Here is a 115,101-nt window from a genome sequence, read left to right as displayed (position 1 = left end):
GAAAGGACTTTCTGCGTCGAGGCGGAGTTCAACTCACGCCCGGATGGCATGAACCCCATGCTCGCCCACTACGGGATGGAGCGGGGTCAAGCAGACGGCGTCCCCGATGACAACATCAGCATTTTCGATACGGGAGCGGTCTACACCGCTACCGATAACGGCGATTGCAACTTCGGTGAAGTATTTGCCACCGATGGGCGGATCGACGCGCTCGATCTCACGGTCCTTGAGGACGATCTCGGCTTCTTCCCCGCCTACAATGCGGCACCGGTGTTCTACACGGAGACCCTTGAGGCGCACCCTCAACTTGAGGACGTCTTCGGTGCAATTGCCCCGACCCTGACCGACGAGGCGCTGCGGGCCATGAACCTGCGGGTCGACGTCGAGGGCGAAGAACCCGCGGACGTCGCCTTCGACTTCATGGTGGAGCAGGGCTTCATCTCCGAGCCGGAGGGGCCGCTCGGCTCCGACAGCTAGGGCCCGCTAGGGCTCGCTCGCTGTGAGGGCGGTGATCATCCGTTCCAGGCGGGCGATCCCAGAAAACCGGCCAGCGTTGTCGGTGACAAGGATTGGTTCGAACCGGTGGGCAGGTTCGCGGGTGACCGACCGGTCGAGGGCCGCAGCCAGGGGAGTGTCAAGATTCGCCCGCAGTCCTTGACTGACAACTCCCAGCGCTGCGGCATCGGGCGTGAGCAGCGAAACTGGCCGCAGATCAGCATCAATCAGCACCGCCGCAGCCAGCCCGGGATCGGCGGTGAAAACCTCGATTGCCTGGGCCATGCTCAGCACGGCGGGGGCGGGCTCAACGACGTCGCGCAGCACCGTCTTCGTATCCGCCACCTGCCGGGCGGCGAGACGATGCGCCAGCTCGAAGTCGAGTCCGGCCCACGGTGGTCCCGGCCGGGCCAGCAAATAGCCCTGCACCAGGGGGACGCCGAGACTGACCAGGGTATCCAGTTCTTCTGAACGTTCCACGCCCTCCGCAAGAATCCAGGCGTCCACCCGGCTGGCGAAAATCCCCAGCATCTCGATCAGGGCCCGTTTTGCCTCGTCACGGTCAACGTCCTGGATCAGCTCCCGGTCAATTTTGATCATTGCGGGGCGCAACTGCAGCAGATGCCGCAGGCCGGCATAGCCAGCGCCGGCGTCGTCGACGGCGATTTGGGCGCCCGCGGCACGCAACTGGTGCAGATCGGGCTCAAGCTCGAGGTAGGACTCGATGGGAGTCTGCTCGGTCAACTCGACAATCAGCCCGCCCAGGTTCCCCTCCTCCCGCCACACGCTGCGGATGCTCTCGGAGGTGAGCAGCTCTGGGGAAACATTGAGGGTGAGGAAACAGTTCGCTGGCAGACTGTGACGGGCCTGGAGCGCAACCCGGAGCGCGGCCGATTCGAGGTCGGCGGCCCGGCCGTGTCGCCGTGCGGCCGCGAACCAGACCTCGGGATTCTTCTCGCCGAAGCCCGGGAAACGTGCCAGGGCTTCGTAGCCAACAACGATGCCGCGGGCGGTGTCGATGATGGGTTGGTACGCCGCGGCCAGTCCCTCGCCCCGGCAGGCACGCGCCAGCAGCGCCTCCCAATCCGGCGCGTCACTGCTGCCGGCCTGGGAGGGGCTAGCTGCGGGCATCAACTAACCGGCTGGATGGCACCGCGGACAGACTGAACCAGGCTGTCTGGCACCGTGGTCAGACCGTGCACTGCAGCCGCGTGGGCGCCAACCTGGGCCAGGATCTCGTCGTCGGTGCTGCACACCCATTTGGCCTCGCAACCGGGGACCACATCACCACATGCAAACGATTTCATCGAATCTCCTTGTGCTCCGCCTTCGTTGGCGGGGAATTACCTTGCTGGACGTGTTGGCTTCAAGTGTTATTCGCCCCGGCGGTCCAGGAAGATTGCCCCAGTACCGGCTCATTTGAATACTTGAACCAGCCATGACTATCGGTCGTTCAACAAGCTGTGTAAGTGCTGCCAGTGCGTTGAGTCTCTCCAGGGTCCCGGACGAGGTCCGTAGCGTTATCCGACTTGCCGGGCTGTGTTCACCCGCTATTGGCTTGATCTCTGCTTTGATGGAGGTCAATTAGGTTGTAAACGGTTACCGCCAGCTACCTAGAAGGTCACCATGAATTACCGGACGGCCGAACATCCTCGGCCGCAGCAGTTTATCCTCCACCTCAGCGACACTCACCTGCTCGGCGGGCCCGGGCCACTGTACGGGGCGGTGGATAGCGAAGCCCGGTTACGTCAGATCTTCTCCGAACTCGAGGCCTCTGGCGCCCGACCCGAGGCGTTGGTCTTCACCGGGGACCTGGCCGACAAGGGTGAAGCCAATGCCTACGCGAAGCTCCGCGCCATTGTTGAACCGGCTGCGGCCAAACTTGGCGCGGAGGTAATCTGGGCCATGGGCAACCATGATGATCGGGCCAACTTCAGGGTCGGTCTGCTCGACCAGGCACCAGACACAGCGCCAATCGACCGTAGCTACCTCATCAACGGGTTGCGCATCATCACCCTGGACTCGACGGTCCCCGGCCACCACCACGGCGAATTCAGCCACGAGCAGCTGGTGTGGCTCGCCAACGAGCTTTTGACCCCGGCGCCCAACGGCACCCTGCTCGCCCTGCACCACCCTCCGATTCCGTGTGTACAGGACCTATCGGTCCTGGTGGAACTCCGTGGCCAACGCCAGCTGGCCGACGTCGTCCGCGGCACCGATGTGCGCGGCATCCTGGCCGGGCATCTGCACTACTCGACCACCGCCACCTTTGCCGGGGTGCCGGTGTCGGTGGCCTCGGCCACCTGCTACACCCAGGATCTGGGGTACGACGGCGGCGGCACCCGCGGGCAGGACGGCGCCCAGGCCTACAACCTGGTGCACGTGTACGACGACACGATCGTCCACTCGGTGGTCCCGATCGGTGCCTACCGGCCCGTCGGGGAAACCGTGCCTCTCGTGGAAACACGCCGCCGGCTCGACGCCGCCGGGGTACGCATCGCCGCCGCGACACCTCAGCGCCAGCTCACCGGGGCCTAGGCACCGGCTCGCTGGCGGACGGTCGGGTATCGCCTGAACCCTTCTCAGCTCGATCCCCACCTCGCTCCGGCCCTACACCTCGCGGTACCTACTTTTCCCAGGGCGCCTTGAGGGGGAAATACTTCTCCAGGAAGTCGGTGACCAGGTGTGCTCGCTCCTCCGCGGGAACCTCGGGGAAGCTCCCGTCATTGAGGCAGAAGAAGTCCGTATGCCGTTTATCCAGCAGTTTGTTCAGGCTGCGCAGCCCCGACCGCATGGTGGTGTCAATGTAGGCCACCTTGGCGGATTCCTGGGTGACGGCCCGGCCGGTCAGCAACGCGTAGTAGTGGTACAGCGAGTTGGTGACCGAAATGTTGTCCTTGGCACGGAACCGTGAGGCTGCGGTCGCGGAGAACTCGGCTGCGAACACCTCTTCCATTTCCAGCAGGACGCTGCGGCGCAAGGGTGCAGCCGTATGCTCAAGGTGTCGGGTGGTGATCCGGCCGAACCGGTCGTGCAGTAGCCTCCGGTTGACCCGCGCGGCGTTTTCGAAGCCGCTCCGTTCGGCGTCGTTGTCCCCCAACCCAATGCGGGTGTCAGCCTGGATGAACTTGGTAATCCCGCCGGGGGAGAAGAACATCTCGGGAGATACCGGACGGCCGAAGAACATGTCGTCGTTCGAATAGAGGAAGTGCTCCGACAAACCCGGAATGTGCTGCAGCTGGCTCTCGACCGCCTGCGAGTTGTGGGTGGGGAGCACCGACGTGTCCCTGAAGTGTTCCTCCGAGCGGACCAGCGTGACCGAGGGGTGATCGGCGAGCCACTCGGGGCACTCCGAATCGGTGGCGATGAAGATCCGCCGAACCCACGGCGCGAACATGTAGACCGATCGCAGGGCATATTTGAGTTCATTGATCTGGCGGAACCTGGCCTCATGGTCGTCGCCTTCGCCCACCACTGCGTCCTTCATCCGGGCCGCCCTGGCTGCCTGGTATTCGGGCGAACTACCGTCCACCCAGGAGAAGACCAGATCGATTTCGAAGTCGATATCCGTCGCATGGTCCGCGAACATGTTGTCGATGGTGGGCCACATCAGGCCGTGTCGCTCGACTGAGCCGCGGACCACCTCGGAGGAGGGGAGGGTCCGGCGGGTCAATGAATTCTCGACCGGCAGTTCGATGGTGTCGCCGTCGAGCTTCCAGAGTTCAATCTGCACACCGGCCGAGGGGCCGAAGGACAGGCCGCCGATCGGTTCAATCCGAGGGCGGAACAGCCGGAAGATCCGCGCTTTGCCGCTGTGGGAGAGGGAGCCATCGGTGACCAGCAGGGTGGTCCGGCGCTTCGTGTCGACGGTGCGCGAGTAGAACGGCTCGTTCTTGCAGGCGGTGACCAGGGCCTCCCGGAGGCGTTCACGGAACTTGAGATCGATGGCGATGACCGGGCGCTCGTCATTTCCGCGCACCAACAGGTACTCGATGTCGGCGTCCTCAAGCGCGGCGCGGATGAACAACAGATCCTCGACCATGGCCTGGTGCGGCGTGGTGTTCTGGTTGATCAGCGTGAACCGGCGCTTGACGGTGGTGATGTCGGTGCGGTCGTTGAATCGTGCGACGGCGTCGCGCGACGCGGACTCAAGGACTTCGGCCTCATTGACCGGCTCCGGCGCGCCGAAGTAGATATCGTGTTGGGCGGCAGTGTCCGTAATGTGAGCCTCCAGAGGGTTGTCAGGTGTCTTAGCTCCATGATAAAGCCTGCCCACGACCGGGCAGACTTGTCTGGCTGGACCTCTAGTAGGTGGAGTACAGTTCCCCGACACGCAGCTCGGTGTCCACCCGGTTGTCGATACCCGGCAGCGGGCAGGCCCACGCCTCGTCATAGGCGCACGACGGGTTGTAGGCGAAGTTCAGGTCGATGATCAGCCGTTCGCCGACAACGCCAAGGTGTGCACCCTTCACCGTGTCCAGCACGTAGCGGCCACCGCCGTAGGTCCCGCCGGCCGTGCCAGCAGACCCGTCGCGCAACGGCAGGAACAGCCCGCCGCCGTACGACGCGAGCCGCCATAGCGCCAGGCGTCCGACGCCGTCGAGCCCCACCGTGCCCAGCCGATGGAAGGTCACCGTACCGTCCGTGCCGGTGGGGACGTCCATTTCCTCGCCCACGCCGTCGTCGTCGATCACTGCCTCGAACCGGTACTCCGGCTGGTACGGGGCCACCGCGAGACCGTCGAAGGCGGCCACAGCCGTCGCGTCGAGCGGGGAGGCGGGATGGCTGGCGAACAGCTTGTCCCGGCCCGCGCGCCACAGGTCATGCGCGGACGACGGCGAACCGGCCTGCGCGCTCTCGCGCACCTGCCCGTAGAGCTCGAATACCTGCTGACGCCAGTCAGCAATGTGCAGGGCCGTAGTAGCTGTAGGCATTTCACCAGCCTAGCGGTCGACGTCGGGCGGCCGTCATGGAAACTCCAAATACAGTTGCCCAGGCGTACTGTGTCATCTGTGGCAACCGGTATCTTCTTCATCGTTCTGTTCTCCATCCTGCTCGGAGCAATTGCCCAGCGGATCGCCGGCCTGGGTTTCGCCCTGCTCATCGCGCCGTTCCTGGTGATCATCCTGGGCCCGCATGAGGGAGTGGTGCTGGTCAATATTTGCGGGGTGGTGTCCTCTGCCCTGATTGTCGGCAGGGTCTGGAAGGACATCGACTGGAGCATGTTCCGGTGGATGGTCATCCCCTCCGTTTTCGGCTCGATTCCCGGTTCGATTGCCGCGGTGATGCTCCCATCGGCACCGCTGTCGGTGACGGTTGGCGGCGTTGTCCTGGTGGCGCTGTCGGTGTCGCTGGTGTTGCAGCGCTCGTCGGTGGTGGTGCGCGGCAATGCGCCGAAGGCAGTTGCGGGGTTCACCGCCGGCCTCACCAATGCAATGGCTGGTGTGGGCGGTCCCGCCGTCAGCGCCTACGCCCTGCTGTCCCGTTGGCCGCAACGCCCTTTCGCGGCAACTCTGCAGCCGTTTTTCGTGGTGATCGGGCTCATCACCCTCGCGGTCAAGCTCAGTCTCGACCCCACCGATGCCCCCGCGCTGCAATGGTGGATGTGGTCGGCGATCGGCGTTGTGATCGTCGTCGGAATCTTCGCCGGTGAGAAGCTCTCCCGGTTCATCAAGGACGACCATGCCCGGTTATTTGTGATTGTGATCGCTTTCTTCGGCGCCACGGCTGCGCTGGTCAAGGGATTGCTGGATCTCCTGCTCTAGGGCGCGGACCTGGTGCGGCTGAACCGGGGCGTGGCACCGAGTCGCTGAACCTCCGAGGCAGCTGCCGGTGGCACCATTGAAGAGATGAAACTTCCTCTCCGTGTGCCCGGTCGGCGTGCCCTGCCCATGCCCCTGTGGCTGCAGGGTGTGTTCGAGCTGGCCCAGGCAGCAGTGATTTCCGCTCTGTTGATCCTGGTTCCCCTGGCCGCCGTATGGCTGGCGGGTGGATTCGCCGATCGGACGCCTACCGGAATGCTGCAGTTGGGCGGCCAGGCGTGGCTTCTCATCCACGGAGTGCCTCTCGAAGTGACTTTCGCACCGGCCAATCCGGACGGCGTGGGAACCACCGGGATCCTCTCCATCGTGCCGTTGGGCCTGACCCTGATCCCGTTCCTGCTTGCCTGGCGGGCCGGTCGGCGTCTGGCGCGGGCCTCCTACTCCGATCAGCTGTGGCAGGCGCTCCTGGGTGCCCTCGGGATTTACGCGCTGGTGGGGGGTGGCGTTGCCTACCTCTGCGCTACGGCTGAAGCGACTGTCCCGCTTGCTGCGGGCGCCCTGATTCCCCTGTTGTCGGCCGGGCTGGGGCTGGTGATTGGCGCGTACCGCGAGGCGGGCGCGTGGAGCCGCCTGATCGGCGTCGACCGCGCCGCCTGGCTGGCGAAAACCAGCCAGAGCTCCCGGTGGGCCGGATCCTACGCCTGGGCCTGCCTGAGGTCCGGATTCCTTGCGCTGGTGGTATCCCTGGGGTTATCGGCGTTACTGCTGGCCGTCACCCTCGGGCTGCGCTGGGCAGAAATGGCGACCGTCTATCAGCGCCTCGATGCAGGGATTGTCGGCGGGAGCGCCCTGACTCTGGCCCAGCTCGGCTTCCTGCCCAACCTGGTGGTGTGGACCCTTTCCTGGGCTTCCGGTGCAGGGTTTGCGCTGGGGTCCGGCAGCGCCATTTCTCCGCTGACGACCAGCGCCGGACCGCTGCCAGCCATCCCGGTCCTCGGCGCTGTGCCGCCCGGCACCCTCGAATACGGGCTGGCGGCTCTCGCCATCCCGGTTCTGGCGGGGCTGCTGGCCGGCTGGTGGTTCTTCCGGGAAGGCGAGAACCACCTCGACGAGTGGCTGGAAATCAAGGTGGCAAGGCGGTGGTTTACGGCAAGTCTGTCGACCCTGGCGGCCGCCGCCCTGATTGGACTGACCGCCGGTGTTGCAGCCGGGGTGGTCGCATGGGTGTCTCATGCGTCGCTAGGCCTCGGCCGGCTAGTGGATTTGGGCCCCAACCCGCTGTGGGTGGGCCTGTTGATTGCCGGGGAGGTGGCTGTCGGCGTCGTCATCGGTTACGCGGCGGGGCCGTTGCTGGAGCGTGAAAAGCGCGCCTAGCCGGTGTCACTTCCCCCAAAAGAGTGGCTGCCCCGCAACTACGTCACAAAAGAGTGGCTGCCCCGCAACTACGTCACAAAAGAGTGGCTGCCCCGCAACTACGTCACAAAAGAGTGGCTGCCCCGCAACTAAGTGGTGGCGCAACCACGCGGATGCGGTGCTGCCACTTTTCTGCGGCCGGCGGTGCCCCGGCGGTGCCCAGGCGAGGGCGGTGCCCCGGCGTGGCCCGGCGAGGCAAGGCCCCGGCGAGGCAAGGCCCCGGCGAGGCAAGGCCCCGGCCCGCCGTTCCCCGGCGAGGGCGGTGCCGCCTAGTGGGACCCGCAAGGACCGGTCAGGAGTCGGGGAGGAGGCCACCCAGGTTGCTGAGCTCGTCCTGGCACGCGCTTTGTGCCGAGTGGGTCAGGGCGGTGCTCATGCATTCCTCGTACTCGGCGGTGACCGGCCAGAAGGCAACCTGGGCGCCGGTCCCGAGGACCAGGAACGTCGTCGCCGCCAATCCGATCACCGTGGTGACGCGGAGCGTCCCGGGAAGTTTGTCCCGCACCGCCCGCACCAGGGCGAAGATCCCGAGCACCAGGGCCGCCAGCCCGAAGACCAGCCCGAAGACCTTCCACGGCAGGGGGAGGGTCGCGGTGAGGACCGCGCCCAGCATCGCCAGCAGAAACCATCTGAAGTAGCTTCTCGTCCGGGCCAGCTCTTTTTCCTCGGGTGACCCAGCAGCGGGCGGAGCTGGCTTGGCGGGGCGGGGGCTGTCGGTCATGGTTTAACCCTAGGGTAGAGCGCAGCCTATGGTTGACCCATGCGCATCGTAGTCCTGGTTTCCGGTACCGGATCCAACCTTCAGGCGGTCATCGATGCCGTCAGCACCGGCTCCCTCGACCTCACCATCGCGGCCGTCGGCGCCGACCGGCACGGCACCTACGGGGTGGAGCGGTCAACAGCAGCGGGCATCGACGGGTTCGTGGTGGACTTCAAGTCCTTCGACCAGCGTGCCGACTGGAACGCGGCCCTGACCGAGAAGGTCGCCTCCTACTCCCCGGACTACGTGGTGTCCTCGGGATTCATGCGGATCGTCGACCAGGGTTTCCTCGATGCGTTCCCCAACCGCTACCTCAACACCCACCCGGCCCTGCTGCCGAGCTTCCCCGGCGCCCACGGTGTCCGGGACGCGTTGGGCTACGGGGTGAAGGTGACCGGCTGTACGGTGATGATCGCCGACGCCGGCGTCGACACCGGCCCGATCCTCGCGCAGGCCGCCGTCGAGGTGCTCGACGACGACACCGAGGACACCCTCCACGAACGCATCAAGGTGAAGGAGCGGGCGCTTCTCATTGAGACCCTCCGTCAGCTCGCGCTGGACGATCGCTGAGATGGCCATCGTCGACAACGCTGTCTACCTGGAGGGTAAACGGCAAACAGACCCGGTGTCGCTGGCTGAAACCTTCGAGTTCATGCGATCCCTCGGCGGAATGGCGTGGATCGGTCTGTACCGGCCCGACGACGACGAGCTCGCCGCCGTCGCCGACGAATTTTCCCTCCACCACCTTGCGGTCGAAGACGCGATGGAGGGTCATCAGCGGTCCAAGCTGGAACGCTACGGATCCACCTTGTTTGTGGTGCTGCGCCCGGCCCGCTACCTCGACGCCGAGGAGAAGGTCGAATTCGGCGAGCTTCATGTATTTGTCGGTGCCGACTTTGTGGTGACCGTGCGGCACGCCGAGTCGCCGGATCTGGGCCGGGTCCGGCGGCGGCTGGAGGAGACACCCGAGCTGCTGAAAATGGGGCCGTCAGCCGTGCTGTACGCGATCCTGGACGAGGTCGTCGACGAGTATGAGCCCGTGGTGAACGGACTTGAGAACGACATCGACGAAATTGAGAACGAACTCTTCGGCGGTGAGCCTGGTGTCTCCCGTCGCATCTACGACCTGCACCGCGAGGTGATCGAGTTTCAGCGTGCCACCCAACCACTGCAGTTCATGGTGGAGAACCTGGAGCGCGGATCAGAGAAATATCATCTGGACCCGGAGATCAGCCGCCGGCTGGGCGACGTCCTTGACCATGTGATCCGGCTGGTCGAACAGGTCAACACGTTCCGTACCCTGCTGCAGAATGCCCTCACCGTTCACTCGACACTGGTGGCGCAACGTCAGAATGAGGAAATGACCCGGTTGACGGAGACGTCCCTGAGGCAGAACGAGGAAGTCAAGCGGATCTCCTCCTGGGCTGCGATCCTCTTCGCGCCCACCCTGGTCGCCGCGATTTACGGAATGAACTTCGATTTCATTCCCGAACTGCAGTGGGCGTTCGGCTACCCGTTTGCCCTGGTGCTCATGGTCGCCACCGGCGTGGCGCTGTATCTGGCGTTTAAGCGGAATCGCTGGTTGTAGCGCCTGCCGGCTTCACCTTGTTGAGTGCAACGCCGCGGGTTTCCGGGGCGTTGCGTGCCATCCACAGCACCGCCAGCAGCACGAGCAGGCCGGTCGCCGCGAAGGTAAGCGGCAGCCCGAGGACCGGCCAGAGCAGCGAGCCGAAGATTAGTGGCACCAGGCCGGCTCCTACCCGGGACACGGTGGACGCCCAGCCGAACCCTGAGGCGCGCAGCTCGGTGGGGTACAGCTCCGACACATAGGTGTAGAGCACCGGGATGGCGACCTGGATCAGGAACCCGAACAGCAGCAGCCAGGCGGTGGCGACGGCGGGGAGTTCGACGGTGAGCGCGAAAATCACCAGCGCGACGGCGGACAGCGGACCTGACACGGCGAGGATCCACTTCCGTCCGACCCGTTCCACCAGCAACGCAGCGGCGACGACGCCGAAGAACCCCACCGCTGTCATTCCGGCGGTGGTGAGGAAAGCAACCGACTGTTCGTAGCCCGCCTGCACCAGAATCTGTGGCATCCAGGTCAGTGCCCCGTAATAGACCAGAAGGATGCTCAGGAACAGTCCCCAGGCGGCGAGGGTGATTCGCCAGTCGAATCGCCACAGGGCGGTGAGCTGGCCGGAGACCGAACCGATGGACAGCTTCGGTGTTTCTGCGGGGGAGGGTAGCCGCCAGGGGGTTGGAGTGGCGCCGGTGCGTTCCACCAGGTCGTTGATCACCGCTTCAGCCTCAGCCTGGCGGCCCTTCTGGACCAGGAAGAGCGGGGACTCGGGTACCGACCGGCGCACCCAGAACACCAGCAGGGCAGGCAGCACCATCACGAGCATCAGGTACCGCCAATCACCGAAGGCAGTCATCAGGAGCGCTGAGACCACCCCGCACAGTGCGGCCCCGATGGGCCACCAGGCATCCATGGCGGTCAGTACCCGACCGCGGTGTTTACGGGGGGTGAACTCGCCGACGAGAGCGTAGTCCACCGGGATGCAGCCGCCTAACCCGACCCCGGCCATGAACCTGAACACACAAAACCAGATGAAGTCGGGGGAGAACGCGCCCAGGACGGTGAAGATGGAGAAGATCAGCAGGGTGAGAGTGAACGCGCGTTTCCGGCCGATGATGTCCGCAATGGACCCCCAGGCGAACGCGCCGATGGCCATGCCGATGAGGTTGGAGGTGGCCACCCAGGCGGCTTCGCCGGGCGCCAGGTCCCAGTGGTCCGACAGCAACGGGATGAGGTACCCGTTCAGGGTGACATCCCACGCGTCGAACATGAAGCCGAGGCCGCCGATGAGGAAAATCTTCCCCTGTACTCTCCAGCGCCACGGCAGTTCCTGCACCACCTGGTCTCCGGTGGGTAGTTCAGTTTCGGTGCTCACGGGGAAACTGTACCGTCGGAGCCTCCCTTCACCAGAAACCCCCCTGCGTCGAGTCAACACATAGGACAGATTTTCCGAGAAATTCCGGCTATTTGTGCCGACTCGCAGGGAGAGGCGGCCCGCAGCGCCCCGTGACTTAGAATGAAGTCGATCCCACCCGCAGCAAAAATCCTGGAGCCACCGCGTGACTTTGAACCATCTTGACCAAGTTCCCATCCGCCGGGCCCTGATCTCGGTGTACGACAAGACGGGGCTGGAGGAACTGGCCACGGGCCTGCACCGCGCCGGCGTCAGTATCGTCTCCACCGGGTCCACTGCGAAGCGCATTGCCGCGGCTGGCGTCCCCGTCACGGAAGTTTCTGAGCTCACCGGTTTCCAGGAATGCCTCGACGGCAGGGTCAAGACACTCCACCCCCGTGTACATGCGGGAATCCTCGCCGACCGGCGCCGCGATGACCACGTCGAGCAGCTCCGCGAGCTTGAGGTGGAACCTTTCGACCTGGTGGTCGTGAACTTGTACCCCTTCGTCGACACGGTGAGGTCCGGCGCGGCCGAGGACGACGTCGTCGAGCAGATCGACATTGGCGGCCCAGCAATGGTCCGCTCCGCCGCAAAAAATCACCCATCGGTGGCGATCGTCGTGGATCCGGCACGGTACGGCGACGTGGTGGCTGCCGCCGACGCCGGCGGGTTCGACCTCAGCGCACGACGCCGGTTGGCTGCGCTCGCGTTCTCGCACACCGCCGCCTATGACAACGCGGTAGCGGCGTGGACGGCGGCCCAGTTCGGTGACGGAACCGACGACGGCGACACCTGGCCCGCGTACGCGGGCCTGGCCCTGGAAAGGTCGGAGGTCCTCCGGTACGGCGAAAATCCGCACCAGGACGCCGCCCTGTATGTGGAGAAGGGCGCCACTCCGGGCATCGCCCAGGCCGACCAGCTGCACGGCAAGGCCATGAGCTACAACAACTACGTCGACGCCGACGCCGCCCTGCGTGCCGCATTCGACTTTGACCAGCCAGCTGTCGCCATCATCAAGCACGCCAACCCTTGTGGTGTGGCGGTCGGTGCGGTGGACGCGGCCGACCCCATCGCGGACGCGTACTCCAAGGCACACGCGTGCGACCCGGTATCGGCGTTCGGCGGGGTCATTGCCGCGAACCGGACGGTCACGGCAGCCATGGCCGCCGCGGTGAAGGACGTCTTCACCGAAGTGGTGATCGCCCCCGACTTCGAGCCCGAAGCGGTGACCATTCTCTCTGCCAAGAAAAACATCCGCCTGCTGACCCTGCCGGAAGGCTACCGGCGTGATCCGGCCGAGCTCAGGCAGGTCTCAGGAGGAGTGCTGGTGCAGTTGACCGACACGGTCAAGGCCGACGGCGATGCCCCCAACACGTGGACCCTCGCCGCCGGGCCGGCAGCCGACGAACGCACCCTCGCCGACCTCGCCTTCGCCTGGACCGCGTGCCGTGCCGCCAAGTCCAATGCCATCCTCCTCGCCGACGGCGGGGCAGCCGTGGGAGTGGGCATGGGGCAGGTGAATCGGGTTGATTCCTGCAAGCTCGCGGTCGAGCGGGCCAACACCCTGGCCGGTGACGGCGTCGACCGGGCCCGTGGCGCCGTAGCGGCGTCGGACGCGTTCTTCCCCTTCGCCGATGGCCTCCAAATCCTGCTCGACGCCGGGGTCCGCGCGGTAGTGCAGCCGGGCGGATCAGTACGGGACCAGGAAGTAGTGGACGCAGCAACCGCCGCGGGGATTACCATGTACTTCACGGGCACCAGGCACTTCTTCCACTAGCCGGCCCCACAGAGACAGGGCAAGGCGCATGGAGGTCGGATCGATTCTTACCCTCGCGGCGGGGATGGCACTGGCTGGGTCGGCCTTCGCCCCTGCAATCGCCCCGGGAACCCGGATGATCTCGGCCTTCCTCGGTCTTGCGTTATCGCTGCTCGCCGTCGTCACGCTGTTCTTCGGAGCCTCCCCGGGGCTGTTCCTGTGGGTCATTGCCGGCCTGTTTGCGGTCAGGAACTTCCGGGCAGCCGACCGGCACCGGAAGAAGGTGGACGCTGGCGTGGACCCGGCACGCCACCCCAACCTGAAGGACCTGCGCCAGGCCCAGTTACCGGCCTGGGCGCCGAAGGTGCCCGGGCTGAGCGGCCCCGGCACCGCCGGGGTGACCCGGCAGGGGACGATGGGGGCACGTCAGCCGACCATCAGGCGGGGCCAGGCGGCTTCGTACCCCACTGCCGGGCAGGCACCCGGCCACAATTCGGCGCCCGACACCCGCGGACTGCGGCCCGCCCCGGCCACCGACCGGTGGGGTAAACCCATTCCGCCCGGGTCCATGATGGACCGTTGGGGAAACATTGCGCCCACCGAAGGGCACCTTCCCGGTGAGCCCATTTAGGGCACCAATAGTGGCCTGTGGCATAGTTGAGCAGGATAAAACCAGTACAAATCACGGGCCGTGCTGCGTCCATCACAACGGCTGCCGGCCCACCACCACAAGGAGACCGTGTGGCTGACGCGCCTGCAACAAAAATCAAGGTACAGGGTTCGGTTGTCGAACTCGACGGCGACGAGATGACCCGGATTATCTGGCAGTTCATCAAGGACCGCCTGATCAACCCCTACCTGGATATCGACCTCAAGTACTACGACCTCTCCATCCAGAACCGCGACGCGACCGATGACCAGGTCACCATTGACGCCGCAAACGCCATCAAAGAGCACGGCGTCGGCGTCAAATGTGCCACCATCACCCCTGATGAGGCCCGCGTCGAAGAATTCGGCCTGAAGAAGATGTGGGTTTCGCCCAACGGCACCATCCGCAACATTCTCGGCGGCGTCGTCTTCCGCGAACCCATCATCATCTCCAACATCCCGCGCCTGGTGCCGGGCTGGAACAAGCCCATCATCATCGGCCGCCACGCGCACGGTGACCAGTACAAGTCCACCAACTTCAAGGTGCCGGGCCCCGGCAAGGTCACCATGATGTTCGAGCCCGCTGACGGCTCCGAGCCAATGAAGTTCGACGTCGTCACCATGCCTGAAGAGGGCGGCGTGGCGATGGGCATGTACAACTTCAACGAGTCCATCCGCGACTTCGCCCGGGCGTCCTTCGCCTACGGCCTGCAGCGCCAGTACCCCGTGTACCTGTCGACGAAGAACACCATCCTCAAGGCCTATGACGGCCAGTTCAAGGATCTCTTCCAGGAAGTCTTCGACGCCGAGTTCAAGGACCAGTTCGAAGCGGCTGGCCTGACCTACGAGCACCGCCTGATTGACGACATGGTGGCTTCCGCCATGAAGTGGGAAGGCGGCTATGTCTGGGCCTGCAAGAACTACGACGGCGACGTCCAGTCCGACACCGTCGCCCAGGGCTTCGGCTCGCTGGGTCTGATGACCTCGGTGCTCATGACCCCAGACGGCAAGACCGTCGAGGCTGAAGCCGCCCACGGCACGGTGACCCGTCACTTCCGCCAGCACCAGCAGGGCAAGCCCACCTCCACCAACCCGATCGCGTCGATCTTCGCGTGGACCCGCGGGCTGATGCACCGCGGCAAGTTGGATAACACCCCGGAGGTCATCACCTTCGCTGAAACCCTCGAGGACGTGGTCATCAAGACCGTCGAGGCCGGCCACATGACCAAGGACCTCGCGGCCCTCGTCGGACCGGACCAGGCATACCAGACCACCGAGGAATTCCTTGCGACCCTCGATGACAACCTGAAAGCACGCCTGGGCTAGCACCCGCTCAGCAGACACGGAGAGACCCGGCGGAATTCCGCCGGGTCTCTCCGTGTCTGTGCCCGTGTCTGTGCCCGTGCCCGTGTCTGTGCCCGTGTCTGTGCCCGTGTCTGTGCCCGTGTCTGTGCCCGTGTCTGTGCCCGTGTCTGTGCCCGTGTCTGTGCCCGTGACTGTGCCCGGGGTGTCGGCTACGGGCCGCTACTCGCCGTCGTCGTTGGCGTAGCGCAGCCCCAGCTGGTTCCTGACCCCGTCCAGGAGCCGCATCGTGTTGAGGGTATCGGCCCAGGGCATGGTGGGTGACTCGGTCAGACCCTGCTGGATGCACCGGGTGGTTTCGCGCAGCTCGTAGACATAGCCACGACCGGCCTGCTCAAAGGTCTCTACCCGTTGCTCGCCCTGATGGGGGTGGATGGTCAGCTCCCGCGGGTTGTGCAGCACCGACCCGGTCCGCAACCAGCCTGCCGAGCCCGACACGGTAGCCTGGCCCGGGCCGGCGGAGACGAGCGACGACGTCAGCTGAGCCTGGCCGCCGCCTTCGTAGCTGAGGGTGAGCGCGTTTTGGGTGTCGATGTTGTCGTCGTTCAGGGCCCCTGTTGCGGTCACTGCGGCGGGGAACCCCAGCGCGCCGAGGGCCCAGGTCAACGGATAGACGGTGAGGTCAAGCAGCGCCCCGCCGCCAGCAGCCGGGTCCCACAGGCGGTGGGTGCGCGAGTGGTCGGAGGGGAAGCTCAGATCGGCTTGTACCCACTGGATTTCACCGAGCTCGCCGGAATGAATGATCTCCCAGGCCCGGTTGACGCTCGGGAGGAAACGGCTCCAAAGGGCTTCCATCAGGAAAAGATTGCGGGTCCGGGCCAGGTCGATCAGCTCCGCGGCTTCCCGCGCGTTGACGGTAAAGGCCTTCTCGCAAAGGACGTGCTTGCCTGATTCCAGGGCCGCCTTGGCCACCTGGTAGTGCTGGGCGTGGGGGGTCGCGATGTAGACGACGTCGACGTCGGGGTCGTTGAAGAGCCGCTGGTACCCGGTCTCGCCGTCGGCGTCGTAATAGCTCGCCACGAAACCGAACTCCTCAGCGAAGGCCCGGGCCGATTCCTGCGATCGGGAGCTGACCGCCTGCAAAACACTGTCCTCCAGCCCGGCAAGATCCTGGGTGACGTTGCCGGCGATGCGGCCGGTGGCGACGACGCCCCAGCGTAGTGGCTCGCCGGTGGCTGCGAACGGATCGGCGGCGTCGGGTGCGGCGCAGGGTGGCCGGGGGATTTGCTGGGCAGGTGTGTGGAGGTTCATCGTTCTATCTTTGCGTGGCTGAGGACAAAAAAGTAGCCCGGCCCATCCGGGCCGGGCTACTTCAATCACATCGGTTACTCGTTGACGATCTCGGAGAGCGTTGGATCGTTCTCGTAGGCTTCGGCAGCGTTTTCCATGGTGACGATCTGTGGTTCGAGCAGGTACGCGGGAACAACCTTCACGCCGTTGTCGTAGGAGTCGGGATCGTTGATCTCGAGTTCCTCGCCTGCGCCCAGCCCCTGAACCATTTCAATGGCGTGGGAGACGAGTGCGCGGGTGTCCTTGTTGATGGTGGAGTACTGCTCGCCGGCCATGATGGAGCGAACCGACTCAACCTCGGAGTCCTGCCCGGTCACGATGGGCAGTTCCTTGCCGCTGGCCTGGACCGAGGTCAGGATGGCGCGGGCCAGGGTGTCGTTGGGGGAGAGGACGCCGTGCAGTTCCTCGGAACCGTAGGTGCCGGTCAGGAGGGTATCCATGCGGGTCTGCGCGTTGCCGGCTTCCCAGCCCTGGGTGACAGCCTGGTTGAACTCGGTCTGGCCGGAGGCGACGACGACGTTGCCGGACTCGATCTCTGGCTCGAGGATGCTCATCGCACCGTCGAAGAAGACCTGAGCGTTGGCATCATCGGGTGAACCAGCGAACAGTTCAATGTTGTAGGGACCTTCGCCGCGCTCAGCCATTCCGTCGAGCAATGCCTGGCCCTGCAGCTCGCCCACCTGGAAGTTGTCGTAGGCCACGTAGTAGTCAACGTCTTCCGTGTTCGTCAGCAGACGGTCATACGCGATGACGGTGATGCCGGCTTCCTTGGCCTGGGCCAGCTGGGTTCCCAGCTGAGCGCCGTCAATGGCGCCGACAATCAGCACCTCGACGCCGTTGGTGATCATCGAGCTGATCTGGTTCTGCTGCTCGGAGACGCCACCGTTGGCGAACTGAACGTCGGGTTCATAACCGGCTTCGGTCAGGCCGTCGTTGAACAAGCCCTCAGCCAGAACCCAGTTCTCTGAAGTCTTCTGGGGCAGGGCGACGCCGATCGCTGCACCGTCCTCGAATCCTCCCTCACCCTCGGTTTCGGTCCCGGCGTCGCGACCGCAACCAGAGATGGCCAGCGCCGAAATTGCGGCGATTGCCGCTAGTGATTTTGCGTACTTACGCATTGTTGCTCCTTTAGTGGACTCAATAACTTACTGCTGAAGTGTTGGTTAGGGTCAGCGGGAGGACACGTCGTTGGAGATGACGGTCTCGGTGGCTGTCGGCACTCCGGGTTTCCCCTTGTTGCCGAAATTCTTCATGATCATGCCGGTGATGGAGGGCTTGCCCTGGCTCTTGTTGTAGACGTCGAAGGCGACGGCGACCAACAATACGAGGCCCTTGATAATCTGCGTCAGGTCGGCGCCAACGCCGAGCAGCTGCAGGCCGTTGTTCAGGACCGCCATGACGAGCCCGCCGATCACGGATCCCACCACTGTGCCCACACCACCGGTCACTGCGGCGCCACCGATAAATACTGCGGCAATGGCATCGAGTTCCCAGCCGACGCCGTCGAACGGGCCCGACGCCGTGGAGCGTCCCACGAAGATCATGCCGGCCAGCGCCGCCAGGATGGACATGTTCATCATGACGAGGAAGTCGACCCGGCGGCTACGGACGCCCGACAGCTTCGCTGCGTGGCGGTTGCCACCGACCGCGTATACGTGGCGGCCAATGATGGTCTTGGTGGAGATGAAGCCGTAGATAATGACCAGTGCGCCGAGGATCAGCCCGGGAACTGGGAACGAGGTGCCGGGGTTGCCGGTGGCGAACAGGTAGGTGGCGTACAGGATGACCGCCGAGAGCAGCGTCATTTTGACTACCGAAACCCACACCGGGGGAGCCTCGGCGCCGATCTTGGCGAAACGCTTGCGGGTGCGTACCTCGTTGTAAATCACCGCTGCGACGAGCGCGAAGCCGAGCAGCAGGGTGAGGTTGTTGTAGCCCAGATCCGGCCCTAATTCGGGCAGGTATCCGGCACCGATGAAGCGGAACTCCTGGGGGACGGGGACCGTGTTGGACTGCCCCACGAACTGGTTGGCGCCGCGGAAGAGCAGCATGCCGGCCAGCGTGACGATGAACGCCGGGATGCCGACATACGCCACCCAGAAGCCCTGCCATGCCCCGATCAGGGCACCCAGGAGCAGGCCGACGACGATACCCAGGTACCAGGGGAAGTCCCAGTCCCGCATCACCAGGGCGACGACAATGCCGGCGAACGCTGCGATCGAACCGACCGACAGGTCGATGTGGCCGGCAATGATCACCAGCACCATTCCGATCGCGAGGATCAGGATGTACGAGTTGCCGTTGAAAAGGTTCATCATATTGCCGGAGGTGAGCGTCTTGCCGCCGGTCATGATCTGGAAGAAAACGACCAGGGCGAGCAGGGCGAAGATCATCCCGAACTGCCGTGTATCGCCGCCAAAAAGTTGTTTGAGGGAGGTCATGGGGTGGGTCCTAAGAGCTAGGCAGTCTTCCTGCGGGCGGTCATAAGTTTCATCAACGATTCCTGGTCAGCTTCTCCGCGGGCTAGTTCCCCCGTGATGGCTCCCTCGAAGATTGTGTAGATACGGTCGGAGATGCCCAACAGTTCAGGCAGTTCCGAGGAGATGACGATGACGCCCTTGCCCTGGTTGGCAAGCTCCTGGATGATCCCGTAAATCTCGTACTTGGCTCCGACGTCGATGCCGCGGGTGGGTTCGTCGAGGATCAGCAGATCGGGGTCGGTGAACATCCACTTGGCGAGGACCACCTTCTGCTGGTTCCCGCCCGAAAGCTTGGCCACTCCCTCGTTGACTGATGGCGTCTTCGTCCTCAACGACTTGCGGTACTTCTCGGCGACGACAAATTCCTGGTCGTTATCTACCACCAGTCCGCGGGTGATCTTCTTCAGTGCCGCCGAAACCGTGGTGGTCTTGATGTCGTCGAGCAGGTTCAGTCCGAGTGACTTCCGGTCCTCAGTGACGTAGGCCAGCCCATGCTTGATGGCCGACGGCACCGATCTGAGGGTGACAAGCTCGCCGTCCTTGTAAATCTCACCCGAGATGAAGTTCCCGTAGGAGCGTCCGAAGATGGAGCGCGCCAGCTCAGTGCGTCCAGCGCCCATCAGGCCGGCGAACCCCACGACCTCACCCCGACGGACCTTGAAGCTTGAGTCCTTGCAGACCAGCCGGTCCGCGACGGCCGGGTGGCCGACGGTCCAGTTGCGGACCTCGAAGAAGGTTTCGCCGATCTTCGGGGTGTGGTCGGGGAAGCGCGACTCAAGGGACCGGCCAACCATGCCGCGGATGATCCGGTCCTCGTCGACGCCGTCGTTCTTCACATGCAGCGTCTCGATGGTCTTGCCGTCACGGATGATCGTGATTGAGTCAGCGATCTGTTCGATCTCGTTGAGCTTGTGGGAAATCATGATGCAGGTGATGCCCTTGGATCGCAGCCCGGCCATCAAATCGAGGAGGTGCTGCGAATCGGATTCGTTCAGGGCGGCGGTGGGCTCGTCGAGGATCAGGAGCTTCACGGATTTGCTGAGGGCCTTGGCGATCTCGACCAGCTGCTGCTTGCCAACGCCAATGTCCTTGACCGGGGTGTTCGCTTCTTCGCGAAGCCCTACCCGCGCCATGAGTTCAAGGGTCTGGGAGTTCACCGAGTCCCAGTTGATGACCCCGTTTCGGCTCGGCTCGTTGCCGAGGAAAATGTTCTCGGCGATGGAGAGCTCAGGGATGAGCGCGAGTTCCTGGTGAATGATCACGATGCCAGCTGATTCGCTGGACCGGATGTCCTTGAACTCCACTTCTTCGCCCTGAAAGATGATGCTGCCGTCATAGGTGCCGTGCGGGTACAGGCCCGAGAGGACCTTCATCAGGGTGGACTTGCCAGCACCGTTTTCCCCGCAGATCGCGTGGATCTCGCCGGCCTCGACGGTGATGGAGACCTGGTCGAGGGCCTTGACTCCCGGGAATTCTTTGGTGATGGAACGCATTTCCAGAATCTTGTGATGTTCCATACGCATCCTCCCTGGTGACGGCATTGGCTGTACCTGACCCCTAGTGGTCAGAATAGGAAGTTAACCCTGCCAAGCCGCTTGGAGTCAAGTCTTGAACACATAAGCAAATATATTGGTAGCTAAACGTTATGAAGGTGCGGTTGCGAGAGAACGACGGCGGCTCCTCCGAGGGCCTCAGTCCGGTCCCCGAGGGCAGACATCAGTACGGTGGTGGACTCGCCGACCACTGGGACCGCGTTACGGAGGAGGCCCCGCCGGATCGGCTCCAGCAGGATGTCCCCAAGACTGGTGAGTGGCCCACCAATCACCACCAGTTCAGGATTGATCAGGTTTGCTACGTTGGCGACCGCTTTGCCGAGGGCGAGGCCGGCGTCGTCAATCACTCGCAGCGCCGCCGTGTCGCCGGCCAGCACCAGGCTCAGCAGTTCGTCCACCGAGATGGGGCCGTCAGCGCGGCGGCTAAGCAGGTCGACCATGGTGCTGGTCGATGCGACCGTTTCGAGGCAGCCGCGGTTGCCGCACCGGCAGACGAGACCATGTTCAACGATGGTGCTGTGGCCGAGCTCGCCGGTGATGCCGACGTGGCCGTAGTAGACCGATCCGCCGAGGATCAATCCGGCGCCGATGCCCGAGCCGACCTTCAGGAACATCAGGTTGTCGACCGCACTGTGGGGCCCCCAGGTAACCTGGGCCAGGGCGCCGAGGTTGGCGTCATTGTCAATGAAGACGGGGAACCCGAGCCGCTCCCCGAAGGCGGCGAGGATGTTGATGCCAACCCATTCCGGCAGGATCGCACCCTGTACCACCGTGCCGGTGCGGCGGTCGATGGGGCCTGGGATGCCAACCCCGGCGCCGAGCACCGATGAGCGTGCGACGCCTGCCTTGAGGAGCAGGCGGTCGAGGAGTTGCTCGGCGGCGTCGAGCCCTTCCTCGGCGCAGTGGCCAAGGGGTAGGGCGATGGCCTCATCCTGAATTACCTGATAGTTCAGTCCGGCCAGGACAACTCGCACGTGGCGTCGGCCGATGTCGATGCCGACGGCCAGGGACCCATTGTCGTTGAGGATGACCGAGAGGGCGCGACGGCCTGAGCTGGTGGTTGGAGCTGTGGTGGCGAGGCCGGCGTCGACCATTGCCTTGACGATGTTCGAGACCGTTGCGGTGGAGAGCCCGGTCTGCCGGGCGAGTTCCGCCTGGGTCTGTGGGCCACCCACCAGGACACCGATGACACGCTGTTGGTTGCGTTGCCGAAGAGCCGACTGGGAACCCGGGCTTGGAGGATTCCCGTCGAAGTCACGCTTGGTGTTCGGGCGTCCTGCGGGCATGTACTACAGGGTGCTACATGCACCACTTGTAGTCAAGAAGTTAACGCTGCACGGTGTGATTGAGCCAACACCTGATAGGACGAGGCATTCTCCCTGACAGCCTCGAATTCGCTGTCGGTGAGTTCACGACGCACCTTCGCGGGCACTCCCGCGACGAGGGAGCGGGGTGGCACCTGCGTCCCCTCGAGGACCACTGCGCCCGCAGCGACCAGTGAGCCAGCGCCGATGACCGCCCCGTTCATCACGGTGGCGCTCATCCCGATGAGGCAGTCGTCGCCGATGGTGCAACCGTGGACCACCGCGGAGTGGCCGATACTGACCCGGTTCCCGACAGTGGTGGGGAAATCCGGGTCAGCGTGCAGCACGACGTTGTCCTGCAGGTTGGTGCCGTCGCCGACACGGATCGGCGCGGTGTCACCCCGTACTGAGACGCCATAGAAGGCGCTGGAGTCCTGACCGAGCACCACGTCGCCGATGATCGACGCCGTCGGTGCAACGAAGCAGGACTTACTGATGGTGGGGGTTTTGCCGAAGATTTCGATGATGTGGGCCATGGACCTCAGCCTAGCTGGCCGGGTCAACGGTGCCGCCAGCCTAGCTGGCCGGGTCAACGGTGCTCACCGATTCAGGCTGGGTCCCGGTGAGGACCCCGTGTCCTAGTTGAAGACGATGGTCCGGCCGCCGTCGAGCAGCACCCGGTGCTCGGCGTGCCACTGCACGGCCTGGGTGAGGGTGCGGCCTTCGACGTCGCGCCCGATCGCCACAAACTGCTGGGCCGAACGGGCATGATCCACGCGGATGACCTCCTGCTCGATGATCGGCCCTTCGTCCAGGGCGGGGGTGACATAGTGGGCCGTCGCTCCGATCAGCTTCACTCCACGGGCGTGTGCCTGGTGGTAGGGCTTGGCCCCCTTGAAGGAGGGCAGGAACGAGTGGTGGATGTTGATCGCCCGTCCCACCAGTTCCGAGCACAGCCCATCGCTGAGAATCTGCATGTAGCGCGCCAGGACCACCAGCTCGATGTTGTGCTCGGCGATGACAGCGCGCAGGGCGTCCTCGGCCACGTCCCGGGTGTCAGGGGTGACCGGGATGTGATGGAAAGGAATGCCGTAGAAGGCGGCGAGGTCGGCAAGCTCGGTGTGGTTCGAGACGATCGCCGGAATCTCGATCGGCAAGGTCCCTGAACGCTGCTGGAAGAGCAGGTCGTTGAGGCAGTGCGCCGCCTTCGACGCAAGAATCAGCGTCCGGGCGGGCGCGCCGTCGTCGTGCAGCGCCCAGGTCATGCCAAACGCTGTGGCAACCGGAGCCAAGTGAGCCTCCAAAGCCGTCCGCGGAGCTGCTGTGCTCATGGCTACCCGCATGAAGAAGGTCCCGGTGTCGGGGCTTCCGTACTGCTGTGATTCGGTGATGTTGCAGCCCGAACTCACCAACGCGCCGGCAACCGCATGCACAATGCCGGGTTGGTCAGCGCAGGAGAGCGTCAGGATAAAGGAGGTCTGGGTGGTAGCGGAGTCAGTCACAAATCAAGCGTACTTCGAATGATCGGCCTGCCGGGATACACTCGGAAGTGCCGCGACTGGCGTCAGGTGGGTCACCATCAGGAAGCGGCATGCATCGTCATCTTCGGGCAATTTCTGGAAGACTCTTTCAGGAAGGCTCCGACGACGACGGCGCGCAGTGCCGACCACGGATCGCACGCCTGGGACGTCTGGTCAAGAATTTGCTTGATGATGCTTCAGTGTGGCCGGATATCGGAGCTGCCCGGAAGACTCAGCGAGTAACCTGACCTGTAGAAACGCATCCCACCCAGGAGTTCACTGTGACAACTTCGCACCTGCCCGCCACCGGATCCGCCACCTCGGCGGTCACCAACGCGCCCCTCTCCGAGATCGACCCGGAGATCGCAGCAGTCCTGACCGACGAACTTGCCCGCCAGCGCGACACCCTCGAGATGATCGCCTCCGAGAACTTCGCCCCCCGCGCTGTCCTTCAGGCGCAGGGGTCGGTCCTGACCAATAAATACGCCGAAGGTTATCCTGGCCGCCGGTACTACGGCGGTTGTGAGCACGTCGATGTTGCGGAGACCCTCGCGATCGAGCGGGTCAAGGCCCTGTTCGGCGCCGAGTTCGCCAACGTCCAGCCGCACTCCGGCGCGCAGGCCAACGCCGCGGCGCTCGCTGCGATGATCAAGCCCGGCGACAAGATCATGGGCCTGTCCCTCGCCCACGGCGGACACCTGACCCACGGCATGAAGCTCAATTTCTCCGGCAAACTCTACGAAGTTGCTGCCTACGGTGTGGAGGAAGATACCCACCGCCTGGACATGGACAAGGTCCGCGCGCAGGCGATCGCCGAGAAGCCGCAGGTCATCATTGCGGGCTGGTCCGCGTACCCGCGGCAGCTCGACTTCGCCGCGTTCCGGTCCATTGCCGACGAGGTGGGTGCACTCCTCTGGACCGATATGGCCCACTTCGCTGGCCTCGTCGCTGCCGGCCTGCACCCCAACCCGGTGCCGTACTCCGACGTCGTCACCTCCACTGTGCACAAGACCCTCGCCGGACCCCGCTCGGGCGTCATCCTGGGGAAGCAGGAGTGGGCGAAGAAGCTCAACTCTGCGGTCTTCCCGGGCCAGCAGGGCGGGCCGTTGATGCACGTCATCGCGGCGAAGGCGACGGCGTTCAAGATCGCCGGTTCCCCCGAATTCAAGGAACGCCAGGCGCGGGTCCTTGAAGGTGCCCGCATCATTGCCGACCGGTTGACCGCCACCGATGTGAGCGAGCACGGCGTTTCGGTGCTGACTGGCGGCACCGACGTCCACCTTGTCCTGGTGGATCTGCGCGCTTCGCAGCTTGACGGCCAGCAGGCCGAGGACCTTCTGCATTCAATCGGCATCACCGTCAACCGCAACGCGGTTCCGTTTGACCCACGCCCACCGATGGTCACCTCTGGTCTGCGCATCGGCACCCCGGCGCTGGCCACCCGAGGCTTCGGTGCGGAAGAGTTCACCGAGGTCGCGGACATCATCGCGACGGCGCTGAAGCCTGGCGCGGCTGCGGATGCACTGCGCGCCCGCGTGCTGGCCCTTACCGCCGACTTCCCGCTCTACCCCGAACACGAGCAGTGGTAGAAGACCTCCCGGAGGGCGCGCTGGACTCTGCTGCGGCCGCCTCGACTGACTACGACATCCCCACCAGCGAGTGCTGCTTCACCGGCTGCTGCGACCGCGGCAAAGCATTCGTCCTTGAGCAACTGGAAGCAGGCCACATCAGATGAGCCCTACCGCACAGATCCTCGACGGCAAGAAAACCGCCGCGGCCATCCGGTCCGAGCTGACCGACCGCATCGCCACGCTTAAGGAGCGCGGTGTCACCCCCGGTCTCGGCACCGTGTTGGTGGGGGACGATCCCGGCAGTCACTCCTACGTCGCCGGAAAGCACCGCGACTGCGAACAGGTCGGCATCACCTCGGTCCGCCGGGATCTGCCCGCCGACATCTCGCAGGCGGACCTGGAAAAGGTCATCGATGAACTGAACGACGACGACGCCACCACCGGTTACATCGTCCAGTTGCCGCTGCCCAAACATCTCGATACCAACGCCATCCTCGAACGGATGGCGCCGGGGAAGGACGCCGACGGGCTGCACCCGGTCAACCTTGGCAAGCTGGTGCTGAACGTGGGCGCTCCGCTGGATTCGCCGCTGCCCTGCACCCCGCACGGCATCGTCGAACTACTCAGCCGGCACGGCATCAGCCTGAACGGGAAGAACGTTCTGGTGGTGGGTCGCGGGGTCACCGTCGGCAGGCCCCTGGGCCTGCTGCTCACCCGCCGCGACATCAACGCCACGGTCACCCTGGCCCACACCGGGACCGTTGACCTGCCCCACCTGCTGCGGCAGGCCGACGTCGTGGTCGCCGCGGCGGGCTTCCCCGGCATGATCAAGGCGGTGGACCTGAGGCCCGAGGCGATCGTGCTCGACGTTGGCGTCACCCGCGTGGAAGACCCCGAGACCGGCAAAGCGAAGCTCACGGGCGACGTCGAACCAGCGGCCGCCTCGACGGTTGCCTGGCTCTCACCCAACCCCGGCGGTGTTGGCCCGATGACCCGCGCCATGCTGCTGGCCAACGTGGTGGAAGCCGCCGAGCGGCAGGCCGGGATCGCCGTCGCACACTAAAACCAGGTACGCGCGGCGCTGACCAGGTCGGGTGGAACTTCGGACGAGTTCGGTCTGGTAGGAGCCCTTCACGGTCGCGGCCTGCAGCAGCTTTCCCGAAGCGTGGTGGTAACCCCGATGCCCCTTTTCGTAGCCCGTTCCTGATGTCAGGCTGTGAGGGCGGTGCTGTGGGTGATTCGATCAAGGGTGGCGCCCCAGCCATCCCGTGTGCCGCCATCGATGAGGTTCCGAACCTCTTCAGCTGGCAGGTGGTCGGGAAAGTTCACCGTGAGCTCGAGTCGGGTGCCGTCCTGGGCATCCGTGAGGTTGACGCTCACGATGGGCGCCTCCCGCTGGTGGTCTCCCGTGAGGTCCGGCCACCCGCCGACGGCTCCCCACCGAAAAACTAGTTGTACGTCGGGAACGATTTCGAGATACTCCCCGCCGGTTGGGTAGTGAAGTTCCTCATTTACGACCATCTGTTGCCTCCATGCACCGCCCACCCGCAGATCGACCTCTATCGGGGACGCTGGAGCGGGCATGGCCGGGTTATAGAACCAGGCGAGATGTTCCGAATCGGTCCAGGCTTTGAACACCAGGTGGCGGGGTGCTTGCAGATTGCGGGTCAGGGTAAAGCTTCGTTCTGTTTGTGTGTGGTGCGCCATCGGTCTTCCTTCAACTCGGATTCCAGGGCGGGAGCACTCCTAGGAGGCGACGACGAGATCTTGATGCCCGTCGAGGAGTTCACGCACGATGTCCAGGTGCCCGGCATGGACGGAGGTCTCCGTGAGTACCCGATAGATGATCTCGCGCCCATCATGCATGGGTGGGCCTCCGTAGACATCTGCTGGGGGCACCCATCGCGGCGGGTCATCGAGGTCGACGCCAGCGAGGATTGTGTCGCTTTGAACGATCTCCCGCCGATAGGTGGTGATCGCCTCCATCCCCGTCATCGGCTCCGACGCCCATCCGTCATGGAGGTTTTGGATGGCTCTCCGGTCGCCGCCAAGGACGGCCGAAATCCAGAACATCTCATCATCGAATGCCAGATGATTCAGTAGCTGTCTCACGGACCAACCGGAAGGCACCATCACCCGGTGAAGTGCATCCTCTGGTAGCCCCTCGACAGCACGGAGCACATGCTCGCGGCCCGCCGTTAGCTGTGCGAGCAGTTGCGCGTCGCTCACAACCCGGGTTCATAACCGACGAGCCAGTGGAGTCCGTAGCGGTCAACGACCTGGCCGTCGGAGGCACCCCACGGCTTCGGGGTTAGCGGGTCGATGACCGAGCCGCCAGCAGCGAGCTTATCGAACCACTCATGCAGCACTGCCGGCTCGGCGGTACCCAACAACGAAAGCATCATCCCCTCGAACCGGACCGTCTTCCCGCCAGCCCCGGCGTCCGATCCGGCCAGTGCAACGACACCGCTCAGAACTCCGTGCGCGATAGCGTTTCCTGGCCCATCGCTACGACCGAAGTCTTCGTAGGTATGCAAGGCGAGTTCTCCACCGAAAACGTGCCCGTAGAAGCTCAGGGCTTCATGAGCGGTACCAGGGAAACTGACGTAGATCTGGGGCGCCGTCATGGGCATCTCCGACATACGTCGAATGGGCGGGTGCGGGAGGAGTTCATGGTCTGATTCCTGACTGTCATCGGGTAGGGACACAGGTACGTCGGCGCCAATACGCACGTTTCGCCATCCTAGGCGAGGCTGATCGAGCTGAGTAGTAGGAGTTTCGATTTTTCCTCCGCTGTGGGTGTGGTGCGATTGCGACCCGATCATAAAGATTCTGGTTGGCTTTTCCCAATGGGACAAATCCCCTAGGCTGAGCAGGTGCCCAACTCAGTGACCCGCGATTACGTCATTTCCGCCCGACATCTCACCAAGCATTACGGTGACTTCGCCGCGGTCGATGACATTTCCTTCGATGTGCCGGCCGGTGAATCCTTCGGCCTGCTGGGACCCAACGGTGCCGGTAAATCCACCACCATGCGGATGATCGGCGGAGTGTCGCAGCGTACCTCGGGGTCACTGACCATCATGGGTCTCGACCCTGAACAGCATGGTCCCCAGGTGCGCGCCCATCTGGGGGTGGTGCCGCAGCAGGATAACCTCGACGAGGAACTACGGGTCCGCGACAACCTGATCGTCTACGGGAGGTACTTCGGCCTGCCCCTGAGCTACCTCAAGCCCAAGGCGGACGAGCTGCTCGAATTCGCCCAGCTCACCGACAAGGCGAAAGCCAAGGTTGACTCGCTCTCCGGCGGTATGAAGCGCCGGCTCACCATCGCCCGTTCGCTGATCAACGAACCGAAGATCCTGCTGCTCGATGAGCCGACCACCGGCCTTGACCCGCAGGCGCGCCACATCCTCTGGGACCGGCTGTTCCGCCTGAAGGAATCAGGGGTCACCCTGATCCTGACCACCCATTACATGGACGAGGCGGAGCAGCTCTGCGACCGGCTCGTGGTCGTGGACAAGGGCAAGATCATGGCGGAGGGCTCGCCAGCGAAGCTGATCCGCGAGCATTCCACCCGCGAGGTGCTCGAGCTGCGGTTCGGTTCCGAGCGCAACACCACCGTCGCCGCTGAACTCCAGGGCATCGGCGACCGGCTGGAACCCTTGCCCGACCGCGTCCTCATCTACACGCACGACGGCGAAGCCGCCCTCGAGCAGGTCACCGCCCGCGGCCTGCACCCCATCACTTCCCTGGTCCGGCGGTCCTCGCTGGAGGACGTGTTCCTGCGCCTGACCGGGAGGAGTCTCGTTGACTAACCCGCCCAGCCCTGGCGCCGGCGTCGAGCCCGCCGCAACGCCGAAGGGCCCCACCAACAAGACGGCCATCCAGCCGCCAACGACGACGCTACGCGCCCACGCACCGCAGGTCGCGGCCGACCGCGCCAAACGGTTCGGTTCCTGGTACTACGCCGAGCACGCCCTGCGGGTCATGAACGGGTACCGCTGGACCCTCCTCGCCTACAGCGTGGGCAACCCGGTGATGTACCTGTTCGCCATGGGGGTTGGCCTGGCCACCCTGGTGGACCAGAACAGCTCCGATGCGTTCGGTGGGGTCAGCTATCTCGCATTCATCGCACCGGCCCTGCTCGCATCCGCCACCATCATGACCGCCGCCACCGAGTTCACCTACCCGGTGATGGACGGTTTCAAGTGGCGGCGGGTCTACTACGGGCCGCATGCCTCACCACTCGGCGTCCACCAGATTGTCAACGGCTACATCATCGCCATCAGCCTGCGGCTGATCCTCATGAGCGCGATCTACTTTGGGATTGTCGCCGCCTTCGGTGCCTCGCCGTCGGGGTGGGGCTGGTTGGCCGTGCCGGTGGCTGTGCTCTGCGGTCTGTCCTTCGGGTTGCCGCTGATGGCGTATTCGGCCAGTGTGCAGGAAGACAAGGGGCAGTTCGCGTTAGTGATGCGGTTCCTGGTGACGCCCATGTTCCTGTTCTCGGGCACCTTCTTTCCACTCGACACGCTGCCGATCTACCTGCAGTGGATCGGCTGGATTTCCCCGCTCTGGCATGGGACGCAACTGGGCCGGATGCTCACCTACGGCTTCCCGGTGCCGATCTGGCTGGCCGTGATTCACGTGGTGTACCTGGTGGCGCTCGCCGTCCTCGGCTGGCGTCTGGCCCGCAGGACCTACGCACGGAGGCTGGGCAAGTGACCGAGAAGCTGACCCATTCCGCAGCGCCGTCGTCGGCTGACCCGCTGACCGACGCCGACTACCGCATCACCCCGCAGACCCGACGCTTCAGCGCCCTCTACTCCCGCAACGCGAAAGCGGTAATCGCGCGTGGGCTGCGCGCCACGAAAAGCAGTAACTGGCTGATCATGGTCTCGGGCTTCTTCGAGCCGGTGCTGTACCTGATTTCGATGGGGGTGGGCCTCGGCGCACTGGTGGGGACCGTCGTCGGGCCCGGCGGCGAGGAGATCAGCTACGCGGCCTACATCGCACCGGCGCTGCTGGCCGTCTCCGCGATGAACGGCGCCGTGTACGACTCCACCTGGAACGTGTTCTTCAAGATGAATTTCGCGAAGCTCTACCAGGGCATGCTGTACACGTCGCTCGGGCCGCTGGATGTGGCGATCGGCGAGATCTTCCTGGCGCTCCTGCGCGGCGCGATGTACGCCACCGGGTTCACCGCGGTGATGGGCATGATGGGCCTGATCACCACGCCGTGGGCGCTGCTGATGGTCCCGGCGTCGGTGCTGATCGCGTTCGGGTTCGCCTCCTTCGGGATGGGGATCACCAGCTATATGAAGACGTTTCAGCAGATGGACTGGATCAACTTTGTGATGCTCCCGATGTTCCTGTTCTCGGCGACGTTCTACCCATTGAGCGTGTACCCGCAGGGCATCCAGTGGTTCATCCAGGCGTTGCCGCTGTGGCATGGCGTCGAGCTGCTGCGCCAAATCAGCGTGGGCACCTTCACCGCCGCGACGAGCATCCACATCCTCTATTACCTGGTGATGATCCTGGTCGGCATGGTGCTGACCACCAGCCGGCTGCGGAAGCTGTTCCTGAAGTAGCAGTTTGCTGCTCGAAGGGGTTCCATCCCGGAGGGAGGCTGGAACATACTGGAGCATGATTGGAAAGTGGCAAGCCACCGTTTTCGACTGTCCAGACACCGATCGGCTCGCGTCGTTCTACGAGGACCTGCTCGGCATGATCAGGGTCCAGCACGACGACGACGGGTGGATCTCCATCGGCGATGCGCCGGACCGGCCCGCGCTCGGCTTCCAACGGGTGAGCGACTACACGCCGCCCCGCTGGCCCAGCCAGGACCTGCCGCAGCAGGTGCACCTCGATGTTCGGGTCGATGACCTGGACATTGCCGAGGCGAAAGTCCTGGCCTTGGGCGCCGTGAGCATGAACTCAGGCTCCAAAGCCCACCGGGTCTTCCTCGACCCGGCCGGGCACCCGTTCTGCCTCGTCAGCTGGTAACCAGGCCACCGAACTGGCTTACGGTACGAGAGTCGCGTAGACCACGTAGTTGTCGTCAAACTCGCCGGTCTCCGGGTTGTAGCCGTCGCAGGTGATCAGGCGCAGCTCGGCGGCATCAGTATTTCCGTAGACCTCAAGGGTGGGGAACTCGTCTTTCTGGTACTGCTCGCCGCGGTCGACGGCGAACACGGCAGTGCTCCCATCCTCGCGGACCACGTTGATCTCGTCGCCGGCCTGCAGGGCGCGCAGGTCGGCGAACACACCTGGGCCGCCACCGGTCGCATTGACATGGCCGAGCAGGACGGATGGCCCCCGTTCGCCCGAGGTGGGGGACTGGTCATACCAGCTCGCTGGCGCCCCAGGTCCATCGGGCGGCACCTCAAGGGAGCCATTGTCCCGGAGCCCGAGATGCAGCAGCTCGGATTCAGCGGCGATCGTGGGAATGTTGAACGACACCGGCTTGGACGCTTCAAGGACCGCGGGCAGCTCCGGGGAGGGAACCGCACTGGGGGCCTCTGGCGCAGCAGAGGTAGGTGCCGGGCTGGAAGGCGTGGCGGTCGAAGGCGCAGCCGAGGACGACGCCGAAGGGCTCGGCGCGGCAGGCCCCGTGCCTTCAGGGGGTGTGTCGGCACCGCAGGCGGTAAGAATCAAAAGGGCGGTCGCCGCCGAGGCCACAAAGCCTCGACGACGACCGTTTTTAGCGCTGATCATGAAATCAGACTATTCCTTATGCGTTGTCTGCAGCGTTGCGGCGAACAACGTAGGTGCCACCAACGGCAGCAGCCAGAACGAGGCCACCTCCGAGGGCGAGCATGCCCATGTTGTTGGTTGACGTGGACTGTGCAACACCGGTGTCGGCGCCGCCCTCAGGCATTTCACCCATCTGTGAAGCGGTCACAACACCACAGAGTGCTGGTGAGGTGGCGCCCAGTGGAAGTGAAGGCTCGAGGTCCGAGGGAGCGTTGAAGGCCTCTTCGGAGCTTGACGTTGCTGGGTCCAGGCCGTGGATGACGACGACGGCGGTCCCGGCTTCGATGGCGTCGAGGGTCTCGGCGTTCATCTCGAAGGTGCGCTCGATGGAGTAGTTTCCACCCTGGCCGGCGAGCTCAAGGTTCAGGCCGGCAGCTGGGCTGGTGTCGCCGCTGGTGCCCAAAGTGGTCTGGATGCCACCGTAGGCGGCTGCGCCTTCGGTGGTGGAGAGGATGCCGTCACCATCGGCGTCATCGGCCATGGTGGGGCAGGTGCCCTGGGCGCCACCGTGGATGTGCTGTACGTGTGGGTACGGCGCATCCATGAAGGTTTCGCCGAGACCGGAGACCTGAAGGTTTACGGTGGCGGTCTTGTCGTCGATGTCCATCGCGAACGTAGCGGTACCGGTGGTGCCGCTGAGCTGCTGGAAGTCGACGGTGTATGAGCCGTTGGCGTGGTCGGCCATTGCTGGCGCACCGGCCATGGCAACCATGCCGAGGGCGAGGGTGGGGACTGCCAGAAGACGCAAGTTCTTATTCATGTGATTTTTCCTCCATAGAGCGAGTGTTAGCGCGCAATGATCAGCACACATACCAATACTTCGGAGTGGTGCCGATCACGGATGGGTGGGGAATAAAATAAAGTTTTGAGCCTGAGCGTTCGCCAACGGTGGAAGGTTATTCCTTCCCTGCCCCCATTTGCGAGAATGGGGGTATGAAGCCTCTTGGGAACCAGAAACCGTTCGAGACCGGCACCCCAGCGGGAGCGGGCCGAGGCCTGAGCCTGCGCATGGGCACCATCGGGATGAGCATTATGTTGATCGTCTTCCTGGTGGCTGTGGTCTTTGCCGCCAACCAGAACGACGTCGTCGGCTGGCTGGTTGCCATCATCTCGCTGGGCTGGCTCCTGGTCTTCAGCTTCGTGGTCTTCAGCCTCAGGACGGCAGCCCGCAACGCGGCGGCGCGGATCAACGAGGCCCAGCAGCAGTTCGACCGTGCCAACGGCATCCAGGACTCCACCAGCACCGGGGTGGTCGACGAGGCCACTCTGGCCCGCGACATGAAACTGGACCACAGCTTCAAAATTGTTCAGGTTCAGGTGCGGGTAATCCGGGACCATCTGGCCGCGGGGAAGTCCAGCGACGAGGAGACGGTGGGGCGGGCGCTCGAAACCATCGAGATCACGTCGCACAACGCCCGGTCGATGATGAAGAAGAACGATGACGGACCGGTGGAGGGCACCGTTGTCGACTGACAATGGCAACCAACGCCCCCTCCTTGTCGCCCTCATTCATCAGAGCGCTCGGGTAGGGTGGAGCGGGTGAGTTCCACTGCAGCAACGACAGCTTTCACCGACGGATTGTCCCAAGCCAACGGGTCTATCCTGCGAGTCGCCACGGTCAACGTCAACGGCATCCGTGCGGCCTACAAACGGGGCATGGCCGAATGGCTCGCGGAACGGGAGATCGACATCCTCTGCCTCCAGGAGGTCCGTGCACCCGACGACGTCCTTAGAGGACTCCTTGGGGAATCGTGGCACATCCTGCATGCCGAAGCCGAGGCCAAGGGCCGCGCCGGAGTCGCGATCGCCTCGCGAATCGCACCGACCGCAACCCGCACCCATATCGGCGACGACTACTTCGCCACCGCCGGGCGATGGGTCGAAGCAGATTTTGATCTTGGCGGAGTGACCCTCACCGTCGTCAGCGCGTATGTGCACTCGGGTGAAGTCGACAGCCCCAAGCAGGACGACAAGTACCGATTCCTCGACGTGATTTCGGAGCGGCTGCCGGAACTGCGCCGCACCCGGGACCACACCCTGCTGGTCGGTGACCTCAACGTGGGGCACACCCAACTCGATATCCGCAACTGGAAAGGCAACGTGAAGAAGGCGGGCTTCCTGCCCGAGGAACGCGCCTACTTTGACCGGTTCTTTGACGACGAGTTCGGCTTCGTCGATGTGCACCGCCGCCTCGCGGGCGACGTCGACGGCCCCTACACCTGGTGGTCCTGGCGCGGGCAGGCGTTCGACAACGACACCGGTTGGCGGATTGACTACCACCTCGCCACGGAGGGCCTCGCTGCCTCTGCAGCAGACGCCGTCGTCGACCGTGCACCCTCATATGACACCCGCTTCTCAGACCACGCTCCGCTGGTAGTCGATTACCGGCTCTAACTTTCAGGACTCTTTAACCATGACGACTACCACCAACGGTGCACGGCAGCGGGTGCTCTCCGGCATGCAGCCTTCGGGCGAGTCCCTCCACCTGGGCAACTACCTCGGGGCGCTGGTGCACTGGGTGCGGATGCAGGACGAGTATGAGGCAATCTACTTCATTCCCGACCTACACGCGATCACCGTTCCGCAGGAACCGGGCGAGCTTGCAGAACGCACCCGCCGCACCGCCGCGCAGTACATTGCCGGCGGCGTCGACGTTGATAAGTGCACCTTGTTCGTGCAGTCACACGTGCCGGAACACGCTCAGCTCGGGTGGGTGCTGAACTGCATCACCGGGTTTGGCGAGGCGTCACGGATGACCCAGTTCAAGGACAAGTCACAGAAACAGGGCGCCGATGCGGCGAGCGTGGGGCTGTTCACCTACCCCATCCTTCAGGCCGCCGACATCCTCCTTTATCAGCCGGAGGGCGTGCCAGTAGGGGAGGACCAGAGGCAGCACGTCGAACTCAGTCGTGACCTGGCGCAGCGGTTCAACTCCCGGTTTGGCGAAGCGTTCGTGGTGCCGAAGCCCTTCATCCAGAAGGAATCGGCGAAAATCTACGACCTGCAGAACCCCACGGCGAAAATGTCCAAGTCGGCGAGCTCGGCGACGGGACTGATCAACCTGATGGATGACCCGAAGGTGACAGCCAAGCGGATCAAGTCGGCGGTCACCGATACCGATACCGAGATCCGCTTCGATAAGGAAGCCAAACCGGGCATCTCGAACCTTCTCACCATTTACTCGATGCTCACCGGCAAGACCATTGACGACGTCGTCGGGGACTTCCAGGGGCGGATGTACGGGCACCTGAAAACCGAGTTGGCGGACATCGTGGTGACCCACCTTGAGCCGATCCGCCTCCGCACCGAGGAACTGCTCGCCGATCCAGCCGAACTGGACAGGCTCCTGGCCCGCGGTGCCGAGAAGGCACGCAGCATCGCCTCGGCCACCCTCGCCGACGTGTATTCGAAGGTCGGGTTCCTCCCACCGCTGGGCGGTGCGCGCTAACAGTATGGACCAGTCGCTCAGCTCCACCACTACCAGCCACCAGCAGGCACTGGCCGAGGGGATGGCCGTGCCACCGGCAGCCGGTGCCTCGCAGAGCTGCGTCGGTGTGGTCATCGCGGTACCTGAGCCGCTGGCGGCGGAGCTCGGACGCTGGCGCGCATCGTTTGGCGATCCGATGGCTGATCTCATTCCGGCCCACATCACCCTCGTGACAACCACCCCGGCAACGGACTGGGACGCAACCATCAAGCACGTCCGTGAGGTCGCCCGCGGACAGCACGCCTTCACCGTGACGTTGAAAAGTACGGGAACGTTCAGGCCCGTCTCCCCAGTGGTGTTCCTCAACCTGGAGGATGGCTTCGAGCATTGCGTGGACCTGCACACCAAACTCCAGCGCGGGCCACTGGAGCGGTCACTGGAGTTCCCTTTCCACCCGCATGTGACGGTCGCCCACGATGTCAGTGTGGCGAGCCTGGACGGCGCAGAGGCCCGGTTGAAGGGGTTCGAGGCTTCCTTCATGGTCCGTACTATGGGGTTATATGAGCACGATTCGTGCGGTATCTGGCGACTGAGGGAAGAGCTAAGCTTTGGCCAAGATCAAAACCAGGGCGATCACCCCGGCTGAGACCGACTTCTACAACGAGCCTCGTCCGGCCGAGCTAACCCACCTCAAACTGAAGGTGATTGACGCCCGCCGCGATCTGGGCAAGGCGAAACGGCGGGGCACAACGGGTTTGCCACTGATAATGGCGACCACCAACTACCTCCTGGCACGGATCTTCGTCCTCCGGCCAGTGCGGGTGTTCCATCTGTACGCGGTCCGGCGTGGTCCGCTCATGGCAGCGGGCATTGCGTACCGGCTGTTCTTCTCCATGGCATCACTGTTACTCGCTGGTTTCTCGATTCTCGGTCTGGTGGTCTCCGGCAATGCACCGTTGCAGAACCTGATTGTCGAAACGGTGAATTCAGCGGCACCGGGCATCCTCAAAATGGAGGAGGACGGTCCCGGTCTGGCCACCCCCGAACAGCTTTTCAATGCAGGGGATGGCTTGACCCTCACCCTGATCGTCTCCACGATCATCACGGCAATCACCGCCTTGGGCTGGATTGCCGGTGTCAGACAGGCGATGAGAGGCATTTTCGCCCTCCCCCCAATCCCTAGACACCCCATCCTGATCCGGGTCCAGGATCTGGGGACGCTGCTCGTGTTGGGGGTAGCGATGATCCTCACCACCGTGGTTGGCCTGGTTGCCAACACCCTTCTGGACGTGGTGTTCGACTGGCTGGGGTTCGGCGACACCGGGCGGCCTTTCACGCAGCTCGCCGGGGTAGCCATCATGCTGGTCCTGGACTTCGCCGTGGCCGTGGTCCTGTTCCGCCGTGCCTCGGGAATCAATCAGACACGACGCCTGCTCATCCAGTCGTCGCTGGTCACCGCGGTTGGAAGCACCGTGCTGCGGACGTTCAGCACCCTGCTCCTCGGCAGCGTGGGTGGAGGCAACCCACTGTTGGCGCCCTTTACCGTCGTCGTCGGATTGTTTGTCTGGTTCTTCCTGCTCAGCCAGGTCTACCTGCTTGCTGCGGCGTGGGGCGCCATTGGTGCGGCCGACGCCGAAGCGGGGCTCGCTCCACGGCATGGCCGGTCGCTAAAGCAGCGCAGCCGCGTCGCCGGACGGCGGAAAGACTAGCGAGCCTGCGGCGGGGGAGCAGCCCCCGTTAACCAGAAACGTCGGCCCGGTCACGCTGGGTAGCGCGACCGGGCCGACGTTGTCGTTCACCGCAATAAAGTCGTTCACCGCATAATGCGGGTGATAACCAACTAGATCTTGCGGCTCAGAATGGCCTGCTTGACCTCAGCAATGGCCTTGGTGACCTGGATGCCACGGGGGCAGGCTTCGGTGCAGTTGAACGTGGTGCGGCACCGCCACACACCTTCCTTGTCATTCAGGATCTCGAGGCGCATGTCGCCGGCATCGTCGCGCGAGTCGAAGATGAACCGGTGGGCGTTCACGATCGCTGCTGGGCCAAAGTACTGGCCATCGGTCCAGAAGACCGGGCAGGACGAGGTGCACGCGGCGCACAGGATGCACTTGGTGGTGTCGTCGAAGCGTTCGCGCTCCTCGGAGGACTGCAGACGTTCCTTGGTGGGCTCGTGGCCGCGGTTGACCAGGAACGGCATGACCTCACGGAATGACTGGAAAAACGGTTCCATGTCGACAATCAGATCCTTCTCCACGGGGAGGCCCTTGATGGGTTCCACCAGGATGGGCTTCGACGTGTCGAGATCCTTCAGCAGGGTCTTGCAGGCCAACCGGTTACGGCCGTTGATCCGCATGGCGTCGGAGCCGCAGACCCCGTGGGCGCAGGAGCGCCGGAAGGTTACCGTGCCGTCATGCTCCCACTTGACCTTGTGGAGGGCATCGAGCACGCGGTCCGTGCCGTACATGGTGAGGTTCCACTCGTCCCAGTGGGCCTCGTCCGAGACCTCGGGGTTGTACCGGCGGACCTTGAGCGTGATGTCGAACGTCGGAATTTCTCCGCCGCCGCCGATTCCCGGCGCGAGCTCGATTTTGGAGGCTGGTTCTCTTTCGACTGTTTCGGTGCTCATTAGTACTTACGCTCCATGGGCTGGTAACGGGTAAAGACAACCGGCTTGGTCTTCAGACGCACGCCGGATGTTTCGGTGGCCGTTGGATCTTTGTATGCCATCGAGTGGGTCATGTAGTTCTCGTCGTCCCGCTCGGGGAAATCTTCGCGGAAGTGGCCCCCGCGGGATTCCTTCCGGTGCAAGGCAGCGGCGGTCATGACCTTGGCCATGTCGAGCAGGAAACCCAGCTCGACGGCTTCCAGCAGGTCAAGGTTGAAACGCTTGCCCTTGTCCTGGACGGTGACGTGCTTGTACCGCTCTTCGAGACCATCGATGACGCTGAGTGCCTCCAGCAGGGTCTCCTCGGTGCGGAATACCTGGACATTGGCATCCATGATGTCCTGCAGTTCCTTGCGGATCTGCGCCACCCGTTCGCCACCCTCGGAGCTGCGCATCGTGTCCAGCAGCGACTGCGTTTCCGTGAGGGGGTTCTCGGGGATTTCGATGAAGTCGGCGGTCAGCGCGTATTCGGCCGCGTAGATCCCGGCACGCTTACCGAACACGTTGATGTCCAGCAGCGAGTTGGTGCCCAGGCGGTTCGAGCCGTGCACCGACACACACGCCACTTCACCGGCGGCGTACAGGCCCGGCACCACGGTGTCGTTGTCCTGCAGCACCTCCGCCTTGATGTTGGTGGGGATACCACCCATCGCGTAGTGGGCCGTGGGGAACACGGGGACCGGCTCGGTGTACGGTTCCACACCCAAATAGGTCCGCGCGAACTCGGTGATGTCCGGAAGCTTGGCATCAATGTGAGCGGGTTCCAGGTGGGTGAGGTCCAACAGGACGTAATCCTTGTTGGGGCCGCAACCGCGGCCTTCCCGCACCTCGTTGGCCATGGAACGGGCCACAATGTCGCGGGGTGCCAGGTCCTTGATGGTGGGGGCGTAGCGCTCCATGAAGCGCTCACCCTCCGAGTTACGCAGGATCGCGCCCTCACCGCGGGCAGCCTCCGAGAGCAGGATTCCCAGACCGGCCAGGCCGGTCGGGTGGAACTGGAAGAACTCCATGTCTTCCAGGGGGATGCCGCGGCGGAAGGCGATGCCCATGCCGTCACCGGTCAGGGTGTGCGCGTTGGAGGTGGTCTTGTAGACCTTGCCGACGCCGCCGGAGGCGAAGATGATCGACTTGGCCTGGAACACGTGCAGCTCGCCCGTGGCCAGATCGTAGGAGACAACTCCGGCAACCCTGGTCCGCAGCTTGGTCACGCCGTCGACAGTCACTTCCTCCTGAACGGTCAGGAGGTCGAGGACGTAGTACTCGTTGTAGAACTCGACGTTGTGCTTGACACAGTTTTGGTAAAGCGTCTGGAGGATCATGTGACCGGTGCGGTCAGCCGCGTAGCAGGACCGGCGGACGGGGGCCTTGCCGTGGTCACGGGTGTGACCGCCGAAGCGACGCTGGTCGATCCGGCCTTCGGGCGTGCGGTTGAACGGCAGGCCCATCTTCTCAAGGTCGAGCACGGCGTCAATGGCTTCTTTCGCCATTACCTCCGCAGCGTCCTGATCAACCAGGTAATCGCCACCCTTGACGGTGTCGAAGGTGTGCCATTCCCAGTTGTCTTCCTCAACGTTCGCCAGGGCCGCGCACATGCCACCCTGCGCCGCGCCAGTGTGGGAGCGGGTCGGGTACAGCTTGGTCAGTACTGCCGTCTTCGCGCGCTGACCGGATTCGATGGCAGCGCGCATACCGGCGCCGCCGGCACCCACGATTACGACGTCGTACTTGTGGACCTGCATACGTGTTGTTCTTTCTGTTGTTACCGAACGGCCGCGCCGGCGGCCGGAAGCGTCGAGAGCCCTACGGGGCCGGGCAGTATGGCGCTACATGCGCCACGCCGTCGATCACGGGGCACGGATCGAAGGTGAAGATCACCAGGGTGCCGAGCACGATGATAACGACGGTGGAGGCGTAAAGAACGCTCTTGAGCCAGAACCGGGTGGAGTCCTTCTCGGCGTAGTCGTTGATGATGGTGCGTACACCGTTGGTGCCGTGCAGCATGGCCAGCCACAGCATCACCAGGTCCCAGATCTGCCAGATGGGACTTGCCCACTTGCCTGCGACGAAGCCGAAGTCGACACCCTTGATGCCGTCGCCGTCGATCAGCGAGGTCCACAGGTGGACGAAGATCAGCACCACCAGGATGATTCCGGAGATCCGCATAAACAGCCAGGCCACCATTTCAAAGTTGCCCTTGCTGGCACCGGTGCGCGTGTACTCGGGCGCAACGCGTCCCGAGCGGGGACTTTCAATTACTGGGTTAGTCATGGCTTAACCTCCGAAGACAACCGCGAGATGACGGATGGAGAACGCGACCATGGTGACTGCCCACAGCCCGACGACGCCCCAGAGCAGCTGACGCTGATACTTGGGGCCTTTTTTCCAGAAGTCGATCAGGATGACGCGCAGACCATTGAACGCGTGGAACACGATCGCTGCTACCAACCCAAGTTCGCCCAGGCCCATGATGGGGTTCTTATAGGACTCGATCACTGCGTCATAAGCCTCGGGGGACACGCGCACCAACGAGGTGTCAAGCACATGGACCAGGAGGAAGAAGAAGATCACTACTCCGGTAATACGATGGGCTACCCAGGACCACATGCCTTCACGGCCGCGATAAAGGGTGCCTGCTGGTGTCTTCGACACTGAAATAACCTCCCCTGCAACGCCCGGCGTTTGCGTGTCTGCCACGCAGGTAAGACGCCGATGCGAAAGCACTCTTCACTTGATCCTAATGTAGGCTCCGTCACCTGCGCAGACAATTTAGGCTTCCCTACGCTGTGACATTCTTAACAGGGGCTATGGTGGCGGGCCTCTTGACAGGCGCCGACCGGGTCAACGCACGCCGCGAACGCGTTGAGCCGCGAGAATTTTGTGGAGTGCACTACCGTGGAAACGATGACTACGCAAAGGGCTGGTGCCCAAAATCCAGACGAGGCGCTCCGACGTTTCTACGGCGTAATACCCGCCGGAGGGGTCGGGACGCGTCTCTGGCCGCTGTCGCGGGCCGCTGCTCCCAAATTTCTGCACGACCTGACCGGATCCGGCAGTACCTTGATCCGTGCCACCTACGATCGGCTCGGGCCCCTGACCGGGGACCGCATCATGGTGGTCACCGGGAAGGTGCACCGTCGTGCAGTCCTGAAGCAAATCCCGGAAATCCAGGACGCCAATCTGGTCCTGGAGAGTGAGCCCAAGGACTCCGCGGCGGCGATCGGCCTTGCTGCAGCGATCCTGTACCAACGCGACCCCGAGATCATCATGGGCTCTTTCGCAGCCGACCAGGTCATCACCCCGGTCGAGGTGTTCCAGGAGGCAGTCCGCGAGGCGATCCACACCGCAGCGCAGGGGTATATCGTCACCATTGGAATCAAGCCCACCCTCCCCGCCACCGGATTTGGGTACATCAGGGCCGGCAGGAACCTCCACATCGAGGGTGCGCCCAGCGCCCACGCCGTCATTGAGTTCGTCGAGAAACCTTCCGAAGAGGTGGCGCGCGGCTACCTTGAGACCGGAGATTACAGCTGGAACGCCGGGATGTTCGTCGCCCCGGTGGCACTGATGCTCCGCCATCTGGAAGCGAACGAGCCCGAGCTCTACACGGGCCTGACCGAGATTGCCCGGGCCTGGGATACCCCATCACGGGTCGAGGTTGCCCGGCGGGTCTGGCCTACCCTCCCGAAGATCGCCATTGACTACGCTGTCGCTGAACCGGCCGCCGCTGCCGGCGACGTCGCGATGATTCCGGGGAACTTCAGTTGGGACGACGTCGGGGACTTCGCCGCCATCGGTCGCCTGAACCCGGCCATCGAAAACAGCAAGCTGACCGTGATGGGCGAAGGGGCCAGGGTATTCTCCGACAACGCCTCGGGCATCGTCGTCTCGGATACCAAACGGGTGATCGCGTTGATCGGAATCGACGACGTCGTTATTGTCGACACCCCCGATGCCCTGCTCGTGACCACCAAGGAGCACGCCCAGGAAGTGAAAAAGGCCGTCGAGCACCTGCGCGCCAGCGGCGAAACCGACGTCCTGTAGCTCCACTGGGGTGCATCCGGGCGCTTCATGCTGCCACACAGTTCTATGGTGTGGACCGGCTGTGGCTAGGCTGGAGTGGTGCAAACCAACCGCAGTGCGCCACCCGTTCCGTCAGCAGCCCCTCCCATCGGCGTGTGGCTTGCCCCCATGCTCGAGGAGCTGACCCGGTTCCGGCGCGATCTGCACATGCACCCCGAACTTTCGCACAAGGAATACCGCACCACAGACCAGCTGGTCGAACGCCTGGCGGCGGCAGGGTTGGCGCCGCAGCGGCTCGAATATACGGGCCTCTACGTCGACATTGGTGAAGGCCCCATCCGCTTGGGGCTGCGCGCCGACATTGACGCGCTGCCGGTACTTGAAGAGACAGGGCTGCCGTACGCCTCGGCGTCGACCGGGATCGCCCACGCCTGCGGGCACGACATTCATGCGACGGTGATGCTCGGCGTTGCGCTGGTCCTGGCGAAAATGCACGACGACGAACCGCTGGGCGGCCGCATCCGAGTCATCTTCCAGCCTGCTGAAGAGATGATGCCCGGTGGTGCGCTGGAAGTCATTGAGCAGGGAGTGCTCGCCGATGTGCCCCGCATTGTTGCGTTGCACTGTGATCCCCACATCGACGTCGGCCTCGTGGGTACCCGGATCGGCGCGATCACCTCCGCGTCGGACACCGTCCGGGTGGAGCTCACCGGGAGGGGCGGGCACACCTCACGCCCCCATCTGACCGAGGACCTGGTGTTCGCGCTGGCGAACATTGCCGTGAACGTTCCAGCCGTGCTGTCCCGCCGAATCGACGTCCGCAGCGCCGTCTCGGTGGTTTGGGGGCAGATCCACGCCGGCAGCGCACCAAACGCGATCCCCGGCCACGGTTTCATGTCCGGCACCATGAGGTGCCTGGACGGGGAGGCCTGGGAGGCTGCCGGTGATCTGTTGGACAGTACCGTTCGCCAGATCGCCGCGCCCTTCGGCGTCGACGTCCACCTGGAACACACCCGCGGAGTGCCGCCGGTCATCAACACCGAGGCGGAGACCGGCCTGCTCGAAGCGGCGGCCCGGGCGGAACTGGGTCCGGACGCCGTCGTGCTCACCCCGCAGTCGATGGGCGGCGAAGACTTCGCCTGGATGACCCAGGCAGTGCCCGGCGCCATGATGCGTCTTGGCACACGGACCCACGGTGGCGAGACCTACGACCTGCACCGCGGCGACTACAACCCCGATGAGCACGCCATCAGCTGCGGGGTCCGGGTGATGGCCAACGCGGCCCTCCGGGCCATCCGGGGTGTGAGGTACTAGGTCGAGTCAGAACCCCGGGGTGAGTCGAAACCCTCCTGGGGTGTTGGGGCCGGACGGAATAGAGCCGGTACGGGGCGGGTTACCCCCATGTGAGTACATCAGTGAATACCCGTCCGCCCCTGTCAGTCCTCGATCTCGCCACAGTGGGCGTCGGAAAGTCCTCCGGGCAGGCACTAGCCGACAGCACCACCCTTGCGCAGGCAGCCGACCGGTTGGGGTTCAGGCGCTTCTGGGTTGCCGAACACCACAACATGCCTGCCGTTGCGTCCACCTCCCCGCCCGTCCTGATGGCGCATCTGGCGTCAAGGACCGAGCGGATCCGGCTCGGCTCCGGGGGAGTGATGCTCCCCAACCATGCGCCATTTGTCGTCGCCGAGCAGTTCGCGCTGCTCGAAGCGCTCTACCCGAACCGCATTGACCTGGGCATCGGCAGGGCCCCCGGCACGGATCAGGTCACGGCGATGGCGCTGCGGCGGCAAGCCGGTGGTCTTGGCGTGGAAGAGTTCCCCCAGCACGTCCTCCAGGTAATGAGCCTGCTCGGCGACCACCGATCGCCGGATCAGGCGCTGAATCTGGTTGCAACGCCGTCGGCAACCAGTTCCCCCGAGGTCTGGCTGCTGGGCTCCAGCGGATATTCCGCGCAGCTCGCCGGCATGCTCGGCGTCCGGTACAGCTACGCCCATCACTTCGGCAACGAGGACCCGGCAGCCATCATGAACCTCTACCGGTCCAACTTCCAGCCCTCCCCGGTCCTCGATGAGCCGCACTCCATGCTGGCCACGTCGGCGCTCACCGCCGACACCGAGGAGGAAGCGCAATACCTGGCCGGCCCCGCCCGGATCATGGCGTTGGCTCTCCGTTCCGGGCAGCTGGGCCCGATCGTCTCCCCTGAAGCCGCCGCAGCCCGCGTTCTCACGGACCAGGAACTTATGGTGCTCGATCATCTCCCGGCCATCAAGGCAGTGGGCACACCGGCACAGGTGGTCCAACGCCTCGATGACCTGGTCCAGCGCACTGGGGTGAACGAGCTGATGGTCACCGGAACCACGTACGACGTCGCCTCCCGGATCTCCTCGTTGGAGGCGCTGAGCGCCGCGTGGTCCGAGAGTGTTTCCAACGCAATACCCGTTGGTAACAAATCCTGAACAATGTGATTTCCGTCGCCTGATTTGGTAGGTGCGAGGCCGGCACGCCGCTAGAGTATGCTCATATCGTGCCGGCCCCGGCACGGGCCCAGTGCCTACGAAAAATCAGTGAAAACAGAGCTCTGCACACGTTCGCGTGGTAACGGGCGGTCACTCATTGAGGTCTTCAGCCGTGGGGCCCATTTCTTTCTGGAGGAATTTTGAAGAACTCACAGCGCACCACTACGCGCCTCAACAACAAGACGGCCCTTTCAGCCGCGATGCTTGGTGTTTCGGCACTGCTGCTCGCAGGTTGCGGCGCGGCACCTGAAGACACCGCAGGCTCGGATGAGAGTGCCGAAGCAACTGCAGCCTCGATCGACTACACCGGTTGCATCGTCTCTGACCAGGGCGGTTTCGACGACGAGTCGTTCAACCAGTCCAGCTACGAGGGCATCACCGCTGCCCAGGAAAACCTCGGCATTGAGGTCCGCCAGGCCGAGTCGCAGGCCGAGACTGACTTCGGCCCCAACGTCAACTCGATGGTCACCGAGGGTTGCGACATGATCGTCACCGTCGGATTCCTCCTCTCAGCAACCACCGCCGAGGCAGCCGAGGCAAACCCTGACACCAACTTCGCCATCGTCGATGACAACCAGATCGAGCTGCCGAACGTCAAGCCGATCATCTACGACACGGCCCAGGCCGCCTTCCTCGCCGGCTACACGGCCGCTGGCACCACCGAGACCGGAACTGTAGCCACCTACGGCGGCATCCAGATCCCGACCGTCACCATCTTTATGGACGGTTTCGCAGATGGCGTTGCCTACTACAACGAGCAGAAGGACGCCGACGTCCAGCTACTCGGCTGGGACAAGGAAGCTCAGACCGGCACCTTCACCGGCGACTTCGAGTCCCTCGCCAACGGCAAGACCAACACCGAAAACTTCATCAACGAAGGCGCCGACATCATCATGCCGGTCGCCGGTCCTGTTGGTGCAGGCACCATTGAAGCAGTCGAGGAAGCCAACGCCGACGGCGCCGACGCCAAGGTGATCTGGGTTGACTCCGACGGATTCCTGACCGTCAACGCCGGTAACGAGTACATCCTGACCTCGGTCATGAAGCTCATGGGCGAGGCAGTTGAAGAAGTTATCAGCACCGACGTTGATGACAGCTTCGACAACACCCCGTACGTTGGCACCTTGGAAAACGGTGGCGTGGCCCTCGCGCCATTCCACGATCAGGAGGACGCCGTGTCCGAGGAACTGATGGCCGAGTTGGAAGAGATCGAAGCCGGCATCATTTCAGGGGACATCGTTGTGGAATCTGAAGCCAGCCCACAGCAGTAACAGCTCTGGCATAACGCGCCGCCGCTCCGCGTGAGGATATACCGCACACGGACCGGTGGCGCGTTTTGCGTTTAGGCTGGTGACCAGCGAAATCTTAACGACCAGTTCAGCGGCTCCCTCCGCTGTTATCTGGTCCTGACCCAGAACAGGTGGTTGGAGTCCGTTGCTGCTCGAACTGCAGGGAATAACAAAGAGGTTTGGCACCCTGGTGGCCAACGACTCCATCGATCTGATCGTCAAACCGGGCGAAGTGCACTGCCTGCTGGGCGAAAATGGCGCAGGCAAGTCCACTCTGATGAATGTCCTCTATGGACTTTACGAACCTACCGAAGGCAGCATTCTGCTCGACGGCAAGGAAGTGACCTTCAATGGTCCGGGCGATGCGATGGCCGCGGGAATCGGCATGGTGCACCAGCACTTCATGCTGGTCCCGGTCTTCACCGTCGCCGAGAATGTGGCGTTGGGGGACGAGTTCACCCGCGCCGGTGGGATCCTCGATCTGGAGAAAACCCGTGCCAAGATCCGGGACATCTCCGAACGGTACGGGTTCGACGTCGACCCCGACGCCCTGATCGAGGACCTCCCCGTCGGCGTCCAGCAGCGGGTCGAGATCATCAAGGCCCTCGTTCGCAACGCGAGCATCCTGATCCTCGATGAACCCACAGCAGTCCTGACCCCCCAGGAAACCGACGAACTCATTGAAATCATCGGGCAGCTGAAGGCTGCTGGCACAGCCATTGTGTTCATCTCGCACAAGTTGCGGGAGGTCCGCGCCGTCTCCGACGTGATCACCGTGATCCGTCGCGGCGCGGTGGTGAGCAGCGTTGCACCGAGCACCAGCACCACCGACCTCGCGAACATGATGGTCGGCCGCCAGGTCAGCCTGAGCCTTAACAAGGCACCAGCGACCCCGGGAGAACGCACCTTCCAGGTCCGGAACCTCACGGTCCTGTCCGCCACCGGGCAACGCCTGGTCGACGACGTCACGTTCGACATCGCCGAAGGAGAGATCCTCGCCGTCGCGGGCGTCCAGGGCAATGGGCAGACCGAACTGACCGAAGCGATTATGGGCCTGCAGTCCCATACCAGCGGCTCAATCACGCTCAAGGGCACCGAGCTGATCGGGATGAAAGCCAGCCAGGTGATCAGGCAGGGCGTCGGCTTCGTTCCCGAGGACCGCACGGTCGACGGGCTGGTCGGGAGTTTCTCCGTAGCCGAGAACCTGATCCTCAACTGGTACAACGAACCCCCCTTCGCGAAGGGCCTGGCCATGAAACCCGCGGTGGTGCAGGCCAACGCCACAGCGAAGATCGAAGAATATGACGTGCGTACCCAGTCAGCCGACTCAGCTGTGGGCACGCTGTCAGGCGGAAACCAGCAAAAGGTGGTGCTGGCACGCGAACTTTCACGGCCACTGCACCTGTTCATCGCTTCCCAGCCCACCCGCGGCGTTGACGTCGGTTCCATCGAGTTCCTGCATAAGCGCATTGTCCAGGAGCGCGACGGCGGCACCCCGGTGATGATCGTGTCCACCGAGCTCGACGAAATCAGTGAACTGGCTGACCGAATCGCCGTGCTGCATCGCGGAAAGCTGATGGGTGTGGTCCCCGGAGACACCACTCGTGACATCCTCGGATTGATGATGGCCGGCATGACGGCGGACGAGGCGTTTGGCCAGTCCGCGGAGGAGAAAAAATGAGTTCACAGTCGCAATCCGGCGATGCCTCACGCAGCGTCCTGCACCGGCTCATGGGCGGAAGTACACTGGTGGCACTGCTGTCGGTAGTGCTGTCGATCGTGCTCGGTGGGCTACTCATCGCAGTGACTGACGAGCGGGTCGCCGAGACGTCGTCGTACTTCTTCAGCCGCCCCGGCGACATGCTCTCGGCGGCCTGGGAAGCGGCCAGCGGTGCCTACATTGCCCTGTTCCAGGGCGCCGTGTTCAACCCTCGTGCCGATACCTTGGCCGCATCGATCCGGCCATTCACCGAAACACTCACCGTCGCGACCCCGCTGATCCTCGCCGGCCTCGGCGTGGCCATCGCGTTCCGCACCGGACTGTTCAACATCGGTGCCCAGGGCCAGATCATCATCGGCGCGACCTTCGCGGCCTGGGTAGGTTTCACCCTCGAACTGCCGCCAGGTATTCACCTGTTGATAGCAGTGCTCGCCGGGTTCATTGGTGGTGCCCTGTGGGGTTTCATCCCGGGCATTCTCAAGGCCCGCACCGGTGCCCACGAGGTGATTGTCACCATCATGCTCAACTATGTTGCCGTGTACCTGGTGGCCTACCTGCTATTCACACCGGCCTTCCAGAACCCCGGGTCGTCCAACCCCATCAGCCCCCGACTCGATGACTCGGCAATGTTCCCGCTGATCCTGGGATCCGGCTACCGATTGCATCTCGGTTTCCTCGTCGCAATTGCCGCGACCTACGGCGTGTGGTGGCTGCTGAACCGCTCAACCACCGGGTTCGAACTCCGTGCGGTCGGCGCCAACCCGCACGCCGCCCGTACCGCCGGTATCAGTGTGACCAAAGGGTACGTCGTGGTCATGATGCTCGCCGGCGGGCTTGCAGGACTTGCCGGCGTCGCCCAGGTCGCTGGCACCGAGAAGGTCCTCACAGGCGGTATCGCCGCCAGCTTCGGCTTCGACGCGATCACCGTCGCGCTGCTGGGCCGGTCCCACCCCTGGGGCGTCTTCTTCGCCGGGTTGCTGTTCGGCGCGTTCCGCGCCGGCGGGGTCCAGATGCAGACCCAGACCGGCACCCCCATCGACATTGTCCTGGTGGTGCAGTCACTGATCGTGCTGTTCATTGCGGCGCCGCCCCTGATCAAAGCCATCTTCAGGATCGACCAGAAAAAGAAGAAAAAGAAGTCCAACAAGCCTGACCGGTCCGAGGACATCACCACCCCAACTGCAGCTGGAGGCCTGGCGTGAGCACCGCAACAGAAGCGCGGCCCAAGAAGCAGGCGCCAGGCGCAACAGTGAGGAACTGGAAAGCGCCCATCGGGTTCGGTATCGGCGCCCTGGTCGCCCTGCTGGTGTTTGCCGCGGGTAGCCCCGCCCAGACGGCGGTCTTCCGTATCTCCGACGATTCGGACCGGTTCCGGCTGGCCGATGTCGCGTTGCCCGCAACAGCGGTGGGTTGGTTCACCGCCGTCGCACTGACACTGCTCGCGGTCTACGCGTTCCTGCAGGTCAGGAACGGCCGAAAGCTCAACAAGTGGATCCCGATCATCTACGGTGTGCTGTTCATGATCGGTTTCCTCACCTGGGTGGTGGGAAGCGCCAACACTCCCAGCATCTCGCTGTCCGGCCTGATCGCGGGGTCGGTCACCCTCGCCATTCCGCTGATCTTCGGCTCCCTCTCGGGTGTCCTGTGTGAACGCGTGGGGGTAGTGAACATTGCGATCGAGGGTCAACTGCTGTCCGGCGCGTTTGCGGCGGCAGTAGCAGCCTCGATCTCCGGCAACGCCTACGTGGGGCTGATCGCCGCTGCTTTCGCCGGAACCATGGTTTCCCTGGTCCTCGCGGTGTTCAGCATCAAGTATTTCGTGAACCAGATCATTGTCGGCGTGGTTTTGAACGTGCTGGTTTCGGGCCTCACCGGGTTCCTCGCCTCGACTCTCCTGAGCCGCGACCCCGGCGCGTTCAACTCGCCGCCCAGCTTGCCGGACATCAGCATCCCGCTACTCTCCGAACTTCCGATCATCGGTGCGATCCTGTTCAAGCAGAGCATCGTCGGCTACCTCATGTATGTGGCAGTGATTGTGATCTACATCGGTCTCTTCCACACCAAGTGGGGGCTGCGCGTGAGGGCCGTCGGCGAGCACCCGCAGGCAGCGGACACCATGGGCATCAAGGTCAACTCGACCCGATTCTGGAACGTGTTGCTCGGCGGAGCAGTGGCCGGGTTCGGTGGAGCCTTCTTCACCCTCGTCTCCGTGAGTGCTTTCTCCAGGGATATGACGGCGGGCGCCGGCTATATTGCCCTGGCCGCACTGATCTTTGGGCGGTGGAACCCAATCGGAGCGTTCTTCGCGGCACTCCTCTTCGGCTTCTTCACCAACCTGCAGTACGTGCTATCCATCGTCGGCACGTCAGTGCCGAGCCAGTTCATGGCCATGCTCCCGTACATTGTCACCATTCTCGCCGTCGCTGGACTCGTCGGACGTTCCCGGCCTCCGGCAGCCAGCGGCACCCCGTACATGAAGGAGTGATCGTGACCTCGACGGCCCCTGAACCGGACCGGATTCCCTGGGACCAGCTCACCCAGGCCGCAACCGAAGCGATGCGCCGCGCCTATGTGCCGTACTCCAAGTTCCCGGTCGGTGCAGCAGCCCTGACCGATGACGGGCGTATCGTCTCCGGGTGCAATGTAGAGAACGCCTCCTACGGGTTGACCCTCTGCGCTGAGTGCTCACTGGTGAGCCAACTGCAAATGACCGGCGGCGGCAAGCTCGTCGCATTCAGCTGTGTTGACGGCGACGGCAACACCCTGATGCCCTGCGGGCGCTGCCGGCAGCTCCTGTACGAGTTCCGGGCGCCCGGAATGTTGCTCCTGACGGTCAGCGGCATCAAGACCATGGATGAGGTGCTCCCCGACGCGTTCGGCCCCGAGCACCTTGCCTGAAACCCACCCAGCGGATCCCATGCCCACCAAGACTTATGAAGTAAAGGACACCCCCACTCATGTCTGAGCAGTTCGACGCCGTCGACATCATCCGGATCAAGCGGGACAAAGGCACCCTCAGCCCGGCGCAGATCGACTGGACCATCGACGCGTACACCCGCGGTGCCATCGCCGATGAGCAAATGGCCGCCCTCAACATGGCGATCCTCCTTAACGGCATGAACCGTGAGGAAATCAGCCAGTGGACGACGGCGATGATCGCCTCCGGTGAGCGGATGGACTTCTCGTCGCTCGGCAAAGCCACCAGCGACAAACACTCGACGGGCGGCGTCGGCGACAAGATCACGCTCCCACTGGCACCCCTGGTCGCGGTCTTCGGGGTAGCAGTCCCGCAGCTCTCGGGGCGTGGACTGGGCCACACCGGGGGCACCCTGGACAAGCTGGAGTCCATCCCCGGCTGGCGCGCCGACCTGACAAACGACGAAATGATGCGCCAACTGGCCGACGTCGGAGCCGTGATCTGCGCTGCGGGAGCCGGTCTGGCGCCCGCCGACAAGAAGCTCTACGCGCTGCGTGACGTGACGGGTACGGTCGAAGCGATCCCGCTTATTGCCTCCTCAATCATGAGCAAGAAAATCGCCGAAGGCACAGGGTCGCTGGTGCTCGACGTCAAGGTCGGTAGCGGCGCGTTCATGAAGAATCTGGAGCAGGCCCGCGAGCTGGCGCGCACCATGGTCGCCCTGGGCCAGGACGCGGGCGTCAACACCGTTGCGTTGCTCACGAACATGGCGACCCCACTGGGCCTCACCGCAGGCAACGCCATCGAGGTTGAGGAATCCGTTGAGGTGCTGGCCGGCGGCGGCCCGCAGGACGTCGTCGAACTGACCGTCAGACTTGCGGAGGAAATGCTTGCCTGCGCCGGGGTGAAGGACGCGGATCCGGCCGCCGCGCTGCAGGACGGGCGTGCCATGGACGTGTGGAACAAAATGATCGAAGCCCAGGGCGGCGATCCCCGCGCAACCCTGCCGGTAGCCAAGGAATCCGAGACTATCTTTGCTCCCGCTGACGGGGTTCTGGTGGAACTGGATGCGCTGTCCGTTGGGGTTGCCGCCTGGCGCCTCGGGGCGGGACGTGCCCGTAAGGAAGATGCAGTGCAGGCAGGGGCCGGAATCCGGATGCACGCCAAGCCCGGTGCGCTGGTGCGGGCTGGCGAGCCGCTGATGACCCTGCTGACCGATACCCCCGAGAAGTTCGATCGGGCACGCGAGGCGCTCGACGGCGCCGTCGTCATTGCGCCCGAAGGATCCAGGCCCAATTATCAGCTGATCCTGGACCGTATCGCCGAGGCGTAACAGCCGCGCCGAGCGCGCCGCCGCCGGACTGTCCTGGCGGTGATGTCCCCCTGTAGGTGGATGCGGGCAGCCCAAAGATCAGCCGAACGGGCGACGCGGTCCGGGACCTCCTCGCCCTAACGTTGAGGTATCACGGCGACCGAACAACCTGGCCCGAACAACTTGGCCCGAACAACTTGGCCCGACCAACCTGGCATTGACACAACCGGGCCCTGACACAACCGGCCTCAGCCCTGAGGGAAACAGGGGTTGTGTCAGGGGATCCACCCATGGCGGCGACCCTCGACGGATGGCATCGTGATAACTGTCGGACAGTCAGCGAGGGCGGATAAGGGGGTAGATCGAACATGGACGCTGTCATCACAGCCCTGAACGCGGTCAGCACCTTCATCCTCAGCACCGCCGAGCAACCCTGGGTCTACCTCCTGGTGTTCATCTGCTGCACCGTCGACGGGTTCTTCCCGCCCTTCCCCAGCGAATCGGTGGTTGTCGGGCTCGCCTCACTAGTGCTCACCCAGGGTGTTCCCAACCCCTGGTTCCTGATAATTTCGGCGGGTCTCGGGGCGTTCATCGGCGACAACATTGCGTACGCGATGGGAAAAGCGATCGGCACCCGACGGTTTCGTTGGATGCGCTCGGCCCGTATGCAACGCTCCTTTGCCTGGGCCGGATATGAGCTGCAAAAGCGCGCTGCCTCACTGATCCTTGTGGCACGGTTCATCCCCATCGGGCGGGTGGCGGTGAACCTCACGGCGGGGGCCACCGGGTATTCACGTCGAAGCTTTGTTGGGCTCACCGCACTCTCGGCGGTGGTGTGGTCGACCTACTCGGTCGGCATTGGCGTCCTCGCTGGCTCCTGGTTCGAGCACAATCATCTGCTCGGCGTCATGGTAGCCATCGGGATCGCCGTCATTCTCGGGATCGTTGTGGACCGCATCATTGCAGCGGTCCGCGGCTCAACGCCGATGCGTCCTGAGCCGGCCAGGGTTCCCTCGGACAGCAAGTAACGGTGCCGTGCCTGAACGGGCGCCTCAGCGCTAGTCCCCACAAAGCACCTCGCGTAAGGTAAGTGAAGTGACTGAGCCAATAATCTCCCCAGCGACCGACCTCTCCTTCGACCTGCGGAGCCTGCCCAAGGTGTCCCTGCATGACCACCTCGACGGCGGCCTGCGCCCGTCCACCATCATCGAACTAGCCGAAGCGGTTGGCCACCAACTGCCGTCCACCGATCCGGTGGCATTGGGCGAATGGTTCAGGGAATCAGCCAACTCCGGTTCCCTGGTCCGCTACCTCGAGACTTTTGACCACACCATCGCTGTCATGCAGACCCGCGAAGGGCTGATCCGCGTAGCCCGCGAGTTCGTTGAGGACCTGGCCGACGACGGCGTCGTCTACGGTGAGGTGCGCTGGGCCCCGGAACAGCACACCGCCAAGGGCCTCAGCCTTGACGAAGCCGTTGAAGCTGTCCAGCAGGGCCTCGACGAGGGCGTCGACGCAATCGTTGCCGGCGGCCGGGCCATCCAGGTGGGTCAGCTGATCACCGCCATGCGGCACGCAGACCGCGGCCAGGAAATCGCTGAACTGGCCGTTCGCCACCGCGACAAGGGCGCCGTCGGGTTCGATATTGCCGGCGCCGAGGACGGATTCCTGCCGTCCCGGTTCAAGGACGCGTTCACCTACCTGGCAGAACACCAGTTCCCGGTGACCGTCCACGCTGGCGAGGCCGCTGGTCTGGACAGCATCGTTGACGCCCTGGTTCACGGGCACGCGCTTCGCCTCGGGCATGGGGTCCGGATCGCCGAAGACATCGAGATTGAATATGACGAGGACAGCGAAGAGCCCGAACTCGGCGTCGTCACCCTCGGCCAGGTGGCCGCCTGGGTACGCGACCGCGGCATCGTCCTTGAGGTGTGTCCCTCCTCGAACCTCCAGACCGGAGCCATCGCAGCGTTCGGCGGGGACATCGCCAGCCACCCCATCGACCTGCTGTTCCAGCTGGGATTCAAGGTGACCGTCAACACCGACAACCGCCTGATGAGCGGTGTCACCCTGACCGACGAGTTCGAGCTACTCTCCGAAACCTTCGACTATGACCTGGACGATCTGCTGGAGCTGACCCTCAACGCGGTCAACGCAGCGTTCCTGCCACTCGAAGACCGCGAGGCGCTTGCCGACTACGTCACCGAAGGTTTTCTTCGCGCTGATGCCTGAGTCGCCGCCGGGCTCCGCCTCGCCAGGAGGCCAGCATCCGCTGGACCGGCTGGTCGAGGTGGTAGCCCAGCTCCGGGAACACTGCCCCTGGATGGCTGAACTCACGCATGCTTCACTCGTCGAGTATCTGGTGGAGGAGTGCTATGAGCTGGTCGATGCGCTCGACGACGCCTCAAGCAGCGCTGCCAGTCTTGACTTAGCGGCCAACCTGGGCGGGGAACTGGGTGATGTGTTGCTGCAGGTGGTACTCCACGCCCAACTGCAGCGGGAGCACGGTCGTTTCGACCTCACCGACGTGATCGACGGTCTGACACGCAAGATGGTCCGTCGCAACCCCCACGTCTTCGCGCCCGACGGAACGCTGCGGCAGAGCTTTCCCTCCTCGATCGAATCGATCGTTGAGACCTGGCATCAGGTCAAGCGTGCGGAGGAGCCCGGTCGGGTTGATCCGTTCCACGGAATACCCACGCACCTTCCCGCTCTGGCTCTGGCGGCCAAAACCCTGCGTCGGGCCGCTGATCCGCTGCCTGAGCCAGCCGCAGCGTTGGCGGGCGCCGAACCGCAAACCGAAGCCGAACTGGGGGAGCAGTTGCTCGAGGTGGTGCAGCGAGCCATCGCGAGCGGGCTCGACCCGGAGCGGGCGCTACGCTCAGCGGCACTCCGATTTCAGGAGCGCTCACGCACCAGTCTTCCGGAGGACATGAAAGGCGCTGCGACAGACGTTTCCACTAGGCTGGGATCGAACCCATCAACCGGTCAGGTTTTCCCTGACCGGACGCCTTGAGATTATTCACCCTAGAACCAAAGGAGCAATATATGGCCATCATCGACGCCATCCACGCGCGTGAAATCCTCGATTCCCGCGGCAACCCCACCGTCGAGGTGGAAGTACTGCTCGACGACGACACCTTCGGCCGTGCGGCTGTGCCCTCCGGTGCTTCCACCGGTGCTTTCGAAGCCAACGAACGTCGTGATGGCGATAAGGCCCGCTACCTCGGCAAGGGTGTTCTGCAGGCCGTCGAAGCAGTGATCGAGCAGATCCAGCCGGCGCTCCTCGGCTTCGATGCCACCGACCAGCGGGCCATCGACCAGGCCATGATTGACCTCGACGGCACAGAGAACAAGTCAAGCCTTGGCGCCAACTCGATGCTTGGCGTTTCCCTGGCCATCGCCCGCGCCGCCGCGGAGTCCTCCAAGCTGCCGCTCTACCGTTACCTCGGCGGCCCCAACGCCCATGTACTGCCCGTTCCGCTGATGAATATCCTGAACGGCGGCTCCCACGCCGACTCCGACGTCGACATCCAGGAGTTCATGATCGTTCCCCTGGGCGCCGAATCCTTCTCCGAGGGTCTGCGCTGGGGCGTTGAGGTCTACCACGAACTGAAGTCCGTGCTCAAGGAAAAGGGCCTTGCCACCGGGTTGGGCGACGAAGGCGGATTTGCGCCAAACCTGCCGTCCAACCGCGATGCGCTCGACCTGATCACCACAGCCATCGAGCGTGCCGGCTACACGCCGGGTCAGGACATTGCCCTCGCACTGGATGTAGCGGCTTCGGAGTTCTACACGGACGGCGCCTACCACTTCGAGGGGAAGACGTTGTCCTCCGCCGACATGAACACCTACTACGGTGAACTGGTGCGCGACTACCCGTTGGTTTCCATCGAGGACCCCCTGGATGAAGAAGACTGGGACGGGTGGAAAGCCCTCACCGAACAGGTCGGCTCAAAGGTTCAGCTGGTTGGCGACGATCTCTTCGTCACCAACCCAGTGCGTCTCGCCCGCGGCATCGAAGCAGATACCGCCAACTCGCTGCTGGTCAAGGTCAACCAGATTGGAACACTGACCGAGACCCTCGATGCGATCTCCATGGCGCAGCGTGCTGGCTACACCACCATTACCTCGCACCGGTCAGGTGAAACCGAGGACACGACGATTGCTGATATCTGCGTCGCAACCAACGCCGGCCAGATCAAGACCGGCGCTCCGGCACGATCCGAGCGGGTGGCGAAGTACAACCAGCTCCTACGGATCGAAGAAGAGCTCGACGACGCCGCCCGGTACGCAGGGCGAGGCGCCTTCCCGCGTTTCAAAGCCTAGTTAGCAGCAGCGGCGGCTACCCTCGTAATAGGGACGGCTCACAGGCCACCAGTCCCGATACAGAGGATTTTGAGGAGTTTTGATGTCTACCCGCCGCCCCAAGGTGCCGCGCAGCGCTGGTCCTCAGGCGCCGCCGGCACCAGCACCCATCGACCGGCATGGGACACACGCCACGCCTACGGCGCGGCGAACACCCAAGAAGCCTGTCGCGGGTGCAGGCAAGCCCACCGCAGCCAAACCGGCTACACGCGGTGCGGGTCCGACCGGGAAACCGGCAGGACCCGCACCGCGTCCGGCGCCAACACCTCTGACCCCGTCAGAGGAACGGGCGAAGCAGCGGCTGCAACTCGCTGGCACCATCCGGCGGGCACGCCAACCGTTCCGGCGTGAAGCGCCAGCAATTGTGCCGGCCGAGGATGCCAAGCCCATTCCGGCCAAATCCTTCTCCGGTCGGCTCCTGGCGCTGGCGGTAGTGCTGGTGACCATCACGGTCCTCCTGGCGCCATCGGTGCGCACCTACCTGCTCCAGCAGGGCGAGCTCAACACTCTGCGGGACGAGATTGCCGCCCTGGAGGAAACCCAACTGGAATCCCAGCGGCAGCTCGCCCGCTGGGAGGACCCCGCCTATATCAAGGCCCAGGCCCGCGAACGAATTTTCCTGGTAATGCCCGGTGAGACCCGCTATGTGGTGGTCGGCGACACCGAACCAGGCGAAGAAGCAGTCGGCTCCTCCGGCGACGCCCCGCAGGATCTCCCCTGGGTCGATGCGCTCTGGGACTCCATTGAGCGGTCTGCAACAGACTCCTAGCGCCCGCACCCGCGCTCATCATTCCCGGTGCAGGTCCCGGAACACCGCACCTCATCTCCCTCCACGAACTTCAACCACGAAAGGTTGGGCCCCGATATGGACGCTGCACCCGGCACCGAGCTGACCACATCCGATCTGGAAACCCTCAGCCGCCAACTTGGCCGTCCCGTGCGCGACGTCGTCGAAATTGGTGCTCGCTGTGTCTGCGGCAACCCGCTGGTGGCGACCACCGCCCCCCGGCTATCCAACGGCATCCCCTTTCCCACCACCTACTACCTGACGCATCCGGTGATCACTGCTGCGGTCTCCCGCCTTGAAGCGTCGGGCTTGATGGCCGAGATGACGACACGGCTTGAACACGACCCGGGACTCGCCGAGAAGTACCAGTCGGCACACGAGCAGTACCTTCGTGTCCGTAAAGCCATCGGCGACCGGTCAGGGACGGGTCCTGTTCCGGAGATCGACGGCGTGTCAGCCGGCGGAATGCCCACCCGGGTCAAATGCCTCCACGTCCTGGTGGGACACTCGCTGGCGGCCGGCCCAGGTGTCAACCCGCTCGGCGACGAAGCGGTTGAAGGTATTGCCCAGTGGTGGACCCGGAACACCTGCTACTGCTCCGGTGCCTGGGACACGGCCGGATCGGCGCCGGACCGCGAACTCAGCCGGCACACCCGCACCCAGAACCTCAGCCCAGAGGAAATCGACGCGAAACGCGCCTCGCGTCGTGCGGCTGCCGACGCGGCTGAAGCGACGACGGCCCCCACCGGCACAGCACCCACCGGCCCAGCACCCACCGGCCCAGCACCCACCGGCACCGACGCAAACACGCCGGAGAAACCATGATCCGCACAGCCGCCATCGATTGCGGCACCAATTCCATCCGACTGCTGATCGCTGACGTGGACGACGACGGCAGGTCACTCACCGACGTCGTGCGTCTCATGCGCGTGGTCAGGCTTGGAGAGGGAGTGGATACCACCGGGCGGTTGTCCGCGGCCGCGCTCGAACGCACCCTCACCGCGGTCCGCGAATACGCTGAACTTATCGGTCTGCACGGAGCCGACCGGATACGGTTCGTCGCCACCTCGGCGACCAGGGATGCCGAGAACCGCGAAGAATTCACCTCGGGCATTAGCGCACTGCTGGGGGTAGCGCCGGAAGTGGTCAGCGGGGCTGAAGAAGCCGCACTGTCATTCGATGGTGCGCTGAGCGTGCTTCCCGCGGCGGCCTCCCCGGCCGATGAGTCGCTGGCGCTCGTCGTCGATCTGGGCGGCGGAAGCACCGAATTCGTCCTCGGCACTTCTGCAGGGGTGACGGCCTCACGCAGCATGGATATGGGGTGCGTGCGATTCACTGAGCGCTACCTGGCCGCAGACCCGCCCACTGCTCAGGAGATCGCGACCATGGAAACCGAGGTCCGACGCCTGATCGCCGAGGCTTCACAGGACGTGCCATTTGACCGGGTCAGCCGGCTGATAGGGGTGGCAGGAACCATCACCACCATCACCGCTCATGCGTTGGACCTGCCGGGGTACAGCTCGGCGGACATTCATGGCGCAGAACTGGACCAGGAGCGGGTCTGGCGGGCCTCCACCGAGCTGCTGGCAATGAGCAGGGAATCCCGCGCCGCCCTGCCGTACATGCACCCGGGCCGGGTGGATGTGATCGGTGCCGGAGCATTGATTTGGCGCACCATCACCGCCCACCTTGCCGATGCCACCGGGGGCAGGGTGAAAACCTCTGTCGCCAGCGAGCACGATATTCTTGACGGAATTGCCCTCAGCCAGAACAGGAAAACCACCCAGTGACCAACCCCAGCGGAGCTTTCGGCTCCCGGTTGCGAGCCACGGCTTGCCTGCTCGGTGTGGCTGTCGCAGCAGCACTCCTTCCTGCCCTCCCGGCTCAGGCAGATGACCTGCGGGAACGCGAATACTGGCTGGAAGACTACGGGATCGTCGAAGCCTGGGAAACCACCAAGGGCGAGGGAGTCCGGGTCGCTGTCATCGACAGCGGCGTCGACGGTTCACATCCCGATCTTGAGGGAGTGGTGGTAGGCGGCAGCGACGTTTCGGGGTCGGGGCAACCCGACGGTCAGCTCGGCATCGGCGAGGTTGCTGAGCACGGCACTCTCGTCGCCAGCCTGCTGGCCGGGCGCGGGCACCTGCCCGATCCTCCGCCCAGCCCCTCACCATCCGATGACGAAGATGCCGCTGACGAGTCGCCGTCGCCCGAACCGGTCGCTACGTCCGGCCCCGATACCTACGGTCGGGGATCGGACGGGATTGTCGGAGTGGCACCTGAGTCAGAGCTGTTGGCCGTGTCCGTCTGGATTGAAGGCGAAACCAAGGGACCCAATCCAGCGGGCATCAGTATCGACGCCCAGATCCCGAACGCTGTGCGCTGGGCGGTGGACAACGGAGCCCAGGTGATCAACATGTCGCTTGGAAGCACCTCACCGACCTGGCCGGAGAGCTGGGACGAGGCCTTCCTTTACGCCGAGCAAAACGACGTCGTCATCGTCGCCGCCGCGGGTAACCGTGCGGGAGGCTCCCTGCAGGTGGGTGCTCCGGCGACCATGCCGGGCGTTCTTGCCGTCGCTGGTCTGGACCGGGAGGGCGAAGCGAGCCGCGAATCCTCGTCCGAGGGAATCAGTATCGGGGTCGCTGCTCCTGCCGAGAACCTGGTGGGAGCCCTGCCGGGTGGGGTGTACGCCGACTGGTCGGGCAGCTCGGGAGCTGCGCCTCTGGTCGCTGGAACCGCCGCGCTGATCCGTTCGAAGTACCCTGACCTCTCCGCGGCCCAGGTCGTCAACCGGATTTTGTTGACGGCCCAGGAGGCCGGCGCCGAGGGCGAGGAACGCGACACTATCTACGGCTACGGGATCCTCGACGTGGTAGCGGCGGTTAATGCCGAGATTGCCGTCCCCGAGGAAAACCTCCTGGGTTCGATGGCCGAGTATATCGAGATCTACCGCAGGGGAGCTCCAGCACCCCCACCCGAGGCCGATGCTCCAGCCAGCAAACCCACGGCGGCCGATATCCCCGAGCCGGAGGTGCCGGTGGCCGAAGATGGCACTGGCACCTCCGGCGGGCTTCCCGCGTCGATCGTGCTGGGTTTTGGCGGCCTGATAGTGGTGGTCCTTGCCGCTGGGACCTTCGCAGTCGTCCGTGCGCGGAGGGCCGCTTTGTCCAACCCGATGGACGAGAATACCGACACGGATTCTTTGGAAGCGGCCGCCGAACCTCGGCCCTAGACACTGATCCTGTTGGCCGGGCTCAAGGCTCAACGTAAACTTAGTGAACTTTTTCACAAAGTCCGGTACCATCGAGGCATGGCACTGAATCAACAGTTCTCCGATCGTCCGCGCATTCTTGTAGTCGGTGGCGGCTACGTAGGTCTCTATGTGGCCCACAAGTTACAGAAGAAGATCAGGTCCCACGGTGGCATTGTCACCCTGGTGGACCCGCTGCCCTACATGACGTACCAGCCGTTCCTCCCCGAGGTGGCCGGTGGCAACATTGAAGCCCGCCACGCCGTGGTTTCGCACCGCACCCACCTCAAGCAGACCGAGTTGATCACCGGCAAGGTCACCGGCATCGACCACGCCCGCCGTACTGCAACGGTCGCCCCGGCTGACGGTAGCGAACCGTTCGAGTTGACCTACCGCGATGTCGTCGTCGCCGCCGGTTCCATCACCCGGACCTTCCCCATTGAAGGGTTGAAGGACCAGGGGATCGGCCTGAAAACCATCGAGGAAGCTGTCGCACTGCGCAACCAGATGCTGGAGCGGATCGAGACCGGCTCGCTGATGGCGGCCGGACCGGAGCGCGACCGTGCCCTGACCTTCGTTGTGGTTGGCGGCGGATTCGCCGGTATTGAAACCATCACCGAAATCGAGGACATGGCCCGGGCGGCGGTCAAGAAAAACGACCGGCTTGAGCACTCGGACCTGAGGTTCGTCCTGGTGGAAGCCATGGGACGGATCATGCCCGAGGTAACTGAATCCCAGGCGGTGTGGGTGGTCGCCCACCTAAGGTCCCGAGGAATTCAGGTCAAGTTGAATACCTCGTTGGCTAGCGCGGTGGATGGCCGGCTGAAGCTGATCAATATGCCGGACAAGACTCCAGCGGACGAGTTCGAGACTGACACCCTGATCTGGACCGCTGGGGTTCAGGCCAACCCGATGGTCAGGTCCTCTGACTTCCCGATCGACGAGCGTGGCCGTATTCGCGCCAACGCCGAACTGCGGATCACCGGCGACGATGGACCCCTTGAGGGTGCCTGGACTGCAGGCGATGTCGCAGCAGTTCCGGACCTCACCGGCGGCGGCGTCGGCGGATTCTGCGTTCCCAACGCCCAACACGCTGTGCGCCAGGCCAAACTCCTCGCGAAGAACATCTACGCGCAGAACAACGGCGTCGGCAGGGTCAAGGAATACAAGCACAAAAACCTCGGTGCTGTGGCTGGCTTCGGGCAGTACAAGGGTGTTGCCAACATCATGGGCTTCGGCATGCGAGGACTCCCCGCGTGGTTGGCTCACCGTGGCTATCACGGGATGGCGATGCCGATGTTCGAGCGTAAGTTCCGAGTGGTCTTCAACTGGATTCTGAGCTTCGTCTTCGGACGGGACACCACCCAGCTGATGGATTTGCAGACGCCCAAGCGTCAGTTCCGTGAGGCCGCGACGCCGCCGCCGAAGAAGGATGAAGCTCCCTCCAGCGCCGGTGCAGCGAAAAGCGATTCCTATAGTGAGCCTGCCAGGAAATAGGTTCAGCTGACTGACTGGAATTAACGGCGGCACCGGCTCCTGGAGCGGGTGCCGCCGTCACCTTTTAACGGGGAGCGTGTGGCGGACCGACCCGCAGTGACGTGACCAGTCGCCGGGATGGATTGGCTCCGCTCGGACCACGTGTGGTGCAACGATCACGTAGGCTAGAGACGACGATTCAGCCCGTCACGCCCCAGTAGCCCAATGGCAGAGGCACCAGACTTAAAATCTGTTCAGTGTCAGTTCGAGTCTGACCTGGGGCACCAACAAGCCGCGTGGGCGAACGCGAAACTCCGGCTGGTTGTACCCCTCTGTGGCGAGCGTTACAAGGATGTGACCGTTTTTGCTTATTTTTGACACATTTTTGCATTAGCTTTTCTACATACCAGGAACACCTGGTGATCGCATCAAAGGCACAGAATGCCTTTCGGTCGAGGAGAAAACATACATGACTGCAACACGCAACTCCGTGCGGTTCGGCATTGGAGACAATGCACCTCGCGCGGCAAAGGTCGCTGCCTTGGGGCTGGGTATCGCGCTCTTTGCATCTGCCTGCGGCGGATCCACTCCTGAAGGAGACGGCGGCGAAACCTCAGCCGCCCCTGCCGCTGCAACCGGGCTCAGCTGCCCGGAGAGTCAGGGTGGCGAAGCGCCCGAGGCCAACCCGAAGGGGGACCCGTCCGCTGTTCCCGAGGCGACTACCACCTCCGACACACCACTGGTCCTGGGAACGCTGCTTCCAACCACAGGTGCTCTAGCGTTCCTCGGTCCGCCCGAAATTGCTGGCACCAACCTCGCCGTTCAGGAGATCAACGAGGCTGGCGGCGTGCTCGGCCAGGACGTCGAGATCATCCACCGCGACTCGGGTGACACGACCACCGACATTGCCACCCAGTCTGTGACGGATCTGCTGTCTCAGGACGTCAGCGCCATCATCGGCGCCGCATCCTCAGGTGTTTCACGAACCGTGATCAACCAGATCACCGGAGCTGGCGTGATCCAGATTTCGCCTGCGAACACTGCTCCCGACTTCACCGACTGGGATGACAACGGACTGTACTGGCGCACCGCACCTTCAGATGTGCTGCAGGGCCGCGTGCTCGGCAACTACATCATGGAATGTGGCGCCCAGACCGTCGGCATGGTCACCCTGAACGATGCTTACGGCACCGGGCTTCAGGGCTTCATCAGCGAGGCAGTTGAAGGAGCTGGTGGCCAGGTGGTCGCCAACGAGATGTTCAACGAGGGTGACTCACAGTTCAGCAGCCAGGTTGATGCAGTCGTCGCTGCCGAGCCGGACGCCATCGTAGTCATCAGCTTCGACCAGGCAACCAGCATTGTGCCGCTCTTGACGGCCCAGGGCATTGATCCAAGCACCCTGTTCCTGGTGGACGGCAACACGGCCGACTACAGTGCAGATCTGGATCCAGGAACCATGGAAGGTGCTCAGGGAACCATTCCTGGCCCCTTCACCGGTGACGCCTTCCAGGAGGCATTGCTGGAAATCGATCCCGCCCTCACCAGCTGGAGCTATGCAGGTGAAAGCTACGACGCTGCGAATGTTGTCGCGTTGGCAGCTGAAGCAGCAGGTTCAACCGATGGTGCAGCAATTGCAGCCGAACTTCAGGGTGTCACCGGCGAAGGCGAGAAGTGCTACGACTTCGCGGCTTGCGTGACCCTTCTGCGCGACGGCGAAGACATCGACTATGACGGTATCTCCGGCCCGATCACCTTTGACGAAAACGGTGACCCAACCGAAGCCTTCATCGGGATCTATGCATTCGACGGCGACAACGTCCCGCAGCCGAGCCGTTCCGAAACCGGACAGCTCTAAGCGGTCTAGTCAGCCCAACTGATTCACTCGCACCACCAACGGCCGTTGCAACTCCCAGAACCTGGGAGTTGCAACGGCCGTTTTGGTGAGCAACCCGGACAGCGGGGCATGTTTTCTCGCTGCCCACCGGACCGCCGCCAGCCGTCAGCCTGCAGCCGACCGTGTGGCCACCCGAACGACCCCAGTGCACTATAGGGAAGCCGCCTGTGCTCTACAGGGAGGCGTAAAGCTTGCCGGTGGAGGTTCGCCAGCCTCGACCGTCAAGAGGGCCGAGTTGCCCATCTTCGGTTCTGTGATCACCCGGGTTTTCCAGGCGAATCGTTCCACATAGGGCATGGCCCGCATGCCAGCGACGGTGCCCCGCATGAAGTCCTCGGTCTGCGCACTTGTGCAGGACCCTCACCTTGCCGAGGAAGCTGTCCACGTCCGCCCAGCCGTGACAATGCATGGTCATGGAATTGCGACGGTCCATGGGTTGTCTTTCCAGAGGAGGGACCGGAGTTCGCCGCGAGCACCAGCCTATGAGCCCACATGGATCCTTTTTGCCCTGATTTGCACAGTTTCCCGAGAGGCTAGGGGCAGGCGAGGACGCGCCCAACGCAAAACGCCCGGCTGGACTCCCAGCCGGGCGTTTATGATCCTGAGGAGCCTGCTAAGCCGTGTCGGCGAGGGTGCCCAGGTACAACTGGATCACCTTCGGATCCTTCATCAGCTCGCGGCCCGTACCCGTGTACGCGTCCTTCCCCTGATCGAGCACATACGCCCGGTCACAGATCTGGAGACACCGGCGGGCGTTCTGCTCGACCATGATCACCGAGACTCCCGCCCGGTTGATCTCATGTACCCGTAGGAACGTCTCATCCTGTTTCACGGGTGAGAGACCGGCTGAGGGCTCATCGAGCAGGAGTACTGCCGGGTCCATCATGAGCGCCCGTCCCATCGCCACCATCTGGCGTTCGCCGCCCGAGAGCGACCCGGCCCGCTGTGCCCGACGCTTCCCCAGTTCGGGGAACAAGTCAGCGACGAAGTCGAACCGCTTCTTGAAGTCCTTCGGCCGCTGGTACATACCCATTTCGAGGTTTTCCTCGATGGTCAGCGAGGCGAACACGTTGTTGTTCTGTGGGACGAACCCGACCCCCTGGCTAACCAGTTTGTTGGCCTTGAGCCCGGTGATGTCTTTGTCCCTGACCACCACAGACCCGGAATGTACCTTCACCAACCCAAACATGGCCTTGAGCAGCGTGGACTTACCAGCGCCGTTGGGGCCGATGATGCCGATCAGCTCACCCGACCGTGCCTCAATACTGCAGCCGTTGAGGATGTTGACGCCCGGCAGGTAGCCAGCCACCAGGTCGGTGACCTTGACCACCGATGTGCTGTTGTCCTCGCTCATGGTCGGGTCTCCTTGCTGTCCGGTGCGGTATCCGCCGTTGTGGCGGGACCAGTCTGGCCTGTGCGAGTGGTTTCGACTGGCGTGCCGTCCAATTGGGTGCCTCCGGGGTGGGCCAGGATGCCGGCGTCGGCGGTGCCGACGACGGACTCCTCGTCCTGGGCGAGCTCAACTTCAAGCATCTCGACGCCCTTTGAGTCGCCGAGGTCGACGTCGTGATGCGCGCCAAGGTAGGCATCGATCACGGCCTTATCCTTCATCACTATCTCGGGCGGCCCTTCGGCGACGATCCTGCCCTCGGCCATCACCACCACCCAATCCGCGATGTGACGGACCATGTGCATGTCGTGCTCGACGAACAGCACCGTCATGCCCTCGGCCTTGAGGTTCTTGATGTGGTCCAGCAGGGACTGGGTGAGTGCTGGGTTAACTCCAGCCATCGGCTCATCGAGCATGACGAGAACCGGCTTGACCATCAGTGCCCGGGCCATTTCGAGCAGCTTACGCTGGCCTCCCGACAGTGACGCCGCGTAGTCGTCCTTCTTCGCATCCAGTTTGAACTTGGCGAGGAGCACGTCTGCCTGCTCGGTGATTTCCTTCTCCCGCTTACCCCATAGCCCCTTGAACAGGGCCCGAGCGAGGCTCTCACCGGGTTGTGCAGTGGCGCCCAGACGCATGTTCTCCATGACGGTCAACTTGCCCATCACCTTGGTGAGCTGGAAGGTACGCACCATCCCCATCCGGGCCACCTTGTAGGACGGCACCCCGGCGATGTCACGGTCGTCGAAACGCCACTGCCCGCTGTTAGGGGTGTCGAAGCCGGTCAACAGGTTGAAGAGTGTGGTCTTGCCAGCACCATTGGGCCCGATCAGCGCAGTGATTTTGTTGCGGGGGACCTCAAGATACTCGACGTCGACGGCGTTCATCCCACCGAATTGGCGGGTCACCTTCTCCGCGACCAGGATGGGGTCCCGTTTTTTGCAGCCTGGACCGGTCTGCCCGGTGGTGATGTCGCGGGAATCGGTCATGTAGTCCACCGGGGTTGAGCCGGCAGGCGCTGACTCCACGGCTCCGGGGGTGGCCGCACTGTGTTTGGGTGGACGCCCGTCCCCGGTGGTCGGCTGCGTCTCTAGTGGTTCGGTCATGCGAACGCCAGCTCCTTCTTGTTACCCAGGACGCCCTGGGGTCTGAACACCATTAGCAGCATCAACGCGACGCCAACGAGGATGTAGCGCAATTGACCTGCCTGCACGTTGGACAGGAAGGTGATGGCACCGATTTCAATTGCACCGTAGAGCAGCCCCTGGGTCAGGGACAGCACCACCCAGAAGATCATGGCCCCGATCACCGGTCCAAGAACGGTGGCCATGCCACCGAGCAGGAGACAGGTGTACAGGAAGAACGTTAGCTCCGTGGCATAGTTGGCAGGCTGTACCGCGCCGCGGGGGAGGGTGAAGATCATGCCCGCCAGGGAACCGAGGAGGCCACCGATAACCAGCGCCTGCATCTTGTACGCGTACACGTTCTTGCCCAGGGCACGAACAGCGTTCTCGTCCTCCCTGATCCCCTTGAGCACACGGCCCCAGGGGCTGCGCATGAGCAACCAGACGGTCAGGCAGGCGAGGGCCACAATGGTCCAGCCCACGATTCTGATCCACAGGTCCCGCTCATTCATTGCGATGGGACCCACATTGTAGGATCCCGGGGCCAACGGATTTAGCGCGAAAAAGCCATTCTCGAAGTTGGCGAGACCGTTGGCTGAGCCCGTCACCTCGGTCAGCCCGTTGGTGGTCACGATGTACCTGACGATTTCCGCTGCGGCGATAGTGACGATCGCGAGATAGTCGGCTCGTAGGCGCAGGGTGGGAATGCCCAGGATGAGGGCGAAAAGCACGGAGGCCGTCAACGCCACCAGGACGGCGACTGGCAGGGGAGCGTCGAAAGTCAGGGTTGAAATTGCGTAGCCGTAGGCACCCACGGCCATGAAACCGGCCTGGCCGAAGTTCAGCAGTCCTGAATAGCCAAAGTGCACGGCGAGACCGAGGGCGGCCAGAGCATAAGCGGCGGTGGTGGGGCTGATCATTTCGCCGAAGGCGAGTGCAAGAATATTTCCGAAATCCATGATGTGAGCCCCTAACCGACGCGCTCTTTGCGGCCGAGGATACCCTGCGGCCGGAACAGAAGAACCAGAATCATGATCAGAAGCGCTCCCACATACTTAAGGTCGGCTTCCAGCCAGATGGTCGAGATTTCCACGAACAGTCCTACGATGATCGACCCGATGAGGGCACCGAACACGGTGCCCAGTCCACCGAGGACGACGCCAGCGAAGATGAGCAGCAGGATCTGCTGACCCATGTTGAAGGACACGCCCGGACGGTAGTACGCCCAGAGGATTCCGCCGAGGGCTGCCAGCGCCCCGCCGACCATCCAGACAATCCGGATGACCCGGTCCACATCGATACCTGAAGCGGCAGCGAGGGCTGGGTTGTCCGACACCGCGCGGGTGGCTTTGCCGAGGCGGGTGCGCAGGAGGAGGAACCCAACCAACAGGATGATCACCAGGGAAATCAGCAACGAATTGAGGTTGTTCTGTGAAATGGAGACCGGTCCGAAGTCCAGCCGAGCGCTCTGGGCGCCAGGCAACTGCTGCGTGGCACCACCGAAATTGAACTGAATGATGTACCGGAGCGCCAGGGCGAGCCCAATGCTGACGATCATCATGGGAACCAGCCCGGTTCCGCGACGGCGCAGGGGCTTCCACAAACCAGCATCCTGGACCCACCCGAGGAGAGCACCAGCGACCACCGCCAACGGTATTGCCACGAAGATGGGCAACCCCAATGCGGCGAATCCGAAGGCAACTACCGCGCCAAAGGTAACCATCTCGCCGTGGGCGAAGTTGGTGAGCCCGGTTGTACCGAAAATCAACGACAGCCCGACGGCGCTCAGCGCGAGCAGCAGGCCGAAGCTGAGGCCGGCGAGGGAGCGTTCCGCGAGGGTGTCCCAGAAGCTGGTGGTGGTTGTGACGATCCCCTCGCCGAACAGAAACAGCGTGGTGACGTTGGATGTGCCAGCAAAGGTGACTGTGCGCGGATTGGCCTGGCCTTCAGCCAGGGCCGCACCCTCGGGGAGGGTGTCAACTTCGAGGGTTACCTCGTAGGCACCCTGCTCGGGTACCCCGACGGACCAGGACCCGTTGGCTGCCGAAGTAGTCTCACCATCGAACCCGTTGCCCGATACCGAGATGGTGACGTCCGCGAGAGGGCCGTCGGCGTTCCGGAGAACACCACTGATCCGGTCAGTGAACTCCTGGGCAACGATCTGCCCGGGGAGATGCGATGCGGCCAGTGTGCTGGGAGCTGTCGCGGGGGCCCCTGGGTGGTAGCCCTGGGCTGCGGGGGCGCTGAGCATGAGGACGGCGATGAGGCCGGTCGCGAAAACCAGCAGCCTCCTGATCCACGCAGGCGTCGGTCGGGTTATCAAGTTATGAACCTCACTATGGGGTGCCCCACCGGCGATCCGGTGGAGTAAGGACGGCTTGTGGCATACGTCTGGTGCCACATGTCTTGTGACACATGTCACCGAGTGTGAGTTCATGTTACCCGTGCCATGTTTCGACGGATACCCAAACGGCTACCGGCGGGTAGCGATTGGGTAACGACTGCTGGCGTCGCTGGCGCCGCAGGGAACAAAATGTCGGAAAAAGCGTTGACATTGATAAGGTTAAAATCACATTCATCCCCCATTGGAGGACAAGTTCACATGGCACTTGGCGGTAACCCGGTATTCAACGGAAAGAACTTCCGTACCGCTGCACGCGGCAACACTCCGGCAGGGCAAGGCGCAACTGCGCTCGCCGGCCAGAGCGCAATGAGCACCACCCAGATGGAAGACCTGTACAACCAGCCATCAGCGGGGCCCTCGCAGACCGGACGGATGACCTTCGACGACGTGATCGTCAAGACAGTCCTCTCGATCGGCGTTGTACTGGTCGGTGCTGCTGTGCCTGCCTTCCTGCTCCCAGGGCTCGTGATGCCGCTGATGATCGTCGGTATGGTCGGCGGGCTGGTACTTGGACTGGTCAACGCTTTCAAGCGGGAACCCGTCCCGGCGCTGATCCTGGCCTACGCGTTCCTGCAGGGTCTGTTCGTTGGCGGGCTGACCATGGTGTTGGAGGCTCAGTTCCCCAACATCGCGCTGCAGGCCCTCGTGGGGACGCTCACCGTCTTCGCCATCACTTTGGCCCTGTTCAAGAGCGGCAAGGTGCGTGCCACACCCAAGGCGATGAAAATCTTCATGATCGCCATCCTCGGGTACGCAGCGTTCAGCCTGGTCAACCTCGGTCTGATGCTCTTTGGCGTTAGCGAAGACCCTTGGGGCCTGCGCACCGGAATCGAAATCGCCGGTATCCCACTCGGTGTCATTATTGGTATTTTCGCGATCGGGCTCGCCGCCTTTTCCCTCGTTATCGACTTCACGTCGATCAGCGACGGAGTGCGAAACGGTGCACCCCAGAAATACTCGTGGACCGCGGCCTTCGGCCTGACCGTCACGCTGATCTGGCTCTACGTGGAATTCATTCGCCTCATCGCGATCCTGCGCGGCAGCGACTAAGTCCTCAGCATTTCGTAATCCTTCGACTTATGCCCGCAGCGATTGTTGCGGGCATAAGTGTTTAATAGCCCCCTGGCTGGTCCGCCAAGCGCCCTCCGATTGGCAGTGGGCTGACCTTTAGTCACACGGGTCCGGCAGGCTGGACCCAGTGCTGAACGATCAGTGACGTGTGGAAAGATTGCACCATGATTCGCCCTCCTCAGCGGCAGACCCCGTCGGGTATTCAGGGCGCCCGCGAACAGGCCATGGGGCGGGCCCTCGTCAGGGATGTACCGTACGCGCTGAGCCTCTCGGCTGCGTGGGCATGGCGGGTCGGCTTGATCATCGTCGTGGCCGGAATGCTGATCTGGCTCCTCGGACACATCTCGCTACTCATTATCCCGCTCCTGCTCGCAGGGTTGTTGGCCAGCCTCCTGTTACCCGTGATGGGTTTGCTGCGGAAGGCACGGGTCCCGAACGGTCTCGCCGTCGCCCTCACCGTCGTAGGGTTCCTGGGAGTGGTGGGCTCGATGGCAACGCTGGCGGGCCGGCAACTGGCTCTCGGATTTACCGATCTCTGGGATGAGGTGGTGGAAGGGATCCGGCAGGTCCAGACCTGGCTCCACGATGGGCCGCTGGGTCTCACCGACTTCCAGATAGACCAGTTCATCAGTGAGGGTGCCAGCGCCGTCCAGAACAACAGCGGATCGATCGTGACAGGCGTGATCTCTCTTGGGAGTAGCGCCGGCAGCTTCGCGGCCGGGGCGCTGCTGGCGGTCTTCGCCCTGATCTTCTTCCTCTTGGAGGGGGAGCGGATCTGGCGCTTCGTGGTTGGGCTGATGCCGCGTGACGCCCGAACAGCTGTCGACGGCGCCGGACGCCGTGGCTGGTCCTCAATGGCCAACTACGTGCGGGTGCAGATGCTCGTAGCGTTCGTTGATGCTGTGGGTATCGGAGTCGGTGCCGCCCTGATCGGGGTGCCGCTGGCGCTGCCGCTCAGTGTCCTGGTCTTCCTGGGATCCTTCATCCCCATCGTGGGAGCACTGTTCACCGGTTTGGTAGCGGTCCTGCTCGCACTGGTAGCCAACGGCTGGGTCAACGCGTTGATCATGCTCGCCATTGTGCTGGTCGTGCAGCAACTGGAAGGTCACGTCCTGCAACCGCTGATCATGGGACCCGCAGTGTCCCTCCACCCCCTGGCGGTGGTCCTCGCCGTCGCTGGCGGAACACTGATCGCTGGAATCCCCGGAGCGCTCTTTTCGGTGCCCCTCCTCGCGGTGGTGAACACAGTGGTGCGATATATTGCCGCGCGCTCCTGGGAGACGGACCCGGTCGTCGGCGGGATCCCGCCACCACCCGACGGCCTTCCGGAGCCTCCGGAGGACCCTCCCCTCAGCGACGAAGACACCAACAACCACCCGATCCACACCACCACCCCAGATGACACACGAAAGGCCAACCAGTGACTGATCTTTTGGATCTCGCCGTGACGCTGGATGACGTCCAAGCCGCGCAGAAACTCCTTGACGGAGTCATCGCCCGCACCCCGATTGAGGAGTCCAGGGCGCTGGGGCGCCTGATTGGCGCCAATGTGTCGCTGAAGTGCGAGAATCTGCAGCGGGCGGGATCCTTCAAGATCCGCGGCGCTTACGTGCGGATGGCACGGCTCTCCGACGCCGAGAAGGCCAGGGGAGTGGTGGCCGCGTCGGCAGGCAACCACGCCCAGGGGGTGGCGGTTGCTGCCGCCCGGCTCGGCATCAAGGCGCGCATCTACATGCCATTGGGTGTCGCGCTACCCAAGCTCGCTGCCACCCGCGGCCACGGCGCCGAAGTGGTCCTTCACGGGCACAACGTCGATGAAGCGCTCGCGGAAGCCAAACGGTACGCCGAGGAGACCGACACCGTATTCGTCCACCCCTTCGACAACGTCGATGTGGTCGCCGGTCAGGGGACCATCGGGCTGGAAATCCTCGAACAAGTGCCCGACGTCGACACCATCCTGATGGGGGTGGGCGGCGGTGGTCTGCTGGCTGGGGTCGCCGTCGCTGTCAAGGCCAGAGCGAGGGAGTTGGGCCGGGAGATCCGGATCATCGGGGTGCAGGCCGAAAACGCTGCGGCCTACCCGCCGTCGTTGGCGGCTGATGCGCTGGTACCGCTAACCAAGGTATCGACCATCGCCGACGGCATTGCCGTGGGCCGCCCCGGTCAGCTGCCCTTCTCGATCATCAAGGAACTGGTCGACGACGTCGTCACGGTCACCGAGGATTCACTGGCACGGGCGCTGATCTTCTTGCTCGAACGGTCAAAGATGGTGGTGGAGCCCGCGGGCGCGGTGGGGGTGGCGGCCCTGCTCGACGGCAAGCTCACCGAGAACGGCGCTTCCCCGGGAAATACGGCGGTCATCCTGTCGGGCGGGAACATCGACCCGATGCTGATGCTCAAGGTCATTCAGCGAGGACTCGCCGCTGCGGGCAGGTACCTGGTGGTGCGGATGCTCCTCGATGACAGGCCAGGCTCACTGGCCACGATTTCCCGGATCATCGCCGAATCCGACGCCAACGTGACCGGTGTCGATCACACCCGGGTGGGTGGATCCATCAGCATGGGAGATGTTGCGATAACCATCAATATGGAGACCAAGGGTGATGAACACTGCGATCTCATCCTCGGTAACCTGCGGGCCGAAGGATTCCAGCCCATGGTTATCGAAGGCTGAGCATGCTCGCCGAACGCGCCCGCAAAGGACTACTCACGGTCGGTGTGTTCGCGGCGCTGCTCTGGGCCATCCACCTGGTCAATGTGCTCACGGGCGCCCGACTGGTTGGCTGGCTGGGGATTGACCCGCGGGAGGTGTCGGGCCTCGACGGCGTCCTGTTCGCGCCGCTGCTGCACGCTGGGGTGGGACACCTCCTGAGCAACACGCTGCCGCTGCTGGTGCTCGGTTTCCTCACATTCCTTGAGGGAACACGTCGGTTCGCCATTGCCGTGGCGGCTAGCTGGTTGGGATCCGGGATCGGGGTGTGGATTTTCGGCGGCGGACTTACCATCGGCGCCTCCGGCGTGGTTTTTGGCCTGTTTGCCTACCTGATGGTCAGGGGCTTCTATAACCGCAGCCTGCGACAGATCCTGCTCGCCCTCGTGGTCTTCCTGATGTATGGCTCGATCCTGTGGGGAATCCTGCCCAGCGCGGGATCCAACATCTCCTGGCAGGCTCACCTGTTCGGGGCGCTCGGCGGGGTGCTTGCTGCCGTGATACTGAAACGGCGGCCCGCCCCTGGTGGGACGGACCGCCGTCGGCAGTCAAAAGCCCGTTAAGGGCGTCAGAAAGGTCTTACCCTACGTACGGCTTGGCCGACAGGACCTCAACCTCAATCTCCTTGCCATTCGGCGCCGTGTAGGTGACTTTGTCACCGGCCTTCTTACCCTGGATGGCAGCTCCCAGCGGAGACTTCTCGCTGTAGACGTCAATGTCGGTGTCACCGGCAACTTCGCGGCTGCCGAGCAGGAACGTGGCGTCGTCGCCGGCGATCCTGGCGTGAACCAGCATGCCGGGTTCCACAATTCCGTTGTCTTCCGGGGCTTCGCCAACGTGGGCGTTCTCCAGCAGCGCAGTGAGCTGACGGATCCGGGCCTCTGACTTGCCCTGTTCTTCCTTGGCGGCGTGGTAGCCACCGTTCTCCTTGAGGTCACCCTCGGACCGTGCCTGTTCAATCCGGGCAACAACTTCGGTCCGGCCGGGACCGGACAAATGCTCCAGCTCGGCCTTGAGGCGGTCATAGGACTCCTGGGTAAGCCATGCGACAGGTGCACTGTTGGTGGACACGGGCATCTCCTTAGCTATGTCCGAAACCCGTTGATCGAGCGGTTTCGGCATGGTGACAGCCTGCACAACGAGATGTAAGCAGGCTTAGCAACAAATAAAGGCTCCACCCTTGGTGACCACATACACAGTTGATCACCGGTTGGGGAGAGCCGAACGTATTGTCCCCAGTGTAGACGCCCTGCCTCGGTAATCCCAAGGTAGGGCACGGGGGTAAAGGCCGAAATGTAGTGAAATCGAGACGTTCGGAATCTCCGGCAGGCCTATGCGGAACCGTTTTCCTTGATGACCCAGCAAGCGTTGACCCCGCCTGAGACACCCACCGATTCGGTGCGGATCTGGGCACGATGCGCTGTGGTGCGACCGCCGTCGGTCCCTTCATCGGCGCTATTGGGACCGATCTCCACGATTTCCCAGCCCACCACCGCGTAGGTTTCGCTCAAGACCTGCACGGCGCACTGCACCGTTGCGTCGGGGGCTTTGGTGACATCGAAGTCAACGTTGGCGTTCCCGGCGTCCTGAATGTTGAACCCGACGTCCTTGCTGGTTACCTCCGGGACGGAAGTCTGTACGGTGAACACAGCGATGGTGACCACTGCTACGGCGAGGGCGCCCCAGATGATCCGCTTCTTCGTCCGCCCTGGTAATCCCGGCTTGGGGGTGCCGTAGCGATTGGCTACTCTTGATACTGGCGGTTGGTTGGTGTTCATCGGAAACCATTTTATCCCCGCCGGAATCTATTGCCTAAAGCGATAGCCGAACCCACAGGAGCAGTAGTTGCCCAGCCCGGAAAACCGTCCATCATTCAGCGCGTCGGCTCCTGGCGAGGGATTCCGGCTGCTGGCAGTCCACGCCCATCCGGACGATGAGTCAAGCAAAGGCGCAGCCACCATGGCCCGGTACGCCGCCGCCGGCGTGGACGTGCTGGTTGCCACCTGCACCGGAGGGGAACGCGGGGACATCCTCAACGAGAAGGTCGCTGGCGATCCCCAAGCACTGCGGGACCTGGCTGGCCTGCGGCGGGTGGAGATGGCCGACGCGGCGCGAGCGCTGGGAATCCGCCAGCGCTGGCTGGGCTTCACGGACTCCGGTCTGCCCGAGGGCGACCCCTTGCCCCCGTTGCCGTTCGGGTGCTTCGCAGTGCAGCCACTGGAGCGTGCGGCGGCACCACTGGTCAAACTGATCCGTGATTTCCGCCCCCACGTCATCCTGAGCTACGACGAGAATGGTGGGTACCCACACCCGGACCACATCATGGCCCACAAGGTGGCCGTCGAGGCCTATCATGCAGCCGCCGACGCCGATCGGTATCCCGGCACCGGGGCCGCCTGGGCGCCGTCGAAACTGTATTACGACCGCGCGTTCAATCCCGAACGATTCCATGCACTGCACAACGCCCTCGAAGCTGCCGGCCTGCAGTCACCCTATGCCGCCCGGATCGCGGCGTGGCTTGAAGCCGACTCGGAAGGCCATCAGGCCCCGGCACCCACGCACAAGACCACTACCCAGATCGAGTGTGGAGACTTTTTTGAGCACCGTGATCGGGCGTTGCTCTCGCACCGGACACAGGTTGATCCGGATGGGTTCTTCTTCGCCGTGTCAGCAGACCTGCAGCGCGAAGTCTGGCCGTGGGAAGACTACTCATTGATCCACTCCCGGGTGGAAGCCAAACTGCCCGAAGCTGACTTCTTCGCTGGCGTAGAATAAGGAGGTGGGCCTTGCGGCCCACCGTTCCTTTCGAAAGTGGTGCATTGTGAATTACCTGCTCAACCTGGTGTCAACCGTAAGCCCTGTCCCCGATCAGGAGGATGGGCTCAGGCCGGGGCTGGATCCCAGCCAGGTGACGCCCGGTCTGCTGGGCTTCGTTTTCACCCTGTTGATGGTGATAGCTGTCATCTTCCTTATCCGCGACATGTCCAAACGGATCCGGAGGGTTCGGTACCAGGGGATGATGGACGAAGCCGCCGGTTCAGGCAGTCCCGAAACCGGTCCCAACGACGACCGTGTCCCCGGGGAACGTCGCGCCAATGACTCCGACTCGCGACCAGAGACGACGCCGGGAAACCGCTAGACCCTGCCGGCCTGGGTACTTGGGAGCCGACCCGCCGTCGTCCGGCCGGATAAACCGGTCAAGGCCCATGGAGTGGATTCAGGACTGCGATGACGATCGCGATGAAATGAACGGTGAAGGCGGCAATGGTGAAGGCGTGAAACAGTTCATGAAAACCAAACCATCTGACACTGAAGTTGGGGCGCTTGAGCGCATAAAAGACCGCGCCGGCAATATATAGGGCGCCGCCAATGATGATGAGTACTGTCGCAGGAACGCTCGCGGCCAGGAAATCCGGCAGGTAGAAGAGGGCGCCCAGTCCCAGCGCCACATAGACGGGCACATAGAGCCAGCGTGGTGCGTTCACCCAGAGCACCCGAAACAGGACCCCAGCAATGGCGCCGGACCAGATCACCCACAGCAGGACAGCCGCCTTGTCGGGCTCCAGCAAGGCCCAGGCCAGCGGGGTGTAACTGCCGGCGATCACCAGCATGATGTTCGTGTGGTCAAGCCGCTTCAGGACCACCCTGGTTCGGTCGGTCCAGGTGCCGGTGTGATAGACGGCGCTGACGCCGAAGAGCAGCACCCCGGTCAGAGCATAGATGGCTGACGTGATCTTGCCGCCCGCCGTCGGGGCGATGGCAACGAGCACGATGCCGGCGGCCAGTGCCAGAGGGGTGGCCCCCGCATGCAGCCAGCCGCGCAACTTCGGTTTGAGGGTGCCTGGGAAGCTCGAGGTCATTGCATAATCCTAGCTGTCGACTCGCTATGTTACTCGACGGTAACCAGGCTGCGGTGAGGGATCTCGTAAACCACCCCGAGGCTGTTATCGGTGGAGCTGGTCCGTGGCGGTACCTTAGGAGTAGAGCATCAGATTGGCGACCAACGGAAGAAGGATAGGTGAACCACCCAGTGAAGTTTCCAGGATTCGCCTATAACTTTTACGAACGCAAGCTCCAGCGGTCGCTGGATCCCGAAAGGATTCCGCATCACATCGGTGTAATGGTCGACGGCAACCGGCGGTGGGCCAAGTTGGCTGGCGCTCCGACCCGGGATGGACATCAGGCCGGTGCCGACAAGATCCACGAGTTTCTGGGCTGGTGCGAGGAGCTTGGCGTCGAGGTGGTGACGCTTTACATGCTTTCCACCGACAACATGAGCCGTTCCCCCGAGGAAATAGCGCAGCTATTGGACATCATCGCCAATACCCTCGATCGGCTGGGGGAGGGCAACCGGGTACGGGTGCAACCCGTCGGGGCGCTTGAACTGCTGCCCGACAACCTCTCGGACAAGCTGTGCTCGCTGGCCACACAGACCAGGGAAATTGACGGTCTGCACGTGAATGTCGCGGTGGGCTATGGGGGACGCCGGGAAATTGTCGACGCCGTCAAAGAACTACTGCTCGCCTCGGCAGCGGAGGGGCAGTCGTTGGAAGACGTTGCCACCGGTCTCACCGACCAGCAAATCTCCTCTTTCCTGTACACCCGCGGACAACCTGACCCCGACCTGGTGATTAGGACCTCGGGAGAGCAGCGGTTGTCAGGGTTTCTGATGTGGCAGAGCGCCTACAGCGAGTTCTACTTCTGCGAAGCGCTCTGGCCCGACTTCCGCCGGGTGGATTTCCTGCGTGCGCTCCGGGATTATGGGCGGCGCCAGCGGCGATTCGGCGGCTGACGATTCAAGCGGAAGTTCACCTCGAATTATTCTTCGACACGCCGCGCCAAACTCTCGTGGGCCCGATGCCGGGCGTATTCTCGACACCATCAGGAGGCACCAGGGCCCACTGATCGGGAGGCTACCGATGCAGCGAACAGTGCTCACCAGCACAGCGCGACGTCAGGGGAGGCCGTGCCAGGCCTCGCGGCCTCACTGTCTCACCCACCCCTTAACAAGTCGGGGATTGCACGCCCCGGAGTGGAGTCCACGTGGCCATATCTGACCCAACACAGAGTTCATTCGATTCAGGCCAGACCCTCCCCCCAGCACACGCCACCAAGGCTCGCAGTAGCACGGATGAAGAATTGATCCTTGCTGAGGCGGGCCTTTCGTCTGTTGAAAGCCTTGGTAGCCGAAGCTACGTCGTCGACACGTCGGTGCTGCTCTCGGACCCGCGCGCCATTATGCGGTTCGCCGAACATGAGGTGATCCTGCCGATCGTGGTGATCAGCGAACTGGAGGCCAAGCGTAACGACCCCGAGCTTGGCTATTTTGCGCGCAAGGCGTTGCGGTTGCTTGATGATCTGCGGGTCCAGCATCACGGCCTCAACCAGGCGATCCCTCTCGGGGAAGAGGGCGGAACGCTGCGGGTGGAGCTGAACCACATCTCGCCGGAGGTGTTACCAGCAGGATTCAGGAGCGGGGACAACGACTCGCGGATCCTCGCGGTGGCGAAGAACCTCTCCGATGAGGGCAGGAACGTCACAGTGGTGTCGAAGGACCTGCCGATGCGTGTCAAGGCATCGGCGATGGGTCTGAAAGCGGACGAGTACCGCAACGAGTTGGTGAAGGACTCGGGCTGGACCGGGGTAGCTGAGCTGGACGTCGCTGAAGCTGACGTCAACACGCTCTACGACCATCAGCCCGTGTTCCTTCCCGAAGCCGCTGAAATGCCTGCCAACACCGGTCTGGTCATGCACTCGGTCAGGGGGTCAGCGCTGGGCAGGGTGGGGGCGGACAAACAGGTGCGACTGGTGCGTGGTGATCGTGATGTGTTTGGACTCCATGGGCGGTCCGCCGAACAACGGTTGGCCATCGACCTCCTGATGGATCCCGAGGTGGGGATTGTTTCGATGGGCGGGCGAGCCGGCACCGGCAAATCGGCTCTGGCCCTGTGCGCCGGGTTGGAGGCGGTCCTGGAACGCCGCGAACACCGCAAGGTGGTGGTGTTCAGGCCGTTGTACGCCGTCGGCGGCCAGGAACTGGGCTATCTGCCCGGCAGCGAGAGCGAAAAGATGAACCCGTGGGCGCAGGCGGTCTTCGATACGCTGGGCGCGCTGGTGTCGCAGGAGGTGGTGGAGGAAGTGATGGATCGCGGAATGCTTGAGGTGCTTCCGCTAACCCATATTCGTGGGCGAAGTCTTCACGATTCGTTCGTCATCGTCGACGAAGCCCAGTCGCTGGAAAAGAACGTGCTGCTGACGGTGATGAGCAGGATTGGGCAGAACTCGCGCATTGTCCTGACTCACGACGTCGCGCAGCGCGACAATCTGCGGGTGGGGCGCCATGACGGGATCGCAGCAGTGGTGGAAACCCTCAAAGGTCACCCGCTGTTCGGCCACATCACCCTGACCAGGTCCGAGCGCTCGCCGATCGCGGCTCTCGTCACCGAGTTGCTTGAGGGCGCCGAAATCTAGTCAGTTCCCGCTGGGGGCAGGCGTCAGGCAGCAGCCGGTCAGGACACGTTCCATGGGATATGGGCGCTGACATCGGTGAGCTGGTTATCGGAGTCAACGAAGAGATCATCAACCATGTACTCGTCCACACCGAGGATCCGCAGCCAGTGCCCACCCCCAGCGAACGCCCCGTCCAGGGCGAGGGTCGACACACAGATTCCTGTTCCGAGGTCAACTTTCACCTCGGTTCGACCACGACCGATCAGCGGGTAGCCGTCAGTGTGGGGTTTGTAGGTGAGGTTGGGAGTGGCAACGGCGCTGAGGACTGGCCGGCCCTCAAACTCCTCTTCGACGATGTTCTCCAGCTCCACCCGGTTGGCGAAGGGGGACTCGAAGGCCACCGGCGCGTCCCCAGCAAATTCGACCGGGTCCAGCATCGCGGCCCACCGCGGGTCGCCGAAGGCGGGTTCACCGTACGCGGCGTCCGGGCGGCGCAGCACGAAGCCGGCGTCGTTGTAGACGGGGGTGATCAGCCGTGGGGCAAGGAGCCAGGATTTCCTGGTGGCGCTGACGTAGAGGGCGTCCCGTGAGCCGGCAGTGCCAGTGGTGCTGTGGAGGAGGACGCCGTCGTTGTCCTCAACCCGGAGCGCCGCCGGCCGACGCAGCCAGGCCTTGAGTGGCCGGGTCTCTCCCTCGGGTAGTCGCCACGCCACAGTGAAGCGCAGGGTCTCCCACTTCCAGGGGGATGACCTGCAGAGCGACCGGAAGGTGGCTGCTGGTGTTTCACTGTGAGTTGCTGACATGTCCACAGTCTAACCGCCGCCCTTGGCCGGTTCGCAGGGGTCCAGTAGCTTGGATCCCATGACCGACATCCTTGCCGGGTACTTCCAGGACCGACCCGTTGCCGGGCTCCTCCTTGGACTGGCGCTGGTCGTTTTTGGCGTGGTCGGAGTCCGGCTCAGCGTTGTCGATTTCCGTAGCCATCTGCTGCCAAACCGGATCGTCTTTCCGGCCTACCCCCTCACTGGTGTGTTGCTCGGCTCTGCGGCCCTGCTGGCCAGCGACGCCGGGCGGACGCTCACGATGGTTGGCGGGGCCGCCGTGCTCTGGCTGGCGTACTTCCTGTTGCGGGTGGTGTACCCGGCGGGGATGGGATTCGGGGACGTGAAGCTCGCCGGTTGGCTGGGGCTCTACCTGGGTTTTGTGGGCTGGGGCCAACTGCTGTGGGGGACCTTCGCAGCGTTTGGGCTCGGAGCGCTCTGGGGACTGGTCTTGATCCTCAGCCGCCGGGGCACACTCAAGTCGGCAATCCCGTTCGGGCCGTTCATGATTGCCGGAGCTGCGTTGGTCCTGGCCGTCCCCTCGCTAGGCTGATCTCATGCCTACCCCTGACTATGTCCTGTCCCTCCGCGAGAAGGTCGGGCATGAGCCCCTCTGGTTGCCCGGCGTCGGCGGCGTGGTGTTCGACGACGACGGGCGGGTGCTGCTCGGGAAACGTTCCGACAACGGACAGTGGACCGTCATCACCGGGATGCTTGAGCCAGGTGAGGAACCGGCGGCCGGCATTGTCCGGGAGATCTTCGAAGAGACCGGCGTGCGAGCCCGGGTGGAGCACCTGATCCGGGTGGAGGTGGTGGGGCCCGTGACCTTCCCCAACGGGGACATCTGCACCTTCCTGACCACCGATTTCAGCTGCCGGTACGTCTCGGGAGAGGCCCTGGTGAACGACGACGAATCCACTGACGTCGGCTGGTTCCCCCTCGATCAGCTCCCGGAACTGAACGAACGCCACCGGCAGCTCGTCGAGGCGGCACTGACCGCCGACGGCGTCCCCCACTTCATTCGCTAGGGCGGCCAACCGGCGCAACAGAAACTGCCCCGAGGGGTAGATCCGCCGACTGCAAATCGGCGAACCTGACCCTCGGGGCAGTTTATGGCGTTCGGGGGTGGTGCTGGGCTACTGCGGAGGGCGGGTCATGGAGAGCACGTCGAGGGAGTCGTCGAGCTGCTGCTCGGTGAGCTCCCCGCGTTCCACAAACCCGAGGGCGACGACGGCCTCCCGGACCGTGAGGCCCTCGGCGACGGCCTTCTTGGCGATCTTGGCTGCGTTCTCGTAGCCGATGTATTTGTTCAGCGGGGTCACGATCGACGGCGATGCCTCGGCCAGGAATCGGGCCCGCTCCTCATTGGCGGTGATGCCGTCGATCATCTTGTCGGCCATCACACGGGTGGAGGTGCTCAGCAGCCGCACCGATTCCAGCACGTTGCGGGCGATGACCGGGATGCCGACGTTGAGCTCGAACGCTCCGTTGGTGCCGGAGATGGCCACCGTTGCGTCATTGCCCATCACCTGGGCGCACACCATGATGACTGCCTCACAGATCACCGGGTTGACCTTGCCGGGCATAATCGACGATCCCGGCTGCAGGTCGGGCAGCGCGATCTCGCCGAGGCCGGTGTTGGGCCCCGATCCCAGCCAGCGCAGGTCGTTATTGATCTTGGTCAGTGACACGGCGATGGTACGCAGCATCCCCGAGACCTCAACGAGCCCGTCACGGTTGGCCTGGGCCTCGAAGTGATCGCGTGCCTCGGTGAGGGGGAGGCCGGTGTCGCTGGCCAGCAGTTCGATGACCCGTGCAGGGAAACCGGCCGGCGTGTTGATGCCGGTGCCGACGGCCGTGCCACCCAGCGGTACCTCGGCCACCCGGGGGAGGGAAGCCTGGATGCGCTCGACGCCGTACCGCACCTGGGCGGCGTAGCCGCCAAACTCCTGGCCCAGGGTTACCGGCGTCGCATCCATCAGGTGGGTGCGACCGGACTTGACCACGGTCTTGAACTCGTCGGCTTTCCGTTCCAGCGATGCTGCGAGGTGTTCCAGTGCCGGGACCAGGTCCTTGGTCAGTGCCGACGCCGCGGCCACATGGACGGACGTTGGGAACACATCGTTGGACGACTGTGAGGCGTTGACGTGGTCGTTGGGGTGCACCGAGGTTTCGCTGCCCGCGGCGGCAAGGGCGCGGCTCGCCAGGGTGGCAATGACCTCGTTGATGTTCATGTTCGACGACGTGCCGGAACCAGTCTGGTAAATGTCGACGGGGAAGTCGCCGTCGTAGAGTCCCTGGGCCACCTCTTCAGCTGCGGCCTCGATGGCACGGGCGCGCTCGTCGTCGAGCACTCCCAGCTCGGCGTTGGCGGTCGCCGCAGCCTTCTTGATGCGGGCCAGCGCTTCGATGTGCGCGCGCTCGAGGCGGGTGCCAGAGATGGGGAAGTTTTCCACCGCGCGTTGGGTCTGGGCACGGTAGAGCGCGTTGACCGGAACCCGGACCTCGCCCATCGTGTCGTGTTCAATACGGAATTCGGCGTCGGATCCAGGCGATTGAGTCATGCGCCAATTCTCGCCGGTGGGGCTACAAGGCACCAAATCCTACAAGGCACCAAATCCGGAAACGATCTCAGCCTTGCCGTCCTCAAGCCGGTAGGTGACACCTATCACGGCTGTGGTGTCGTTCTCGACGGCGTCGGCGATGACCCGCGAGGAATCGACCATGCGTTTGGAGGTCTGTTTGATGTGCTCAACGACCGTCGCGTTGATGTCCGTAACCCCGTTGCGTCGGGACGTGAGGACGGAGGGAGTGATCCGTTCCACCAGTTCGCGCAGGAAACCGGCGGGCATCTCCCCGGAGTCGATTGCGTCAATGGTCGCCGAGACGGCTCCGCAGCGGTCATGCCCAAGGACCACGATCAGCGGAACATTCAGCACGCTCACACTGAACTCCAGGGATCCCAGCACCGCGTCGTCGATGACCTGCCCCGCGGTGCGCACCACGAAGATGTCGCCGAGACCGAGGTCGAAAATGATCTCGGCGGCCAGCCGGGAATCCGAACAACCGAAGATGACAGCGAAGGGGTGCTGGGTGTCAACCAAAGAGGCACGATGCAGCGCGTCCTGATTCGGGTGCGAGGAGCTGCCCGAAACAAAACGCAGGTTTCCGTCACGGAGGCGGGACCAGGCATCAACGGGGGTCAGTTCGTTATCCACGGCACAACCTTACGCCGGATCCAGCCCACGATTGGACTCTAAGACGCGGCTAGATCGTCGAGGATTGCAGCGCCGAGTACGTCGAATTCAGCGAGATCGGCGGTACCGTTCAGAATCAGGGTGTACTCACCGGTCTCTGCGGTGAGGAAGGTGTCACCCGACGAACTGTCCAGCAGTTCCCAGTCGAGGGTGTCGATGGTGCGTTGGCCCGACACCTGGGCGCCGTCGAGCCGCTGCGCCGTCCAGGTGGGGTTGGCGTTGTCGGTCTGGGTGAGCTGGATGAACTGCCGCTCGGGGGTGAGATAGCCCACCTCCCAGAAGGGGACGCCGTCGCTGCCGCCGGTGTTCCAGCGGGCGAAGTTCGAGGTCCACCCTGCCGGCAGGTCGGGTGCCAGTGGAACATAGCCGGCAATATCCGCTGCCTCGGACGACACGTTCGGTACATCAATATCCCGGGCATAGGTCTCGGCCGTGTGGGTGGGATTGAACAGCAACACCGGCAGCACCAGGCCGAAGGTCGCCGCAATTGCGATCAGCATGCCGACGACTGTCGAGTTGGCGCGCTTCGCCTGCTTTGGCGTCAATACCGGCGTGACTGGCGGTTCAGTGTCGGGGCGCGCGTCGCCGTCGGTGGGGTGCTCTGTCGATCCGGGCTGGGGGGTGCTCACACATCCATTTTCCACCACTTGCGGGTGCGCACCTATTCGGGCCCCGCCGTCTCGTATCGTCGTCACGCATAGTGCGGGCAGACCAGCGGCCACTATGATTGCGGCAGGGGATAAGTCCCGCAGCTTTCGCCAGCAATGGCACAGCACCGCTTCGACGATGAGGATTGACGTGTCCAACAACGCCAAATCAGCCCAGTATTCAACGCTCTCCCGCTCGCTGGCGGTCGGCGACGACGAGCCGGACCGCAACCTCGCCCTGGAACTGGTCCGTGTGACCGAAGCTGCGGCCATCGCCGGTGGCCATTGGGTCGGGTACGGCGACAAGCTCAAAGCGGATGGTGCAGCAGTCGACGCCATGCGCTCCCTCCTGTCAACGGTCCACTTCAACGGCGTCGTGGTCATCGGCGAGGGGGAGAAGGACGAAGCCCCCATGTTGTACAACGGCGAGCGGGTCGGGGACGGTAGCGGCCCCGAGTGCGACGTCGCTGTCGACCCGATCGATGGCACCCGCCTCACCGCGCTCGGCATCAACAATGCGATTGCGGTGCTCGCGGTCGCCGAGCGCGGCACCATGTTTGACCCTTCCGCCGTGTTCTACATGGAGAAGCTGGTTACCGGCCCGGAGGCCGCCGACATGGTTGATCTGCGGCTCCCCGTCAAGCAGAACCTGCACCTGATCGCCAAAGCCAAGGGCAAGTCGGTCAACCAGGTGACAGTGATGATTCTGGACCGCGACCGCCACCGTCCCCTGGTCGACGAAATCCGTGCCGCCGGTGCGCGCACCAAGTTCATCATGGACGGCGACGTGGCCGGAGCCATTGCGGCAGCCCGTGAGGGCACCGACGTCGACGCCCTGATGGGTATCGGCGGCACCCCCGAGGGCATCGTCGCTGCCTGCGCCATCAAATCGCTGGGCGGAGTGATCCAGGGCCGGTTGTGGCCCACCAGCGATGAGGAAAAACAGAAGGCCATCGACGCCGGTCACGACCTTGATCGGGTGATGTCCACCTCAGACCTGGTAACCAGTGACAACTGCTACTTCGCTGCCACCGGCATCACCGACGGCGATCTGGTGCGCGGTGTCCGTTACAACAAGGGTAAAGTCCTGACCCAGTCCATCGTGATGCGGTCCAAGTCGGGAACCATCCGCGTGGTCGACGGCGAGCACCAGGCCCACAAGTGGGAAAGCTACGCGCGTCTGAAGTAGGACGCCCGGCGGGTTCTCGATCAGCGCTAGGGTTGAGGGCATGACCCTTACTGTTGTGCAATGCGTCGACGAGTCCCGGTGGGACTCCGCTGTGAATGAGCTGCTGGGGCACCCCCAGCAGCTCTGGGGCTGGGGCAAGACCAAGGCCGCCCACGGGTGGACCGTTGACCGGGTGCTGATGCAGGACGACGGCGTACTGGTGGGCTGCGCACAGGTGCTGCTCCGCAAGCTTCCCGTGCCGTTCAGGTCCCTGGCGTACTGCCCGCGCGGGCCACAGTCAGTGCCGGGGCGCGAGGCCGACGTGCTGGGCGCGCTGGAAGTCTATGTCCGCCAGGCGCACCGGCCAGTGGCGTTGAGCATCGAACCCGACTGGGATGCCGATGCGGCTCCCGCCATGGCACTGCCGGCAGCCGGGTGGCGCAGCACCGCGAACACCATCCTGATCGGCCGTACCCTCATCCTCGACCTCACCCTCAGCGAGGATGAGCTGCTCGCCGGGATGAGTAAAAAGCACCGACAGTACATCAGGAAGTCCGGCCGGGAGGACCTCGAGTACCGGGAGGTGACCCGTGCGGAGTTGCCCCGGTGCCTTGCCGTCTATCGACAGACTGCCGAGCGGGCGGGGTTCGGCATCCACGAGGATCCCTACTATCTGGACATCTACGACAACCTTGGCAGCGCGTCGCCGGTGATCGCCGCTTTCCAGGGCGACGACGTCGTCGCGTTCCTCTGGCTGTCCGCCAGCGATCACACGGTCTTCGAACTTTATGGAGGGATGACTCCCGAGGGGGAACAGTTGCGGGCCAACTATGCCCTGAAGTGGTTGGCAATCCAGTCCATGAAGGAGCGCGGCGCGGTGCGCTACGACTTCAACGGGCTGCTCAACGACGGAGTATCCAAGTTCAAGATGGGCTGGGCCAAGCACGAGAACCAGCTGGCCGGAACCTGGGACAAGCCGCTCTCGCCCCTCTACCCCCTGTATTCCCGGGCAATGCCGTTGGCCCGGGACGGAGTGCGCCTCGCCCAGGCCACTGCAGCGAAGCTGAAGGCGAAGCTGCCGGGACGCTCCTAGGCTAGTTGGCGGTGACCTGACCGTCGGCCACGGCCCAGCGGGAGTCCAACCTGACATTCTCGAGCAGGCGGCGGTCATGGGAGACCAGGAGCAGCGCACCATCGTAGTTCTCGAGTGCTCCCTCCAGCTGTTCAATGGCCGGCAGGTCGAGATGGTTGGTGGGCTCGTCAAGCACCAGCAGGTTCACTCCGCGGGACTGCAGGAGGGCCAGCGCAGCACGGGTGCGCTCCCCGGGGGAGAGGCTGCCCACGGTACCGCTGACCTGGTCGGCCTTGAGCCCGAACTTGGCCAGCAAGGTGCGGACCTCAGCCCGGTTGAGGCTCGGGACCAGCGCTTCAAACGCATCGCCCAACGGTTCGGACTCCGCAAACACGCCGCGGGCTTGATCAATCTCTCCCACTGCGACGCTCGCGCCCAGCCCGGCGCCGCCGTCGTCGGGCACCAACTGACCCAGCAGCAGGGCCAGCAGGGTGGATTTCCCCGCGCCGTTCGGCCCGGTAATCCCAATCCGGTCCCCGGCATTGACCTGCAGCGTGACCGGCCCGAGAGTGAACCCGCCGCGGCTGACGACCGCGCGGTTGAGGGTTGCCACCACCGAGCTGGAGCGCGGGGCGGAGCCGATGCTGAACTGCAGCTGCCATTCCTTGCGCGGTTCGGCCACCTCGTCGAGGCGGGAAATCCGCGATTCCATCTGCCGGACCTTTTGCGCCTGCTTCTCCGAGGATTCCATGCTCGCGCGCCGGCGAATCTTGTCATTGTCCGGGCTCTTCTTCATCGCGTTGCGGACGCCCTGGGAACTCCACTCCCGCTGGGTGCGGGCGCGGGAGACAAGGTCGGACTTCTTGTCGGCGAACTCCTCGTAGGCTTCTTGCGCATGACGTTTCGCGACGGCGCGTTCCTCAAGATACGCGTCGTACCCGCCGTCGTAGACGGCAACACTGCCCTGGGCCAGGTCAAGTTCCACCACCGTGGTGATGCAGCGGGCCAGGAACTCGCGGTCGTGAGAGACCAGGACAACACCGCCCCGCAGGCCCCGTACAAACTCCTCCAGGCGCGCAAGGCCAGCCAGATCCAGGTCATTGGTGGGCTCGTCGAGGAGCACGATGTCGAAGCGGCTGAGCAGCAGCGCCGCCAGCGCCACCCGGGCAGCCTGCCCGCCTGAGAGACCGGTCATCGGGGTGTCAGGTCCGAGCGTCAGGCCAAGCTCAGCCAGTACCTGGGGGACGCGGTCGGCGAGATCGGCGGCCCCACACGCCATCCAATGGTCGAGGGCGGCCCCATAAGTGTCATTGGCTGCCTGGGTTCCGGAGGCCAGTTCGTCGGCGGCGGCTTCCATCGCCGCGGTGGCCGCCGTCGTTCCCGTCCGCCGACCGAGGTAGCCCCCGATGGTCTCGCCCGGAAGTCGTTCCTGCTCCTGCGGTAACCATCCGACAAACGCATCAGTGGGAGTGGTGGTCACGCTGCCGCCGAGCGGGTCGTCGGCGCCGGCGAGGAGCCGGAGCAGCGTCGACTTACCCGCACCATTGGCGCCGACGACGCCGACGACGTCGCCCGGTGCCACCGTCAGATTCAGGCCGGAGAAAAGAGTGCGGTGGGCGTGGCCTCCGGAGAGGTCCTTCGCCACGAGGGAAGCAGTCACCCATCTATCTTAGGGACTCGGGCCGCAAGGGGCTGCGCTGCACTCCTGCTGGCAGGCCAGGCCGCCCCCGGCCCAGAAAAGTGGCTGGGCTGCACGCCGGCCCGCAGATAAGTGGCTGGGGTGCACCCTGCTGTACCCCGGCCCCCAGGAAAGTGGCTGGGCTACACGCCGGCCCGCAGAAAAGTGGCTGGGCTGCAGATAAGTGGTGGGCCGACCACTCAGATGCGGGGAGGCCACTTTTCTGCGCCCCGGTGCCAGTCCCAGGTCCCAGGTGGTGGAGCTCAGCCGGCGAGAGTCACCGCGAAGGCGAGGGCGCCGTCGTCGTCCTGATCGGTGTCGGGCCCGGTACCGGCGGCGAGCTTGACCATGACGGGAGCCTCGTTGGCCGGGACGAAGGCACTGGAACCGCGAGGCACGAGCAGGTCGCCGCGAGGGGAGTCAAGGACGATGCTGCCCGAGACGGCCAGCACCAACACCGGACCGTTCTGGGCCAGGGGTACATCAGCGGAAGCCATTGAATCCGACCCGGCGCGGAGCTCAAGGCGTTGCAGGGCAAATTCATCGAACGGCGGGCAGTACAGTTCCTGGCCAAGCCCCGTGTGCCGGACCTCGACGGCCGGCACGCTGACCGATTCGAAGCGCACTGTCTTCAGCAACTCGGGAACGTCAACGTGTTTCGGGGTCAGCCCACCCCGCAGCACATTATCCGAGGCAGCCATCACCTCAATCCCCAGACCGCTGAGGTAGGCGTGGACGTTCCCCGCCGGAAGGTAGATGGCCTGGCCGGGATCCAACGACACCCGGTTCAACAGCAGGGCGACGAGGACGCCGGGGTCGCCTGGATAGTGGTCGGTGAGTTCGCGCACGGTCGCGGCGTCCCGGCCGGGTACCGATGCCAGCGCCGTCGCGACTGACTCGGCGGCCTGGGTGGCATCGGCCGTGGTCAGCAGACGGGTGAAGGCGCCACGGAGGGCCTCCCGCTGATCCGCCCCCCTGAGGTCGCTGACGACGTCGGCGAGTAGCGCGGGCGCGCTGGCCCCGGTTGCCTCGACGGCTGAGATCAACCGCTCGAACACGTCAGCGGCTTCGGACACGGGCCGGAACCCGCACAGAGCCTCAAACGGGGTGAGCGCGAAAATCATCTCGGGTTTGTGGAACCCGTCCCGGTAATTGCGGTGCGGAGCGTCGGCGGGTATGCCGGCAGCGTTCTCGGCCGCAAACCCGGCCGCAGCTTGGGTGCTGCTCGGGTGGACTTGGAGGGACAGCGGCGCCGCGGCGGCGAGGACCTTCAGCAGGAATGGCAGCCGGTCACCGAAACGCTGCACGGCTTCGTTGCCAAGCGCCCGCTCCGGGTCGGAGGCGATCAACTGGTCCAGGTGCTGGCGGGTACCGTCCTCCAGCACCACCTGGGAGGGTGAGTCTGGGTGGGCCCCCACCCAGAGTTCAGCTTCGGGACCCCCCGAGGGGACCCGGCCGAGCAGCTCAGCGATAGCCGTCTCGGAGCCCCAGGCGTAGGGCCGCAGCGTGTTCTCCAGCAGGTACATGGCTGACTCGTTTCCTTAGGCGGGACTGCATTCCCCGTTGTTGTCCAACAGGGTGCTGAGGGTTGCAATATCCCCGATGGTGGCCAGCTGCTGCAGGTACTCTTCAGTAATTTCCGGGGCGGTCACCTGCGCGGGGACGATGGTTGGTTCCGCTGGTTTGAAGACCGACACCGCTGTGGCTGCCTCCAGTTCAGCTGGGACGGGTGCGTCTGCTGCCGGTTCGGCCCCGGTGGTTTCCGCCAGGGTCTGCTGCACCCGCTGATGGATCTCCTCGAACACCGGATAGGTGACGAAGTTGTCTGCGGCCGTGCCGAAGTCGGGTGGGCCGATAGTCAGGCGACGGGTTTCGTGGTCCTTCGCTTTCAGGGCAAGGTCGACGAAGCTCCCCAACTGGTCCAGGGGGATGTCGGTTTCGACGATGTCAGCGCCGGCACTGGCCAGATCCTCGAACCGGGTAAGGACGGTCGCCGGATCCAGTTGGGCGATCATGGCCTGCTGGACGCACTGCTGGCGGGCGATGCGGTGATAATCGGTGACGAACTCCCGGGATCGTGCGTACCAGAGCGCGTGGTACCCATCGAGGGTCTGCACGCCGGGGGCAATCCACCCGGAGGGCGGATAGTGCCGGATCGGGTTGGTGCCGGGGATCTCTGCGGCGGTGATCGGAACCCACCCGCCAGCGTCGATGGTGATTCCGCCCATGGCGTCGATGACCTGGGAGAAGCCTTCCATGTCGACCAAGATGTAGGCCTGTACCTCGATCCCCAGGATGCCGCCGGCGGCATCCATCATCGCTTCCGCTCCCGGATCGTCGGACTCCGGGTAGAGGTCGGCATGGTCCTGGGCGATTGTCGGGTAAAGGCTGTTGATGATGCATTCATCGCCGCAGTTGTACCCGTCCGGGTAGATCTGCCACAGGGGGGAATCCTCGGTGAACGGGGCATTCTGGAAGTTGCGGGGGATGCTGAAGGTCACTGTGGCCCCGGAGGAAGCATCGACGCTGATCACCGAAATGCTGTCGGGCCGGCGTCCGGTCCGGTCCTCACCGGCGTCGCCGCCCATCAGCAGGAAGTTGTACCGCCCATCAACCGGATCGAATGCGGGCCCGGCCTGAAAGATGGAGCCGAAGGTGCCACGGCTCACATTGAGCAGATACGCGCCGTAGGCAAGGGATCCGCTGGTAACCACCATCAGTGCCACCAATGATCCGGCGACAACCGGACGCATGGATCGCTCCAGCAGAGGGGGCCTGATAATCCGCAGGGTGTTCAGGAAGAGAATGGCCCAGGACACGGCAAGTACCAGCAACACGATAATCAGGATGAGTGACCACCACTGGTGGGTCACCGCGCTCACCAGTGCTGTCCGGTTGGTGACCGCGATGACGATAGCGGCCAACACCGCCAGCCAGACCGCGAAGGTCACCAGAAGCGCCCGCCGGCCCAAGCCCCGATCGCCGGCGACAATCTGCGCCGAGCCAGGAAGAACCAGGGTCAGCAACAGCAGGACGAAGGCGCGTTTGGTACGGACCCTAGGTGTCGCTGACTCCGGGTAGCGAACCGGGTCGGTGAGCAACCATTGCCCCTCCGGGTCGGAAGCCTGGCTCATACGCCGCTCTCCTCGGGCAGGGTCGCTCGCGCCCGAAGGGCCGCACCCTTTTGAACGGCGGTCTCCCGCAAGCCGGCCGCAAAATCGACGAGCTCGCCCCGGAGGCGTTGCGCCAGGCTGTCCTCGCCGGCCGCAAGCATCCGCACGGCGAGCAGCCCAGCGTTGCGGGCACCACCAATTGAGACGGCGGCAACTGGCACTCCGGCAGGCATCTGAACGATCGACAGGAGGGAATCCATTCCGTCGAGGTACTTCAGCGGTACCGGCACGCCAATCACCGGCAGTACGGTCACCGAGGCCAGCATTCCGGGCAGGTGCGCGGCGCCGCCCGCGCCGGCGATGATGACCCGCAGGCCCCGTTCCTGTGCCTGTTGCCCGTACGCGATCATTTCGGCGGGCATCCGGTGGGCTGAGACGACGTCGGCCTCGAAGGCGACCCCGAATTCGGTCAGGGCCTGCGCCGCCGCCTCCATGACCGGCCAGTCCGAATCCGACCCCATGACGAGCCCTACCAACGGATTATTCACGCGTTTTCCTTCCGGGTCTTTGAACTGGCGGGCCCATTCCGGAGAATAGCCGCAGTTCGTTCCGCCCGGTTCCGGACGGTTTCGAGGCTTTCGCCTGCCAGAGCCACTGCATTGACGTGGCCGATCTTGCGGCCGGGCCTCACATCCTTGCCGTAGGAATGAATCTTCGCAGCTGGTTCAGCCGCCAGGGCCGCGGGGTAGGCGCTAAAGAGATCAACGTTGTCGCCACCGAGATAGTTCTTCATCACTGTCACGGTACCCAGCGTTCGGGTGTCGCCCAGGGGTAGGTCAAGGACCGCGCGAAGATGCTGCTCGAATTGTCCGGTGACTGAGCCGTCCATGGTCCAGTGGCCGGAGTTGTGCGGGCGCATGGCCAGCTCATTCACCATAAAGCCGGTATCGGTGCCCGGGGTCTGGAAGAGTTCGACCGCCATTACTCCGGTCACCCCCAACTCATCGGCGATTCTGAGCGCGGCCGCACCGATCGACGCCGCAAGGTCCGCGGGGAGGTCGGCAGCGGGCGCGATTACTTCATCGCAGACCCCGTCCACCTGGATCGAGTGAACGACCGGCCAGGCCCGGGAGGCCCCGGACGGGGTACGGGCCACCAGGGCCGACAGTTCACGGCTGAACTCGACCTTGGCTTCGGCGAGCAGCGGGCTGCCCTGGAACCACGCGGCGGCGCGGTCGGCGTCGGCCGGTGTGTCGAGGACCATGACGCCCTTACCGTCGTACCCACCGCGGGGGGTCTTCAGGACCACAGGCCACCCAATCCGGTCCCCGAAAACGCACAGTTCCTCGACCGAAGAGACCTCAGCCCACTCAGGATTGGGGAGCCCCATCCGGTCGATGGCGCGGCGCATCACAATTTTGTCCTGTGCGTGAGCGAGGGCCTCGGGCTGCGGTTGTACGTTGACGCCGTCGGACTGCAGCGCCCTGAGCAGGTCGCCGGGGACGTGTTCGTGGTCGAAGGTCAGCACATCCACACCGCTGGCAAAGTCCCGGAGATCGTCGAGGTTGCGGTAGTCACCAATGGTCGAGGAGGCGACGGCGGCTACCGCCGAGACGTCAGGGCCTTCGGCAAGGACACGGAGGGTGAAGCCGAGCTGGACAGCGGCGGGGGCCATCATTCGGGCTAACTGGCCGCCGCCAACTACGCCTATTACTGGGAAAGTCACGTATTCAGGGTACCCACTGCTCGGCGGTGCGCTGGTATGCGAAGCCTGCGCCGGGAGGGTTTCTAGGAATCTTCCATGCTTGACGGCTAAAATAACTCACTGGCCGTTATGCATGGAGCATGGTGGTACTTCATTCACGATTGCATGTCCGCGATCAGGGTGAACCAGTCATGCAACCGGACCGCGGAGGGTCATGTTTTCCAGAGTGGCAGAGCGTATCAGGGGCCTAGCCTCCCTGTTCTGGCGAGAGGTCGCCAAGTTTGGTGCTGTTGGCGGTGTGGCGTTTGTGATCGACAACGGACTGTTCTGGTACCTGATCCACGGCCCCATGGCAGACAGCGAGGTCAAGGCGCGTTTCGTCTCCGCGTCAGTCGCTACCGTTTTCTCCTGGATCGCCAACCGTTACTGGACCTTCAGGCGCCGCAGGCAGGCCAACCCGATGCGCGAACTGACCATGTTCGTGTTCATCAACGTCATCGGAATGGGAATCGCGGCGGGTTGTGTCTGGATCGCCAAGTATCCGCTCGACATCACTGACCGACCCACCCTGTTCTTTGCCGGGATCGTTGGCACGGTGCTCGCCACGATCCTGCGCTTCGTCGCCTACCGGTTCTGGGTGTTCAACGTCGAACTCGACGAGGACCCCGCCTTCAGCCACGACCGTGAACTCTTCGGCCACCCCGACGAAAGAAGCACTGATGGGCAAGTGAGCGAGACAAGCGGCGCTCCGGCGGGACCCAGGATTGTCGATTCGCTGGACAGCCCGTCGGGGGACCCTACCCTCCCACGCGATCAGTAACGCGCTCGCTAGCCAGCAGTTTCTCGGTCAGTTCGACACCCGGGTCGACGACGATCAAGGTGCCCCCGGTGGTCCAGCAGTGCACTGCTGCGGCCAGAGCCGTCTCCAGCGGCAGGTCTGCCGGCACCAGTAAAACGCCGGCGGGCGTCCAGCCGCAGGCGGAGGCGCGATCGAAGAGGACCTGCATGCCCAGCCCCATGCCGTCCTGCTCCACGGCCAGCCGGTCTGCGTCAGCTGGCGGAAGATCGAAGAACTCATCCCCATAGCTGCGGACCTCGGCGGCATAGTCGACCGCCCCGGCCGGGAGCTGCCCTGACCACTTCAGGTCGAGCGCGCCGAGAGCTACCAGCACCAGAAGCTGGGTTGGTCCGGTTACCGTCGCGGCGTCGGAGGAACTCACCACTATGTCCACCGGCTGGTCCGATCCGGCGGAGCCGTCGACTGGTATGGCCCCTACCTGCCAGCAGGCCAGGGCCCATACGAGGGTTTTCCAATGGCCCGGCAGCTGCAGCGCAACCCGGGTGCCGGCGGTGGCGTCCAGTTCTTCGACCAGGAGGTTGGAGGTCTTGGCCACCCAGTTGTCCAGTACTCGGCCGGAGAGCTCGATCCGCTCACTGCCCGGCCCATACCAGATCAGGCGCGGAGCCGACGGGTTCACCGTGCGGAGTTGATTCATGAGCTGGGGGACTGGTGTGGCTGAATCCATGACCGGTTGGGGCCTTCCTGGCGAATTTTATTTTTCCGTATTTTCTGGCTGATTATCCTGGCAGGGACGAATCGCCAGTGTCGCGGGGGACACGCCGCCGCCATCGTGACAAACTCTCAGCGTGGCGTGAACGGGTTCCCGGGAAATAACTCTATAAGATTCCTCCCAGCGCTTGACTGAATACGTATTACACGCGTGTAATTAGGTATCGGAAAGTTCCAGCACATCGGATACTTGGGCCGCATGCCTCTCGCAAAACACCTTTTTGCTCAGCAGTCGTGCCTGAATCCACCACAGTAGCTGCTGGAGCGGCAACACCGGGAGGGCTGACATGGGACAGGCAGAGAAGGTCCACGACCGTACGACCATCGAGGCACAGGCATCGGCTCGTTACGGATCACGTGGGGTGCCGAGCGACTGGTTTGTCGATCCGGCGGACCCTGATGCGGCTGAACGTTACCGGCGTAGCACCGAGAGCTCGCTGGAGGATCAGGCCACTGCCTTCCTGACGGCGCACGAGGCCCTGGCTGATGACCCCAGCGAAGTTGAACTGCCCGATGCGCCAGCCGATCCGATGCCCTCCGATCTATTGGCCCCCGAACGCATCTCGTCGCCGTCGAGGCAGGCACCGGCGCGCAGCGACCAGTCGGTGTGGATTGGGCTCCCCGGGATTGGCCAGGACTTCGACGACGAGGGTGAGCTCGGCTGGCAGGCTGACTCGCTCTGCGCGCAGACAGACCCTGAAGCGTTCTTCCCTGAAAAGGGTGGTTCCACCCGCGACGCCAAGAAGGTTTGCGGTGCCTGCAACGTGCGGTCGCAGTGCCTTGAGTATGCACTCGCCAACGACGAACGTTTCGGCATCTGGGGTGGGCTGTCCGAGCGCGAACGGCGCCGGTTACGAAAGCGAGCGGTCTAATTCTGCAGCACCCCCGCGTCACAGCCGTTGTGGTTACCCACAACGGCTCAGCTTTTCTTCCAGCCACCATCGCGGCACTTAGAGCACAGCGGTACCCGCCCAACTTCGTCGTCGGCGTCGACGCCGGGTCCACAGACGATTCGGCGTCGATCCTGCAGTTGGAGCTTCCGGTAGGCAGCCCAGTGGTCGGCTCGGCGGCGAGAGCCGGTTTTGGTGCAGCAGTCCGGGTAGGTCTCGCCGAGGTTCCCTCGCGATCCACCGCCGACGACACCCACGAGTGGATCTGGCTACTCCATGACGATTCGGCGCCCGAGCCGAACGCCCTTGATGAACTCCTGCTCGCCGTCGAGCGCGCTCCCTCGGTCACGGTGGCCGGTTCGAAACAGGTCGAATGGGACAACCGTCGAAAGATCATCGACGTCGGTCTGTCCATCAGCCGCTGGGCCGAACGGGTGACCTTGATTGACGTCGATGAACTTGATCAGGGCCAATACGATTCGCGGAGCGACGTCTTTGCCGTCAACTCAGCGGGCATGCTGGTCCGCCGTGATGTTTGGGAGGCGCTCGGAGGTTTCGACCCGGCGCTCCCCGGTACCGGCGACGACGTCGACTTCTGCTGGCGTAACCGGCTGGCCGGGCACCGCGTGGTGGTCGTTCCCAGCGCGGTCATGCGCCACGGCGAACCGCGTCTGCATCCCACCGCCGGCCAGCGCGCCGCCCGCAAGGCTGAGGTCTATCTGCGGTTGAAGCACGCGACGCTGTGGAAGATCCCGTTCCTCGCGGTCGGCGCGGTGATTGGTGGGTTCGGCCGGCTCCTCATGGGCCTGTTGGCCAAGGACCCGGGGTATGGGTTCAGCCAGTTGTTCGCGAGCATCGCCGCAGTGCTCCGCCCGGTTGACCTGTTCAGATCCCGGCGCCGGGCAGCCCTCGCGAAGAAGCGCCCTCGCAGCGTGGTGCGGGCGCTGCGCACCAGCCGCCGTGAAGTCTGGTCCCACCGCCGCTCGGTGCTAGAGGCCTTCTCCGCTGAGGGCCATCTCAGCGAGCAGGCCATTGCCGACGAGCAAAGCACCTACATCCCGTCAGGCGACGCCGCCGAAGATTTCAGCTCACTCGTCGCACCTTCCCGCACCTGGGTTGGTGTCGGAGCGGTTGCCGCAGCGCTGGCCCTTGCCGCTGTCTCAGTGGTCGCGCTTTACCGGTTCATCGGTGCTCCCGCGTTGGCCGGGGGAGCACTCCTGCCGGTCTCCACCAGCATGGTCGATATCTGGCAAAACGCCTCGACCTGGTGGATCACCCTGGGTTCAGGCATGTCGGGACACGGTGATCCCTTCGGCTATGTGCTGTGGCTGCTGGCCGCCCTCGGCCTGGGTAACGGAAACGCTGTGCTGGTCACCCTGATGCTGCTGGCCCTGCCACTCGCCGGGCTGTCCGCATGGTTCGCCACCGGAGCGTTGACCTGGAGCAGGGGACTGCGCTTTTGGGCCGCGTTTTTCTGGGCGGCAGCACCAGCGCTTCACGTGGCGCTGGGCAGTGGCCGGCTGGGTGCGTTGATCGCACACCTGCTCCTGCCACTGGCTGGGCTGGCCCTGCTCCGTGCAGTCGGGGCCGCTCGGGCGCCGCAGCTGGGCGCCCACCTGCAGCCTGGCGACAGGACGCATCCCAGTGCTGTGCCAAGTTTTCCCGCTCACGACGACGACGACGCGTATGCCCGTCGTCGCTCCGTCGAGGTGATGCTGAAACCAGGCATCAACGGGGTGCCCAGTTGGACCGCCGCGGCTACTGCAGGGCTCCTGCTGGCGGTGATCACAGCTGGCGCGCCGTCGCTGCTCCCACTCCTGGCGGTAGGGGTACTCGGCGCGATGCTGTTGCTGCGTCGCCGAGCGAAAACCCTGTGGTGGTCCTTACTGCCACCCCTGGCTCTGTTCGTTCCGTTCATCGCCTCAACCACAAACCAGCTGCGGGCCGTTCTGGGCGATCCGGGTGTGCCGGTTCCCTTCGTCGGGGCTGAACTGTGGCAGCAACTGCTGGGCTACCCGGTAGCCTTCGAACCGCTGGCCCCGCTCGCAGCGCTGCCCTTCCTTCCTGACGGTCCGTGGGCGTTGCTGGTAGCACTGCTCGTTGGCGGGCCGGCAATCCTGCTGGCCGTTGCAGCCCTGTTTATCCCCGGCCGCGGGACCGCGATGGCTTTGGGGCTCTGGCTTCTTGGCCTTGGAGCATTGGTGCTCACCACTGTCCTGTCTTTTGTCGCAGTGTCGGTGGGGTCCTCGGCGCTGATCACCCCCTTCACCGGCCCTCTCGTCTCGGTGTTGATGCTCGCCATCGCCGCAGCCGCCGTGATCGGGGGAGACAAGGCGATCTCCGCCCACCAGCTACGGACCGCTCGTCGCGCCCGGGCCGACGCCACCGCACCGCGACGACGGACCGGCCCCGCGCTAGTGGCCGCCGCCGTCCTCCTCGCACTCGGCCCGGCGGTGAGTCTGGCGCTTTGGGCGGTGCCGTCACCAGCCGACAGCGTTGCTGCCGCGACCACGGATCCGGCCGCCGGCGCAAGCGATTCCGACCTGCCGGGTACCCGCTTCGGCGCCGACCTGCTGGTCGCAGCCAGCACCGAACGCACTCTGCCCGCGACCGCTGCCGACCGTGGGAACAGTTCAGAGCGCACCAAGTCCCTGGTCCTGAACGTCGACGGCAGCAATAACGTCAGCGCCGCCCTGATGCGCAGCGGCGGCACCACCCTCGATCAGCTCTCGCAGCTCTATTCGGCCCGCGGCCTGTACGGCCCACTGGGGTCCGCAGACCTCCGCGAGGACGACGAGGCGACCGCCGCCATCAGAAGCACCGTCGCGGTCATCGTGGCTGGCTCCGGGTACGACCCACGGGAGGAACTCAGCCAACTGGGGGTGGGGTTCGTGGTGTTGCAGCAATCGGACTCGGCGGCGGAAGTACTTGCGGGTCAGATTGACTCAGTGCCTGGACTCGTCGCGGTAGGAAATACCAACTCCGGTTGGCTCTGGCGCGTGGTACCCCCCTCGAGTGAGGAAAACGTGGCAGCGCCTGAGACCCCCACGGTTGAAGGCTCGACCACCGGAGCGCGCGCGCGGATCGTGGAGGCCGACGGAACCACCTCAGCAGTAGTCGATTCAGGGCCCGCAACTGTCACCTCGATCATTCCGGCTGGCTCGGCGGACCGCAGCCTGGTGCTGGCCGAACGCGCCGACGCCGGCTGGCAGGCCACCCTCGATGGGCGTGTCCTTGACTCAGTTGAATCCGGCTGGTCCCAGGCATTCGCCTTACCGGCAGACGGCGGCAGGGTCGAAGTCAGCTACGAGACACCCTGGGAGCCGTGGGCTGCGATTGGCTCTGCCCTCGTGATCGGACTCACCGTTCTGCTGGCGATCCCCATGCCATCGCGGCCACGATTCGTGCGGGCCTACCCCGGGCGTCGCGGCCAGCCGGTCGCACTGGTCCCGCCTCCGACCGATGAATCTGAGGATGAAGCGGCGGATACCGTGTCCCCTGCGGACGGTGGATCACCTCACCTCGGCGAGTCATCCGGCCCCGGCGAAACAGCCCGGCTCGGCGAAACACCTGACGAAGTATCGATACTCAGCGGAAGGGGACGGTCATGACCGAACCGGGAGCTGAAATCGAGCCGGCGTCACGACCGCGGATCAAGCGGCGGCGGGCCGGTGCCGGTACACTGCGGCGGGCTGTCGGAATAGGCGCGGGAGTTCTCCTGGTCGGTACCAGCGGCGCGCTGGTGGCCGGCGTCGCCGTCCTCGACCCAACGGGTGCTGCGGCCCAATTCCCCATCCCGGTCGCTGAGGTGCCAGCGGGCGAGTACACGGGCGTCTGCCCGGCGCCGCCGCGGCTACTCGAAAGCGATGCGGCGCTCGCTGACCCGGAGTTCAATCCTGAATCAGAGTCGGCTTCCACCACGGTCAGCGGCATGGTGCTGAGCAGCCTCGGCGGGAGCCTGCCTGGCAGCATGCTAAGCCCGCTGGGCTCAGGTGAGGCCCTGGCCACCATCGCGACAGGTGAGTCGGACGAATCCGGGGCAGGCGCGGTCCCGGAGGCCGTGACCAACGAGGACGGGCTGACCAACCGGACGGCGGGGGTCCTTACCGACCAGACAACCGACGGGGTCAGCGTCTTTTCGGCCCAACCGGTGGGCAGCCAGCCTGCCACCGCCGGGGCGGTCACGAGTTACACCGCCACTGACGGTGATTTGGGTGGCCTGGCGATTGCCCACTGTAGAGCGCCCAGCAGCGACTTCTGGATTCTTGGCGCGTCCACCACGGTGGGCGCCACCGCAGTCCTGAATCTCTCGAACCCGTCGGGCACCCCTGCCACGGTCGACCTTGAGCTGCACGGGACCGATGGGCCGGTCGAGTCGGGGGGGACCCGCGGGTTACTCATCGCTCCCGGCGCCACCGAGTCGATCGTGCTCGCTGGTCTCGCCACCGATCAGGACCAGCTGGCGGTCCGCGTGCTGAGCGACGGCGGTCGAGTGACCGGCAGCATCCAGCAGAGTGTCTTGCGGGAACTCATCCCCGGCGGTGTGGAGCTTCTCCAGCCAGCGGCTCCTGCAAGCAATACCCAGGTCATCCCGGGGGTGCGGGTCCAGGATGAGGACATTGCCGACGAGATCAGCGCCCAGGACGGCTATGAGGCTGCCACCCCAGCAGTCCAGATCGTTGTCCCGGGCAGCACCGACGCGGTTCTGAATGTCAGGGTCTACGGTTCGGGGGGCGAGGTTGAGCTTCCGGACGGGGGAGTGCTCACCGCAACTGCCGGTGCCGTCACTGGTGTGTCGCTCGAAAGTCTTCCGTCCGGTGACTACACGGTCGAGGTCACCTCCGACGTGTTGATGTCCGCCTCAGCCAGAGTAAATCGGGGTGTGGAGGCCGGGGAACCCGTCGATTTCGGGTTCGCCCCATCCGGAGCACGCCTCGGCAACACCCAGGTGGCAGTGTTCCCCAGCGGGTCCCGAGGCGCGCTCGCGTTCGGTGCACCCTCGGGTCGGTCTGAGGTTCAGCTCACTCCGGTAAACGAAGACGGAACTCTGCAGGCCGAGCAGACAGTCAGCGTGGCTGGCGGCACCACAGTGAGCGTGGAAGCAGCGGATCTCGGGGACAACGTGGTGGCGGTCCTGATTGGGGCGTCGGGTGATCCGGTGTACGGCGCCCAGATGCACCAGATGGATGGCGAAGCAGGGATCTCGGTGACATCGCTACCTCCCGGCAGCGCCGGGCAGCTCAGTGTGCCGGTCAACCTGGGATACTGAGTTCTACACCGGCTCGGATCAGGCGCCTCAGGATCAGGCGCGGGAACGCCCGTAGGCTGGATCCACGGCTTCGGGCGTCATCCCCAATAACTCTGCGGTCTGCTCCACTACCACGTCGTGGACCAACTCGTTGGGAGCAATGAAGCCACCCGCGGCCAACTCAACCGGGTGCCGGTAGATGATGATGGTCGGCGGCCGGTTTGGGGCGGCGGGTATGGCGGTGCCGAGCAGGCCGCGCAGCGATTGTGCGGTCATCGTTTCGAGATTCGCCGGAATGTCCTGGACCACCATTTGCAGATCGAGGATGCGCTCTCCCCATAGTCGTTCCAACCGCTGGGCCGATTCCATCACCCATTCGTCGAACCGTTCAGATCGGCTGCGCGAGCCGGGAAGGTGCGGTGGGATCATCGGCCCGCGAAGGCCCCGGCCGTGTCTGTTTCTCCGACGTCGGCTGAAACTCGGGCCGCGATGGGCGGACCCTTTGGCGTCGTCTGGGTCGGTCAACTGCACAGAGAATGTTGAACTGTCCCGCATGTACTGACTGTAAACCCATTGCGCCCCAATGCAAGGTTTTGGTGGGCCAACCGGGCCCTTAAATACGAGCGGTGCCTAAAACAGGATCGGAATGGGACGCAGCGGGTCCGGTGAGCCGAATCAACGCCGCGCTGACCTGCGCCATGATCCCCGCCTTTGAAAGGCCGAGCGGGTAGGCTGACTAGTCGTGGGATCCCTTCGAACTTGTTCACGCTCTGCCTGTGAGCGCGCCGCCGTCGCGACGCTCACCTTCGTGTACTCCGATTCCACCGCGGTCCTTGGTCCACTGGCCACCTACGCTGAACCCCATTGTTACGATCTGTGTACCTCCCACGCCGAACGACTGACCGTTCCCCGGGGCTGGGAAGTAGTCAGACTCGCCCTGCCATCGACGCCGCAGGAACCCCACCCCGACGACCTCGTTGCCCTCGTCAACGCCGTCCGTGAAGCTGCCACCGACCGCAACCAGGACACTGGCCCCGTGATCCGCGGCAACAAGGGAACCCTTGAACCACCCGCTGGCGCAGCCGGCGCACGACGCGGGCACCTGCGCATCCTCCGCGAACAGTAGAATCCTCGCGGACAGAAGCCGAGGCGGTCCCGGGGCAAATCACGGTTCTGCCTCCGCCACGCCCGCGATAAGCTTGGTTCATGAGCCCCATATCGCCTGATCTGCTTGCTGTGGTCCGCTGTCCCGTCACTGGCTCAGCGCTGGTTGAAGAAGGGGAGTTCCTGGTTTCCTCTGTGACCGACAGCACAGGAAACCCGGTGCAATACAGCATCGACGAGGGCATCCCGGTGCTCCTCCGCCCCGAACTACTAGTAGCAGCCACCGAGGCCGGCTCCGACGAGCACGACGGGCCAGTCGCAAATTAGTCCCAGTGCAGCACCAACGAACAGGAATGCGCCACACCATGACCTTTGACTTCAAAGTTGCCGACCTCTCACTCGCCGAAGCGGGGCGCCACCAGATCCGCCTGGCCGAGCATGAAATGCCAGGACTCATGGCTTTGCGCCGTGAATTCGGTGACAGCCAGCCGCTCAAAGGCGCACGCATCGCCGGCTCCCTGCACATGACGGTTCAGACCGCAGTGCTCATTGAAACCCTCACCGCGCTCGGCGCCGAGGTCCGGTGGGCCTCGTGCAACATTTTCTCCACCCAGGACGAAGCTGCCGCGGCGATAGTCGTTGGCTCGGGCACAGCAGACCAGCCCGCCGGCGTACCGGTCTTCGCCTGGAAAAACGAGACCCTCGAGGAGTACTGGTGGACCACCACCCAGATCCTCAGCTGGCCGGGCGAGCAAGGCCCCAATATGATCCTCGACGACGGCGGCGACGCCACACTGCTGGTGCACAAGGGCGTTGAATTCGAGGCAGTCGGTGAGGTTCCCGCCGGACCTTCCGAGGACGACATTGACTACTCCCACGAATTCTCGGTCGTCCTGGACGTCCTCCGCGGCACCCTCGCCGATGACCCGCAGAAATGGACCCGGATCGCAGCAGACATCAAGGGTGTGACGGAAGAGACCACCACTGGCGTGATGCGGCTTTACCAGCTGGCACAGCAGGACAAGCTGCTGTTCCCGGCCATCAACGTCAACGACTCGGTCACTAAATCCAAGTTCGACAACAAGTACGGCATTCGGCACTCCCTACCCGACGGTCTCAACCGTGCGACCGACGTCCTCATCGGAGGAAAGGTCGTCGTCGTGTGCGGGTACGGAGACGTTGGAAAGGGAGCCGCTGAGGCACTCCGTGGCCAGGGTGGACGAGTCATCGTCACCGAGATCGACCCGATCTGCGCGCTTCAGGCCGCGATGGACGGATATCAGGTGGCCCGGCTCGAGACGGTGCTGGCACAGGGTGACATTTTCATCACCACGACCGGCAACAAGGACGTCATCATGGCGCACCACATGGCCGGAATGAAGCACCAGGCCATCGTTGGAAACATTGGCCACTTCGACAACGAGATCGACATTGCGGGTCTGGCGAAAACCCCCGGCATCCGCAAGGTCGAGATCAAGCCCCAGGTACACGAATGGGTCTTCCCGGCCGATGAGGCGACCGGCGCGGCCGAGCACACCATCATCATGCTGTCCGAGGGCAGGCTGCTGAATCTGGGCAATGCCACCGGGCATCCCTCCTTCGTGATGAGCAACTCGTTCGCCAACCAGACCATCGCCCAGATCGAACTGTTCACCAAATGGAAGCAAAACGATCTCGAGGGAAACCGCGAGTACGCCAACCAGGTGTATGTCCTGCCCAAGATCCTGGATGAGAAGGTGGCCCGGCTGCACCTCGACGCGATCGGCGTCGAGCTAACCGAGCTCACCAAAAGCCAGGCAGAATACCTCGACATCGAGGCATCGGGTCCTTACAAATCAGATCACTACCGCTACTAGCCGCTGGCTTGACGTGGCTGTGACCTAGAGCTTGGCCAAAAATGGCTGCCCCACACCGTAAAATCGGTGGTGGGGTGGCCATTTTTTCAGCAGGATTGTGGGTAGGACAAGATGACTGAAGGTCAGCAGGGTATGAGCAGGAGCCGAAAAGGGTGGGTCATCGGTGGGGTGGCGGTGACGGCTGTCCTGATCGCGGCCGGCGCCGCAGTAGCTGTCGCCCCCAACTGGGCCGGGACCGAAAACGTGCCAGCCGCAACCTCCTCACCCACCGCAACCTCCTCACCGAACGCCACCGTGCCCGAGGCGACGCCGTCCCCAACACCCACGGTAGCGACAGCATTTGAGTTCGGGGCGACTCCCGCCGACAACGCCGAAGAGGTCAATCCGATCGCGGTGCCCGAAATCCGGGTTGAAAACGCGGTCATCGAAAGCGTGACGCTCCGTTCAGCAGACGGCGGGCAGCCAGTTGAAGGCACACTCAGCGACGGCGATTCGGTGTGGACGGCCAGCGAGCGACTCGAGTTCGCCACCACCTACGACTTCGACTTTGTGCTGGCCGACGCCACTGGGAATACCGCCACCGAATCGCAAAGCTTCACTACCGTGATGCCCGCCAACGAAGCCGATGCGGGTATCTACCCGTTGGACGGCACCACCGTGGGAACGGGCCAGCCAATCGAGATCAACTTCAGCGAGCCGGTGATTAATCGCGACGACGTGGAGTCAGCGATCACCATTACGAGCTCCAGCGGCCAGACCGGGGCCTTCCATTGGCTCAGCGACACCAAAGTGCGATACCGCGCCGAAGAGTTCTGGGCACCCAACAGCACCATCACCGTCGACATGAATCTGTTCGGGGTGGACTACGGCAACGGCATGATCGGTAACTTTGATAACCAGATGACCATCAATACCCACAACACCAAACTGGCGGTCGTCGACAACGAGACCAAGATGATGGACGTCTATATTGACGGGGCCCTGACCCGAAGCTTCCCCATCACTCTCGGAACGGAGGACTGGCCGTCGACGATCGGCTACCACGTGGTGATGGAGCAGTATGAATCCACCAAATTCACCGCCGAGTCAATTGGGCTGGAGCCCGGGGACGACGCCTACTATGAGCCCACAGTCGTCAATCATGCAAGCCGGATCTCCAACGGCGGTGCTTTCGTGCACGAAGCGTTGCCTGCCGCCCAGGTCGCACTGGGTAAAATCAACGTCTCCCACGGGTGCATCGGAATGTCTCCTGAGGGAGCCAAGTACTTCTACGACACCTTCGGCCCGGGCGACGTCGTTCAGATCAAGAACACCGGCTACGGCCCGATGTTCATCTGGGACGGCTTCGGCGACTGGAACACCCCCTGGAGTGAATACAGCAACCAGCCATAACCATCGGGGTCCCAGCACGCCCGACGGATTACTGGCTGAACGGCAGCCGGTGTAGCCGCTCGGCAGCCTTGGCGGTGCGTGCACGCTGCCGCATCAGCCTTCCGAGGTCCCGCTCCCGACGTTCGGCGAGAACCGCGTTGAGGAAGTCCTCGGGGTGGGTGCCTGCGGGGGGTAGCGGAGCGACGTAAACGGACACCTCGGTTGCCAGCTCGGTTGCCAGCGTCTGTCGCGCCATCAGGGTCAGGCGGGGTGCCTGGCCGATGAATGCCGCTACCCGCCGTGCCAGGGGATCCGGAAGTTGAAGAAGATCCGCGGTGGCAAGCCAGCCCGTGAGATGCGGGGGAGTCACAGCCCGGGTCCGGGGTTTCTCCACCACCCGTTCATGCATGGAGTAGGTGCCCGCCAGCAGGTCACCCAGCCGCTTCGAGCGCTCATTGAACACCGCTACCAGGAATGCCAGGGAACCCACCAGCAGGTAGATTTCGAGGACGGCGAGCATCCCGCGAATGAAGGCATGCCGGAATCGGATGGCGCCGCCGTCGTCGCGCACTATCCTCAGCCCCATGACCAGTCGGCCCAGCGATTTGCCCCTGGTCAGGGTCTCGACGGTCACCGGGACCACGAGCACGACGAAGATGACCAGGACCAGGACCAGCGCCTGGCTCAACGCTGGGTCAAGCGAACCCCCCAAGGTGCCGCTGACTCCCAGAATGATCGTCAGGGCCAGAAGGGCCTGGGCGATGATGTCGATGAGCAGGCTGATGCTGCGTGCGCCGAAGGACGCGGGCCGCAACTCCAGGACTACTGCCTCACCTGTCACCACCGAACTCATTGCACATCTCCCTGGTCGACCGGGCCCCGATGGGCCCTTCATCCTGAAGCTTATCGGCCGCGGCCCGGCTAAGCTGAAAGGGTGGACGTTGATGCTTTCGTTGAGGTGAACCGCCCGGATTGGGAGCGGCTTGATGAGCTGGTCCGCCGGCGGAAGCTGTCGGGGGCCGAGGCCGATGAACTGCTGGTGCTCTATCAACGCACCTCGACCCACCTCTCGATGATCAGGTCAATAGCCCCCGAGAGCGCCCTGTCGGGCGCCTTGTCAATGCGGCTGTCCCGAGCTCGGACCCGATTCACCGGCGCCCGCTCCAACTTTATGGAAGACGTCGCAGGTTTCTTCGTCGTCTCCCTCCCCGCGGCCTTCTACCGGGTGCGGTGGCTGACCGTCGTCGTCGGCGTGCTCTTCATCGGGGTGGCCTGGCTGTACGGTGCCTGGGTGGCTAATACTCCGGGAGTCATCGCGGCGATGGGCGGCGACGAGTTCGCTGAGCAGTACGTCCAGGAAGATTTCGTCAACTACTACTTCGAGAACCCTGCGGCATCCTTCGCGGGCCTCGTGTGGACCAACAACGCCTGGATTGCGTTGCAGGCGGTGGCCTTCGGGGTGACTGGCGTCTGGGGGCCGTGGATCCTGTATCAGAATGCCCAGGGCGTCGGCATGGCTGGTGGCACCATGGCTGCCTACGGTGAATTGGACACGTTCTTCATCTACATCCTGCCCCACGGCTTTATGGAGCTTACGGCCATCTTCATCGCAACCGCGGCAGGGTTGCGCATCTTCTGGTCCTGGGTGTCGCCGGGGTCCAGGACCAGGGCCAACGCGCTCGCGGAGGAAGGCCGATCGCTCATCACCGTTGCGCTTGGCCTGGTGCTCGTTCTTTTCATCTCCGGGCTGGTGGAGGGGTTCGTTACGCCCAGCCCGCTCCCCGCCTGGCTGAGGATCAGCATTGGGTTCCTGGTGTTCGCCAGCTACTGGGCCTATACGCTGCTGCTGGGACGCCGGGCGGTGAATGCCGGATATACCGGGGATCTTTCGAGCCTTGACCGGGGCGAAACGGTTCGCACTGCCTGATTTGTTGGTGCTGGCAGGTCCAGGACTTTGGTCAGCTGCCCGACGTCGGACCGGCCTCCACAGGATCCGAGGGGCGCGGCGGTACGCTCGTTCGTAAGTACTTGCGCAATTTCTAGGAGATAACCCAGTGGCTGAAAACGACGAGACCAAGCAGCACACTGAAGCTGACGTGCCAGCCGGGGAGTCCGCCCCGGCGACGACAGCGATTCCGGTGGAACCGGCTGGTGAATCGGTCATTGCTCAACGGAGTTCACTACCGATGCGCAGGGCGAGCACGATGCCGGATCTCAGCCGCTTCGACGACACGGAGCCGGCCAGGGGTGCAGATGCGACAGGCCCCGCTGCGGCAGCAACTGCCGAACAGAGCGACCCGGAGTCGGCCAGTGATTCTGTCGGTGACAGCCCTGAGTCCAGCAGCCCCGCTACCAGGAGCTCCGTGTCGGACCAGCCCGAGTCCAGCAGCCCCGCTACCAGGAGCTCCGTGTCGGACCAGCCCGAGTCCAGCAGCCCCGAGTCCAGCAGCCCCGTGTCGGACCAGCCTGAGTCCAGCAGCCCCGCGACCAGCGGTACCGTCAACGATCCCGCGCCTGACACTGCGGCTCTGTCGGCTCGCCCGTCTGAGGAAGAAGCGAAACGTCGGGCCGCCGAACGGGATGAAGCATTCACCAGCAAACCCGTCATGGCGCGGGTATTCCAGGTCCTGATCGCCGTGTTCTTCCCGATCATGCTCCTCGCGGCGGCGATCCGGGCGGTCACCTCGCCTCTCTTCCTCTGGGTGGAGTACCACCGGCCGGGCTTCCCGGCCGACAGCTTCGGCTTCAGTACCGACGACCGAATGACCTATGGGTCGTACACCGTCGACTACATCCTCAACTGGGCGTCGCCGCGCTACCTCGGAGAGCTGGTCAATTCCGATGGCGACCAGCTTTTCCTGGACAGCGAGGTGGGGCACATGCTCGACGTCAAGGTGGTCCTGGTGATCAGCTTCGCCGTCGCGCTCGCGATGTTCGTCTTCACCATCGCCGCCTGCTGGTACCTGGCGCGCACCTATCCCGGCGGTGTCCGCCGAGGCCTGTTCGCCGGGGCCCTCACAACCCTGATCCTGATGATTGCGCTCACCGTGACTGCCATCCTCGGCTGGCAGACCTTCTTCACCCAGGTCCACGCCCTGTTCTTCGCCGACGGCACCTGGACCTTCAGGGCCGACGACACCCTTATCCGGCTCTTCCCGGCACAGTTCTGGATGGACGCAGCAATCACTGTCGCGGCGCTCGTCCTCATCGTCACGGTGGTCACCCTCGTGCTCACCTGGCCCACAAAGGGCCGACGCAACAGGTCGCGGCTCGCAGGTGAGGCCGCCCAGCAGCGTCGCCTGGATTCGTTGGCGCTCTAGCGAGCCAGTCCACCGCTGAGAAGCGAGATGTGGTGGGCTGGTGGTTCCCCAGGTCGCCAGAGCTAACCCTTCAGCGGTTTGGCGGAGGTTGACGGGTTCGAGGCCGGAACGGCGCGGGCTGAACGCCACACGCAATCAGCCCCTTGCTGAGGATCAGATCCAGCTGGGCATCCACATGCGAAGCCGCCACTGGTCATAGGGGATGAGCTCGGCCGTCCAGATCGGCAGGAAATAGGCGGAGAGCAGCACGGCCGCCGCCACGAACCCGCCGACCAGCATCAGGCCCGTCCGGCGGCGCGCGGGAGGGGCCCAGGAACGGCCAAGGATCAGGCCCAGGCAGTAGACGAGGGCCAGGATGAGGAAGGGCTGAAATGCGATGGCGTAGAAAAAGAAGGTGGTCCGTTCCGGGTAGAGGAACCATGGCAGATACCCTGCCGCGACACCGGCGAGGATAGCGCCAGCGCGCCAATCCCGCCGTCCCACCCAGAAGAAGATCAGCACGATGAGGGCGATTGCCGCGGACCACCAGATCAGTGGGTTGCCTACTGAAGTTACCGCACGGGAGCAAGCCTCGACTGCGCACCCCTGGTCGGGACCCAAATCACCCTTGTAGTAGAAGGACACTGGTCGGCCCATCACCAACCAGGACCAGGGAGTGGACTCGTACGGGTGCTCGGAGCCGAGACCCTCGTGGAAGGTATACGCCGCCCGGTGGTAGTCGGCGAGCGACCGGATCGACGCCGGGAGCCACTCCCACGCTGGGGCTGGGTGGTCTGCTGCCCACTGGCGGTTGTACGCGTCGGAGGACAGGAACCAACCGGTCCACGTGGCTAGATAGGTCAGGGCAGCGAGCGGTACGAGTGAGGTAAAAGCCTGAACCCCGTCCCTTAGGACAGCGCCGGTAATCCACCGCTGCACCCCGACAACCCTGCGGGCGTTCATGTCCCAGAGCACGGTCATCAGGCCGAACACCGCGATATACGGGATTGCTGACCACTTGGTGCCCAGGGCCAGGCCAAGACTGAGACCAGCCACAATCCGCCAGGGTCGCAGCCCGAGCCACGGACCGTACAGCAAGTCGGCGGCCGACGGTCGAGCGCCGCCCGGGGCCGCAGCCGCCAGCACCGACAGCTTCGCCGCTAGTTTCCGGCGTGCGTGGTCCCGGTCCAGCAGCAGCGCGCCAAACGCTACCACCAGCCAGAACATCAGGAACACATCAAGGAGTGACGTCCGGGAATGCACCAGGTGATGCCCGTCGACGGCGGTGAGCAAGCCGGCAGCTGCACCGAGGATCGGGGAACCGAAAAGCCGCTGAGCGATGAGAGCGATGAAAAGTATGGACAGCGTGCCCACCACAGCGGCGGAGAAACGCCAGCCAAACGGGTTATCACTACCGAAAAGGAGCATCCCCATGGCGATCATCCACTTGCCCACCGGTGGATGCACCACATAGTCGGGGGTGCCCAGGATGACCCCGGTATTGCCGCTGTTGAAGTCGGCGTCGGGGTCCTCGGGCCATTCCCGCTCGTACCCGGACAGCAGGTAGGAGTAGGCGTCCTTGACGTAGTACGTTTCGTCGAAGACCAGGGTCTCAGGTTCGCCAAGTCTGACGAACCGGAGCAACCCACCGATCACCATGACGGTCAGCGGTAGGAGCCACGCAAGAATTCCCATCGGGAGGCGCTCGCCGAGTAGCCGACGTCGCAGCACCACCGCGTCATAGGCGGTGCGCGGAGAGTGAACCCAGCCGTGAGCCGCCGGAACCCCGGCAGCCGACGGCGGGGAAACGGCGGTATGGCTCACCTTGCTTATGCTACCGCCAGGGTGGGCCAGCGGCGCTGGCGCTGCGGGTCTACGCTGGAACGGTGAATACCACTGGCAACACCCACGATGATAGCGACGCTTCGCCCCTGGAATCCGACGCGATCTCCTCTGACGAGGACGCATCCGAAGAATTCGAGACAGCGGCGGATTTCGCCGCACAGGGCACTCCCGACGGCGGCCGGATTGTCCTTGCCGCAACCCCGATCGGGAACGCGAACGACGCGTCAGCACGCCTGGTCTCGCTGCTGCAAACTGCTGACATTGTCGCCGCCGAGGACACCAGGCGGCTGCAACGGCTGCTGAGGGCACTTGAGATCAGGGTGCAGGGCAGGATTGTCAGCTATCACGAGCACAACGAGGTGGCCCGGACGGCTGAATTGCTGGAACAGGTGGCGGGCGGAAAGACCCTGCTCATGGTCACCGACGCCGGGATGCCGTCAGTTTCCGATCCCGGGTATCGGCTGGTGGAGGCCGCGATTGCCGACGGCGTCGAGGTCACCATGGCTCCGGGCCCGTCAGCAGTGCTGACCGCGCTTGCCCTGTCAGGGCTCCCGACGGACCGATTCTGTTTTGAAGGATTCCTGCCGCGCAAGACGGGGGAGCGGAACTCGCGCCTGGCTGAGCTCGCTGACGAACGGCGGACCATGGTGTTCTTCGAGGCACCCCACCGCCTCGAGGTGATGTTGAGGTCGCTGCACCAGGTCCTGGGGGCGGACCGCCCGGCGGCGGTGGCGCGGGAGCTCACCAAACGTTATGAGCAGGTGCTCAGGGGCCCACTAGCTGAGCTGCTGGACTGGGCGGAAACCACTGAGGTCAGGGGCGAGATCGCCGTCGTCGTCGGTGGCGCACCACCGGCCGCACCCGCCAACCCGGCGGACCGGGTGGCCGCAGTAGCCGCTCTGGTGGATGAGGGGATCCGGTTGAAGGATGCCGTGGCGGCAGTCGCCGAGGAATCGCGGATCAGTAAGCGGGAGCTCTACGCTGCCGTGATCGCGGCGCGCTGATCGCCGCGCGCGGATCGCCGCGTCATGACCGGGGTCTGCCGCTACCCACCTGGATATCGTTGTGCATCTGGACAGCGCAGGACAGGTGACGCCGTGCAGGCTGGCATGGACAGGCCTCCAATCCCGGGTCTAGCGTGGTGCTGGTCGGCCAACGCGCCGATTTCTCGCGATTCCCACCCCGCAAACCCTCTTGGAGGCACCGACTATGGCAGTTACCACCCAGCGTGAGCAGGAACTTTTGGCCCAGGTTCCCACCGGCCTGCTGATTGGCGGTAGCTGGCGGGACGCCTCGACCGGGAAGACCTTCGACATCGAGGATCCGGCCACCGGGAAGATCCTCAAAACCATCGCTGACGCCAGCCCCGCCGATGGCATGGCGGCCCTGGACGCGGCCGCCGCCGCGCAGGAGAGCTGGGCTCGTACCGCCCCCCGTGAACGGGGTGAAATCCTGCGGCGTGCCTTTGAGCTGGTTACCGCCCGCGCGGATGACTTCGCGCTCTTGATGACCATGGAAATGGGGAAGCCCCTCGCAGAGGCACGCGGCGAAGTGACCTACGGCGCGGAATTCCTGCGCTGGTTCTCTGAGGAAGCGGTGCGCGCGACGGGCCGGTACTCCACCTCACCCGACGGCAAGACCCGGATCCTGGTGAACAAGAAGCCCGTCGGTCCGTGCCTGTTGATTACGCCGTGGAACTTCCCCCTGGCAATGGCTACCCGCAAAATCGCGCCGGCCATCGCCGCCGGCTGCACCATGGTGCTCAAGCCCGCCAACCTGACACCGCTCACGTCGTCGTTGTTCGCCGCAGTTCTCGAAGAGGCTGGCCTGCCCAAGGGCGTGCTCAACGTTGTCCACACCTCCGACGCCCAGGGCGTCACCGGGCCGCTGATCGACGACAGCCGCCTCCGCAAGCTGTCCTTCACCGGGTCGACCCCGGTGGGCCGCAACCTGCTGGCCGCAGCGGCGAAGAACGTGCTGCGCACGTCGATGGAGCTCGGCGGCAACGCCCCATTCGTGGTCTTCGAAGACGCTGACGTCGACGCCGCAGTGGCGGGCGCGATGCTCGCGAAGCTTCGCAACATGGGAGAAGCCTGCACCGCAGCCAACCGGTTCATCGTCCACGAATCGGTGGCGGCTGAGTTCGCCGAGAAGTTCGCTGCGAAGATGAAGACGCTCGAAACGTCCCGCGGCACCGAGGAAACCTCGACGCTCGGCCCGCTCATCGATGAGAAGAGCCGCACCAAGGTGCACGAACTGGTCACTTCAGCACTCGACGACGGAGCCACCTGCCTCGTCGGTGGCGCGCCGGTGGACGGCCCAGGGTACTTCTACCAGGCGACCGTCCTGACCGATGTGGCACCGGGATCGCGGATCCTGCAGGAAGAGATCTTCGGTCCCGTCGCGCCAATCATCACCTTCGCCTCGGAGGACGAGGCAGTCCGGCTAGCCAATGACACCGAGTACGGACTGGTTGCCTATGTGTTCACCCGCGATCTGAACCGCAGCTTGCGCATCGGTGAGCGGCTCGACGTCGGGATGCTCGGCCTGAACGCTGGCGTGGTGTCCAACGCCGCGGCGCCGTTTGGGGGAGTGAAGCAGTCCGGGCTGGGCCGTGAGGGTGGTTCCGAGGGGATCGAGGAGTACCTCTACACCCAGTACGTCGGCATCGCTGACCCCACCGCTTCCTGACGACTCGCTGAGGTCATGGTCAGGAGTCGTTGGAGAGGGACCTGGGCAGCCACCGAGCCCTGAACCGCACGGTGCGGCTGCTGCGTTCCCGGAGCGACCGGACGACGGACTCGATGTCCTCCCACCCGGCGTGCACGAGGTGGTCCGGGTGGGCGTACTCCTCAGTCTCGTAGGCGCGGCTGAGCCGAGCCAGGGCGGTCGCCGCCGCATCATCAATCCTGGTGCTGGCCGTTAGCCGGGTAGCGAAGGTTCGGGGGGTGTCGGTGGGCAGCGCAGGGTGGCCATAGTCGGCCGCAAGGTCGGTGGCTTCGGCCCAGGCCAGTGTTGCTGCCCCCCGGGATCCAACGGCCGCGTTGAACTTGCGACGGCGATTCCGGCTGCGCAGGGTGCGCAACAGGAACGGCACGATGAGCAGGAGTGCAGCGACCACCAGTGCCGCTGTGATCAGAGCCGAGGTCTCCCTCGCCCGGTCAGGATCGGCTTCTCCGGCAGGCTGGCCGTCGGCGCCCATCGGGGGATCCACTGGCGTGCCCGGTTCGAGCGGCGGATTGCCCCCCGGTGTCAGGTCGTCGGTATTCGGCACCGGCGATCCGGGGGCAAAGGCCGTCTGCGCGTAGTCGGGAACCACGCCGCGGGAGGGTGTGGGCTCGAATTTCACCCAGCCGACGCCGTCGAAATAGAGCTCAGGCCACGCATGGGCGTCCTGGGAGGTCACCGTAAACTCGGTCAGCTCAAGCCCGTCGGGGCCCTGCACAGATCCTCCGGTCGCATCGCCGGGCGCATAGCCGACAGCCACTCTGCTGGGAATGCCCGCCAGACGGGCCATCACCGCCATTGCACCGGCATAGTGGACGCAGTACCCGGACCGGGATTCGAGGAAACGGGCAACGACGTCGAGGCTGTTCCCGTCATACCCGCCGTCGACCGGGGCGTCGACCGAATAGGTGAAGGCTGGTCCCCGCAGATAGTTCTGGATGGCCAGAGCCTGTTGATAGGGGTTGGCGATGTCGTCGGTCAGCTCCGCGGCCGTGTCCCTGATGATCCCGGGAGTGGTGTCCGGCAGGGCCAGGAACTGGGCGTCGACAGCCCCCTCGGGGACCGGGCCAATATCCTCCAGCACCTCGCGGGAAAGTTCCGGCTCAGCGCTGCGGACGTCGTACTGTTGCTGGGCGGTGGACCCGTTATCGGTGGCAATCACGCTGAGGTTCAGCGGATCCCAGGACCAGCGGCCCGAAAGGTTGGAGAAACCCACCGGAGCATAGGGGGCGAGGAGCCAGGGGCTGGTGAACGAATTAGTGGTGATCCGGGTGGTGGTGACTACTCCGGTGTCGATGGAAGCTCTCACCTCGTCGGTTCCCATGTTCTCCACCCCGGGTTCCCTGAGGCCGTACCGCTGGTCCGGTTCCCACCGCTGCCCGTCGAAGTCCTCGAGGGTGACAGCCCGGAGGTAGAGCGCATCCGGGGAGTCGGTGGCATAGGTAATCTGGCCGTAGCCAGTGGGATTCCGTAGATCATTTCCCAGGGTCACGACCGGATTTAGCCCGGTGGCGGTACCCCACAAATTGACCTTGGCACCCTGGGGGAACGCCCCCACATTGAATCCCGGAATGGCCAAGGGGACCAGCACCGTGACCGCCAGGGCCGCGGCGCCGATCGACAACCCGCGGGCCAGCCGGCCGCCCGAGGCATCGTGGGACGGACCGGCTGCCTGCTGGCTGTCCCGCCATTGCGCGCAGCCGAGGATCAGAAGGAAACCCACCACCGCCGCCACGAACCCGGGAATTCCAACACTTTGTTGCCGCACGACGGCGGGAATCACCAGGACGGCGAGCAACGCCAGACCGCTGATGGCGGGCATTCTGAGGGTGGTGGCCAGCGTGTCGGTGAGAATCGCGATCAGACCCAGCCCCGCGCAGATGACCATGAAAATGCCGGTCCCGGGCAGTACCGGCGCCACCTGTGACACCACCGTGTTCTCGGCATGATTCAACAGGACCGCCAGCCGCCCGGCCGAGCCTTCGCCGGGGAAGACCCCGAAGACGTTCTGGGTGGGGAAGAACTGCCAGACCAGCGATCCCACGAGGGCCAGGATTCCAGCGACCGGGACCAGCGCACCCGGTAGACGGATGCTTCTGGCAACACCCATGACCAGCAGCACACCGCCAACGGTGAATGCCACCGGGTTAAGCCAGGTCCAACCCAGCACCACCGAATTCAGGTTCAGGGAGGTCAGCATGACGGCGACAAATACTGCTGCCGTCGAGACCCAATGCCGCTGGTCGGTCCGAAACCGTCGACCGGTTTGCGGCGCCAACCGCTGCGGCGAAAGCGCGGGGCGGGGCAAGGTAGAGGTCACGGTTGGCCGCCAGGCGATGTGGTCGTGGAGCGGACCGCGCCCCGCACCGTGTCAGCTTTAATAGTGCCAGCCCCGACGGTGTTAGCCCCGACAGCGCCAGCCCCGACAGTGGTCTTTGCTGTTGATGCGCTGGCCCCGACAGGGGAGTCAAAGTAGGTCCAGGCAGCTGCCAGATCGGCGGAGGGCGACACCGCCACCGCGTGCCAGCCGGCAGCACGCAGGATTTCCATTACCGGATGCAGGTCCTGGGGCCGGTCAGCGACCAGAATTGCAAACGAGGTGGACCCGTACTCGGCGGCAGCGGCCAGGTCCCGTGCCTCGGCGACGGTGATGGTACCAAGGATAGCGATCAGGGGGCCGCGGTTCCGGTAGGAGGCGAGCTTGTCCATCATTGGGTCACCAAACGGCTGACGTCGTGCAGACGGTGCTGTGCCGGTGTTGACGGGCGATGGGCTGCGCCGCGAGTGCCGCCGGTTGGTAGTCCGTTTGGACAGATCGGGGAAGAGCTCCAGAGCGGCCAGCCCCTCCGCAACGTTATGGATCCCCGTCTGTCCTGCGTGTTCCTCGTCCTCCGGCCATGGAGCGGACACCGACGATTGCAGGGCTGGGGCGCCGGTCTCATCCACAAACCGCAGGGCATAGTTGCGTTCGAGCAGGTGCGCGGTGATGGACATCGCAGCGATGACCGCCCATTCGAAGCCCGGAGCAGATCGCAGCGGCGTGCCATCATCCTCCCGGTCGGCACCGAATGCGCCGATCACCCCTGAGCTGTACCTGATCTGGCGTTGTTCGAGGATGAGGGTTGCCTCGGGCGTGGTGACCGACTCTTCCTGGCGCACCATCAACTCATTGTGTCGTGCGGTCGCTGCCCAGTGGACCCGGCGCATCGGATCGCCGGGCCGGTACTCGCGGGTCATGATGTCGTCGTCGCTGGGGTTGGCATTGCGTCGGGTTGCAGCGAAA

At 64.1% G+C, this 115,101-nt stretch carries 109 protein-coding genes and 1 tRNA gene (2 of these 110 running past the window's edge); 65 read left to right on the top strand and 45 right to left on the bottom strand.

The genetic code is table 11. The features are described 5' to 3' along the window. Positions 1-477 carry the end of a glycine betaine ABC transporter substrate-binding protein gene (locus ACX80T_RS11195; protein ID WP_116778237.1) on the top strand. The gene continues 570 nt to the left of window position 1, outside the view, so only the last 477 of its 1,047 coding nucleotides appear in the window; the start codon falls outside the window, past its left edge; the stop codon is at positions 475-477. Between the two features lie 6 nt (positions 478-483). On the opposite strand, the gene ACX80T_RS11190 is transcribed toward ACX80T_RS11195, so the two are convergent. Both ACX80T_RS11190 and ACX80T_RS11185 read right to left on the bottom strand, forming a co-directional pair. Next, positions 484-1,626: an EAL domain-containing protein gene (locus ACX80T_RS11190; protein WP_024476636.1), complete on the bottom strand. Its 1,143-nt coding sequence runs from the start codon at positions 1,624-1,626 to the stop codon at positions 484-486. Beyond that, entirely contained in the window at positions 1,626-1,802 is a 177-nt protein-coding gene (locus ACX80T_RS11185) for a DUF1059 domain-containing protein (RefSeq protein WP_019481958.1), read from the bottom strand. The genes ACX80T_RS11190 and ACX80T_RS11185 overlap by 1 nt, the downstream gene beginning before the upstream one ends. Positions 1,803-2,121: 319 nt before the next feature. On the opposite strand from ACX80T_RS11185, the gene ACX80T_RS11180 reads away from it, so the two are divergent. Beyond that, positions 2,122-3,033 (top strand): phosphodiesterase, encoded by a 912-nt coding sequence (locus tag ACX80T_RS11180; protein WP_116778238.1) that lies wholly within the window; start codon positions 2,122-2,124, stop codon positions 3,031-3,033. An 88-nt stretch (positions 3,034-3,121) separates the two neighbouring features. On the opposite strand, the gene ACX80T_RS11175 is transcribed toward ACX80T_RS11180, so the two are convergent. Both ACX80T_RS11175 and ACX80T_RS11170 read right to left on the bottom strand, forming a co-directional pair. Beyond that, positions 3,122-4,771 (bottom strand): stealth family protein, encoded by a 1,650-nt coding sequence (locus ACX80T_RS11175; protein ID WP_019481960.1) that lies wholly within the window; start codon positions 4,769-4,771, stop codon positions 3,122-3,124. A gap of 28 nt (positions 4,772-4,799) precedes the next feature. Further along, a complete protein-coding gene (locus ACX80T_RS11170; protein WP_116778239.1) occupies positions 4,800-5,429 on the bottom strand; it encodes a DUF1684 domain-containing protein in 630 nt (209 codons plus the stop codon). Positions 5,430-5,507: 78 nt separating this feature from the next. On the opposite strand from ACX80T_RS11170, the gene ACX80T_RS11165 reads away from it, so the two are divergent. Both ACX80T_RS11165 and ACX80T_RS11160 read left to right on the top strand, forming a co-directional pair. Further along, the gene (locus ACX80T_RS11165) at positions 5,508-6,260 is read left to right on the top strand and encodes a sulfite exporter TauE/SafE family protein (RefSeq protein WP_459304442.1); all 753 of its coding nucleotides are present in this window, start codon (positions 5,508-5,510) and stop codon (positions 6,258-6,260) included. A gap of 84 nt (positions 6,261-6,344) precedes the next feature. Next, on the top strand, positions 6,345-7,631 hold the full coding sequence (locus tag ACX80T_RS11160; RefSeq protein WP_024476630.1) for a cell division protein PerM: 1,287 nt from the start codon (positions 6,345-6,347) through the stop codon (positions 7,629-7,631). Between the two features lie 331 nt (positions 7,632-7,962). On the opposite strand, the gene ACX80T_RS11155 is transcribed toward ACX80T_RS11160, so the two are convergent. Continuing rightward, the gene (locus ACX80T_RS11155) at positions 7,963-8,391 is read right to left on the bottom strand and encodes a hypothetical protein (RefSeq protein ID WP_024476341.1); all 429 of its coding nucleotides are present in this window, start codon (positions 8,389-8,391) and stop codon (positions 7,963-7,965) included. 39 nt (positions 8,392-8,430) lie between these two features. On the opposite strand from ACX80T_RS11155, the gene purN reads away from it, so the two are divergent. Together purN and ACX80T_RS11145 are read left to right on the top strand one after the other, a co-directional pair. After that, the gene (gene purN, locus ACX80T_RS11150) at positions 8,431-9,000 is read left to right on the top strand and encodes a phosphoribosylglycinamide formyltransferase (RefSeq protein WP_024476340.1); all 570 of its coding nucleotides are present in this window, start codon (positions 8,431-8,433) and stop codon (positions 8,998-9,000) included. A gap of 1 nt (position 9,001) precedes the next feature. Further along, positions 9,002-10,018 carry a magnesium and cobalt transport protein CorA gene (locus ACX80T_RS11145; RefSeq protein ID WP_024476339.1) on the top strand — a complete coding sequence of 339 codons (1,017 nt, stop codon included), beginning with the start codon at positions 9,002-9,004 and terminating at the stop codon, positions 10,016-10,018. Here ACX80T_RS11145 and ACX80T_RS11140 read toward each other — a convergent pair. Then, the gene (locus ACX80T_RS11140; RefSeq protein WP_019481968.1) at positions 9,996-11,387 is read right to left on the bottom strand and encodes an MFS transporter; all 1,392 of its coding nucleotides are present in this window, start codon (positions 11,385-11,387) and stop codon (positions 9,996-9,998) included. The genes ACX80T_RS11145 and ACX80T_RS11140 overlap by 23 nt on opposite strands. 184 nt (positions 11,388-11,571) lie before the next feature. On the opposite strand from ACX80T_RS11140, the gene purH reads away from it, so the two are divergent. From purH to ACX80T_RS11125, 3 genes are all read left to right on the top strand, one after another. Then, complete coding sequence (purH, locus tag ACX80T_RS11135; RefSeq protein WP_116778897.1) at positions 11,572-13,185, top strand: bifunctional phosphoribosylaminoimidazolecarboxamide formyltransferase/IMP cyclohydrolase; 1,614 nt, start codon at positions 11,572-11,574, stop codon at positions 13,183-13,185. Positions 13,186-13,213: 28 nt separating this feature from the next. Then, complete coding sequence (locus ACX80T_RS11130; protein WP_116778898.1) at positions 13,214-13,795, top strand: hypothetical protein; 582 nt, start codon at positions 13,214-13,216, stop codon at positions 13,793-13,795. Between the two features lie 110 nt (positions 13,796-13,905). Beyond that, positions 13,906-15,138 carry an NADP-dependent isocitrate dehydrogenase gene (locus tag ACX80T_RS11125; RefSeq protein ID WP_019481971.1) on the top strand — a complete coding sequence of 411 codons (1,233 nt, stop codon included), beginning with the start codon at positions 13,906-13,908 and terminating at the stop codon, positions 15,136-15,138. 198 nt (positions 15,139-15,336) lie between these two features. On the opposite strand, the gene ACX80T_RS11120 is transcribed toward ACX80T_RS11125, so the two are convergent. The 7 genes from ACX80T_RS11120 to purU form a co-directional block, all read right to left on the bottom strand. After that, entirely contained in the window at positions 15,337-16,425 is a 1,089-nt protein-coding gene (locus ACX80T_RS11120) for a Gfo/Idh/MocA family protein (protein ID WP_459304440.1), read from the bottom strand. 74 nt (positions 16,426-16,499) lie between these two features. Continuing rightward, positions 16,500-17,582, bottom strand: a complete 1,083-nt coding sequence (locus tag ACX80T_RS11115) for a substrate-binding domain-containing protein (RefSeq protein ID WP_024476892.1) — start codon at positions 17,580-17,582, stop codon at positions 16,500-16,502. A 51-nt stretch (positions 17,583-17,633) separates the two neighbouring features. Then, on the bottom strand, positions 17,634-18,905 hold the full coding sequence (mmsB, locus tag ACX80T_RS11110) for a multiple monosaccharide ABC transporter permease (RefSeq protein WP_459304439.1): 1,272 nt from the start codon (positions 18,903-18,905) through the stop codon (positions 17,634-17,636). Positions 18,906-18,922: 17 nt separating this feature from the next. After that, positions 18,923-20,461: a multiple monosaccharide ABC transporter ATP-binding protein gene (gene mmsA, locus ACX80T_RS11105; protein ID WP_207771341.1), complete on the bottom strand. Its 1,539-nt coding sequence runs from the start codon at positions 20,459-20,461 to the stop codon at positions 18,923-18,925. 119 nt (positions 20,462-20,580) lie between these two features. Then, positions 20,581-21,783: an ROK family transcriptional regulator gene (locus tag ACX80T_RS11100; protein ID WP_019481976.1), complete on the bottom strand. Its 1,203-nt coding sequence runs from the start codon at positions 21,781-21,783 to the stop codon at positions 20,581-20,583. Positions 21,784-21,815: 32 nt separating this feature from the next. Further along, positions 21,816-22,337 (bottom strand): gamma carbonic anhydrase family protein, encoded by a 522-nt coding sequence (locus ACX80T_RS11095; RefSeq protein WP_459304438.1) that lies wholly within the window; start codon positions 22,335-22,337, stop codon positions 21,816-21,818. 102 nt (positions 22,338-22,439) lie between these two features. Next, complete coding sequence (purU, locus tag ACX80T_RS11090) at positions 22,440-23,303, bottom strand: formyltetrahydrofolate deformylase (protein ID WP_459304437.1); 864 nt, start codon at positions 23,301-23,303, stop codon at positions 22,440-22,442. A gap of 314 nt (positions 23,304-23,617) precedes the next feature. Between purU and glyA the strand changes: the two genes are divergently transcribed. From glyA to ACX80T_RS11075, 3 genes are read left to right on the top strand one after another with little or no spacing between them, the layout of a single operon-like run. Beyond that, positions 23,618-24,910, top strand: coding sequence for a serine hydroxymethyltransferase (gene glyA, locus ACX80T_RS11085; RefSeq protein WP_459304473.1), 1,293 nt, complete (start codon positions 23,618-23,620; stop codon positions 24,908-24,910). Next, entirely contained in the window at positions 24,904-25,056 is a 153-nt protein-coding gene (locus ACX80T_RS11080; protein WP_019481981.1) for a hypothetical protein, read from the top strand. Before glyA ends, ACX80T_RS11080 begins: the two co-directional genes overlap by 7 nt. Beyond that, on the top strand, positions 25,053-25,955 hold the full coding sequence (locus ACX80T_RS11075) for a bifunctional methylenetetrahydrofolate dehydrogenase/methenyltetrahydrofolate cyclohydrolase (protein WP_459304436.1): 903 nt from the start codon (positions 25,053-25,055) through the stop codon (positions 25,953-25,955). The genes ACX80T_RS11080 and ACX80T_RS11075 overlap by 4 nt, the downstream gene beginning before the upstream one ends. Positions 25,956-26,101: 146 nt before the next feature. Here ACX80T_RS11075 and ACX80T_RS11070 read toward each other — a convergent pair whose 3' ends face one another. Genes ACX80T_RS11070 through ACX80T_RS11060 form a run of 3 tightly spaced genes read right to left on the bottom strand, consistent with a single transcriptional unit; the run spans position 26,102 to position 27,519 of the window. Next, positions 26,102-26,599: an SRPBCC family protein gene (locus tag ACX80T_RS11070; RefSeq protein WP_459304435.1), complete on the bottom strand. Its 498-nt coding sequence runs from the start codon at positions 26,597-26,599 to the stop codon at positions 26,102-26,104. A 39-nt stretch (positions 26,600-26,638) separates the two neighbouring features. Further along, positions 26,639-27,121 (bottom strand): mycothiol transferase, encoded by a 483-nt coding sequence (locus tag ACX80T_RS11065; protein ID WP_459304434.1) that lies wholly within the window; start codon positions 27,119-27,121, stop codon positions 26,639-26,641. Beyond that, positions 27,118-27,519: a VOC family protein gene (locus tag ACX80T_RS11060; RefSeq protein WP_459304433.1), complete on the bottom strand. Its 402-nt coding sequence runs from the start codon at positions 27,517-27,519 to the stop codon at positions 27,118-27,120. Before ACX80T_RS11060 ends, ACX80T_RS11065 begins: the two co-directional genes overlap by 4 nt. Before the next feature lie 261 nt (positions 27,520-27,780). On the opposite strand from ACX80T_RS11060, the gene ACX80T_RS11055 reads away from it, so the two are divergent. The 4 genes from ACX80T_RS11055 to ACX80T_RS11040 are packed head-to-tail and all read left to right on the top strand — an operon-like array spanning position 27,781 to position 30,898. Then, complete coding sequence (locus ACX80T_RS11055; protein ID WP_459304472.1) at positions 27,781-28,710, top strand: ABC transporter ATP-binding protein; 930 nt, start codon at positions 27,781-27,783, stop codon at positions 28,708-28,710. Then, the gene (locus ACX80T_RS11050) at positions 28,703-29,617 is read left to right on the top strand and encodes an ABC transporter permease (RefSeq protein ID WP_459304432.1); all 915 of its coding nucleotides are present in this window, start codon (positions 28,703-28,705) and stop codon (positions 29,615-29,617) included. Before ACX80T_RS11055 ends, ACX80T_RS11050 begins: the two co-directional genes overlap by 8 nt. Before the next feature lie 44 nt (positions 29,618-29,661). Beyond that, positions 29,662-30,483: an ABC transporter permease gene (locus ACX80T_RS11045; RefSeq protein WP_026040971.1), complete on the top strand. Its 822-nt coding sequence runs from the start codon at positions 29,662-29,664 to the stop codon at positions 30,481-30,483. Between the two features lie 55 nt (positions 30,484-30,538). Then, a complete protein-coding gene (locus tag ACX80T_RS11040; protein ID WP_019481989.1) occupies positions 30,539-30,898 on the top strand; it encodes a VOC family protein in 360 nt (119 codons plus the stop codon). Between the two features lie 18 nt (positions 30,899-30,916). Here ACX80T_RS11040 and ACX80T_RS11035 read toward each other — a convergent pair whose 3' ends face one another. Together ACX80T_RS11035 and ACX80T_RS11030 are read right to left on the bottom strand one after the other, a co-directional pair. Then, on the bottom strand, positions 30,917-31,609 hold the full coding sequence (locus ACX80T_RS11035; protein WP_459304431.1) for a class F sortase: 693 nt from the start codon (positions 31,607-31,609) through the stop codon (positions 30,917-30,919). Positions 31,610-31,625: 16 nt separating this feature from the next. Beyond that, positions 31,626-32,408 (bottom strand): CHRD domain-containing protein, encoded by a 783-nt coding sequence (locus ACX80T_RS11030; protein ID WP_019481991.1) that lies wholly within the window; start codon positions 32,406-32,408, stop codon positions 31,626-31,628. A 173-nt stretch (positions 32,409-32,581) separates the two neighbouring features. On the opposite strand from ACX80T_RS11030, the gene ACX80T_RS11025 reads away from it, so the two are divergent. The 5 genes from ACX80T_RS11025 (at position 32,582) to ACX80T_RS11005 (ending at position 36,784) form a co-directional block, all read left to right on the top strand. Next, positions 32,582-33,121, top strand: a complete 540-nt coding sequence (locus ACX80T_RS11025; RefSeq protein WP_459304430.1) for a hypothetical protein — start codon at positions 32,582-32,584, stop codon at positions 33,119-33,121. Positions 33,122-33,226: 105 nt separating this feature from the next. Next, entirely contained in the window at positions 33,227-34,042 is an 816-nt protein-coding gene (locus ACX80T_RS11020; RefSeq protein ID WP_459304471.1) for an exodeoxyribonuclease III, read from the top strand. Positions 34,043-34,061: 19 nt separating this feature from the next. Further along, complete coding sequence (gene trpS / locus ACX80T_RS11015) at positions 34,062-35,096, top strand: tryptophan--tRNA ligase (protein WP_459304429.1); 1,035 nt, start codon at positions 34,062-34,064, stop codon at positions 35,094-35,096. After that, positions 35,086-35,721, top strand: coding sequence for a 2'-5' RNA ligase family protein (locus ACX80T_RS11010; protein WP_459304428.1), 636 nt, complete (start codon positions 35,086-35,088; stop codon positions 35,719-35,721). The genes trpS and ACX80T_RS11010 overlap by 11 nt, the downstream gene beginning before the upstream one ends. Next, entirely contained in the window at positions 35,684-36,784 is a 1,101-nt protein-coding gene (locus ACX80T_RS11005; RefSeq protein ID WP_459304427.1) for a YihY/virulence factor BrkB family protein, read from the top strand. The genes ACX80T_RS11010 and ACX80T_RS11005 overlap by 38 nt, the downstream gene beginning before the upstream one ends. A gap of 131 nt (positions 36,785-36,915) precedes the next feature. On the opposite strand, the gene ACX80T_RS11000 is transcribed toward ACX80T_RS11005, so the two are convergent. The 4 genes from ACX80T_RS11000 to sdhC form a co-directional block, all read right to left on the bottom strand. Beyond that, positions 36,916-37,704 (bottom strand): succinate dehydrogenase iron-sulfur subunit, encoded by a 789-nt coding sequence (locus ACX80T_RS11000; protein WP_019483694.1) that lies wholly within the window; start codon positions 37,702-37,704, stop codon positions 36,916-36,918. Next, positions 37,704-39,482, bottom strand: coding sequence for a succinate dehydrogenase flavoprotein subunit (gene sdhA / locus ACX80T_RS10995; RefSeq protein WP_459304425.1), 1,779 nt, complete (start codon positions 39,480-39,482; stop codon positions 37,704-37,706). The genes ACX80T_RS11000 and sdhA overlap by 1 nt, the downstream gene beginning before the upstream one ends. 61 nt (positions 39,483-39,543) lie before the next feature. Further along, the gene (locus tag ACX80T_RS10990; RefSeq protein WP_459304424.1) at positions 39,544-40,011 is read right to left on the bottom strand and encodes a succinate dehydrogenase hydrophobic membrane anchor subunit; all 468 of its coding nucleotides are present in this window, start codon (positions 40,009-40,011) and stop codon (positions 39,544-39,546) included. Positions 40,012-40,014: 3 nt separating this feature from the next. Continuing rightward, positions 40,015-40,392, bottom strand: a complete 378-nt coding sequence (gene sdhC / locus ACX80T_RS10985; protein ID WP_083850950.1) for a succinate dehydrogenase, cytochrome b556 subunit — start codon at positions 40,390-40,392, stop codon at positions 40,015-40,017. A gap of 252 nt (positions 40,393-40,644) precedes the next feature. Between sdhC and ACX80T_RS10980 the strand changes: the two genes are divergently transcribed. The 20 genes from ACX80T_RS10980 to ACX80T_RS10885 all read left to right on the top strand — a co-directional run bounded on the left by ACX80T_RS10980 (position 40,645) and on the right by ACX80T_RS10885 (position 63,259). Next, complete coding sequence (locus ACX80T_RS10980; protein ID WP_019483690.1) at positions 40,645-41,784, top strand: mannose-1-phosphate guanylyltransferase; 1,140 nt, start codon at positions 40,645-40,647, stop codon at positions 41,782-41,784. Positions 41,785-41,931: 147 nt separating this feature from the next. Continuing rightward, positions 41,932-43,077, top strand: a complete 1,146-nt coding sequence (locus tag ACX80T_RS10975) for an amidohydrolase (RefSeq protein WP_459304470.1) — start codon at positions 41,932-41,934, stop codon at positions 43,075-43,077. Between the two features lie 101 nt (positions 43,078-43,178). After that, entirely contained in the window at positions 43,179-44,222 is a 1,044-nt protein-coding gene (locus ACX80T_RS10970) for an LLM class flavin-dependent oxidoreductase (protein ID WP_459304423.1), read from the top strand. A gap of 200 nt (positions 44,223-44,422) precedes the next feature. Continuing rightward, complete coding sequence (locus tag ACX80T_RS10965; protein WP_116778913.1) at positions 44,423-45,553, top strand: BMP family lipoprotein; 1,131 nt, start codon at positions 44,423-44,425, stop codon at positions 45,551-45,553. 163 nt (positions 45,554-45,716) lie between these two features. Further along, entirely contained in the window at positions 45,717-47,252 is a 1,536-nt protein-coding gene (locus ACX80T_RS10960; RefSeq protein ID WP_459304422.1) for an ABC transporter ATP-binding protein, read from the top strand. Next, entirely contained in the window at positions 47,249-48,493 is a 1,245-nt protein-coding gene (locus ACX80T_RS10955; protein WP_019483685.1) for an ABC transporter permease, read from the top strand. Before ACX80T_RS10960 ends, ACX80T_RS10955 begins: the two co-directional genes overlap by 4 nt. After that, a complete protein-coding gene (locus tag ACX80T_RS10950; RefSeq protein WP_116778916.1) occupies positions 48,490-49,776 on the top strand; it encodes an ABC transporter permease in 1,287 nt (428 codons plus the stop codon). The genes ACX80T_RS10955 and ACX80T_RS10950 overlap by 4 nt, the downstream gene beginning before the upstream one ends. After that, entirely contained in the window at positions 49,773-50,189 is a 417-nt protein-coding gene (locus ACX80T_RS10945; RefSeq protein WP_019483683.1) for a cytidine deaminase, read from the top strand. The genes ACX80T_RS10950 and ACX80T_RS10945 overlap by 4 nt, the downstream gene beginning before the upstream one ends. A gap of 59 nt (positions 50,190-50,248) precedes the next feature. After that, positions 50,249-51,541, top strand: coding sequence for a thymidine phosphorylase (locus tag ACX80T_RS10940; protein ID WP_116778917.1), 1,293 nt, complete (start codon positions 50,249-50,251; stop codon positions 51,539-51,541). Positions 51,542-51,909: 368 nt separating this feature from the next. Next, positions 51,910-52,548: a DedA family protein gene (locus ACX80T_RS10935; protein ID WP_459304468.1), complete on the top strand. Its 639-nt coding sequence runs from the start codon at positions 51,910-51,912 to the stop codon at positions 52,546-52,548. Positions 52,549-52,615: 67 nt separating this feature from the next. After that, positions 52,616-53,752, top strand: coding sequence for an adenosine deaminase (locus ACX80T_RS10930; RefSeq protein WP_019483680.1), 1,137 nt, complete (start codon positions 52,616-52,618; stop codon positions 53,750-53,752). Then, entirely contained in the window at positions 53,745-54,536 is a 792-nt protein-coding gene (locus ACX80T_RS10925; RefSeq protein ID WP_459304421.1) for a MazG nucleotide pyrophosphohydrolase domain-containing protein, read from the top strand. The genes ACX80T_RS10930 and ACX80T_RS10925 overlap by 8 nt, the downstream gene beginning before the upstream one ends. Before the next feature lie 32 nt (positions 54,537-54,568). Beyond that, positions 54,569-55,849 carry a phosphopyruvate hydratase gene (gene eno, locus ACX80T_RS10920; protein ID WP_019483678.1) on the top strand — a complete coding sequence of 427 codons (1,281 nt, stop codon included), beginning with the start codon at positions 54,569-54,571 and terminating at the stop codon, positions 55,847-55,849. Positions 55,850-55,931: 82 nt separating this feature from the next. Then, positions 55,932-56,657: an FtsB family cell division protein gene (locus ACX80T_RS10915; protein WP_459304420.1), complete on the top strand. Its 726-nt coding sequence runs from the start codon at positions 55,932-55,934 to the stop codon at positions 56,655-56,657. 96 nt (positions 56,658-56,753) lie between these two features. Then, complete coding sequence (locus ACX80T_RS10910; protein WP_459304419.1) at positions 56,754-57,500, top strand: DUF501 domain-containing protein; 747 nt, start codon at positions 56,754-56,756, stop codon at positions 57,498-57,500. Beyond that, complete coding sequence (locus ACX80T_RS10905) at positions 57,497-58,465, top strand: Ppx/GppA phosphatase family protein (RefSeq protein WP_116778921.1); 969 nt, start codon at positions 57,497-57,499, stop codon at positions 58,463-58,465. The genes ACX80T_RS10910 and ACX80T_RS10905 overlap by 4 nt, the downstream gene beginning before the upstream one ends. Beyond that, a complete protein-coding gene (locus tag ACX80T_RS10900; protein ID WP_459304418.1) occupies positions 58,462-59,910 on the top strand; it encodes a S8 family serine peptidase in 1,449 nt (482 codons plus the stop codon). Before ACX80T_RS10905 ends, ACX80T_RS10900 begins: the two co-directional genes overlap by 4 nt. Positions 59,911-59,988: 78 nt before the next feature. Further along, entirely contained in the window at positions 59,989-61,425 is a 1,437-nt protein-coding gene (locus ACX80T_RS10895; RefSeq protein ID WP_116778923.1) for an NAD(P)/FAD-dependent oxidoreductase, read from the top strand. Between the two features lie 190 nt (positions 61,426-61,615). Then, positions 61,616-61,691 (top strand) — tRNA-Leu (locus ACX80T_RS10890). Positions 61,692-61,873: 182 nt separating this feature from the next. Next, a complete protein-coding gene (locus tag ACX80T_RS10885) occupies positions 61,874-63,259 on the top strand; it encodes an ABC transporter substrate-binding protein (RefSeq protein ID WP_116778924.1) in 1,386 nt (461 codons plus the stop codon). 652 nt (positions 63,260-63,911) lie between these two features. Here ACX80T_RS10885 and ACX80T_RS10880 read toward each other — a convergent pair. The 4 genes from ACX80T_RS10880 to ACX80T_RS10865 all read right to left on the bottom strand — a co-directional run bounded on the left by ACX80T_RS10880 (position 63,912) and on the right by ACX80T_RS10865 (position 68,135). Then, complete coding sequence (locus tag ACX80T_RS10880; protein ID WP_024476352.1) at positions 63,912-64,652, bottom strand: ABC transporter ATP-binding protein; 741 nt, start codon at positions 64,650-64,652, stop codon at positions 63,912-63,914. Continuing rightward, positions 64,649-65,677 (bottom strand): ABC transporter ATP-binding protein, encoded by a 1,029-nt coding sequence (locus ACX80T_RS10875; protein ID WP_051317647.1) that lies wholly within the window; start codon positions 65,675-65,677, stop codon positions 64,649-64,651. The genes ACX80T_RS10880 and ACX80T_RS10875 overlap by 4 nt, the downstream gene beginning before the upstream one ends. Before the next feature lie 113 nt (positions 65,678-65,790). Then, on the bottom strand, positions 65,791-66,771 hold the full coding sequence (locus tag ACX80T_RS10870; RefSeq protein ID WP_019483669.1) for a branched-chain amino acid ABC transporter permease: 981 nt from the start codon (positions 66,769-66,771) through the stop codon (positions 65,791-65,793). Positions 66,772-66,782: 11 nt separating this feature from the next. Then, positions 66,783-68,135 (bottom strand): branched-chain amino acid ABC transporter permease, encoded by a 1,353-nt coding sequence (locus ACX80T_RS10865; protein ID WP_019483668.1) that lies wholly within the window; start codon positions 68,133-68,135, stop codon positions 66,783-66,785. A gap of 279 nt (positions 68,136-68,414) precedes the next feature. On the opposite strand from ACX80T_RS10865, the gene ACX80T_RS10860 reads away from it, so the two are divergent. The 4 genes from ACX80T_RS10860 (at position 68,415) to ACX80T_RS10845 (ending at position 72,560) form a co-directional block, all read left to right on the top strand. Continuing rightward, positions 68,415-69,266: a Bax inhibitor-1/YccA family protein gene (locus ACX80T_RS10860; protein WP_024476355.1), complete on the top strand. Its 852-nt coding sequence runs from the start codon at positions 68,415-68,417 to the stop codon at positions 69,264-69,266. A gap of 185 nt (positions 69,267-69,451) precedes the next feature. Further along, on the top strand, positions 69,452-70,711 hold the full coding sequence (locus ACX80T_RS10855) for an AI-2E family transporter (protein ID WP_024476356.1): 1,260 nt from the start codon (positions 69,452-69,454) through the stop codon (positions 70,709-70,711). Continuing rightward, the gene (ilvA, locus tag ACX80T_RS10850) at positions 70,708-71,961 is read left to right on the top strand and encodes a threonine ammonia-lyase (RefSeq protein ID WP_019483665.1); all 1,254 of its coding nucleotides are present in this window, start codon (positions 70,708-70,710) and stop codon (positions 71,959-71,961) included. Before ACX80T_RS10855 ends, ilvA begins: the two co-directional genes overlap by 4 nt. 2 nt (positions 71,962-71,963) lie before the next feature. Beyond that, positions 71,964-72,560, top strand: a complete 597-nt coding sequence (locus ACX80T_RS10845) for a rhomboid family intramembrane serine protease (protein WP_459304417.1) — start codon at positions 71,964-71,966, stop codon at positions 72,558-72,560. 16 nt (positions 72,561-72,576) lie between these two features. Here ACX80T_RS10845 and greA read toward each other — a convergent pair whose 3' ends face one another. Then, a complete protein-coding gene (greA, locus tag ACX80T_RS10840; protein WP_035747584.1) occupies positions 72,577-73,074 on the bottom strand; it encodes a transcription elongation factor GreA in 498 nt (165 codons plus the stop codon). Between the two features lie 254 nt (positions 73,075-73,328). Further along, a complete protein-coding gene (locus ACX80T_RS10835; RefSeq protein WP_035747574.1) occupies positions 73,329-73,775 on the bottom strand; it encodes a DUF4307 domain-containing protein in 447 nt (148 codons plus the stop codon). A gap of 67 nt (positions 73,776-73,842) precedes the next feature. On the opposite strand from ACX80T_RS10835, the gene mca reads away from it, so the two are divergent. Together mca and ACX80T_RS10825 are read left to right on the top strand one after the other, a co-directional pair. Continuing rightward, positions 73,843-74,772, top strand: a complete 930-nt coding sequence (mca, locus tag ACX80T_RS10830) for a mycothiol conjugate amidase Mca (RefSeq protein WP_019483661.1) — start codon at positions 73,843-73,845, stop codon at positions 74,770-74,772. Positions 74,773-74,818: 46 nt separating this feature from the next. Next, positions 74,819-75,136, top strand: a complete 318-nt coding sequence (locus ACX80T_RS10825; protein WP_019483660.1) for a hypothetical protein — start codon at positions 74,819-74,821, stop codon at positions 75,134-75,136. 58 nt (positions 75,137-75,194) lie between these two features. Here the strand turns inward: ACX80T_RS10825 and trhA are convergent, their stop codons facing one another. Then, positions 75,195-75,857, bottom strand: a complete 663-nt coding sequence (trhA, locus tag ACX80T_RS10820; protein ID WP_024476360.1) for a PAQR family membrane homeostasis protein TrhA — start codon at positions 75,855-75,857, stop codon at positions 75,195-75,197. A 170-nt stretch (positions 75,858-76,027) separates the two neighbouring features. Between trhA and ACX80T_RS10815 the strand changes: the two genes are divergently transcribed. Next, positions 76,028-76,789 (top strand): isoprenyl transferase, encoded by a 762-nt coding sequence (locus ACX80T_RS10815; RefSeq protein WP_024476361.1) that lies wholly within the window; start codon positions 76,028-76,030, stop codon positions 76,787-76,789. 347 nt (positions 76,790-77,136) lie between these two features. Next, the gene (locus ACX80T_RS10810) at positions 77,137-78,468 is read left to right on the top strand and encodes a PhoH family protein (RefSeq protein ID WP_019483657.1); all 1,332 of its coding nucleotides are present in this window, start codon (positions 77,137-77,139) and stop codon (positions 78,466-78,468) included. A 38-nt stretch (positions 78,469-78,506) separates the two neighbouring features. Here ACX80T_RS10810 and ACX80T_RS10805 read toward each other — a convergent pair whose 3' ends face one another. Continuing rightward, entirely contained in the window at positions 78,507-79,250 is a 744-nt protein-coding gene (locus tag ACX80T_RS10805; RefSeq protein WP_459304416.1) for a hypothetical protein, read from the bottom strand. A gap of 58 nt (positions 79,251-79,308) precedes the next feature. Here ACX80T_RS10805 and ACX80T_RS10800 point away from each other — a divergent pair, with 58 nt between their 5' ends. Next, positions 79,309-79,821, top strand: coding sequence for a prepilin peptidase (locus ACX80T_RS10800; RefSeq protein ID WP_116778926.1), 513 nt, complete (start codon positions 79,309-79,311; stop codon positions 79,819-79,821). 4 nt (positions 79,822-79,825) lie between these two features. Further along, entirely contained in the window at positions 79,826-80,296 is a 471-nt protein-coding gene (locus ACX80T_RS10795) for an NUDIX hydrolase (RefSeq protein WP_019483654.1), read from the top strand. Positions 80,297-80,404: 108 nt separating this feature from the next. On the opposite strand, the gene ACX80T_RS10790 is transcribed toward ACX80T_RS10795, so the two are convergent. Genes ACX80T_RS10790 through ACX80T_RS10780 form a run of 3 tightly spaced genes read right to left on the bottom strand, consistent with a single transcriptional unit; the run spans position 80,405 to position 83,154 of the window. After that, positions 80,405-81,832, bottom strand: a complete 1,428-nt coding sequence (locus ACX80T_RS10790) for a class II fumarate hydratase (protein WP_019483653.1) — start codon at positions 81,830-81,832, stop codon at positions 80,405-80,407. A gap of 39 nt (positions 81,833-81,871) precedes the next feature. Beyond that, complete coding sequence (locus tag ACX80T_RS10785; protein WP_019483652.1) at positions 81,872-82,486, bottom strand: carbonic anhydrase; 615 nt, start codon at positions 82,484-82,486, stop codon at positions 81,872-81,874. Positions 82,487-82,524: 38 nt separating this feature from the next. Further along, a complete protein-coding gene (locus ACX80T_RS10780) occupies positions 82,525-83,154 on the bottom strand; it encodes a DUF4245 domain-containing protein (protein ID WP_459304415.1) in 630 nt (209 codons plus the stop codon). Between the two features lie 157 nt (positions 83,155-83,311). Between ACX80T_RS10780 and glpX the strand changes: the two genes are divergently transcribed. Beyond that, entirely contained in the window at positions 83,312-84,361 is a 1,050-nt protein-coding gene (glpX, locus tag ACX80T_RS10775) for a class II fructose-bisphosphatase (RefSeq protein ID WP_116778933.1), read from the top strand. Positions 84,362-84,401: 40 nt separating this feature from the next. Next, the gene (locus ACX80T_RS10770) at positions 84,402-85,433 is read left to right on the top strand and encodes a lipid II:glycine glycyltransferase FemX (RefSeq protein ID WP_459304414.1); all 1,032 of its coding nucleotides are present in this window, start codon (positions 84,402-84,404) and stop codon (positions 85,431-85,433) included. A gap of 1 nt (position 85,434) precedes the next feature. On the opposite strand, the gene ACX80T_RS10765 is transcribed toward ACX80T_RS10770, so the two are convergent. The 5 genes from ACX80T_RS10765 to ACX80T_RS10745 form a co-directional block, all read right to left on the bottom strand. Continuing rightward, complete coding sequence (locus ACX80T_RS10765; protein WP_459304413.1) at positions 85,435-87,072, bottom strand: ABC-F family ATP-binding cassette domain-containing protein; 1,638 nt, start codon at positions 87,070-87,072, stop codon at positions 85,435-85,437. 281 nt (positions 87,073-87,353) lie between these two features. Next, complete coding sequence (manA, locus tag ACX80T_RS10760) at positions 87,354-88,616, bottom strand: mannose-6-phosphate isomerase, class I (protein ID WP_459304412.1); 1,263 nt, start codon at positions 88,614-88,616, stop codon at positions 87,354-87,356. A 15-nt stretch (positions 88,617-88,631) separates the two neighbouring features. Beyond that, positions 88,632-90,224 carry an LCP family protein gene (locus ACX80T_RS10755; protein WP_459304411.1) on the bottom strand — a complete coding sequence of 531 codons (1,593 nt, stop codon included), beginning with the start codon at positions 90,222-90,224 and terminating at the stop codon, positions 88,632-88,634. After that, positions 90,221-90,724 (bottom strand): 5-(carboxyamino)imidazole ribonucleotide mutase, encoded by a 504-nt coding sequence (gene purE / locus ACX80T_RS10750; RefSeq protein WP_459304467.1) that lies wholly within the window; start codon positions 90,722-90,724, stop codon positions 90,221-90,223. Before purE ends, ACX80T_RS10755 begins: the two co-directional genes overlap by 4 nt. A 23-nt stretch (positions 90,725-90,747) precedes the next feature. Then, positions 90,748-91,929, bottom strand: a complete 1,182-nt coding sequence (locus tag ACX80T_RS10745) for a 5-(carboxyamino)imidazole ribonucleotide synthase (RefSeq protein WP_459304410.1) — start codon at positions 91,927-91,929, stop codon at positions 90,748-90,750. A 193-nt stretch (positions 91,930-92,122) separates the two neighbouring features. Here ACX80T_RS10745 and ACX80T_RS10740 point away from each other — a divergent pair, with 193 nt between their 5' ends. Further along, a complete protein-coding gene (locus tag ACX80T_RS10740) occupies positions 92,123-92,728 on the top strand; it encodes a GtrA family protein (protein ID WP_019483643.1) in 606 nt (201 codons plus the stop codon). Here ACX80T_RS10740 and ACX80T_RS10735 read toward each other — a convergent pair. Then, positions 92,706-93,434 (bottom strand): TIGR03089 family protein, encoded by a 729-nt coding sequence (locus ACX80T_RS10735; protein ID WP_459304409.1) that lies wholly within the window; start codon positions 93,432-93,434, stop codon positions 92,706-92,708. The genes ACX80T_RS10740 and ACX80T_RS10735 overlap by 23 nt on opposite strands. Positions 93,435-93,765: 331 nt before the next feature. Between ACX80T_RS10735 and ACX80T_RS10730 the strand changes: the two genes are divergently transcribed. The 3 genes from ACX80T_RS10730 to ACX80T_RS10720 are packed head-to-tail and all read left to right on the top strand — an operon-like array spanning position 93,766 to position 99,637. Further along, positions 93,766-94,350 (top strand): WhiB family transcriptional regulator, encoded by a 585-nt coding sequence (locus tag ACX80T_RS10730; protein WP_019483641.1) that lies wholly within the window; start codon positions 93,766-93,768, stop codon positions 94,348-94,350. Beyond that, positions 94,296-97,979 (top strand): glycosyltransferase, encoded by a 3,684-nt coding sequence (locus ACX80T_RS10725; protein ID WP_459304466.1) that lies wholly within the window; start codon positions 94,296-94,298, stop codon positions 97,977-97,979. Before ACX80T_RS10730 ends, ACX80T_RS10725 begins: the two co-directional genes overlap by 55 nt. Continuing rightward, positions 97,976-99,637, top strand: coding sequence for a DUF5719 family protein (locus ACX80T_RS10720; RefSeq protein ID WP_459304408.1), 1,662 nt, complete (start codon positions 97,976-97,978; stop codon positions 99,635-99,637). Before ACX80T_RS10725 ends, ACX80T_RS10720 begins: the two co-directional genes overlap by 4 nt. A 33-nt stretch (positions 99,638-99,670) precedes the next feature. Here ACX80T_RS10720 and ACX80T_RS10715 read toward each other — a convergent pair whose 3' ends face one another. After that, positions 99,671-99,985: a metallopeptidase family protein gene (locus ACX80T_RS10715; protein WP_051317646.1), complete on the bottom strand. Its 315-nt coding sequence runs from the start codon at positions 99,983-99,985 to the stop codon at positions 99,671-99,673. Positions 99,986-100,358: 373 nt separating this feature from the next. On the opposite strand from ACX80T_RS10715, the gene ACX80T_RS10710 reads away from it, so the two are divergent. The 4 genes from ACX80T_RS10710 (at position 100,359) to ACX80T_RS10695 (ending at position 103,968) form a co-directional block, all read left to right on the top strand. Beyond that, the gene (locus tag ACX80T_RS10710; protein ID WP_024476376.1) at positions 100,359-100,742 is read left to right on the top strand and encodes a DUF3499 domain-containing protein; all 384 of its coding nucleotides are present in this window, start codon (positions 100,359-100,361) and stop codon (positions 100,740-100,742) included. An 80-nt stretch (positions 100,743-100,822) separates the two neighbouring features. After that, positions 100,823-101,047: a Trm112 family protein gene (locus tag ACX80T_RS10705; protein WP_019483636.1), complete on the top strand. Its 225-nt coding sequence runs from the start codon at positions 100,823-100,825 to the stop codon at positions 101,045-101,047. A 38-nt stretch (positions 101,048-101,085) separates the two neighbouring features. After that, positions 101,086-102,576 carry an adenosylhomocysteinase gene (gene ahcY / locus ACX80T_RS10700; protein ID WP_019483635.1) on the top strand — a complete coding sequence of 497 codons (1,491 nt, stop codon included), beginning with the start codon at positions 101,086-101,088 and terminating at the stop codon, positions 102,574-102,576. A gap of 132 nt (positions 102,577-102,708) precedes the next feature. Next, the gene (locus tag ACX80T_RS10695; RefSeq protein WP_459304407.1) at positions 102,709-103,968 is read left to right on the top strand and encodes a L,D-transpeptidase; all 1,260 of its coding nucleotides are present in this window, start codon (positions 102,709-102,711) and stop codon (positions 103,966-103,968) included. 28 nt (positions 103,969-103,996) lie between these two features. Here the strand turns inward: ACX80T_RS10695 and ACX80T_RS10690 are convergent, their stop codons facing one another. Further along, positions 103,997-104,800 carry an RDD family protein gene (locus ACX80T_RS10690; RefSeq protein WP_459304406.1) on the bottom strand — a complete coding sequence of 268 codons (804 nt, stop codon included), beginning with the start codon at positions 104,798-104,800 and terminating at the stop codon, positions 103,997-103,999. A gap of 81 nt (positions 104,801-104,881) precedes the next feature. Between ACX80T_RS10690 and ACX80T_RS10685 the strand changes: the two genes are divergently transcribed. Further along, positions 104,882-105,874, top strand: a complete 993-nt coding sequence (locus tag ACX80T_RS10685; protein WP_459304405.1) for a stage II sporulation protein M — start codon at positions 104,882-104,884, stop codon at positions 105,872-105,874. A gap of 240 nt (positions 105,875-106,114) precedes the next feature. Here ACX80T_RS10685 and ACX80T_RS10680 read toward each other — a convergent pair whose 3' ends face one another. Then, positions 106,115-106,468: a hypothetical protein gene (locus ACX80T_RS10680; protein WP_459304404.1), complete on the bottom strand. Its 354-nt coding sequence runs from the start codon at positions 106,466-106,468 to the stop codon at positions 106,115-106,117. 85 nt (positions 106,469-106,553) lie between these two features. Between ACX80T_RS10680 and ACX80T_RS10675 the strand changes: the two genes are divergently transcribed. After that, positions 106,554-107,267 (top strand): TIGR01906 family membrane protein, encoded by a 714-nt coding sequence (locus tag ACX80T_RS10675; RefSeq protein ID WP_459304403.1) that lies wholly within the window; start codon positions 106,554-106,556, stop codon positions 107,265-107,267. Between the two features lie 153 nt (positions 107,268-107,420). Here the strand turns inward: ACX80T_RS10675 and ACX80T_RS10670 are convergent, their stop codons facing one another. Next, positions 107,421-108,941, bottom strand: coding sequence for a dolichyl-phosphate-mannose--protein mannosyltransferase (locus ACX80T_RS10670; RefSeq protein WP_459304465.1), 1,521 nt, complete (start codon positions 108,939-108,941; stop codon positions 107,421-107,423). Between the two features lie 251 nt (positions 108,942-109,192). Here ACX80T_RS10670 and rsmI point away from each other — a divergent pair, with 251 nt between their 5' ends. Further along, positions 109,193-110,095, top strand: a complete 903-nt coding sequence (gene rsmI / locus ACX80T_RS10665; RefSeq protein ID WP_116778952.1) for a 16S rRNA (cytidine(1402)-2'-O)-methyltransferase — start codon at positions 109,193-109,195, stop codon at positions 110,093-110,095. Between the two features lie 205 nt (positions 110,096-110,300). Next, entirely contained in the window at positions 110,301-111,782 is a 1,482-nt protein-coding gene (locus ACX80T_RS10660) for an NAD-dependent succinate-semialdehyde dehydrogenase (protein ID WP_019483628.1), read from the top strand. 19 nt (positions 111,783-111,801) lie between these two features. On the opposite strand, the gene ACX80T_RS10655 is transcribed toward ACX80T_RS10660, so the two are convergent. Both ACX80T_RS10655 and ACX80T_RS10650 read right to left on the bottom strand, forming a co-directional pair. Then, positions 111,802-114,138, bottom strand: a complete 2,337-nt coding sequence (locus ACX80T_RS10655; RefSeq protein WP_459304402.1) for a transglutaminase TgpA family protein — start codon at positions 114,136-114,138, stop codon at positions 111,802-111,804. Continuing rightward, on the bottom strand, positions 114,135-115,101 hold the 3' portion of the coding sequence (locus ACX80T_RS10650) for a DUF58 domain-containing protein (RefSeq protein WP_459304401.1). It continues 563 nt past the right edge of the window; 967 of the gene's 1,530 nt are visible here — the last part of the coding sequence; its start codon lies off the right edge, out of view; it ends in the stop codon at positions 114,135-114,137. Before ACX80T_RS10650 ends, ACX80T_RS10655 begins: the two co-directional genes overlap by 4 nt.

Source organism: Arthrobacter sp. Sr33, from assembly GCF_054511195.1.
This window is presented reverse-complemented; position numbering and strand designations above follow the sequence as displayed.

Excerpts from the sequence above, each read along its gene's own strand:
- ACX80T_RS11190 (WP_024476636.1), bottom strand. The coding sequence starts at position 1,626 with ATGCCCGCAGCTAGCCCCTCCCAGGCCGGCAGCAGTGACGCGCCGGAT.
- ACX80T_RS11185 (WP_019481958.1), bottom strand. The coding sequence starts at position 1,802 with ATGAAATCGTTTGCATGTGGTGATGTGGTCCCCGGTTGCGAGGCCAAA.
- ACX80T_RS11180 (WP_116778238.1), top strand. The coding sequence starts at position 2,122 with ATGAATTACCGGACGGCCGAACATCCTCGGCCGCAGCAGTTTATCCTC.
- ACX80T_RS11170 (WP_116778239.1), bottom strand. The coding sequence starts at position 5,429 with ATGCCTACAGCTACTACGGCCCTGCACATTGCTGACTGGCGTCAGCAG.
- ACX80T_RS11160 (WP_024476630.1), top strand. The coding sequence starts at position 6,345 with ATGAAACTTCCTCTCCGTGTGCCCGGTCGGCGTGCCCTGCCCATGCCC.
- ACX80T_RS11155 (WP_024476341.1), bottom strand. The coding sequence starts at position 8,391 with ATGACCGACAGCCCCCGCCCCGCCAAGCCAGCTCCGCCCGCTGCTGGG.
- purN (WP_024476340.1), top strand. The coding sequence starts at position 8,431 with ATGCGCATCGTAGTCCTGGTTTCCGGTACCGGATCCAACCTTCAGGCG.
- ACX80T_RS11145 (WP_024476339.1), top strand. The coding sequence starts at position 9,002 with ATGGCCATCGTCGACAACGCTGTCTACCTGGAGGGTAAACGGCAAACA.
- ACX80T_RS11130 (WP_116778898.1), top strand. The coding sequence starts at position 13,214 with ATGGAGGTCGGATCGATTCTTACCCTCGCGGCGGGGATGGCACTGGCT.
- ACX80T_RS11120 (WP_459304440.1), bottom strand. The coding sequence starts at position 16,425 with ATGAACCTCCACACACCTGCCCAGCAAATCCCCCGGCCACCCTGCGCC.
- ACX80T_RS11115 (WP_024476892.1), bottom strand. The coding sequence starts at position 17,582 with ATGCGTAAGTACGCAAAATCACTAGCGGCAATCGCCGCAATTTCGGCG.
- mmsB (WP_459304439.1), bottom strand. The coding sequence starts at position 18,905 with ATGACCTCCCTCAAACAACTTTTTGGCGGCGATACACGGCAGTTCGGG.
- mmsA (WP_207771341.1), bottom strand. The coding sequence starts at position 20,461 with ATGGAACATCACAAGATTCTGGAAATGCGTTCCATCACCAAAGAATTC.
- ACX80T_RS11100 (WP_019481976.1), bottom strand. The coding sequence starts at position 21,783 with ATGCCCGCAGGACGCCCGAACACCAAGCGTGACTTCGACGGGAATCCT.
- ACX80T_RS11095 (WP_459304438.1), bottom strand. The coding sequence starts at position 22,337 with ATGGCCCACATCATCGAAATCTTCGGCAAAACCCCCACCATCAGTAAG.
- ACX80T_RS11075 (WP_459304436.1), top strand. The coding sequence starts at position 25,053 with ATGAGCCCTACCGCACAGATCCTCGACGGCAAGAAAACCGCCGCGGCC.
- ACX80T_RS11070 (WP_459304435.1), bottom strand. The coding sequence starts at position 26,599 with ATGGCGCACCACACACAAACAGAACGAAGCTTTACCCTGACCCGCAAT.
- ACX80T_RS11060 (WP_459304433.1), bottom strand. The coding sequence starts at position 27,519 with ATGACGGCGCCCCAGATCTACGTCAGTTTCCCTGGTACCGCTCATGAA.
- ACX80T_RS11040 (WP_019481989.1), top strand. The coding sequence starts at position 30,539 with ATGATTGGAAAGTGGCAAGCCACCGTTTTCGACTGTCCAGACACCGAT.
- ACX80T_RS11035 (WP_459304431.1), bottom strand. The coding sequence starts at position 31,609 with ATGATCAGCGCTAAAAACGGTCGTCGTCGAGGCTTTGTGGCCTCGGCG.
- ACX80T_RS11030 (WP_019481991.1), bottom strand. The coding sequence starts at position 32,408 with ATGAATAAGAACTTGCGTCTTCTGGCAGTCCCCACCCTCGCCCTCGGC.
- ACX80T_RS11025 (WP_459304430.1), top strand. The coding sequence starts at position 32,582 with ATGAAGCCTCTTGGGAACCAGAAACCGTTCGAGACCGGCACCCCAGCG.
- trpS (WP_459304429.1), top strand. The coding sequence starts at position 34,062 with ATGACGACTACCACCAACGGTGCACGGCAGCGGGTGCTCTCCGGCATG.
- ACX80T_RS11000 (WP_019483694.1), bottom strand. The coding sequence starts at position 37,704 with ATGAGCACCGAAACAGTCGAAAGAGAACCAGCCTCCAAAATCGAGCTC.
- sdhA (WP_459304425.1), bottom strand. The coding sequence starts at position 39,482 with ATGCAGGTCCACAAGTACGACGTCGTAATCGTGGGTGCCGGCGGCGCC.
- ACX80T_RS10990 (WP_459304424.1), bottom strand. The coding sequence starts at position 40,011 with ATGACTAACCCAGTAATTGAAAGTCCCCGCTCGGGACGCGTTGCGCCC.
- ACX80T_RS10980 (WP_019483690.1), top strand. The coding sequence starts at position 40,645 with ATGACTACGCAAAGGGCTGGTGCCCAAAATCCAGACGAGGCGCTCCGA.
- ACX80T_RS10975 (WP_459304470.1), top strand. The coding sequence starts at position 41,932 with ATGCTCGAGGAGCTGACCCGGTTCCGGCGCGATCTGCACATGCACCCC.
- ACX80T_RS10955 (WP_019483685.1), top strand. The coding sequence starts at position 47,249 with ATGAGTTCACAGTCGCAATCCGGCGATGCCTCACGCAGCGTCCTGCAC.
- ACX80T_RS10940 (WP_116778917.1), top strand. The coding sequence starts at position 50,249 with ATGTCTGAGCAGTTCGACGCCGTCGACATCATCCGGATCAAGCGGGAC.
- ACX80T_RS10925 (WP_459304421.1), top strand. The coding sequence starts at position 53,745 with ATGCCTGAGTCGCCGCCGGGCTCCGCCTCGCCAGGAGGCCAGCATCCG.
- eno (WP_019483678.1), top strand. The coding sequence starts at position 54,569 with ATGGCCATCATCGACGCCATCCACGCGCGTGAAATCCTCGATTCCCGC.
- ACX80T_RS10915 (WP_459304420.1), top strand. The coding sequence starts at position 55,932 with ATGTCTACCCGCCGCCCCAAGGTGCCGCGCAGCGCTGGTCCTCAGGCG.
- ACX80T_RS10910 (WP_459304419.1), top strand. The coding sequence starts at position 56,754 with ATGGACGCTGCACCCGGCACCGAGCTGACCACATCCGATCTGGAAACC.
- ACX80T_RS10905 (WP_116778921.1), top strand. The coding sequence starts at position 57,497 with ATGATCCGCACAGCCGCCATCGATTGCGGCACCAATTCCATCCGACTG.
- ACX80T_RS10895 (WP_116778923.1), top strand. The coding sequence starts at position 59,989 with ATGGCACTGAATCAACAGTTCTCCGATCGTCCGCGCATTCTTGTAGTC.
- ACX80T_RS10885 (WP_116778924.1), top strand. The coding sequence starts at position 61,874 with ATGACTGCAACACGCAACTCCGTGCGGTTCGGCATTGGAGACAATGCA.
- ACX80T_RS10880 (WP_024476352.1), bottom strand. The coding sequence starts at position 64,652 with ATGAGCGAGGACAACAGCACATCGGTGGTCAAGGTCACCGACCTGGTG.
- ACX80T_RS10875 (WP_051317647.1), bottom strand. The coding sequence starts at position 65,677 with ATGACCGATTCCCGCGACATCACCACCGGGCAGACCGGTCCAGGCTGC.
- ACX80T_RS10870 (WP_019483669.1), bottom strand. The coding sequence starts at position 66,771 with ATGGATTTCGGAAATATTCTTGCACTCGCCTTCGGCGAAATGATCAGC.
- ACX80T_RS10860 (WP_024476355.1), top strand. The coding sequence starts at position 68,415 with ATGGCACTTGGCGGTAACCCGGTATTCAACGGAAAGAACTTCCGTACC.
- ACX80T_RS10855 (WP_024476356.1), top strand. The coding sequence starts at position 69,452 with ATGATTCGCCCTCCTCAGCGGCAGACCCCGTCGGGTATTCAGGGCGCC.
- ACX80T_RS10845 (WP_459304417.1), top strand. The coding sequence starts at position 71,964 with ATGCTCGCCGAACGCGCCCGCAAAGGACTACTCACGGTCGGTGTGTTC.
- greA (WP_035747584.1), bottom strand. The coding sequence starts at position 73,074 with ATGCCCGTGTCCACCAACAGTGCACCTGTCGCATGGCTTACCCAGGAG.
- ACX80T_RS10835 (WP_035747574.1), bottom strand. The coding sequence starts at position 73,775 with ATGAACACCAACCAACCGCCAGTATCAAGAGTAGCCAATCGCTACGGC.
- trhA (WP_024476360.1), bottom strand. The coding sequence starts at position 75,857 with ATGACCTCGAGCTTCCCAGGCACCCTCAAACCGAAGTTGCGCGGCTGG.
- ACX80T_RS10805 (WP_459304416.1), bottom strand. The coding sequence starts at position 79,250 with ATGTCAGCAACTCACAGTGAAACACCAGCAGCCACCTTCCGGTCGCTC.
- ACX80T_RS10800 (WP_116778926.1), top strand. The coding sequence starts at position 79,309 with ATGACCGACATCCTTGCCGGGTACTTCCAGGACCGACCCGTTGCCGGG.
- ACX80T_RS10795 (WP_019483654.1), top strand. The coding sequence starts at position 79,826 with ATGCCTACCCCTGACTATGTCCTGTCCCTCCGCGAGAAGGTCGGGCAT.
- ACX80T_RS10790 (WP_019483653.1), bottom strand. The coding sequence starts at position 81,832 with ATGACTCAATCGCCTGGATCCGACGCCGAATTCCGTATTGAACACGAC.
- glpX (WP_116778933.1), top strand. The coding sequence starts at position 83,312 with ATGAGGATTGACGTGTCCAACAACGCCAAATCAGCCCAGTATTCAACG.
- ACX80T_RS10770 (WP_459304414.1), top strand. The coding sequence starts at position 84,402 with ATGACCCTTACTGTTGTGCAATGCGTCGACGAGTCCCGGTGGGACTCC.
- manA (WP_459304412.1), bottom strand. The coding sequence starts at position 88,616 with ATGTACCTGCTGGAGAACACGCTGCGGCCCTACGCCTGGGGCTCCGAG.
- ACX80T_RS10755 (WP_459304411.1), bottom strand. The coding sequence starts at position 90,224 with ATGAGCCAGGCTTCCGACCCGGAGGGGCAATGGTTGCTCACCGACCCG.
- purE (WP_459304467.1), bottom strand. The coding sequence starts at position 90,724 with ATGGGGTCGGATTCGGACTGGCCGGTCATGGAGGCGGCGGCGCAGGCC.
- ACX80T_RS10740 (WP_019483643.1), top strand. The coding sequence starts at position 92,123 with ATGTTTTCCAGAGTGGCAGAGCGTATCAGGGGCCTAGCCTCCCTGTTC.
- ACX80T_RS10735 (WP_459304409.1), bottom strand. The coding sequence starts at position 93,434 with ATGGATTCAGCCACACCAGTCCCCCAGCTCATGAATCAACTCCGCACG.
- ACX80T_RS10730 (WP_019483641.1), top strand. The coding sequence starts at position 93,766 with ATGGGACAGGCAGAGAAGGTCCACGACCGTACGACCATCGAGGCACAG.
- ACX80T_RS10720 (WP_459304408.1), top strand. The coding sequence starts at position 97,976 with ATGACCGAACCGGGAGCTGAAATCGAGCCGGCGTCACGACCGCGGATC.
- ACX80T_RS10715 (WP_051317646.1), bottom strand. The coding sequence starts at position 99,985 with ATGGAATCGGCCCAGCGGTTGGAACGACTATGGGGAGAGCGCATCCTC.
- ACX80T_RS10705 (WP_019483636.1), top strand. The coding sequence starts at position 100,823 with ATGAGCCCCATATCGCCTGATCTGCTTGCTGTGGTCCGCTGTCCCGTC.
- ahcY (WP_019483635.1), top strand. The coding sequence starts at position 101,086 with ATGACCTTTGACTTCAAAGTTGCCGACCTCTCACTCGCCGAAGCGGGG.
- ACX80T_RS10695 (WP_459304407.1), top strand. The coding sequence starts at position 102,709 with ATGAGCAGGAGCCGAAAAGGGTGGGTCATCGGTGGGGTGGCGGTGACG.
- ACX80T_RS10690 (WP_459304406.1), bottom strand. The coding sequence starts at position 104,800 with ATGAGTTCGGTGGTGACAGGTGAGGCAGTAGTCCTGGAGTTGCGGCCC.
- ACX80T_RS10675 (WP_459304403.1), top strand. The coding sequence starts at position 106,554 with ATGGCGCGGGTATTCCAGGTCCTGATCGCCGTGTTCTTCCCGATCATG.
- ACX80T_RS10670 (WP_459304465.1), bottom strand. The coding sequence starts at position 108,941 with ATGGGAATTCTTGCGTGGCTCCTACCGCTGACCGTCATGGTGATCGGT.
- ACX80T_RS10660 (WP_019483628.1), top strand. The coding sequence starts at position 110,301 with ATGGCAGTTACCACCCAGCGTGAGCAGGAACTTTTGGCCCAGGTTCCC.